This window comes from Yersinia aleksiciae (assembly GCF_001047675.1).
Taxonomy (GTDB): Bacteria; Pseudomonadota; Gammaproteobacteria; order Enterobacterales; family Enterobacteriaceae; genus Yersinia; species Yersinia aleksiciae.
The window spans coordinates 2,937,283-3,052,625 of record NZ_CP011975.1 but is presented as its reverse complement, the minus strand read 5'-3'; the positions used below and the strand labels follow the sequence as shown (position 1 = coordinate 3,052,625).

Below are 115,343 nucleotides of genomic sequence, written 5' to 3'. Positions count from 1 at the left end.
TACGGGTACTGTCTGCATGGGTGAATGGCAAGGTAAACAGGTGCTGGGCATGCGCCTGACCTGGAACAAACGCTATATTACCCTCGCCCCTATCGCCACGGTGCTCGGTTTGGCCTTCAAATTATCTGACCCTGAACATCTGTTGGGTGAAACCGTGGATTTGGGGATTACCTGCGCCCTGATCCCAACCAACACCCCTGGGGTGGAGATTGGTCACCGTCACTTCCCGCTGAACGTGCCGTTCCAGAATGGCCCAACGCGCGGTAACGATATCTTTGTCCCGATTGATTATATTATCGGCGGGCCAAAAATGGCCGGACAAGGCTGGCGGATGCTGGTGGAATGCCTGTCGGTCGGGCGTGGCATTACCCTGCCGTCCAACGCCACGGGCAGCCTGAAAAGTGTGGCTATGGGCATAGGTGCTTACGCCTATATTCGCCGTCAGTTCAAAGTCTCCATCGGTAAAATGGAAGGGATTGAAGAGCCATTGGCGCGCATTGCCGGTAATACCTATGTGATGGACGCCGCAGCGACGCTGGTCACCAGTGGCATCATGCTGGGTGAAAAACCAGCGGTGCTATCGGCCATTGTTAAGTATCACTGTACCCACCGTGGTCAGCGTGCCGTGATGGATGCGATGGATATTGCTGGGGGTAAAGGCATCTGTCTGGGTCCGACCAACTTTATCGCGCGCAGTTATCAGGGTGCTCCTATCGGTATCACCGTCGAGGGTGCGAATATCCTGACGCGCAGCATGATTATTTTCGGTCAGGGCGCGATTCGTTGCCATCCGTTTGTGCTTGATGAGATGGCTGCGGCACAATCCAACGATGTCGCCGCTTTCGATAAAGCGCTGTTTGGGCATCTGGGTCATGTCGGCAGTGCTAAGGTGCGCAGTTTCTGGCTGGGTCTGACTAATGGCCGCACCAGCGCCACACCAGTGAAAGACAGTACTCGTCGTTATTACCAACAAATGAACCGTCTGAGCGCCAATCTGGCATTGCTGTCTGATGTCTCGATGGGCGTACTGGGGGGCAGCCTGAAACGTCGCGAGCGTATTTCTGCCCGTCTGGGGGATATTCTCAGCCAACTCTATCTGGCATCGGCCACACTGAAACGCTATGAAGATGAAGGCCGCCAGAAAGAGGATTTACCGCTGGTACATTGGGGCGTTCAGGATGCGCTAAATCAGGCGGAGCAAGCATTGGACGATTTGCTGCGTAACTTCCCGAATGGTTTGATTGCTGGGTTAATGCGCTTTGTGATCTTCCCATTGGGCCGTGTGCATCAGGCGCCATCTGATAAATTGGATCACCAGATCGCGCAGTTGCTGCAAGTGCCATCTGCCACCCGTAGCCGTATTGGTCGTGGTCAATACCTGACCCCGAGCGAATTTAACCCGGTGGGTCTGCTGGAAGCCGCGTTGCAGGATGTGATTGCCGCTGAGCCTATTCATAAGCGCCTGAGTAAAGAAGCGGGCAAGAGTCTGCCATTTACCCGCCTTGATGTGTTGGCAAAACAGGCACTGGCGGAAGGGAAAATCAGTGCCGAAGAGGCCGCGATTCTGACCAAAGCTGAAGATAGTCGTCTGCGTTCCATTAATGTCGACGAGTTTGAAGCCGATGAGTTGGCGGCCAAACCTGCGGTAAAGCAGCCAGCGAAACAACGGCACACTGAAGCAGCGTAATAGATTGACCTTATTGATGTTAGTGTCTACTCAAGCCCCCAGTTCATCACTGGGGGCTTTTTTATCGCCTCCCTCCTTGGTGCGGCGCTCATCCAGTAAGCCACGGACGATCAACCCAAACTGCTCAGGCTTACCGGTAAACAGCACATTATCGGGCTGAACCTGTAGCAGTTGGCGGCGCAAATGATGACGCCACTCACTATCAGTAATCAACCGCACGGCAACCGCAATATACTCTGCCACATGATGAGTGATCAGCGTTTCAGCCAATCCCAGACGGCGAAATAACCCTTCATCTATATGCTCATGAACTTCAGCCCCACTCAGACAAACCCCCGGTAGCCCCTGTCGCACAGTATCGACAATGCCATTGGTATTGCCGAAGGGGAAAGGGTTGATGAATAGGTCGCACTGATTAATTACCTGCAAATAGTCCAGATACGCCAAATGCTCATAAACTCGGGCTTGCGGGACGATGTGATTGACCGCCTGTTCCATAACACGATGGCTGATGCCCCAACAAAAGCCCACCAAAAAATGGAAGACCACCGGTATTGAAGCTTGCTGGGCGATCTCTGCGCAAGTAGCTAAAAAACGAGGGTTAATTTTCATCGCTGAGGCACAAACAGCAATATGTATCTCTGGCCGCCCATCAAAATGCTGATTGGGTTCAGGCTGACTGATATTGACCGGCGGCACATAGGGCAGGCAATCTTTGGGCAGCGGGACCACTTTTTCGGAGAAACAGGTGATATCCCCCAAATAATCCTCTTCCACTAATACTGCATCAATATAGTCAGAGTGTGTCGTTGCAGGGTGGCCCAATGCCATCACCTGTAAGGGGGCCAGCCGTAAATTAGTCAACGCGACAGTGAGCGGGAACATCCCAACACTGGGGAAATAGATCACATCCGGTTGTAGCTGTTTTGCCAATGCCACAATCGCCTCGACCGCCCCCACCCGACTCACTTCTGTGAACTCATCAAAAACCTGCTGAGTGATGGTATCCGTGGCCTCGACAACGGTGACGCCATGGGTAGAAAACTGGGCGCGGGCAGCACGCAGGGTGCTGGAGTGGGTACGATAGATAGAGTGACCACTGTTAAACCATTCCAAGATAACCAGCATCAATGGTTTGCGCCGTGATGGCGGTGGCGAGTCGCTATCCGATAGGCCATCGTGAAGCAATCCATGGCGTAAATGAAAATTAATGCTGCGTTTTATGCGGTGCTTTTCGGTACGATCCGCATAGCTGCAATGCATGTAAACATCGTGCAGGATACGTTCGGGCAAGTGTTCAAGGCTTTCTAACGTAAGGAGTTTTTCCGGCAACCAATCGAGTAAAAACTCTCGTTTGGCATGCCCTGCGGCACTGGGTAAAATCCGTGGGGATAATAGCGCCAGAAACAGTGCTGCCGCCACCTGCGGGTTAAATTGCCATAAGAGTTCTGGCTGAAGAGGGATGCCCGACTCAGGTAAATACATCAGGCAAAATTTCAGGAAATTATGGCGCTCAAAGCGCAAAGGGTGTGCGCATCCTTCCCCGGCCTGATTAAGATTGGTAATGACATGATCAGCATGCCCAAACGGAGAGGCGGCAAAAATTAAGGCGATCCAACGATGAAAATTGATTAACTGTAAAAAGCCCACATCTGAAACCAAAAACCCCGGATCAGAGAACAGGTTGCCAATAGCCGCAGCCAAGCGATTACAGTAGTGCTCCTGCTGCTGTCGCGGCTGTTGATTCAGGGAGAAAACATCCCAACGTCCATAGTGGGTGTCCAACTCTTCCAGCATAAATAGCAGTATCCGCCCCGCCTCCTCGTAGCGCCGGGTGCAGACTAAAAACTCAAAATAGGGCAATGAAAATAGCGCAGGGCGCTCAATGACTGACGCCATTTCAACTGTTCTTTCCACCATGGGCTGATCCCCCAGACAATTCGCTACTCTTGGTGACGGGTTGACGACAGAGGCTTCCACTTACCAAGCACATGCTCGTCACAAGCTGCTGATTCATTCGCCGTACTCTCAGGGATGCAAACCGCGATGCTGATAATGGCGGTATCGTCTTGCTCAGACTTAAGCAGGGGGGAGGGAGGGACATTGGGCCCCTCAAGGGTGCTAAGGATCTGGTCGCGTTGCATCAGTAACCAATCTGACATCCCCCACGTTGGCCCTTGAGTTTGGATTATTTTCACGCTCGGGGTTATTTTGGCGTTAGGCGTAATTTTGGCGTTAGGTGTTATTTTGGCATTAGAGGTTATTTCCGTGCTTGTCACAGATCCGCCGCTGTCAGGAGGATTGTTTTTCTTGAAGAGTTGGCCATTAATCATCACCTTCTCACCGATAAATTCGGGTGACGCGATATGTACCGATGCGGTATTGGCGGCAGTATTACCCCAAATAACCATTTCACTGATAAACGCATCATGATTGAGAAAGATGCCCGCATTATGACCGGAATTACCACTCAACGTACCTCCGGTGATGGCAGCATCCACATGCACCCCATGCCCAGCCTTGGCGGCTTTCCCCTCAATGGTCGTATTGCCTTTATTCGTCACCGGTCCATCGGGGATATCCACCCCATGCCCATCAATACCGTGACCGGCCAGCGTGACATTATCGAGCGTATTATTGCCGTTAAGCCGCACGCCCGTGCCCTTATCACCACTGGCGCTGCCAGTCACGCTGAGCAGATCCGTGGTCTCCGCCCCCATCAGCTCAACCTCATTATCCACCACCACGCCAGAGCCATTGATAGTCTTACCCTGCACCCCACTGCCGTTGCTGCCCGTGATATTGGCATTGATATTCACCCCAGCGCCGTCAGTGCTGCTACCACGGAGGGTGGCATGATCCAGCAGTGAGTCGTCATCCACCCTCACACCGCTGCCATTGACCGAACTGCCATCGATTGTACCTCCACGGATCGCGCCATTGAGCAACACCCCGTCGCCATGAGTGGATTTGCCATCAACCGCCGTATTGCCGTGATTAATAAGTTGCCCGCTGATATTCATACCTGTGCCATGAGTGCCTTCACCCGCCAGAGAGACATTTTCTAGCGAATTGTTGCCGTAAAGCACCATGCCCGTGCCTTTTTCACCGCTGGCGTTTCCTGTCACCTTGAGCCGATCCGAGCTACCCGACCCCATTAGCTCAACCTCATTGCCCACCACCACGCCAGAGCCATTGATAGTCTTACCCTGCACCCCGCTGCCGTTGCTGCCCGTGATGTTGGCAGTGATCTCCACCCCAGCGCCACCCACGCTGTTACCCTCAAGGGTGGCGTTATCCAACACCGTATCACCATCCACAGAGACACCGCTGCCATTAGCTGAACGGCCATTGATCGTGCCACCCGTGATCGCGCCAGAAAGCTGCACGCCATCGCCGTTATCCGCTCTGCCGTCAATCGTGGTGTTGCCTTTATTGACCAGTTGGTCGCGAATGCCTATCCCCACGCCATCGGTGCCCTCACCCGCCAGCGAGATATTATCCAGCGTAATGTTGCCATCAAGCTGCACCCCAAGCCCCCGGTGAGTAGCATGGCCCGTGACATTCAGCAGGTCATCCGCCCCGCTACCGGTCAGGTGGATCTCTTTGTTACCCACCTCCACACCGATGCCTCGATCCGTGTTGCCCAGCACAGCACTGCCGTTGCTACCTGTCATGTTGGCACCGATCTCCACTCCTATGCCACCCACGCTATTGCCCTTAAGGGTGGCGTTATCCAACTGCGTATCGCCATCCACAACAACACCGCTACCATTAGCTGAACGACCATTGACCGTGCCATTGGTGATCACGCCAGAAAGTTGCACGCCGTGACCGCTCTCTGCTTTGCCATCAATCGTGGCATTAGCGTTATTGATGAGTGACCCGCTGATATTCACACCAATACCATCGGCGCTGCGACCATCGAGGTGAGTATTCGTCAGCGCCGTGTTGCCATACACTTTCACCCCGCTGCCGCCAACCGAAGCACCGCGAATAACAATATCGTCAAACATGCCACTGAGCTGCACCCCCGTACCAGACTCTGACGCCGTACCGCTAAAAGTCGCCTGACCTTTTCCCTTGTTGGTGATTGGGCCGACAATATCCACGGCCGTCCCATTCACCGCGGTACCGGTTAAGCTAGTATTGCTTAAGTCATTATTGCCATTGAGCTTTATCCCAGTTCCGACTCCCGCTATCGCCGCTCCTTGCAACGTCAGTAAATCCGCCTGACTGGTGCCAATGACATGCAGATTCTGTGCTATTTCAATGCCATAACCGATGCCATCAGTGGTGCCATTGATATGACTTTGATTGATACCTTGCACGTCACTGGCTATCTCAACCCCTTTCCCCTTGGTCGCGCTGCCATTGACCACCGAACTCTCTAATACTGTATGAGCGATAGCACTGGTGTTAGGGAGTGAATCTATTTTCACCCCGCTGCCACTCATCGATATTCCGGTCAAAGTGCTATTGGTGATTGTTGCATTGCCGCTCACTCTTAGACCTTCGCCTTGTGCTGAGCTGCCCGTCAGATTAATGCGATTAATGAGATGATCTGCACTGAAAAGATGTACCCCGCTCCCCTCAACACTGGTTCCATCTATTGCCACTGGGCCGGTACTGTTATTAACGATGCCGAAAATGGAGACCCCGCTGCCCGCAGTGCTACTGCCTTTTATTAGCGTGTCACCGTCACCCTGTAATATTACTGAGCTATTGTTGATGGAGAAATCAAAGCCAGTACCGCGGGTTGAGCGCCCCTCCATTTTTAAACTGCCATGATTATTGATGGTTAATTTAATGGGGCCGGAATGGGTTATGCCATCTCCGCCAGCTGTATTTTGCGCCCCCCGACTTTCACCGAGAAAAGATAACTGGCTGCCTTTGGTAATATTCAGCGTATTATTACCATAAAAATCAATTCCTTTATGATCCACACCACTGCCCTCAGTCTCCCCTTGGAATGTGATATTCCCTTGCACGGACAAAGTGGTATTCTCCCTAAAACCAATGCCCGCCCCTTGTGTCGTATTAAGCGCCTTACTGATAAACGCCCCATGGTTAGCCTTGATCGTATTATTTCCCCCGATGCTTAGTGTCGTATTTAATGAATTCGATAGTGCCGCCGATGTTTGCGAATGAACAGAGACATTGCCCACCGATGCATTAAAGTCAAAATGAGTTAAATGAACATTGCCAATGCTCGTGGATGAACCCTTAATATCAATATTATTCCCAGTGGATGTCAGGCTCACATTCCCTAAATTGATTGAAGGCCCCTGCACGCCACCACGACTATTTTGACCTTTTAAGCTGATGTTCCCTTGTGCGAAGATAGTGTTACGCGCAGCATCTGAGAAACCACGAATAATCACCCCTTCGTTAGCACCGCTACTCGCCCCAGTCAGTGAAATATCGTTTTGCGCACTCAATGTTGAGTTTGGTTTTATCCAAATCCCTTTATTGGTTGAGGTAACATTTGCATTAATATCACCTAAGGTTGCAGTAACATGACTATTGCTTAATAAAATGCCATCGGCCCCAGAGACATGACTCTCCAGCCTGACATTTTGCCCACTCACCTGTGACCCATTGAGATAGATAGCCTGATTATTGGAGGTGAGAATATTGCCCTCTAAGCGAATATAAACATCACCAGATTTAGCCGTCACATGGGTATCATTAAACGCCATCCCACCCCAGGCGTTCCCATTAGCCAGGAATGAGATATCTTTATCACTGGTTATCGTCACATTAGAAAATGAACTGACCCAGGTAGCCTTAGAGTTAGACGCCAGTGTAAAGGTCATATTTCCTGCCCCGGTGATGGCTGAGTTATCTGAGATCTCAATACCCCGCCACCCCTGCCCTTTAACATGACTGCTCTCACCCGATATCCGTGTTTCACCCGCTACAGTAAAATTAGCCGAATGACTGATATTCACCCCAACTTGTGAGGCCACCCCAGAATTACCTTCCAGGGTGAGGTTACCCACATCATATCTCCCCCCTATAATATTGATTCTGGTGGCGTGTCCCTCATCGGCATGTTTGGCAATCAAGTCACCACTATTTAATAACAGGTTACTGTTATTAATTGTAATAACAGAATCGGCTGTTGAATTACCCGCCAATAGATTGAGGTTCAGCTTACCCGAATTAGATGTAATATTATTATCGATTTCAATATTACCATCAGCATGTAATGTTAGTGTGGCATCAGAACCTGCGTTTTTATTAATATCGGCCTGAAGGGTGATATTACACCATCGGCAATTATCAGTCAGATTGCTATTACTGGTTGTAATAGTGACATTGGCCCCCCCATCGAGCTGGGCATTAATACTGCTATTCAATATTTGAGAAACATTCGCTGTCGGGGTAAAAATTTGCGCATTTGACGTATATCCCGCAGGTATATCACCGACCTGAATTGATGTGTCACTCTCAGTACCACCACCCACAATTGTCACTTCAGCCGGATCAAGTAACCAATGCCCCTTTTGCCCCTGATTGTCGACAACATCCACTTGACCAAAAGCCGTTAACAGTTTCGCACTGGAAGTTTCAACTTGCCCACCGCGCCCAGATTGTGGCCCCCCGCGGGCTTTAATCTCCCCCTTAAAATCGGTGTAATCATCAGACCATAATACGACGGTTCCCCCCGCCCCCACACGGGACGCTGAAGCATCAATATTCGCGCCGCTCTCCATGACGACGGCATCAGCATGGCTTATCTGCTTATTTTTACCCTGCCAGCCCCCACCAACCAAGACTGTGCCACCCCCGTCAGAACCACGGGCATCAATCTTGCTACCGGTCAGCAAACGAATATATTGGCCTTCGAGGACCGCCCGCCCCCCACGTCCCTGTGGGTTACTTACATCGGCCGCCCCTCTCTGGCTTATGACCCCGTCACCGCCACCATCCAAGTGAATAATGCCATTTTTCTCAGTTAATCCACGGGCTTGCAAAATACCGGAATTATCAATCACCGTATTCATCAGCGCATCCTTGCCACGGGCGGTCAGTTGAATCGCGCCGCCATCCGCTCTAACCAACCCGCCATTTTGAAGCAGGGTAATCACCTGTTCCCCCTGAATTTGCACCCCAAGTAAACGGCCATCATCCAGATCTAACGTGACACGCTGCCCAGCCGCGAACAGAGCTCTCCCCTGAGGAGTATCAATAATGCCTGAGCGCTGGTTATCAACTTGTGGCCCCACCAACGCGATATACCCCCCTGGAACTGCACTTAAATTGGCCTGATTGATGACGTGGCCTTCGTGCTGAGGGCTGGTTAGCCTATATTGCCCACTAATAAAATCCTGATTAGACATTAACTTAGTGCTGGCAACTAGCCCGCCCACACTCACTTCGGCCCCTTTACCAAACAGCACACCCTGCGGATTAAGCAGAAAAATCTGCCCATTCGCCTTGAGGCTGCCATGTATTTGTGACCCATTGTTGCCCAACACTCGATTTAGCGCGATGCTCTGGCTTCCCGGCTGCTGATAAATAACACTGTGCCCTTGGGCAATATCATAACTGCCCCAATTAATTGCCAATTTATCGGTTTGTTGGGTCACGGTGAGGGTGGTGTTATTCACACTCAACCCGCCTTGGCCGACAACAATATTGCCGTTAACCGGCAATGAGGGGTTGGCGAATACCCGCCAAGACAACGTCCCCAGCGCTATTCCCACCATGAACGCCAGGCGGTTTACTATTCCGACCCTAGGATTATTGCCTTTCGTTAATAAAATGCCGGTAGACGAAAATGATTTGCCATAGGATCGGGTAAACTCCGCAACAGCCACTAAACATCCCAAGCGACGACAGAAAATATGCTTATATAATTTACTGTTCATTATTCACATCCATTAAATCAGCGGATAGGTCGCTAAGCGCTAAAACGTTTTGTAAGCACTAAGCCAAATCTGGTCGTTATCCGGATTAGGTGCCACTGCTTGACCGGTTCGGTGTGCCCAAGTCAGATTTAAGGAGTAATCTGCCGGGCGCGTGAAAGTGATATAGGCACCAAAACCCGATAAGTTGATGTTGTTTCCAGACATATTCGCGAACGGTTGGCGATAATAAGAGCCCCATCCCTGATCAAAGAATGCAGCAAGGGTGACGAGACTTCCCGCCCCCGCCCATGAGGGCAGTGTGGGTTGTCCCCGAGCACGGAGTTCGGTGGTGAACAGAGAACCTTTATCCACGGAACCCTCGCCGATACCATAGGCGCGGACAGCCAGCGGCCCGCCCAATAATAGCTTTTGCGAGCTATCAAGATTCTTACTGGCCATTTGGCCACTCAATTGATTGAAGAAAAAGAAGTAGGGACCCAAGCCCTGATCATGGCCAATACGATAATTAAAGCGGGCAAAATCCCCACTGATTCCGGTGATGTTATTCATGCTCTGGCTATATTCATCATTCAACGAAAGATGGCCTGCTGTACCCACAAAATTAAAATGACTGAGTCCGCGAGATAATGGGCTAAAGGATCCCCCAACACCAAACTCACCCGCATTAAGATTACGTTTTTGTTCGGGTATAATAATGAGTGAATCACGCATTCGGGTATTATAATACCCGGCATTCACATCAATGCGCGCAGCGGAATTACGCACCCACGGATGTCGTAAACTAATCCCCCAGGTGTCGGAATAACCATGGGCATCCAAGGCTTCGAATGGCCCGTTCAAGGTATAATTCAAATGACTATAATCAAGTGCCGCACGAGTGCCATAGCTATTAATAGGGAAGTTATAATCTAATTGTCCGCTAAAAACATCTGTCGAGCTGGATAAAATTAAGTCTGCTCGTAGTTGGTCACTCCAGCCCATCATATTATTCATTGCACCACCAACGAATAACCGATTATGGCCCGAGTAGTCATTCCCCTGATTATCCGCACCGAGATACCCCATGGCTATTTGGCCTGGCGTAATATCGGCATAAATCCGTGTCGTTCCCGATTGCGTTCCTGGTTTTAATGCCAGCGAAGCCGCGACACCCGGCATCTCATTAAGAATCAGTGCGGTCCGTTCAATACGGGATAATTCTGCTGGTGAGGCAGCACAATCTTTTTCACCAAAGAGGCCCACTTGCTTGCTACAGCTATTACTTTCGATGACAGCAGTAACGAATGGTGTATTCAAGCGGCTCTGATTACTCACTTCAGGTTTATCGAGTCTGCCAGCAATAACGCGCACAACAACAGAGCCATGACGAACCCTTTGCGGCGGTAATATTGCCTGAGCCGCGATCCATCCTTGCTGTCGATAAAAACGGGTTATTGCTAATACCATGGTTTGTAAATCAGAAAATGTTAATGCTCGGCCTAACCAAGGGGTTATGAGCGCTTGCAGTTCTTTATGACTTCCCACGCTATCAGTACTGGATGACGACAGTAAAAGAGTATCCCCCTCAATGCGAACTTCGCGTAAAGTGATAGACGTCGACGCCACGCGACTCCCTAAAGGCGATGGCGGAACCAATGGGGGTAGCTCAATATCTGCCGTATGTGGCACAGGCAGTGGCGCGATGGTTGTTTGCCTTATTTCATTACTAATGGTCCCCGCATTAGGCACATATCTTATTGGCAGCGCTGAGATGAGTGACGAGCAAAAAAAAACAAGAAATATGATTATGCTTAACTTAAATAATTGGTGATGCCACAGTTTTAGCTTTGCTGGATAATAAAAACATCGCATACAAAAATGCCCATTTATAATAGGAATAACACCAACCAAAAACAATAACAGTCATTATTATTTAATGCTGGTCCGAGCGGTTAACCGCGTCCAATTAGCCATTAAGCAAATCATAAAGAAAAGTAACCCTGAAATAGTCTATTAACACTCTATTCCCCATCTAAAAATTAACTTATTCTTTGATGTACCAGCCTAATGTAGTGGACATATTTATCACAAATAGTTATTTAAGATAAAAGAGAAAGCAACAACATTAAATAATAGTAAGTTATTATAAAAAATAATTATCAAAATGTATTCATTGATATTAATCGCGAGAGAACAACATAAGGCAATGAATACTCTTGATTAGATAACCGAACCCTAGACCACCAGAACAATGTGGGCTTAATTTAGTATGCCGAGGCGTTATAAAAAAAGTAAAAACCAAAAAAAAGAGTACTAATAAGGCGAGTAGATTGCATATCAATAATCACATGAAGATAAATAATAAAAAAACCTGCATTAATTTGCAGGTTTATACTATTCAGGCATTCTCATCATTCAGTACACAATAAATGAATGAATTACCCATTTTGCCGAATACGAGCCACCAAATCATCAACACTACCAATATGTGGTGCTGCCAATATTAAAGTCGCCCCCAGGCTCAACGCATGACGTTGGCATGCTCTGCGCATCTCACCATCAGCAATGCTATCCAGATCTGCCACATGCGCCAACCCAATAGTTCGGCGAATCAGCTCACTGCCGCAATAGCCAATCGCATCAACCCACACCTGTTGCAGAAATTGTTGCGCATACCCTTGCGTCGCCAACGCCGAGTCTTGGGTTTTCTCCTGACTCAACGCCACAAAACGCTCAGCAAATGTTTGCCAAACCCGATGGATATCTTTGAGCCGCTGCTCACGCCCCGCCGCCGCATCCCGTGGGCCAGCTAATCCGGGTAAACCGCAGTAATTGAGCAGTAAATTCCCCAGCGCAGTGCCGATATCAAACCCGATGGGGCCATAGAAACCAAACTCAGCATCAATGGCTTTCAGCCGACCATCAGCTACAAAAATGGATCCGCTGTGAATATCACCGTGCAGCAAGGCCTCAGCCTTGCTAAGGAAACGGTGTTTTAGCGACGCCACCGCTAACTTGAGCGCATTATCCTGCCGCAGTGTTAGCACATCCGGTAAGAGCGCTGGCTCAAAATTATTGCGTTCATGGTCAATATAGGGGTCGGTAAAGAACAAATCTTCGGTGATTTGGCACAACTCAGGGTTGGTATAGCGACTCACAGCCGCTTTTTTGGCTTGCGCCGACTGATAAAAATCTGAGGTATGGAACAGAGTTTGCGCCAGATACTCGCCCAGTTGCGAAGCCGCCTGCGGATAATATTTTCCTTGAATCAGTTCACTACGCCAGATTTCATGGTCGGATAGATCTTCCTGCACCATAACCGCCAGTTCCGCGTCGTGATGCAGCACATTTACCGTGTGTTGTGGGCAAAATTGGCTGTGTGTCAGTAGGGTTTCGGCTTCAATACGGGCGCGATCCAAAGTTAACGGCCAGGATTCACCGACACAGCGCACATAGGGCAGCGCCTGTTTAACAATCACTCGACTGACGCCCGCCGCATCACGGATTTTAAAGACCAGATTGAGGTTACCATCCCCAATTTCATCTGCCATGACCAAGGCCAGTGGATCGGCCACTTGACCAAATTGACGAGCATATTCAACGGCATCCGCAGCAGTAAATGTATAGTAGCGCGACATCTTCAACCTCTTTGTTCTATCCTGATTCTGATCCACTCACCGCCAACCATTTGCTGAGCCGTGAAATTATTCTTTAGTTAGGCATAAAAATATTTACCCAAATTTATTGGTGGTACAGCCAGGCAGCAAACGAATGAATCCCGCTGAGCTGACTCAAGTCAGTGATTCGGGTGAGTGAGAGCGGCTAACAACACTGTAACTTCAAAAAAGAAGGGTATAGACGTCTATACATCCGTATGGCATGTTGGCAGAATAAGAAACCAGATGCAATAACGCAACATGGATTTAACTGACAATGCAGACCTTCAACAGGCGTGAGTTACAAACGATCAATCTACAAGCGATCAATTTACAAACGTTCAATTTACAAACAACCAGCTTAAAAATTGCAGATGGCCAGCTTTGGATACTCGACCAGCAGGCTTTGCCACAACGTCAGGTGTGGTTGTCTGCCGATACCGTGGCGCTGCTGATTGAGCACATTCAAACACTGCGCGTTCGTGGTGCGCCCCTGATTGGCCTGTCCGCCAGCCTATTGCTGGCCTTACTGGCAGAGCGCGGCTTATCTCAAGCGCAACTTGAACAGGCATTGATTGCGCTGCGTGAATCGCGCCCGACTGCGGTTAATTTGATGAATAATCTGGCACGGATGCAGCAGGCGCTATTACAAGCCAACTGGGTCGAAGCCATGGCCCACGAGGCGCTGCGTCTGGTGGAGGAAGACCGCGAATTGTGTGAGTGCATTGCTCAGCATGGTGCGACCTTAGTTAAACCGGGCAGCAATCTGCTCACGCACTGCAACACCGGCGGGCTAGCAACTGCGGGCATCGGTACCGCTATCGGTGTGTTACTGCGTGCACATCAACAAGGCAATATTCGTCAGGTATGGGTGGATGAAACCCGGCCTTTATTACAAGGCGGGCGTTTAACCGCTTGGGAGTTGGGTGAGCTGGGCATTCCATATCAATTGATTTGTGATTCGATGGCTGCCAGCCTGATGGCACAGGGCAAAGTGGATGCTGTCTGGGTGGGCGCGGATCGCATTGCCGCCAACGGTGATGTGGCGAATAAAATTGGCACCTACAGTCTGGCGGTATTGGCTCACTATCACCGCATTCCCTTCTATGTGGCCGCCCCGCACACTACCCATGATCCTGCCTGCCCTAATGGCGCGGCGATCCCTATTGAGCAACGTGCCGCCAGCGAGGTGATGGGCGTGACGGGAAGTTTTGGCCATTGCCAATGGGCACCAGAGAGTGCGTCAGTGTACAACCCGGCGTTTGATGTCACTCCGGCAGCATTAATCAGTGGTTGGGTATTAGACAGCGGCGTTATCACGCCAGAACAAGTGGCCGCAGGCTTCTTCCAGCCTAAGCGCTAGCTAGCCCGTCGCTCTCTGGTTGATAAGAGGACTGATAGGCGGGGAAATTTGCCGAATGGGTCGCCACGGCGTGAGCCGTCGGAGCGCCCATCGGTGCAGTCGCCCCGCCGGATTCCGGACAATAAAACAAGCTTAAATAGGCTTCATGTCCTTATTTTAGGCGGGGATATTCATTAGCGATCTTATCGCCAGTAAAATGTGCCACCCAACCTTCAGGATTATCAAATACCCGAATCGCGGTAAAATTCGGTGCTGACCCCATATCGAACCAGTGGCGGGTATCTGCTGGCACTGACAACAAATCATTCTTTTCACATAGAATTTGGTAAATTTTACCATTCAGATGCAAACAAAATAGCCCAAAACCCTCAACGAAGAAGCGCACTTCATCTTCGCCGTGGGTGTGCTCCGATAAAAATTTCTCACGCAAGACGTCACGCTGCGCATTGTCGGGCCGCATGCTGATCACATCCCAGCTCTGATAGCCTTTTTCCGCCACCAACCGATCAATTTCATGCTGATAAGCCGCAATCACCGCCTCAGGCTGCGGGTTCTCGCCCAGCTCACGATCAGCCTGCCAGCGCTCAAAGCGCACACCAATCGCCGTCAATTGCTGCTGGATTTCATCCGCATCGCGGCTCTGCCACAGCGGTTGATCGGGCTGCTGGTCACTGAAAATCGTTAATCCACTCATGCTGTTATATCCTCTACACGCGATTTAAATCGCTAAATCGATCTGATCGAAACGGTTTACCTGGGGATGATGGCTCTCGCTATCAGGGAGATCGCGAATTAACTGACAGGTATGCCAGCCCGCCCGTTGCGCCGCATCCAGCTCTTGGCGAATATCAGACAAAAATAGCAAGGCTTGCGGTGCGATACCTAACTGAGTGGCGATATTCTGATAAGAGACAACTTCGCGCTTGGCCCCCACATGGGTATCAAAATAGCCGTTGAACAGTGGGCGTAAATCCCCCGCATCACTGTAGCCAAACAGCAATTTCTGGGCCGCAACTGAGCCGGATGAGTAGACATACAACCCCACTCCCTGCTGCTGCCAATCAGCCAATTGCTGGGCGACGTCCGGATAAAGATGGCCGCGAAAATCCCCTTGCAGATAGCCGGTACGCCAAATAATGCCCTGAATGGCTTTCAGCGCGGTAGATTTGCGGTCTTCATCCATAAAACCGTGCAAGGCGACAGCCAGTGTTTCAATATCAGCGTCCGGCTGCGCCAGTTCGCGGCGTAAATCGGCCAGCGAGGCAGCAACGTCCTCATCCTGCTGATGCTCAAGCAAAAAAGGTGTTAGCCGCTCGCGGGCATAGGGAAACAGCACTTGATGGACAAAACGGATGTCAGTGGTGGTGCCTTCAATATCGGTCACAATCGCCTGAATCATTTCACCTCCCCTTGTTGCGTGTTCACTTCTAGCAATCGACGTTGCAGCTCACACTGGAACAGAAACTCCAGCCCTTCCAAATGGCGGCGAGCTTCAGCCACACTCGCTCCCCAACAATAGAGGCCATGACCTCGGACCAAAAAGCCGTATTGCAGCGGGTGATTATCCGCCAGTGTCGCCACTCGTTGTGCCAAGGCGGGAATATCCTGGTCATTATCAAAAATCGGGATCACCAGACTATCCAAGTGGCTGCGCTGGCCCGATAACGACTTCTGCATTTCGTAACCTTGCAACACTAACTCATTGCTGCGCTCAACCCGTGATAGCACCGTAGCATTCACTGAGTGAGTATGTAGCACCGCGTTGATTTCAGGATACAGGCGATAAAGCAGCGTATGTAGACCGGTCTCCGCCGAAGGCGTGCGACCACTGGGAACATGGTTGTTCGCGGTCTCCACCAGTAATAAATCGTCGGCGGTCAGGCTACCTTTATCCTTGCCCGACTCCGTCACCAAACATTGAGCCGCATCCAGCCGCAGGGACATATTACCGCCAGTCGCCGGGCACCAGCCCTTCTCGCCGATCCAGTGGCAGGCGGCTAACAGCGCGCCAAGTTGTACATTTTCTGTCATTGCATATCCCTGTTGTGGTGTGGGTGTGCCATGGCATGTTGCCACGGCAATCCGCCCGACGATAACGTTTAGCACATTTTTATCTATGCTTAGCAAATTACGTCATTTAGCCGTTTATACATCTAAACGTCTTGATTGCCAAATATTAACATCGTGCTATATTTACGGCAACATACAGCTGACAGCAACATACAGCATCAGGAGTCTTCCCCTGCCATGAGCCACTTATCTTTTATTCCAGACAGCAAATTGCCTGCACAAGGCACCACAATATTCACCCAAATGAGTGCCTTGGCACAAAAACATCAGGCGATTAATTTGTCGCAGGGGTTTCCCGATTTTGATGGCCCAGACTACCTAAAACAGCGATTGGCCTATCATGTCAGCCAAGGTGCCAACCAATACGCCCCCATGACAGGCGTGGCACCGTTACGCAATGCTATCGCCGAGAAAACGGCTAGCCTCTATGGTTGGCAGCCCGATGCTGACAGCGAAGTCACCATTACCACCGGTGCCAGCGAAGCCTTATTTGCGGCCATTACCGCGTTGGTGCGCCCCGGCGATGAAGTTATCTGCTTTGATCCCAGCTACGACAGTTATGCGCCAGTGGTGAAACTGGCCGGCGGCATCCTCAAGCGCATTGCGCTCAAGCCCCCGGCGTTCGCCACGGATTGGGCTGAATTTGCCGATCTGGTTTCTGAGCGCACGCGGCTGGTGATCGTCAATACACCGCATAACCCGTCGGCGACCGTATGGCGCGCAGCCGATTTTGAGCAATTGTGGCAAGTGATTGCGGAACGTAATATTTATGTGCTGAGTGATGAAGTTTACGAGCACATCTGCTTTAGCGCCTCGGGCCATGCCAGCGTCTTGGCACATCCGCAATTGCGCCAGCGGGCGATCGCTGTTTCATCGTTCGGTAAAACCTTCCATATGACCGGTTGGAAGGTGGGTTATTGCATCGCCCCCGCCGCCATCAGCGCTGAAGTGCGCAAAATTCACCAATATCTGACCTTCTCAGTCTGTACGCCAGTGCAGCTGGCGCTGGCCGATATGCTGAATGCTGAACCTGAACACTGGCAGCAATTGCCCGAGTTCTACCGCGCCCGCCGTAACCGCTTTATCAGCGCCCTCTCCACCAGCCGCCTGAAAATCTTGCCCAGCGAAGGTACCTACTTCTTACTGGCCGATTACAGTGCAATTTCCGATCTCAATGATGTTGAATTCTGCATATGGCTGACGGAACATGTGGGTGTGGCCGCGATCCCCTTATCGGTATTCTGCGAAGGCCCCTTCCCTCATAAACTGATCCGGCTGTGCTTCGCCAAACAGGAGGCTACGCTGGACGCCGCTGCGGAGCGATTATGTCAACTTTAAAACTGACGCTTCTGCAACAGCCACTGGTGTGGCTGGATGCGCAGGCGAATCTGCGACACTTTGAGATGCTGCTGGAGCCACTGCGCCAGCGCGATGTCATTGTGCTGCCAGAGATGTTTACCACCGGTTTTGCCATGAATGCGGCTGACAATACGCTACCGGAGGCCGAAATCGTCGCCTGGTTACGTCACTGGGCCAGTCAAACCGAGGCGTTAGTCGGCGGCAGTGTGGCGCTGAAAATACCCGGTGGGGCCGTTAACCGTTTCTTACTGGTGGAGCCTAGCGGGAAAGTTCATCACTACGATAAGCGCCACTTATTCCGCATGGCTGGAGAGCACCATTACTATCATGCGGGTACCGAACGCAAAGTGGTGGAGTGGCGTGGCTGGCGAATTCTGCCGCAAATCTGCTATGACCTGCGCTTTCCAGTGTGGACACGTAATCAGCAAGATTATGATTTAGCGCTCTATGTGGCGAACTGGCCTGCTGGCCGCACCCAACACTGGCAAACCCTGTTGGCGGCGCGGGCGATAGAAAATCAGGCTTACGTCGCTGGTTGTAATCGCGTCGGCGATGATGACAACGGCCATCACTATCAGGGCGACAGTGTGATTCTGGATATGCAGGGCGAGACGCTGGCACAGGCAGAACCTGATCAAGCGGCGCAATTGGATGCCGAATTGTCTTTGGAAGCCTTGCAAGCCTATCGCGAGGCCTTCCCCGCCTGGCGTGATACCGACAAATTTTTACTGCTGTAATGATTGGCGGCTGCGGCGCCGCGTTAGGTTAAGGCCACGTCACTTTCGGCTTGGTAAATACCCCATGCGGCTTGCAACCCCGCCCCTTGCACTGTGGTAAAACCGAGCCTATTCAACACGGCCTCCAGCGCCACCAGTGTCAGCATCACGCAATCTTTACGGGCGTTATAGCCCATGGTGCCGATGCGCCAAATTTTGTCCTTCAGCGGCCCGAATGAGGTCCCAATCTCGATACCAAAATCATTCAGCATCAGCTGCCGCACCTGCTCGCCATGAATCCCCTGTGGGATAACGACCCCCAGCACATTGTTCATTCGGTGCTGTAAATCCCCAAACACGGCAAGCCCCATCCCTTGAATCCCCGCCAACAGTGCCGCCCCCTGTAAGGCATGGCGGGCGATGCCGTTATCCAGCCCCTCTTCCAATATGACACGGGCACACTCGCGCGCAGCAAATAACATGCTGGTGGCTTCAGTATGGTGATTGAGCCGCTCTGGCCCCCAATAATCCATGATCATGCCCAGATCAAAGTAATTGGAGTAGATCATCTCTTCGTCGCCATCAGTGTGATCCTGGGTGCGGATCCCCTGCTCAATGCATTTACGGCGACGTATTTGTTCGGCAAATTGCGGGCTAAGGGTGACAGGAGCGGTGCCGGAGGGGCCGCCGAGGCATTTTTGCAACCCAGCCGACACCGCATCCAGCCCCCAGGCATCGGTTTCCAATGGATTCCCCCCCAGCGAGGCGGTGGCATCGGTGTAGAACAACACCTGATAGCGGCGGCAGATGTCGCCTAACTCGGCCAGTGGTTGCAGCAGGGTGGTTGAGGTGTCTCCCTGCACTGTCAGCAGCAGGCGCGGGCGCACTCGTTTGATGGCATCTTCAATCATGTCAGGGCTGAAAACCTCACCCCACGGCACTTCAATGACATGCACCTCGGCGCGACAGCGGCGGGCTATCTCACACAATAGATGGCCGAAACGGCCAAAAACCGGCACCAGCACTCTGTCGCCGGGGCGGATCGCCGACAGCAAAACCGCCTCGATCCCCGCACGAGAGGTGCCATCAATCAGCATCGTCCACCGATTTTCAGTGCGGAAAACCCCGCGATAGAGCGCCATCACCTGATTCATATAGTCCGTCATCGCCGGATCATATTGCCCGATCAACTGGCTGGACATCGCGCGCAGCACCCGAGGATCAGCATTGATAGGCCCCGGCCCCATCAGCAGCCGCGCTGGCGGGTTAATCTGACTGAACAACGAACTCTGTTTCTCTGAACGCGCCTGTGACTCTGACATAAAAAATCGGCCTCAAATCATCCCACTCATCATCAACAACAATATCTCACTCAGCAACGATGCGAAATGCGCTATCTCGAAATGAATTTAATCAAAAAATAATTATCCCTTGGTTTATCATTCTTAATTATCTAATACTGTCCGCCTTCTTAATTCAGAATCATTCCTCATGACACAAAAAACCGAAAACGCCGGTTTAAGCCCCACATTGATTGTGTTGATGTCGGTCGCCACTGGACTGGCGGTTGCCAGCAACTATTATGCCCAGCCGCTGCTGGAAACTATCGCGCAAGCCTTTAATCTCTCGGTCAATCAGGCTGGGTTTATCGTCACCGCCGCCCAGCTCGGTTACGCTGTCGGGTTAATGTTCTTGGTCCCACTGGGGGATATGTTTGAACGCCGTGGGCTGATTGTTGGCATGACCCTGCTGGCGGCAGGCGGCATGCTGATTACCGCAATGTCGCAAAACCTCACCATGATGATCCTCGGCACCGCTCTTACTGGCTTGTTCTCGGTGGTGGCCCAGCTATTGGTGCCATTGGCGGCGACACTGGCGGCACCGGAAAAACGTGGCAAAGTGGTCGGCATTATCATGAGTGGCCTGTTGCTGGGGATTTTGCTGGCACGTACTGTCGCGGGCGCGTTGGCCTCAATTGGCGGCTGGCGCACCATCTATTGGGTCGCCAGCGCCCTGATGTTCATCATGGCATTGGTGTTGTGGCGCTACCTGCCGCGCTATAAGCAGCACTCCGGCCTGAATTATGGCCAGTTGCTCGGTTCCATTTTTTCCTTATTTATCCGTACCCCAGTACTGCGCACCCGTGCGCTACTCGGCGCATTGTCATTTGCCAACTTTAGTGTGTTGTGGACCTCAATGGCCTTCCTGTTGGCCGCACCACCATTCGGTTATTCCGAGGCGACCATTGGGCTATTTGGTTTAGTGGGCGCGGCAGGCGCATTGATGGCGACCAAAGCAGGACAGTTGGCCGATAAAGGAAAAGCCCGCATCACCACCAGCGTCGGTTTGGGATTACTGCTGCTGTCGTGGATACCGATCGCCATGGGGCAACACTCAATCATCGCGCTGATTATTGGGATTGTGGTGCTGGATCTGGCGGTGCAAGGGGTGCATGTCACCAACCAGAGCGTGATCTATCGCATGATGCCAGAAGCCAGAAATCGGTTAACTGCGGGCTATATGACCACTTACTTTATTGGTGGAGCGTTGGGGTCGCTGATCTCCGCCGCCGCTTATCAACACGCGGGCTGGTATGGGGTTGCCGTCGCCGGCTTGGTGCTGTGCATCTTGAATATCAGCACTTGGTTGGCCGGAAAACGATTTGATCCGCCCGCTGATCAGCCGGTTGAGTGACCATAATTAGTTAGCTAACTAATAATCAATGCAGATATAAATTTGGGTTATAGGGTATTAAGACAATTCCCTCTCTGTTAATGTTACATAACGTGTTTTTTTACTCTGTGACCCGATAGTTATGCAAAGCCAAATCACCGATGCCCCGCCAGCGACTCAGTCGGCCGCCACCTTTATCGAAGGGATTACCGATAGCTTGCCCATCGTTATCGGCTATCTGCCGGTGGCATTCGCCTTTGGCCTCAGCTCGGTAAAACTTGGTTTTACCCCTTGGGAGGGGATCTTCTTTTCTTGCATCATTTATGCTGGAGCCAGCCAATTTGTGATCACCGCGCTATTGAGCGCCGGAATGTCATTATGGGTTTCAGCACTGACCGTGATGGCAATGGATATTCGCCATATCTTGTATGGCCCCGCACTCAAACACCGCATTTTGACAAAACTTTCCGGTAAGAAGACGGCCTTGTGGGCCTTCGGTTTGACCGATGAAGTCTTTGCCGCTGCCACCACCAAACTGATGAAAGACCAGCGGCGCTGGAGCGAAAATTGGATGCTCGGCATCGCCTTTACCTCTTGGCTCTCTTGGGTGGCGGGAACCGCTATCGGGGCGATGTTTGGTAATGGCCCGCTGGAGAATTTCCCGGCGATTGAAGCCTCACTCTCCTTTATGTTACCGGCTCTGTTCCTCAGCTTCCTGCTGGCGTCATTTAAGCGCCAATACAGTTTGACCGTGATCGCGTCACTGAGCGGGGCATTACTGGGTGCGTTGCTGTTCTCCATTCCGGTCGCCATTTTGGCGGGTATTGGCGGCGGATGTCTGGCTGCCCTGCTTCAACCTGCCCCCGAAGTGGTCAGCGAACTGCCCGAGAATAACAAACAGGAGTCCACACCATGAATATGGACGTTCTGATTATTGGGTTAGTGGTGGGCACGGTAAATTACCTGTTTCGCTATTTACCACTGCGTCTGGGGCCAGCGCGTAAGCAAGCAGGCTTGCAACGAGGGAGAGTTTCACTGCTGCTCGACAGCATTGGTATCGCCTCGATTTGCGCCTTGTTAGTGGTCTCCAGTACGCCAGAAATCATGCATAATCCGCAAAAACTCATTCCTACACTCATTGGTTTTTTAGTGATCTGCGGATGCTTTTATAAAACCAACAGTATTATCTTCGCCACCTTACTTGGCGCACTCAGCTACGGACTGACATTCAAGCTGCTCATGATTTTGGCGTAACCATTTGCCTGAATTGTGAGCTGAAACACAATAACCTTACAGTTAATGATACTAATTACTAACAAACAGTGACTCAATAACACTAATTGCTAAATTTTTATCGAATTATACCGTTTACATTATTAGTCACTATCGTTACTGTACCATTTGAAATTAATGAGGCTCCTTATAATGGAAAGTTCGTTTAGTCCCATAGAACAGATGCTGAATTTTCGTGCGAAACGCCAGAAAGATTTCCCTTATCAAGAGATCCTACTGACACGCTTGTGTATGCATATGCACAGCAAATTACTCGAAAACCGCAACAAAATGCTAAAAGCGCAAGGGATTAACGAAACCCTGTTTATGGCGTTAATTACGCTGGATGCGCAGGAAAGCCACAGTATCCAACCGTCAGAATTAAGTGCAGCACTGGGATCTTCACGGACCAATGCCACTCGCATCGCTGATGAACTGGAGAAAAAAGGCTGGATTGAGCGTCGCGAAAGCCAAAATGACCGCCGTTGCTTACATTTGCATCTAACCGAGGCGGGTGTTGAATTTCTCAATCAACTGCTCCCCCCACAGCACAAATGTCTGCATTTTCTTTGGTCAACACTCGACGCTGACGAGCAGCAGCAGCTTGAAACGCTGACGCGCAAGTTACTGTCCCGTTTAGATCAAATGGAAATACCGGAACAGTAATTCCAACGTTTCTATCCAGGTACCCAGGTAAATAACTATGTCATCCCCACATAGCTGGAGACTCACGCCCTTGTTCGCCGTTCTTATACTGGCGGGCTGCGCCTCAAGCGATAATATTGCTCCTCAGTCTCAAATGATGGATACCCAACAACTGCAATTGGCACAGCCCAAAGTCAGCTCGTTGGCGTTAAGTCCTCAGTGGTGGCGGGTTCTGGATGATCCCCAACTTGATGCTTTGATGTCCCAAAGTCTGCAAACCTCGCCTTCGCTGAAACAAGCGGCGGCGCGGGTGCGGGAAGCGCAGAGCCTGATGGGTCAGGCCGATGCGGCCAATGGCCCTAACCTGGATCTCGCCGCGAGCAGTAAGCGGGAAAAAGTGTCGCAAAATACGCTGCAACCCTTCTTGCAGGCTTACCCCGACAAACCGCTGTATGAAACCTCGAATACACTTGGTCTGAATCTCAGCTACGAGTTTGATTGGTGGGGTAAATACCGCAATCGGGTGAATGCGGCAAATGCGCAGGTGAATGCCGCTCGGGCCGAGCAGCAGCAAGCCACGCTGACACTGACCAGCTCAGTAGCCTCCGTTTATTACCAGTTGCAGAGCAATTTTGCCCTGCAAAAAGTGTTGCAGCAGGAAGTCGATAATAATCAGCGACTGGCTGAGCTGCGTACTAAGCAATATCAGGCCGGTATTTATAGCATTGATATTCCACAACAAACACAAGCACAGGCCGATACGGCTAAACAGCAGATCATTCAGCTACAATCGCAAGGTGAGCAGCTTAAGCACCAACTGGCCGCGCTGACCGGGCAAGGCCCGAGTGGCACCCAAAATCTGCGCCCGGTTCCGTTGCCTGAGATCAGCCGTCTGGCCCCTAAAGGCGAGTTGACGACCGATTTGCTCGGTAAACGGCCCGACATTACCGCCCAACGCCAACTGGTTGAATCTTATGACCAGCGGGTGAAAGCCGCGCGCAAAGAGTTCTATCCCAGCTTATCCATTACCGGATTTGCCGGTTTCTCGACCACCAACTTCCAAGGCACCAACCCTAATCTGTTGGAAGCCGCCAGTCAGGCGTGGAACTTCGCACCGGCAATTTCACTGCCCATTTTCCATGCTGGCGCGTTGCGCAGTAAGTTAGGCGAAGAATCAGCACTTTATGATGAGGCGGTTGAGTCATATAACCAGACCATCCTCAATGCCGTGCAGGAAACTGCCGATGCCATCACCATTCAACAAAGCAGTCAGCTCCAACTGCAACAAGCCGCATCCGCCACCCAATCCATGCTGAAGGTTTATGACGTTGCTAACGCCCGTTATAAAGCAGGGGTTATCGGGCGCGATGAACTATTGATCAGCCAGTCACAATATTTACAGCAGCAGCAATCAGAACTGACCGCCAGCAACAATTTATTGCAGGCCAAGATTGGTTTGATCCGTTCATTAGGTGGCGGCTATCAAGCCCCCGTCGATGATGGCTCACAAAATAAAACAATATAAAATAATTTTTCCCTATAAATTTCAAGGTGCTGGAAGGCGGCTTGGGAGATACGGGTATAAGGCTTGGAGAATACCATGAGTACGAACGCGGAAAACCAAACCCCGCCACAACCGCAGAATAAAAAGTTGCAACGCAAGCGCGTGCTGCTCTCACTGACGGTGATATTTATCATTATTGGCGTGGCCTATCTGATTTATTGGTTCCTGGTACTGCGCCATCACCAAGAGACTGATAACGCTTATGTTTCAGGCAATCAGGTGCAGATCATGTCGCAAGTCTCTGGCAGCGTGGTCAGTGTCAACTTTGAGAATACCGACCTGGTCAAAAGCGGCGATGCACTGGTCGCCCTAGACCCAACGGATGCCGAACAGGCCTATGAGCAGGCAAAAACCGCACTGGCCAACAGTGTGCGCCAAACCCACCAGCTCATCATTAATAGCAAACAGTATCAGGCCAATATTGCCCTGAAAAAAACCGAGCTGAGCAAAGCACAAAATGACCTGAAACGCCGAGTGGTGCTGGGTTCAGTTGATGCTATTGGCCGCGAAGAGCTGCAACATGCTCGTGATGCAGTCGATGCAGCACAAGCCTCGCTGGATGTGGCGATTCAACAATACAACGCCAATCAAGCACTGGTACTGAATACCCCACTGGAGAAACAACCGGCGATCGAGCAGTCTGCGGCCAAGCTGCGTGATGCCTGGTTAGCGCTGGAGCGCACCAAAGTTGTCAGCCCAATCACCGGCTATGTTTCACGCCGCAGTGTACAGGTGGGTGCCAAGATTGCTAATGGTGCGCCATTGATGGCGGTGATCCCAGCGAATCAGATGTGGATTGACGCCAACTTTAAAGAGACCCAATTAGCCAATATGCGCATCGGCCAATCCGCGACTGTGGTGACCGATTTCTACGGTGATGATGTGGTTTATCAAGGGAAAGTGGTCGGTCTGGATATGGGGACTGGCAGCGCCTTCTCCCTGTTACCGGCGCAGAATGCCACGGGTAACTGGATCAAAGTGGTTCAGCGCCTGCCGGTCCGTATCTCACTGGATGAGAAGCAACTGGCTGAGCACCCACTGCGTATTGGCCTGTCTACCACGGTGAGAGTGGACACCGCCAATCCCGATGGTCAAGTGTTAGCGCAGATCGTGCGTAAAGATCCTGCCTTTGTCACCAATGCATTGTCACTGGATTTAGCGCCAGTGAATCAAATGATTAGCGACATTATTCATGCGAATGCAGGTTAATGTGCATGCAAATGCAGGTTAAGTGCGGAGGCCGCCGTGGCACAAAAACCGCTTGAGGGTGCCCAACTCGCCTGGATGACGGTCGCGCTATCATTAGCGACCTTTATGCAGGTGCTGGACTCCACCATTGCTAACGTGGCGATCCCGACAATTGCTGGCGATCTGGGTTCGTCCAACTCGCAAGGCACTTGGGTGATCACCTCGTTTGGGGTGGCGAATGCGATCTCAATTCCCATCACTGGCTGGTTAGCGAAGCGCATTGGTGAAGTGCGCTTGTTCCTCTGGGCGACGGGATTGTTTGCATTGGCCTCATGGCTATGCGGCATCTCAAACAGTCTGGGGATGCTGATCTTCTTCCGGGTGATTCAGGGCCTGGTTGCCGGGCCATTGATCCCATTATCACAAAGTTTGCTGCTCAATAACTATCCGCCAGCGAAGCGAAGTATGGCCTTGGCATTGTGGTCGATGACGATTGTCGTGGCCCCGATATTCGGGCCGATCCTCGGCGGTTATATCAGCGACAACTATCATTGGGGCTGGATCTTCTTTATCAACATCCCGATCGGGCTGGTGGTGATTCTGGTGGCGGGCAGCACCCTGAAAGGGCGAGAGACCAAAACCGAAATCAAACCCATCGATACTGTGGGGCTGGTGTTATTGGTGGTCGGTATCGGTGCCTTGCAAATCATGCTCGACCAAGGCAAGGAGCTGGATTGGTTTAACTCGACCGAGATTATCGTCCTGACGGTGATCGCCGTAATTGCCATTACCTTCCTGATCGTTTGGGAGCTAACCGACGACCATCCGGTGATCGATTTGTCACTATTCAAATCGAGAAACTTTACCATTGGGTGCCTGTGTATCAGTCTCGCCTATATGTTGTACTTCGGTGCCATTGTTTTGCTGCCGCAGCTGCTACAGGAGGTTTATGGCTACACTGCCACATGGGCCGGTTTAGCTTCCGCGCCAGTCGGGATCTTGCCGGTATTGCTGTCGCCAATTATTGGCCGTTTCTCCCATCGCATTGATATGCGGCAGTTAGTGACATTCAGCTTCATCATGTATGCGGTTTGTTTCTACTGGCGAGCATATACATTCGAACCGGGGATGGATTTTGGTGCCTCGGCATGGCCGCAGTTTGTGCAGGGTTTTGCTATTGCCTGCTTCTTTATGCCACTGACGGCTATTACGCTCTCCGGCTTACCGCCAGAGCGTATGGCGGCGGCGTCCAGTTTATCTAACTTCTTGCGAACTTTGGCGGGGTCGATTGGTACCTCAATCACCACCACCCTGTGGACGCAAAGAGAGTCGATGCACCATTCGCAGCTGACGGAGTTTGTTAACCCGTTCAACCCGAATGCGACCCAGACTTATCAGGAGTTGGAGAAGCTGGGGATGAATCAGCAACAAGCCTCGGCTTATCTGGCGCGAGAGATCACCAATCAGGGGCTGATTATCTCAGCAAACGAGATTTTCTGGCTCTCGGCGGGGGTATTCCTGCTACTGCTGGCACTGGTTTGGTTCGCAAGACCACCGTTCACATCCGGTGGGGGTGGCGGCGCGCACTAGCGGCGCAAACGTAAGCCAACAAAAAGGGGCGCTGAAGATTAATTTCAGCGCCCCTTTTTTATTAACAAAGTGCCAATGGCGCAGAGAACAAGCAGATCGTAAAGACGTCGTAGATCCGTCCATGGAGGCTTGATCCGCGCCAACCCTGCGGCATCAAGGGCGCAGGATATACCCAAAGCCATTGGCGTTGCAGGTAGGCAGCAAGCAAACACATCCCGATGAGCTGACACTGATCAGTGATTCGGGTGGGTGCGCGTAGCTAACAACCCTGCGGCGTCAAGGGCGCAGGGTATACCCAAAGCCATTGGCGTTGCAGGTAGGCAGCAAGCAAACACATCCCGATGAGCTGACACTGGTCAGTGATTCGGGTGAGTGCGCGTAGCTAACAACCCTGCGGCGTCAAGGGCGCAGGGTATTAGCTAGCGCTATTTTGACGCCACCACTCTGCGAGCAAAATCCCAGTCGCCACCGAAACGTTCAGACTCTCAACACGCCCTGTACCACCGATAGACACACTCATATCGCCCTGCTGCCATGCGCTGTCAGTCAGGCCATCACTCTCTTGACCTAATACCAGCACCATTTTAGCTGGCAGTTCAGCTTTCGACAGACTGACACCTTTATGGCTTGAGGTAGTGACGATGGTGTAACCCGCTTTACGGAAGGTATCCAGCACCGAGAGGAAATCATCAGCATTGATGGCTTTGATGTGCTCAGCGCCACCTTCTGCGGTACGCACTGCGGCACCCGATTCCAGCATCGCCGGATCTTGTAACAGCACGCCGTTGATACCGAAATGTGCGCAGGTACGCATAATACCACCCAGATTATGTGGGTTACCCACATCTTCCAGCGCCAGCACGCAATCTTTTGCCTGAGTCTGCTGTTGCAGATAGGTTTCCGCATCCAAGCCCTGACGTTTTTTAATCAGGAAGCAGACGCCGCCATGGTGTTCAGTGCCAGACGCCTTCGCCAGCTCATCCTCCTCAACCACATGGTAAGCCTTGCGGTTAGCCGCCATCCATTTCAGCGCTTCGCGGAAACGTGGGGTGACTGATTGCACAAACCAGGCGCGGACGATGGCATCAGGACGGCTTTCGAACAGCGCTTTACAGGCGTTCTCGCCATAAACACGTGTCTCTTCAGCCCGCTGACGGCGCAACTGCGCAGGGTCAACATGGCTTTTACCGCTGATACCACCGTGATCAAACTCTGGCTCTTCCGATGGTGCACGGGAAACAGTTTTCCACGGTGAATCGTAAGGACCGCTACTTTCAGAACGTGCCGGACGGCTAGGACGATCACGGTCATTACGGCCTGAATCATTACGACGTGAGTCATTATTACGCGGTGAGCTGCCCCGACCAGCATTATCACCCGGACGGCCTTTACCTGCCGGACGCGGATTTTTATTACGGTTATTGCTGTTACGGTCGTCGCTGCTTTCGTCACTGCGGACGTACATCACTTTAACTTTGCCGTTTTTGCCACTAAATGAATCGTTCATTGTCTTCTCCACCAACGCGCAGGGCGCGAAGATTACCTGATGTCCGCCCGGTTAGCCATAAGCAAGCGCTAAAAGCTACCAACTATCGTATTCATCGAATAAACCTTTTTGGCACCGCCTTCATTTATACCCATAATAGATAACAACAACGAAACAATTCAGCGCCCCTTGGCTGTTTGGTTTCTTTTACCTACTCAGAGACAAAATAAAGGCTAATGTATGAATACGGTATGCACAGCTTGTATGGCGACCAATCGCCTGCCGGAAGAACGTATTGATGACGGCGCTAAATGTGGGCGCTGCGGCCACTCTTTATTTGATGGCGAAGTGATTAACGCCACCGCCGAAACACTGGATAAACTGCTGCAAGATGATCTGCCCATGGTTATCGACTTCTGGGCACCCTGGTGTGGCCCTTGCCGCAGCTTCGCGCCGATCTTTGAAGCTGTCGCCGCAGAGCGCGCCGGAAAAATCCGCTTCGTGAAAGTCAATACTGAAGCAGAACCTGCGCTCAGCACCCGTTTCCGTATTCGCAGCATTCCGACTATTATGCTGTATCGGAACGGAAAAATGGTCGACATGCTCAACGGTGCAGTACCGAAAGCTCCATTCGATAATTGGATAGATGAACAATTAGCAGCAGAGCCGATCGCCCGCTAAGCTAGTTTAACCCATTTATCACCGCTCGGGGCGGCTCAGTTCGATGCCCGGATAAAAACCACGTCCTGACCGTTTTCTGTCCGGGCGTGGTTTTATTGTATAACTCATGGGGAGGCTTGATTAGAATAGCGCTATTTCTTAGGAGTCCGTCGTGACTGAATCATCAACCACCGACCAAGAACTGCTGGCAGATATCGTTTCGCCAGTGGTCATTACGACGGAAAATGCCGTACTGTGTTTACGCCAACGGCGCTTAGCCGCCTCCACTCGCGCTTATCGCGCCCGTGGTTGCCGCGCCATTCGTTGCCAGGGCTGCCTGCTGACTGAGCGATTTTGTTTGTGCGATACTATCAAACCGCAAGCGGCGACTAGCCGTTTCTGCCTGATTATGTTTGATACCGAGCCGCTAAAACCCAGCAATACTGGCCGCCTGATTGCCGATATTCTGCCAGATACCCAAGCGTTCCTTTGGGCGCGTACTGAAGTTGACCCTGAGTTACTCGCCGCCATCCGTGATCCCGCACGTCAACCATATGTGGTCTTTCCAGAAAAATACGCCGAACCGCCACGGCAAGTGCTCAATCAATTGCCCATCAGCGATAAGCCACCGCTATTTATTCTGCTGGATGGCACTTGGACCGAAGCCAAGAAGATGTTTCGCAAAAGCCCCTACCTCGCCGGTTTGCCGATGTTGTCGCTGAATGTCACGACGGCTTCCGATTATCTTTTGCGCGAAGCTCCGCGACCAGAACAGCACTGTACCGTCGAGGTTGCCGCAGCACTGCTCCAGCAAGCGGGTGATACGCAAGCGGCAGAGGGATTAACCGCCCATTTTCACTACTTCCGTCAGCAATATTTAGCCGGAAAACCTCACCATCCAGTGGGTCGAGTCACAGCAAGTCTCGAAAAAATCGCATAAAATCATTCAAGCTGCCTTTGACTTATCCCCAATAGATTTCAGGGTGCAGGAAGGCGGCAAGTCAGTGCATCCCAATGGGCTGACCTGAGTCAGTGATTTGGGTAAGCGAACGCAGCTAATACACCTGCAACTTGAAAGATGACGGGGATAAATAATGAGTCAACGCGGATTAGAAGCTCTACTACGCCCGAAATCTATTGCGGTCATTGGCGCTTCGGAAAAACCTGAGCGTGCCGGTTTCCTGATGATGCGTAATTTGCTGGATGGCGGCTTCAATGGCCCTATTCTACCAGTCACCCCGACTCATAAAGCCGTTTGTGGTGTGCTGGCTTACACGGATATCGCCAATCTGCCGATCACCCCTGATCTGGCTATCCTCTGTACTCATGACTCCCGCAACCTGTCGTTACTCGAAGACTTGGGTCTTCGTGGCTGTAAAGCGGTGATTATTCTCTCTGCCGCGACGGAACAATTTGCAGTACTAAAAGCCTGTGCCCATCGCCACCATATGCGGCTGCTTGGCCCCAACAGCCTCGGCTTACTCGCCCCCTGGCAAGGGCTGAATGCCAGCTTCTCGCCGGTGCCGATCAAAAAAGGGCGACTGGCGTTTATCTCCCAGTCGGCGGCGGTGGCAAACACCATTCTGGACTGGGCACAGCAGCGGGAAGTGGGCTTCTCATACTTTATTGCGCTGGGCGATAGCTTGGATATTGATGTCGATGACTTGCTCGATTTCCTCGCCAGAGACGGTAAAACCAGCGCCATCATGCTGTATATCGAACATATTAGTGATGCACGCCGCTTTTTATCCGCCTCACGCAGTGCTTCACGAAATAAGCCGATTCTGGTGGTCAAAAGTGGCCGTAGCCAACGTGCGCAGCAGCTACTGAATGGTCAGCAAGGGTTGGATGCCGCTTATGACGCTGCGATTCAGCGCGCGGGCCTGCTACGGGTGCAAGATACGCACGAGCTGTTCTCTGCGGTCGAAACCCTGAGCCACATGCACCCGTTGCGAGGTGAGCGCTTACTGATTGTCAGTAATGGTGCCGCACCCGCGGCTATGGCACTGGATGAGCTGATCAGCCGTAATGGCAAGCTAGCCACACTGTCTGATATCACACAATCCGCCCTGAGTGCGGCACTGCCGTCTTTTGTTTCCTTACGCAACCCAATAGACCTGCGAGATGACGCCAGCGCTGAGCGCTATTTGGCGGCGGTTAAGCCCTTATTGGACAGCACCGATTATGATGCACTGCTGCTGATTCACTCCCCAAGCGCTGCGGCACCGGGCAGCAAAACCGCCGAATTATTGATTGCCGCCATTCGTCAGCATCCACGGGGTAAACGCATCACTCTGCTGACTAACTGGTGCGGTGAATATTCATCGCAAGATGCTCGCCGTCTGTTCACCGAAGCAGGGATGCCCACCTACCGCACCCCAGAAGGGGCCATTACCGCCTTTATGCATATGGTGGAATATCGCCGTAACCAGAAGCAGCTGAAAGAGACCCCCGCACTGCCGGTGGGTCTGACTGCCAATACCACGCATGTGCATCAGTTGATCCGTCAAGCACTGGCCGAAGGGACAACCCAACTCGACACTCATGAAGTGCAGCCGATACTGGAGGCTTATGGCCTGAGTATGCTGCCGACCTGGATTGCCAGTGATAGTGTCGAAGCGGTGCATATCGCCGAGCGTTTGGGGTATCCGGTCGCCATTAAACTGCGCTCGCCTGATATTCCGCACAAATCCGAAGTTCAGGGGGTCATGCTCTACCTGCGCACTGCGATTGAAGTACAGCGGGCCGCTGACGATATTCTTGATCGGGTCAAGCGCACTTATCCGCAAGCCCGCATTCAGGGTTTGCTGGTGCAAAGTATGGCGAATCGCGCCGGAGCGCAAGAACTGCGAATTGCGGTAGAACAGGATGCTATTTTTGGCCCGCTGATTATGTTGGGCGAAGGCGGTATCGAGTGGCATCACGAAATGCAGGCCGCAGTAGCGCTGCCGCCGCTCAATATGGCACTGGCCCGCTATCTGATCATCCAAGCGGTCAAAGGCGGGAAAATCCGCAGCCGTGGGTCACTGCAACCCTTGGATATCCCTGGATTAAGCCGCTTACTGGTGCAAGTCTCCAACTTAATTCTCGATTGTCCCGAAATCACCCGTTTAGATATTCACCCGGTACTGGCTTCTGGCAGTGAGTTTACTCTGCTGGATGTTTCAATGCAGTTAGCGCCAGTCAGCGGCGATCCACAATCGCGATTAGCCATTCGTCCCTACCCGCACGAGTTAGAAGAGACTGTGGCACTAAAAGATGGCTCTCAGTGCCTATTCCGCCCAATCTTACCGGAAGATGAACCACTGCTAAAACTGTTTATTGATCAAGTCACTAAAGAAGATCTCTACTATCGCTACTTCAGCGAAATCAATGAATTCAGCCACGATGATTTGGCGAATATGACGCAAATTGACTATGATCGGGAAATGGCTTTTGTTGCTGTGCGCCAGAATGCGACGGGGCCGGAGATTATCGGCGTGACACGCGCGCTGTCAGATCCAGACAATATTGATGCCGAATTTGCCGTATTGGTGCGCTCAGACCTCAAAGGGCTGGGGCTGGGGCGGCAGTTGCTAGAAAAGATGATTCAATATACCCGCAGTCATGGATTAACACGGCTAACGGCGATCACCATGCCCAACAACCGTGGCATGATCGGTTTGGCTAAAAAGCTCGGTTTTAGTGTTGATGTACAGATGGAAGATGGGATCGTTAATCTGGAACTGACACTGTGATTTCAGTTACATGAATCGCCGTGATATACACCACAACCCCAAACGATTCGGTCATTAACCGGCAAAACTTGCGCACAATCCGGATAAGTAGTGGTATTATCGCCCGACTCTATGGATTAGTGTTTTTTTGGATATGGCGGTTTTGCCATTAAATAACAAGAGAAGAAGCGCACTGTGATGTTGTCAAAATTCAAACGTAGTAAACATCAACAACACCTTGCACAACTGCCCAAACTCCCCCAGCCAGTTGATGATGTACAAACGCTTTATTGCCCTAAGGTTTTCCGCTCCACTCTCTTGGAATTAATAGATCAGGCGACCAAACGAATTTATCTGGTGGCGCTTTACCTTGAGCAAGATGATGCGGGCCGTGACGTGATGAGCGCCCTCTATCAAGCCAAGCAACAGCGCCCTGAGCTGGAAATCTGTGTGCTGGTAGACTGGCACCGCGCCCAACGTGGTCGTATCGGGGCCGCAGCAGTCAATACTAATGCTGATTGGTATTGTGAAATGGCAGCACAGCATCCCAATGTATCCGTGCCAGTTTATGGCGTCCCGGTCAACACCCGTGAAGCCCTTGGTGTACTGCATCTGAAAGGTTTTATCATTGATGACACCGTGATTTACAGTGGTGCCAGCATCAATGATGTCTATCTCCATCAAAACGATAAATATCGTTATGACCGCTACCAGATCATCACCAATTCATCATTGGCCGATATCATGGTTGATTACGTGAAGCAGCGTGTACTGAGTGCCGGTGCAGTTCAACGCCTTGATCGTACCGATCGGCCAACTAATCCTGAAATCAAAAATGAAACTCGGCAGTTCCGCTCATCACTGCGCGATGTCGGTTATCAATTTCCAGCTCAGGCAGGTAACGATGAATTGGCTGTCACTCCGCTGGTTGGGTTAGGCAAAAAAAGTCAGTTGAACAAGACGATTCATCATTTAATGGCTTCCGCTGATGAACGCCTGACGATTTGCACGCCATACTTCAACCTGCCCGCTCTGTTGGTTCGCAACATCATCTATTTGCTGCGGGAAGGCAAACAGGTCGAGATTATTGTCGGCGACAAAACGGCAAATGATTTTTATATCCCAGAAGATCAGCCATTTAAGATTATCGGTGCATTACCCTACTTATACGAAATCAACTTGCGCCGTTTCCTCAGTCGCTTACAACGCTTTGTTGATAACGGGCAGCTCATTGTTCGTTTATGGAAAGATGGCGACAATACCTACCATCTGAAAGGGATGTGGGTCGATAACAACTGGCAATTGATTACCGGTAATAATCTGAATCCGCGCGCATGGCGTTTAGATCTGGAAAATGCCATTTTGATCCACGATCCTAAGCATGAGATGCATGAGCAGCGAGCTAAAGAGTTAGATTGCATCCGCACTCATACCAAAGTGGTCTCACACTACCTTGAGTTAGAGAATATTCAGCAGTATCCCGTCAAGGTACGTAAATTGATCCGCCGTTTACGCAGAATTCGTATCGACCGTCTGATTAGCCGCATACTGTAAACTAGAAACATAAAACTCGGCTTATATACCGAGTTGCTGAGATGATCACCCCACCCTGTGAGCGATAAGCTGGCAGGGTATTTTTTTGGTGTGTGGCACTCTACGGTATCAATCTTGGCGAATCTCTTTCACCTTTGCTTTAAGAAAATACGGCGATTCATTACTTCATAAGAAGTTCTCTCGCACATCTCCCTGTCACCTGCTATCTCTGCATGCGCTTTATAATGCCCAGCGCTAGACCTAAATGTACAAAGCTGGGCGTTCCGACGGTTTACACCGTTACGACCCGTTCAGCACATTTCCCCGCTAATCAACCTTGTCAACGGCCTGAAACATTATAGCTGTCAGAGATTATTGACAAAGTGTTAGTGGCGGAGAGAACAGGTGGATCGTAAAGGCGCCGTCAATCCGTCCCTGGTGGCTCGAGCTACGCCATCCCTAGCGCGGACGCTTTACTGTTCCGCCTGTCCTCACCGTTCTAGATCGAGTCAACAGGGTTTGTCAGAAAGCTCATTTATAGCTTCGTGACTGGCGGGGCGACTGCACCGATGGGCGCTCTGACGGCTTACACCGTTACGACCCATCCGGTACATTTCCCCGCTAATCAACTTTGTCAACGGTTTGAAACATTGCAGATGTTATGGCCTGATTTAGCGGCGCTTTTCTCATGCCTGAGATGTTTAGTGGACTTAGCAGCGAATGCCGTTTCGATGGTACTTTAATCAGTAAACAAGAGAAATTAGCTGAGGTCAGTTTCGGTTTTAATGTTCTTAGCCAACTCAGCAGCATGTGCTTTGAGTTCCTTTTCATCCATTATCAACCGGTCTCCGGTGACATATCAAAAACAGCAATTACACAACTTTAATTACAGGCACTATTTTAGGAATGCAAAAAAGCCCTGAATCAATGATTCAGGGCTTTTGCAATAAGTGGCGGAACGGACGGGGCTCGAACCCGCGACCCCCTGCGTGACAGGCAGGTATTCTAACCAACTGAACTACCGCTCCACCGATTCTTTTACGTGTATCTTCCCGATACTTACCCTTGACAGGGCCAACGCTCCGCGTTGTGCAAAACCGCCTCTCGCGATTTTGTCAGTTACCAGATGTCACTCTGATAACTCGTGTTTGATGCCTGGCAGTGTCCTACTCTCGCATGGGGAGACCCCACACTACCATCGGCGCTACGGCGTTTCACTTCTGAGTTCGGCATGGGATCAGGTGGGACCACCGCGCTATGGCCGCCAGGCAAATTCTGTTTTAACCAACCCGTTCAGTATCAAATACTAAACCAATTAGCTCAATCTCGGAACTTCGCTGAAAATCAAGAGTATATGTATCATACCGATACTCACCCCTTCGGGTTCGCCACTCATGGCGCTCAAAATCGTTTCACTCGATTTTGTCTCAAATAGCCAAAACACCTTTGGTGTTGTAAGGTTAAGCCTCACGGATCATTAGTACTGGTTAGCTCAATGCATCGCTGCACTTACACACCCAGCCTATCAACGTCATAGTCTTTAACGTTCCTTCAGGGGGCTTAAAGCCCCAGGGAAGACTCATCTCGAGGCAAGTTTCCCGCTTAGATGCTTTCAGCGGTTATCTCTTCCGAATTTAGCTACCGGGCAATGCCATTGGCATGACAACCCGAACACCAGTGATTCGTCCACTCCGGTCCTCTCGTACTAGGAGCAGCCCCTCTCAATCTTCCAACGCCCACGGCAGATAGGGACCGAACTGTCTCACGACGTTCTAAACCCAGCTCGCGTACCACTTTAAATGGCGAACAGCCATACCCTTGGGACCTACTTCAGCCCCAGGATGTGATGAGCCGACATCGAGGTGCCAAACACCGCCGTCGATATGAACTCTTGGGCGGTATCAGCCTGTTATCCCCGGAGTACCTTTTATCCGTTGAGCGATGGCCCTTCCATTCAGAACCACCGGATCACTAAGACCTACTTTCGTACCTGCTCGAGCCGTCACTCTCGCAGTCAAGCTAGCTTATGCCTTTGCACTAACCTCACGATGTCCGACCGTGATTAGCTAACCTTCGTGCTCCTCCGTTACTCTTTGGGAGGAGACCGCCCCAGTCAAACTACCCACCAGACACTGTCCTCACCCCGGATTACGGGGCCGAGTTAGAACATCAAACATTAAAGGGTGGTATTTCAAGGTTGGCTCCATGCAGACTGGCGTCCACACTTCAATGCCTCCCACCTATCCTACACATCAAGGCTCAATGTTCAGTGTCAAGCTATAGTAAAGGTTCACGGGGTCTTTCCGTCTTGCCGCGGGTACACTGCATCTTCACAGCGAGTTCAATTTCACTGAGTCTCGGGTGGAGACAGCCTGGCCATCATTACGCCATTCGTGCAGGTCGGAACTTACCCGACAAGGAATTTCGCTACCTTAGGACCGTTATAGTTACGGCCGCCGTTTACTGGGGCTTCGATCAAGAGCTTCGCCGTAAGGCTGACCCCATCAATTAACCTTCCAGCACCGGGCAGGCGTCACACCGTATACGTCCACTTTCGTGTTTGCACAGTGCTGTGTTTTTATTAAACAGTTGCAGCCAGCTGGTATCTGCGACTGGCTTCGGCGCCGAGAGCAAGTCTCTTTACCTAATGCCAGCGTGCCTTCTCCCGAAGTTACGGCACCATTTTGCCTAGTTCCTTCACCCGAGTTCTCTCAAGCGCCTGAGTATTCTCTACCTGACCACCTGTGTCGGTTTGGGGTACGATTTAATGTTACCTGATGCTTAGAGGCTTTTCCTGGAAGCTTGGCATCAACTACTTCTGCACCGTAGTGCATCGTCATCACACCTCAGCGTTGATAAGCAACCGGATTTACCAAGTCACTCCGCCTACATGCTTAAACCGGGACAACCGTCGCCCGGCTAGCCTAGCCTTCTCCGTCCCCCCTTCGCAGTAACACCAAGTACAGGAATATTAACCTGTTTCCCATCGACTACGCTTTTCAGCCTCGCCTTAGGGGTCGACTCACCCTGCCCCGATTAACGTTGGACAGGAACCCTTGGTCTTCCGGCGTGCGGGTTTTTCACCCGCATTATCGTTACTTATGTCAGCATTCGCACTTCTGATACCTCCAGCAACCCTCACAGGTCACCTTCAACGGCTTACAGAACGCTCCCCTACCCAACAACGCCTAAGCGTCGCTGCCGCAGCTTCGGTGCATGGTTTAGCCCCGTTACATCTTCCGCGCAGGCCGACTCGACCAGTGAGCTATTACGCTTTCTTTAAATGATGGCTGCTTCTAAGCCAACATCCTGGCTGTCTATGCCTTCCCACATCGTTTCCCACTTAACCATGACTTTGGGACCTTAGCTGGCGGTCTGGGTTGTTTCCCTCTTCACGACGGACGTTAGCACCCGCCGTGTGTCTCCCGTGATAACATTCTTCGGTATTCGGAGTTTGCATCGGTTTGGTAAGTCGGGATGACCCCCTAGCCGAAACAGTGCTCTACCCCCGAAGATGAGTTCACGAGGCGCTACCTAAATAGCTTTCGGGGAGAACCAGCTATCTCCCGGTTTGATTGGCCTTTCACCCCCAGCCACAAGTCATCCGCTAATTTTTCAACATTAGTCGGTTCGGTCCTCCAGTTAGTGTTACCCAACCTTCAACCTGCCCATGGCTAGATCACCGGGTTTCGGGTCTATACCTTGCAACTAGACGCCCAGTTAAGACTCGGTTTCCCTACGGCTCCCCTATTCGGTTAACCTTGCTACAAAATATAAGTCGCTGACCCATTATACAAAAGGTACGCAGTCACACCACGAAGGTGCTCCCACTGCTTGTACGTACACGGTTTCAGGTTCTATTTCACTCCCCTCGCCGGGGTTCTTTTCGCCTTTCCCTCACGGTACTGGTTCACTATCGGTCAGTCAGGAGTATTTAGCCTTGGAGGATGGTCCCCCCATATTCAGACAGGATGTCACGTGTCCCGCCCTACTCATCGAGTTCACAGAATATGCATTTTTGTGTACGGGACTATCACCCTGTACCGTGCGACTTTCCAGACGCTTCCACTAACACATAAACTGATTCAGACTCTGGGCTCTTCCCCGTTCGCTCGCCGCTACTGGGGGAATCTCGGTTGATTTCTTTTCCTCGGGGTACTTAGATGTTTCAGTTCCCCCGGTTCGCCTTGCATGGCTATGTATTCACCATGCAATAGTGCAACGAATTGCACTGGGTTTCCCCATTCGGGTATCGTCGGTTATAACGCTTCATATCAGCTTACCGACGCTTTTCGCAGATTAGCACGCCCTTCATCGCCTCTGACTGCCTAGGCATCCACCGTGTACGCTTAGTCGCTTAACCTCACAACCCGAAGGTGTCTTTACAGACATCTTGCGCTGTGATTATTTGAGAGACTCTAATACAGGTTACTCCTCATCTCAGTACATCTACGGAGAGATAAGTTTCAGCTGTATTGTTTCAATTTTCAGCTTGTTCCAGATTGTTAAAGAGCAATATCTTAAACACGACTCGTTAAAGTCATCTTTAAGATATTCAGTGATAATGTCTTTCACACATTATCGGATTGGCGTCCCCAAGGGGATTCGAACCCCTGTTACAGCCGTGAAAGGGCAGTGTCCTAGGCCTCTAGACGATGGGGACACGAAGTACCGATTAAACCGAAATCTAACCGTTCGCGTCAGCATGAGTCGAAACTCACGACATCAACAGGTGCTCTTGCTCATTACATTCATCAGACAATCTGTGTGGACACTACGCAATGCGTATCGTTAGGTAAGGAGGTGATCCAACCGCAGGTTCCCCTACGGTTACCTTGTTACGACTTCACCCCAGTCATGAATCACAAAGTGGTAAGCGCCCTCCCGAAGGTTAAGCTACCTACTTCTTTTGCAACCCACTCCCATGGTGTGACGGGCGGTGTGTACAAGGCCCGGGAACGTATTCACCGTAGCATTCTGATCTACGATTACTAGCGATTCCGACTTCATGGAGTCGAGTTGCAGACTCCAATCCGGACTACGACAGACTTTATGTGGTCCGCTTGCTCTCGCGAGTTCGCTTCACTTTGTATCTGCCATTGTAGCACGTGTGTAGCCCTACTCGTAAGGGCCATGATGACTTGACGTCATCCCCACCTTCCTCCGGTTTGTCACCGGCAGTCTCCCTTGAGTTCCCACCATTACGTGCTGGCAACAAAGGATAAGGGTTGCGCTCGTTGCGGGACTTAACCCAACATTTCACAACACGAGCTGACGACAGCCATGCAGCACCTGTCTCACGGTTCCCGAAGGCACTTAAGCATCTCTGCTAAATTCCGTGGATGTCAAGAGTAGGTAAGGTTCTTCGCGTTGCATCGAATTAAACCACATGCTCCACCGCTTGTGCGGGCCCCCGTCAATTCATTTGAGTTTTAACCTTGCGGCCGTACTCCCCAGGCGGTCGACTTAACGCGTTAGCTCCGGAAGCCACGCCTCAAGGGCACAACCTCCAAGTCGACATCGTTTACAGCGTGGACTACCAGGGTATCTAATCCTGTTTGCTCCCCACGCTTTCGCACCTGAGCGTCAGTCTTTGTCCAGGGGGCCGCCTTCGCCACCGGTATTCCTCCAGATCTCTACGCATTTCACCGCTACACCTGGAATTCTACCCCCCTCTACAAGACTCTAGCTTGCCAGTTTCAAATGCAGTTCCCACGTTAAGCGCGGGGATTTCACATCTGACTTAACAAACCGCCTGCGTGCGCTTTACGCCCAGTAATTCCGATTAACGCTTGCACCCTCCGTATTACCGCGGCTGCTGGCACGGAGTTAGCCGGTGCTTCTTCTGCGAGTAACGTCAATCAATCGTGCTATTAACACGACTGCCTTCCTCCTCGCTGAAAGTGCTTTACAACCCGAAGGCCTTCTTCACACACGCGGCATGGCTGCATCAGGCTTGCGCCCATTGTGCAATATTCCCCACTGCTGCCTCCCGTAGGAGTCTGGACCGTGTCTCAGTTCCAGTGTGGCTGGTCATCCTCTCAGACCAGCTAGGGATCGTCGCCTAGGTGAGCCATTACCTCACCTACTAGCTAATCCCATCTGGGTTCATCCGATGGCGTGAGGCCCGAAGGTCCCCCACTTTGCTCTTGCGAGGTCATGCGGTATTAGCTACCGTTTCCAGTAGTTATCCCCCTCCATCAGGCAGATCCCCAGACATTACTCACCCGTCCGCCGCTCGCCGGCAGAGTAGTAAACTACTCCCCGCTGCCGCTCGACTTGCATGTGTTAGGCCTGCCGCCAGCGTTCAATCTGAGCCATGATCAAACTCTTCAATTTAAGATTTGTTTGATTTGCTATGAGTTAACATAGCGATGCTCAAAGATTACTTTCTGCAAATATGCATTCGAACCGAAGTTCAAATGTGTACTGCTTTGGTCACTCTTCAAGACTTTGATATTATTTCTGCCTGTCGAAACAGGCTTCGATATCGTCTTGCGAGTGCCCACACAGATTGTCTGATAAATTGTTAAAGAGCGTTCGTTACCCGTTTGCCTTTCGGCGAATCTTACGGTAACGCGGGAGGCAGATAATACGCTTTCCCGCTGAAGTGTCAAGATTTTCTTTTCAACTTTCGTTTTAAGAACCGGCGTTACCGCCTACTTAACTCTTCCTGACCCGGCGAAGTATGTTTCGTTGTTCCCGGTCAGTGGAGGCGCATTATAGGGAGTTCCTGACAGGCTGCAACCCCTAATTTGAAAAAACTTTTCAACCGCTCATTAATACGGCAAAAACAGCGAATACGACGAAAAAGGAAACAAAAAGGGGGCGATTTCTCGCCCCCCAAGGATTAGCTATTACTGTTTGGCAACGATATGCCCATTTTCTACATCCAGAGTCACAGGTACTCCCGGTATTAATTTGCCAGAAAGTATCTGTTGCGACAGCGGGTTCTCGATCTCCTGCTGGATAGCACGTTTCAATGGACGTGCACCATAGACAGGGTCGAAACCAGCTTCGCCCAAGAACTCTAACGCAGGCTGAGTAATAGTGACTTGGTAGCCACGCTCTTCCAGACGTTTGTATAACCGCTCCAGTTGGATGCTGGCAATTGAAGCCAAGTGTGCCCGACCCAATGGATGGAAGACCACGACCTCATCTATACGGTTAATGAATTCAGGACGGAAATGATGGCTAACAACTTCCATCACCATATTTTTCATTTCGGCATAGCTTCTTTCGCCGAAACGCTCCTGAATCAGATCTGAACCCAAGTTAGAGGTCATAATGACGACTGTGTTACGGAAATCGACCGTTCTACCCTGCCCATCAGTCAAGCGCCCATCATCCAACACTTGCAAGAGTATGTTGAAGACATCCGGATGCGCTTTTTCCACCTCATCCAGCAGAATCACAGAATAAGGGCGACGGCGTACAGCTTCCGTCAGATAGCCACCTTCCTCATACCCAACGTAGCCCGGAGGTGCACCCACCAGCCGAGATACGGAGTGTTTCTCCATAAACTCGGACATATCGATACGCACCATGGCATCGTCGCTGTCGAACAAGAACGTTGCCAGCGCTTTACACAGCTCGGTTTTACCCACCCCGGTTGGCCCTAAGAATAAGAAGGAGCCAATTGGGCGGTTCGGATCTGACAACCCAGCGCGACTGCGACGGATAGCATTGGATACCGCTTCAACCGCTTCATCCTGCCCTATCACTCGCTTATGGAGATCCTGTTCCATGCGCAACAGCTTATCTCGTTCACTTTCCAGCATGCGAGATACTGGGATACCGGTCCAGCGAGCCAGCACATCCGCAATCTCTACCTCAGTGACACGATTACGCAGCAGCTTCATGGTTTTCCCTTCCAGCGCAGTTGCCGCTGCCAGCTGTTTTTCCAGCTCAGGAATTTTACCGTACTGAAGTTCTGACATTTGCGCCAAGTCACCCACACGACGCGCCTGCTCTAAGGTGATTTTGGCTTGTTCCAGTTCAGTTTTGATATTCTGAGTCCCGGTGAGTGAGGCTTTTTCAGCTTTCCACTCCTCTTCCAGCTCAGAATATTCACGCTCTTTCTGCTCTAATTCGGTATTGAGCATCTCCAGCCGTTTTTTACTGGCGTCATCAGACTCTTTCTTCAGCGCCTGTTGCTCCAGTTTCAACTGGATAATCCGACGTTCCAAGCGATCTAAGGATTCTGGTTTTGAATCCATCTGCATACGGATGCTGGAACCTGCTTCATCGATAAGATCGATGGCTTTATCCGGTAACTGGCGATCCGCAATATAGCGGTGCGACAGTGTTGCCGCAGCAACAATGGCTGGGTCAGTGATCTGCACATGGTGATGCAACTCATAGCGCTCTTTCAACCCACGCAAAATGGCGATGGTGTCTTCTACGCTTGGCTCGGCAACATAAACTTTCTGGAAGCGCCGCTCCAACGCCGCATCCTTCTCTATATATTGACGATACTCATCAAGTGTTGTTGCACCCACGCAATGCAATTCACCGCGCGCTAACGCCGGTTTCAGCATGTTACCGGCATCCATAGCCCCGTCGCCTTTCCCGGCACCAACCATGGTATGCAATTCATCAATGAACAAGATCACACTGCCTTCTTGTTTTGATAAATCGTTCAGCACGCCCTTCAGTCGCTCTTCAAACTCACCACGGTATTTAGCACCCGCAATCAGTGCGCCCATATCTAATGAAAGCACACGTTTATGTTTCAAGCCTTCAGGCACTTCGCCATTCACAATACGTTGTGCCAGGCCTTCCACGATGGCTGTTTTACCGACACCAGGCTCACCGATTAGCACCGGGTTGTTTTTGGTACGACGCTGTAACACCTGAATAGTGCGGCGAATCTCCTCATCACGGCCAATGACCGGATCGAGCTTGCCTTGTTCCGCACGTTCAGTCAGGTCGATAGTGAATTTTTTCAATGCCTGACGCTGGTCTTCAGCCCCTTGGTCATCGACTTTGTCACCACCACGCATATTTTCAATTGCCTTATCTATATTGTCAGTTGTTGCACCCGCAGCCTTTAACATGTCAGTTAAGGTGCCACGATCCTCAAGCGCTGCCAGAACGAACAGCTCCGAAGAGATAAATTTATCTGCACGTTTTTGCGCTAGTTTGTCACAAAGATTGAGTACACGAACCAGCTCGTTTGATGGTTGAACATCACCGCCAGTGCCCTCAACTTGTGGAAGACGACCTAACGCTTGCTCAATCTCGCTACGCAAAGTGGCGACATTAATACCCGCCGAGGTCAACAATGGGCGAACCGTTCCCCCATCCTGATTGAGCAGTGCGCTCATCAAATGTATTGGTTCAATGAATTGATTGTCGCGCCCAAGTGCTAATGACTGGGCATCGGCGAGGGCAAGCTGGAATTTACTGGTAAGACGATCCAGACGCATAACACCTCCAATATTGGTCAAAATTGCTACTGGAGATTAGATGAGGTCATCCCTCAAATTTTCAAGGTTATTTTGACACTATATTTAAAGTAATACGTCATGCGTCAGTGGATCGTCCTAATTCAATAGGTTATATCAGCCAGACTAAACTTGCCATACGTCCGGTGATTCCATCGCGCCGATAAGAGAAAAACTGCTGTTTTTCACTCACAGTACAATGATCACCGCCATAAACAGCATGAATACCCGCAGCCTGTAGCCGCAAGCGAGCTAATGAATAGATATCCGCAAGATATTTGGAGCCGGAGGGGATAGAGGGGATAAAGGCTGCAGCAGATTGAACATCAATATCGCTAAACGCCTGTTTGACATCTTCGCCCACTTCGAACTGCTGTGGACCAATCGCGGGGCCTAGCCAGGCTATAATAGACGAGGGTGCCGCATTGAACTGCACCAGCGTCTGTTCAAGGACGCCAGCACATAGACCACGCCAACCTGCATGGGCAGCAGCAACTTCATCCCCCGCTAATGAGCAAAATAGCACGGGTAGACAATCGGCAGTCATCACCGCACAAACTTGCCCGGCGACACGGCTATAAACCGCATCGGCCTGCACATCAGAGACTGCTTTTCCGTCCAGATGCAAGACACGAGTGCCATGCACCTGCTCTAGCCAGACTGGCATTTGCGGCAAGCCCGCCTGTTCCACCAAACGTTGGCGATTGGCGACCACATTGGTGGTGATATCGCCCACATGGGTGCCAAGGTTTAATGAATCATAAGGCGAAGCGCTGATACCACCATGACGAGTAGTGCTACATGCCTTAACACCAGCAGGCATCGGCCAGTCGGGGAGTATCAGCTTGTCCATTACCAATCCATTTGGTCTTTGAATTCCAGGGTATCAGCCTTCAGCGCATTGATGAGCTCAACCATATCTTCTGGTAATGCTGCATGCCATTCCATCTGAATGCCACTGATTGGATGATACAAACGCAACATGGTTGCATGCAGTGCCTGGCGATCAAAACCGCGCAAAATAGCGATAAAGGAGTCAGATGCTCCTCTTGGTGGGCGAGGACGGCCACCATAAAGCTGATCACCCACCAACGGATGGTTAATATGGGACATATGTACGCGGATCTGATGCGTACGGCCAGTCTCTAAACGCAGGCGCAGGCGAGTATGGGCACGGAAATGCTCCATAATGCGATAATGAGTGGTTGCCGGTTTGCCCATTGGGTGCACGGCCATATGGGTACGTTTGGTGGAGTGGCGAGAAATCGGTTCGTCCACACGGCCACCTGCAGTCATATTGCCGATAGCTACCGCTTCATATTCACGGGTGATTTCGCGCGCTTGCAGTGCTTCAACCAACCGCGTTTGTGCTGGAACCGTTTTCGCGACCACCATCAAGCCAGTGGTATCTTTATCCAGACGATGTACGATACCCGCACGAGGGACATCAACGATTTCTGGGTAATAATAGAGCAACGCATTCAGGACAGTACCATCCGGATTACCTGCGCCGGGATGTACCACCAAACCGCGGGGTTTATTAATAACCAAAATATCGCTATCTTCGTAGACGATATCCAGTGGGATTTCTTGAGGCGCCCAGCGAGCATCTTCCTCAATTTGCGCGTCAATTGCGACGAGCTCACCACCCAACACTTTTTCTTTAGGCTTGTTAATTGTTTTACCGTCGACTGTGACCCTGTCTTCCAAAATCCACTCTTTTATGCGAGATCTTGAATAATCAGGGAACAATTCGGCCAAAGCCTGATCTAACCGTTGACCGAGTTGTGATTCGGCCACCGTTGCGCTGAGTTGTACTTGTTGTGCCATATGCAGCTTCTTGTTCGTTAACGTTGGGTTTTGACGGCGATGCCGTTTAATATAATGTGCTATTGTATCTAGATCTTTGTCGGGAGCTTAACGGACAGTCTCCCGGAATAACACTTCGAGGATAATCAAAACGTCATGACGCGTATGAAATATCTGGTGGCTGCCGCCACGTTGAGCCTGGTGCTGACCGGTTGCTCCAGTAACAAGGACGTGGTTCCCGATAACCCGCCTTCTGAGCTCTATGCTACCGCTCAGCAAAAACTGCAGGACGGTAACTTTAAGGGAGCCATTACGCAACTAGAAGCGTTAGATAACCGCTATCCTTTCGGGCCTTACTCCCAACAGGTTCAGCTTGATTTGATTTATGCCTATTATAAATCAGCTGATCTGCCGTTGGCACAAGCCTCAATTGATCGCTTTATGCGCCTTAATCCCACACATCCTAACATCGATTACGTATTATATATGCGTGGTTTGACTGACATGGCTCTGGATGACAGCGCATTGCAAGGCTTCTTCGGGATTGATCGTTCAGATCGCGATCCGCAACATGCTAAGGCCGCATTCCGCGATTTTAGCCAGTTGATTCAAAGCTATCCGAACAGCCAATATGCAACGGATGCGCAAAAGCGCCTGATGTTCCTAAAAGATCGTCTGGCCAAGCATGAACTGGCCGTGGCGCAATATTACACTAAACGAGGCGCTTACGTCGCGGTAGTTAACCGTGTTGAGCAAATGTTGAGAGATTATCCTGACACTCAAGCAACCCGTGATGCGTTGCCGTTGATGGAAAATGCCTACAAACAGTTGCAACTGAATGCTCAGGCAGACAAAGTTGCCAAGATAATTGCGGCGAACCCAGCCTGATATTATCTGGACGGCTAAAATACCAAACGGCAGCCTAGGCTGCCGTTTTCAATTCTGGCTTTTATGGACAAAACTCAGAAGTTTGGCGACCTCAGACAATTGCACTGACACCGCACTTTAAACAGAAAGATAACGCCGCTTTTAACTATACACAGGCAATATAACTTATCGATAATGCGGCATTGCAACCAATGATTCAAGCCCTCAGCCCCTATTCCTGACGTTAAATCACAGTTCCCATGACCTTTGCAAAAAGTGACAAAAAAAAGTGATCTTGATCATACATTTTACGAAAAACCGAGGTATGCTGAAGTTATCCAAGACGGAGCAGACAGAGAGGTAAGTCATATGACAGTCAACATTACCAGTAAGCAAATGGATATCACCCCAGCAATTCGCAAGCATGTTGAAGACCGTCTCACCAAACTGGATAAATGGCAGGCCCAGTTGATAAACCCACATATTGTACTGTCCAAAGATCCGCAAGGATTTGTTGCTGATGCAACAATTAGTACGCCAATGGGTCCTTTGGTTGCCAGTGCCAAACATGATGATATGTATGCTGCAATTAACGAACTGATCACCAAACTAGAACGTCAATTAAATAAAGTTCAACACAAAGGTGAAGCTCGTCGCGCAGCAAGCAGTGTTAAAGAGACCAATCTGGAGTCAGTAGATGTAGAGGAAGAAGAATCCGAGCAGGAACAATAACCGGGTAAATCCATCTCATTTCGGATCTAACGCGCTTTCGGGCGCGTTTTTTATTGACAGCAATTCAGGCTCGCGGTTAGTTTAGAGGCTAATTACTTGTTACCCGGACCCAAAACAGGTCGCCAGCAACGATGATCAATAAAGTGTTTTTCTTCGCATTCTTTTTTACCTTCCCCTGATTGGGAGGCGTTTCGTCGTGTGATAAAGAATGCGAAGACGAACAACAAAGCCTCCCAGCGGGAGGCTTTTTTTATGCATAAAACATTCAGGATGATAAGAAGGCAGACCCTATGACCGATAATCCATTACTGGTGCTACGTGAACGCATCAGCGCACTAGACTTAAAACTGCTGGCGTTACTGGCAGAGCGGCGGGAATTGGCGGTGGATGTTGCTAAGGCGAAGCAACTTCATCATCGTCCGATTCGCGATAAAGAACGTGAGCGTGACTTGCTGGAAGCACTGGTTGCAGCGGCTAAGCCGTATGACCTCGATGGATTCTATGTCACGCGTCTGTTCCAGCTTATTATCGAAGATTCTGTACTGACGCAGCAGGCGCTGTTACAGCATCAGCTTAATCAAACCACGCTGCACTCTGCCCGTATCGCCTTCCTTGGCCCAAAAGGTTCCTATTCACATCTTGCTGCTCGCCAATATGCAGCCCGTCATTTTGAGCAGCTGATTGAATGTGGTTGCCAGAAATTCCAGGATATCTTTACTCAGGTAGAAACCGGACAGGCTGATTACGCCGTGTTACCGATAGAGAACACCAGTTCTGGATCGATTAATGATGTGTATGATTTGCTGCAACACACCAGTTTGTCTATTGTCGGTGAAATCACCAACCCAATTGACCATTGTGTGCTGGTCGCGACAGAAACTGACCTGAATCAAATCGAAACGGTGTACAGCCATCCGCAACCTTTCCAGCAATGCAGCCAATTTATTAATCGCTTCCCCCATTGGAAAATCGAGTATTGCGAAAGTACCGCTGCGGCAATGGAAAAAGTCGCGCAAATGAATTCGCCGACAGCCGCAGCATTGGGGAGTGAAGCTGGTGGCGCGCTGTATAATTTGCAAGTACTGGAACATAATCTGGCGAATCAGCAGCAAAACATTACCCGTTTTATTGTCCTTGCCCGCAAAGCTATTGATGTCTCTGAGCAGATCCCTGCCAAAACCACCTTAATTATGGCTACCGGCCAGCAGTCGGGGGCATTGGTTGAGGCGCTATTAGTGCTGAGGGACCAGGGTATCATCATGACGAAGCTTGAATCCCGCCCGATTAATGGTAATCCGTGGGAGGAGATGTTCTATATTGATGTGCAGGCGAATTTACGTTCCGAAGCGATGCAAAAAGCGTTGTCAAATCTGACGCCGATTACTCGCTCACTAAAAGTATTAGGCTGCTATCCAAGCGAAAACGTGGTGCCAGTCAACCCAAGCTAAAATGCAAAAAGTCATCCCAATGCTGCTGGGATGACTTTTTAATCAAGCCGGACGAATGGATTACTGGCGGTTATCGTTGGCCTGACGCAGTAATGAACGGCTCTCAACTAAGAAGCGCTCTGCATAATCGCCAAACCAATGCTCAACTTTCAGGAAGCTTTGGACAAAAGCTTTTTTATCACTCTGCTCCAGTAGCGTAATCGCCTCGCCGAAACGTTTATAGTAACGCTTAATCAAAGCCAAATTATCCTCTGAAGACATAATAATGTCGGCGTAAAGCTGTGGGTCCTGCGCGAACAGCCGCCCGACCATTGCCAACTCCAGACGGTAAATCGGTGAAGAGAGTGCCAGCAACTGCTCTAATTGCACATTTTCCTCAGCCAGATGCAAACCATATGCGAAGGTCGCAAAGTGGCGCAACGCCTGAATAAATGCCATGTTTTGGTCATGCTCAACGGCACTGGTCCGGTGCAATCTCGCGCCCCAAACCTGCAACTGCTCCAGCAACCACTGGTAGGCTTGCGGATCGCGACCATCGCAATAGACCACAACTTGCTTCGCCAGACTACCCACATCAGGGCCAAACATCGGATGCAGGCCAACAACTGGCCCGTCATGAGCAGCTAGCATTGCTTGCAGTGGCTTATTCTTCACTGACGCCAGATCCAACAAAATGCAATCTGATGGCAATTTAGGCAACCGGCCAATCACCTCTTCAGTGATATGGATGGGCACACTGACAATCACCATCCCAGCATCCGCCAGAATAGATTCAGCCTGCGGCCAATCCTCTTGCTCCAGCGTCTTCACCTGATAACCAGACAGATTCAGCATCCGGGTAAATAAGCGCCCCATCTGCCCCTGCCCACCAATGATGACCACTGGGCGCAAGTTCGGACACAAGGTTTTGAAACCTTTGTCATTTTCGCTGGTATAAGATTCTCGCATTACCCGACGCAATACGTCTTCAATCAAATCTGGCGGTACACCTAAAGCCTCGGCTTCTTGTCGGCGTGAGGCCAGCATTGCCGCCTCACGGTCTGGCACATAAATGGGCAAACCATAGCGACTTTTAACTTCACCTACTTCGGCCACCAAATGCAGGCGTTTAGCCAGCAAATCCAACAGTGCTTTATCGACTTCATCAATTTGATCGCGCAAAGCGGTCAGTTCAGCCACCATACTTACTTTTCCTCTACAGTCCGGGCCGCCAGCGCTGAACTCAATTCCTGGTGCATACTACGTAACAGAGTCTCAGTGCTTTCCCAGTTAATACAGGCATCGGTCACTGAAACACCGTAGCGCATATCGGCGCGGGGTTGCTCGGATGATTGATTGCCTTCGTGGATGTTACTTTCCAGCATGACACCCGTAATAGAGCGATTACCGGCCTTGATCTGTTCAACCACAGATTCAGCGACCGCAACCTGGCGGCGGTAGTCTTTATTCGAATTACCATGACTGCAATCTATCATTAAGGATGGGATGAGTCCCGCATCCTGCATCTGTTTTTCACACTGAGCGACGTCTTGCGCACTGTAGTTAGGTGTTTTACCGCCACGTAAAATCACATGACCATGCGGATTCCCCTGGGTTTGCAGTAAACAAACCTGACCCGACTGGTTAATCCCCATAAAGCGATGTGGCATGGCTGCGGCACGCATTGCATTAATTGCCGTACCCAGGCTGCCATCAGTCCCATTCTTGAATCCGACCGGCATGGACAGACCTGAAGCCATTTCACGGTGAGTTTGTGATTCTGTGGTGCGAGCACCAATGGCGGACCAACTGAACAGGTCACCCAAGTATTGCGGGCTGTTAGGATCCAGCGCTTCCGTTGCCAGTGGCAACCCCATACCGACTAAATCGAGCAGTAATCGACGAGCAATATGTAACCCAGCTTCCACATCGAATGAGCCATCCATTGCGGGATCATTGATAAGGCCCTTCCAGCCGACGGTGGTTCTCGGTTTTTCAAAATAGACACGCATAACGATATACAGGCTATCACTCAACTCGGCAGAGAGTTTTTGCAAACTACGCGCATAATCCAGAGCAGCATCCACATCGTGGATCGAACATGGGCCACACACAACTAATAGGCGTGGATCTCGTCCCTGAACAATATCAGCAATGGTTTTGCGTGCGTTGGCAATCGCATACTGATCATTGTCGCTCAAAGGAAACTGATTTTTCAGTTCTTCCGGGGTTATCAGTATTTGTTCGGCACTGATATGGACATTATTGAGCGCATCTTTTTGCATGATCATATTCTTTACCTGTCTGTTTAGCGGATGTCGTTTGAGCGTGTTTATCGTTTGAGGGCTCCACAATACCATGCCATGTAAAGTTTTCAATCCATATGTGTAAATAAATAATTACCACTAACTTTACAGGCACATTTCAGTCGGACTTTTGCGGTGAGTCGCAGTTTCTGCAGATGGTCCTAACCTCCCTTTGAGGCCATGATAAGATGCGGGAAATTTTTGGAGGCTGTATGTTAAGAGTCATCATTGTCGACGATGAACAACCCGCGCGCGAAGATTTGCGCGAAAGATTGAGTGAAGAACAAGATATTGAGATCGTCGCCGAATGCAGCAACGCATTAGAAGCCATCCCTGCCATCCAGCGCCTGCAACCTGATGTGGTGTTTCTCGACATCCAGATGCCTAGAATTAATGGGCTAGAATTGGCCTCAATGCTGAACCCAGAAAGTATGCCGCATATCGTTTTCGTCACGGCTTACGATGAATACGCCATCCGTGCTTTTGAAGAGCACGCCTTTGACTATCTGCTAAAACCGCTCGACCATCAACGGTTAGCAAAAACGCTGATTCGCTTAAGGCGCGGCACGGGTGTAAATAATAATTTACAAAAAATAACCGAACCCATGCTGCGACATATCCCTTGCTCCGGGCACAACCGCATTTTTTTGCTGAAAATTGAGGAGGTAGAATATCTCAGTTCTGAGCTTAGCGGGGTGCATGTCGTCGGGATAATACAGTCTGGCTATACCCAGTTATCACTCAAAACGTTGGAAGAAAAAACCCCGTTTATCCGCTGCCATCGGCAATATATGGTGAATACCGAGCAGCTAGGGGAAATTCAGCTTATGGATAATGGTTCAGCTGAAGTTATTACCCGCAGCGGTAAGCATATCCCCGTGAGTCGCCGTTACTTAAAACCTCTAAAAGAGAAATTGGGGATTAACTGAATCAGTTTCTCCTAGCCAAATAGCCAAAATAGAAACAGCCAAGTTAATAGACGCTATCGGTGGATTAATTAATTCATCAATTGAAAAACAATATTAATACATTTTATTTACAACTAATCCTTATATTCTACTCACCTCCTTCAATGCCACTTTAATTAATTAGAAAAGTCTGAGCTGATATAAAAACAGAGACAGATCTCAGTTTTATTTAATTACATAACTAAACAATACTCCCTTGATATTAGCCAAGTTTTAATCAATGCGATCTGTGCTCTGATAGAGAAAATCAAGTAAGAGCCCATGCTCATTGCTTAAAACCAGCGAATACATAACCTAATTTTATTCATGTTGGAAGCAAGGTAATATTATGATAACACTACAATTTATAATTATAATTCTATGTCTTTTAGCCGGAACACGCTACGGAGGCATGGGGCTGGGGTTAATAAGTGGCATTGGCTTATTTATTTTGACCTTTATCTTTGGCCTCGAACCCGGTAAACCACCCGTTGATGTTATGCTGACAATATTAGCCGTAATTGGTTGTGCGTCTGTATTACAAACTGCCGGTGGATTAAATGTCATGATGCAATTTGCTGAGCGATTATTACGTCGACACCCTCAGCACATTACGCTACTGGCTCCATTTACTACCTGGTCATTAACCTTTTTATGTGGTACTGGGCATGTTGTTTATACCATGTTCCCTATTATTTCAGATATTGCGATTAAAAAAGGAATTCGCCCAGAACGACCAATGGCCGTGGCATCTGTCGCATCACAAATGGCGATTACTGCATCTCCAGTTTCGGTAGCGGTAGTGTCCTTGGTATCAATTATTGGTGCCAATCACGGAATTGGACATGCGTATAGCATTCTGGAAATTCTGGCAGTTTCAGTCCCAGCCTCTTTAGTTGGGGTGCTGATGGCCGCATTGTGGAGTTTGCGCCGCGGCAAAGATCTAGATAAGGACCCTGACTTCCAGGAAAAAATCAAAGATCCAGAACAACGCGCCTTTATCTATGGCTCAACAGACACATTATTAAATCAAGTTTTTCCGAAACAAGCCTATTGGTCTACCTGGATATTCTTCGCCGCTATTGTCATCGTGGTATTACTCGGTGCCTTTGCTGACCTGCGCCCTGCTTTTGAAGTTAAAGGTAAGATGCAATCGCTATCGATGAATCTGGTTATTCAGATGATGATGTTGATTGCTGGTGCAGTTATTCTTATTGGCTGTAAAGTTAAGCCTAGCGATATCTCTAACGGTGCTGTGTTCAAAGCTGGCATGGTCGCCATCTTCTCAGTATTCGGTGTTGCCTGGATGAGTGACACCTTCTTCCAAGCCCATATGGGTGATTTGAAATTGGTATTGGAAGATGTCGTGAAAAGTCAGCCATGGACATATGCCATTGTTCTATTTTTGGTTTCCAAGCTGGTTAACAGTCAGGCAGCCGCATTGGCGGCCATCGCACCAATGGGCTTGCAGCTCGGTGTTGATCCTAAAATGCTGATTGCATTCTTCCCTGCTGCTTATGGTTATTTTGTTCTGCCGACCTATCCAAGTGACTTGGCTTGTATCGGTTTTGACCGTTCCGGTACAACTAAGATTGGTAAGTTTATCATTAACCATAGCTTCATCATTCCGGGGCTTATCGGTGTTATCTGCTCTTGTATCACCGGTTATCTGTTGGTAACGACTTTTATGTAATAACAGAAAAAACTGCCACGGATGACATGCAAAGAGACCAGTTTATATTTCTGGTCTCTTTATCTATGGGGCATCAAAATTTTAATCGGCTGACAAAACCTCTTTTCCATTAGCTTTTAAGAATGAACTCATCGTTAAAACCTCCTTATTATAATTAATTATTCAATCTGAAATATCTTCTGAAGAAGTTGGATCACAACTGCTACAATGCGGGCCGCATCACAAACATCACTTTTTTTCACCATGGACCTATTATGTTTTCTTTGCGTCATACCAGGGCGTTGCCGTTTCACATCAGCACACTCGCTTTATCTCTAGTCAGCCTTTCAGTTCTTGCTGATGCCACTGTTTTTACCGCCTTAGATGATCCAGCCACAGCCAAAAAGAGCTTCGATGGTACCGTCGAGGCAGGTTATACCGCCCAGTCAGGTAATACGACCAACTCAACTTTGACCGCTAACTCAACGTTAACTTGGTTCCAGCCCAATACTGCTTACAGTTTGTGGGGCGCTGCGCGCAATACCAGTGCTAACGATCAACGCTCCTCCGAACGTTATCAGTTAGGTGGTCGTACTCGTTATAATTTGACTGATCGTAACTATCTTTTTGGGCAAGCCAGTTGGCTGAATGACCGTTACAACGGTTTTGATTCCCGCTCGGTATTAACCACGGGTTATGGTCGCCAGATTATGACCACGCCGTTACATAACCTGCGCGTGGAATTTGGTCCGGGTGTTCGCCATGATGAGTTTTATGAAGGTGGCCGCGCGACAAAAGCATTGGCTTATGGCGGTGCAAACTATACATATCAGTTAACAGATAACACGGTATTCAGTGAAGGGGTTTCAGCATTAGCAAACGAAGAAACTACGCTGAACTCAGAAACTGCGTTGAACGTTGCCATCAATAAAAGCTTCGCGCTGCGCTTAGCCTACGTTGTGACGTATAACACCAAACCACCTGCTAGTGCGCCAAAAAATACGGATACCACTACGTCAGTCACCTTGGTTTACGGCCTGTAATTATTCATAAGTCTATTTAGCGTGGTGACATGCCACGCTAGTTCCCCCCGATCTTGCCCTTCTTCCCAATACTGACTTTCCGCACTGAAATCTCTGTCGCCATTTTGTAGCCACTTTATCGCCATTAGAAACAAAAAAAGGGGCTAGCACATGGCTAACCCCTTTATAACTATTAACTTTTGGATGAAGCCTGAGCTATACCTTAGTTAGTGCGGTTAAGACGCTCTTTAATACGAGCAGACTTACCAGTACGCTCACGCAGATAGTACAGTTTCGCTTGACGAACGGCACCACGACGTTTCACAGTAATGCTGTCGATTACTGGGGAGTGAGTTTGGAATACACGCTCAACACCTTCGCCGTTGGAAATTTTACGAACGGTGAACGCAGAATGCAGACCGCGGTTACGAATAGCGATAACCACGCCCTCGAATGCCTGCAGACGCTTTTTAGAACCTTCAACAACCCATACCTTAACTTCCACGGAATCACCCGGACGGAATGCAGGTACGTCCTGTTTCATCTGCTCTTGTTCGATTTGCTTGATAATATTGCTCATAATAAGTCTCTTACCCTAGGTAAACTGATATATCAGGATCATTGGCACATAGTGCAATGTTCCTTTCATAGTTCTGTTGCTCAGGGCTTATGTTCCCGTTGGAACTCAGCCAGCAACACCATTTGCTCGTCAGTCAGAGCTAGGCTTTCTAGAAGTTCAGGTCTTCTAAGCCAGGTACGGCCCAGCGACTGCTTTAAGCGCCAGCGACGAATCTCGGCATGGTTGCCCGACAGTAATACTGGCGGAACCTCCATCCCTTCCAACACCTCAGGACGAGTGTAGTGTGGGCAATCCAGCAACCCATCAGCAAAAGAGTCTTCTTCGGCTGAAGCCTGATGACCCAGCACACCCGGAATAAAACGGGATACTGAATCGATCAACGTCATTGCTGGTAGCTCGCCACCGCTGAGAACGTAATCACCAATTGACCATTCTTCATCAATTTCGGTTCTAATTACGCGCTCATCAACTCCTTCGTACCGACCACAAACCAGAATCATTTTCGGGTTCATTGCCAATTCGCAAACACCCTGTTGGTCCAGTTTGCGCCCTTGAGGTGACAGATAAATCACCTTTGCTCCCTCGCCTGCCGCTGCTTTTGCTGCATGAATGGCTTCCCTTAACGGTTGCACCATCATCAACATTCCCGGGCCACCGCCGTATGGGCGATCATCCACGGTACGATGCCGATCGTAGGTAAAGTCACGAGGACTCCAACACTGCACGCTCAGCAGGCCATTTTTTACTGCCCGGCCAGTTACCCCGTAATCGGTTATTGCGCGGAACATCTCTGGAAACAGGCTAATAACACCGATCCACATTGTTTTGTTCCACTCACTTGTGCCGTTTAATTCGGAGGTCAAAAACCAGGATCCCAATCTACCTCAACACGTTGAGCAGTGAGATCGACATTCTTGATAACCTGCCCATGAAGAAACGGGACCAACCGCTCCTTCATACCGAATGCATCTTTCAGGTTTGCTTTCACTACCATCACATCGTTAGAACCGGTTTCCATCATATCGATGATTTTACCCAGTTCGTAACCCGTGGTTGTTACTACCTGACAGCCCATAAGGTCTTTCCAGTAGTAGTCATCCTCTTCCAGTGCGGGTAGCTGCTTGGAATCTACGATAATTTCGCAATTAGTCAGTAAATTCGCGGCATCCCGATCATCAACACCTTTAACTTTGATGATCAGATCCTGACTGTGGCGCTTCCAGTCTTCCAACTCGACATGCTGCCACTTACCGGCCTGCTGGATAAACCACGGCTGGTAATCGAAAATGCTTTCGGCGTTCTCGGTGGATGAAAATACTCTGAGCCAACCGCGAATGCCGTAAGTCGAACCCATTTTACCGAGAACAATCGGCTGTTCGGGAACCACTGGATTGAGTTGCTTGCTCATAATAACCACCACCGCGACAGATTAAGCTGCTTTCTTAGCATCTTTGATCAGCGCAGATACGCGATCAGAAACGGTAGCACCCAGGCCGATCCAATGTTCGATACGGTCCAGATCTAAACGCAGAGCTTCAGCCTGACCAGATGCGATCGGGTTAAAGAAGCCTACACGTTCGATGAAACGACCGTCACGAGCATTACGGCTGTCAGTCACTACTACTTGATAGAACGGACGCTTTTTAGCGCCGCCACGAGCCAAACGAATTGTTACCATAACATCCTCTTTAGTTAATAAAACAACTGGACCCCATCGGGGAACGGGGTCCAGTTGCAATATAAAAAGCCCGAAAATTTTACTCATTTTGGCGCAAAAAGCAATCTAAAGCGTAGATTCCTGTGCGCTAGCTTTTGAATGAGTGCAATTTCCTTCGTTTACCGCCATTTTCGGCGGGAAATCTTTACTCATCTCACACTGGCGACCCCCACAGTGTAAGATGACGTTTAGCGGCCTGGGAAACCCGGTGGCATCATACCTTTCATGCCACGCATCATCTTGGCCAACCCACCATTTTTCATTTTCTTCATCATGCGCTGCATTTCGTCGAACTGCTTAAGCAAGCGGTTAACGTCCTGCACCTGCACACCAGAACCGGTAGCAATGCGGCGCTTACGTGAACCTTTGATGATTTCTGGTTTAGCGCGCTCTTTCAGCGTCATCGAGTTGATGATAGCCTCCATGCGCACTGTCACCTTGTCATCCATCTGCGATTTCACGTTTTCTGGCAACTGACCAGCACCCGGCATTTTACTTAACATGCTAGCCATACCGCCCATGTTACGCATCTGCTTGAGCTGATCGAGGAAATCATTCAGATCGAAGCCATCGCCTTTTTTCAGCTTGGTTGCCAGTTTTTCCGCCTGTGCACGGTCAACTTTGCTCTCAATGTCTTCAATCAGGGAAAGAACGTCGCCCATCCCCAGAATACGTGACGCCACGCGATCCGGATGGAACGGCTCAAGCGCTTCGGTTTTCTCACCGACACCAAGGAATTTAATCGGCTTGCCGGTGATATGGCGGATAGACAGCGCAGCACCGCCGCGAGCATCGCCATCCACTTTGGTCAGTACGACACCCGTGAGGGGCAGTGCTTCGTTGAAGGCTTTTGCTGTATTCGCAGCATCCTGACCAGTCATGGCATCGACGACAAACAGTGTTTCAACCGGATTAATCGCGGCATGAATCTGTTTGATCTCATCCATCATCGCTTCGTCGACGTGCAAACGACCAGCGGTATCGACAATCAGAACATCATAAAACTTAAGTTTCGCCTGTTGCAGAGCACGATTAACAATATCAATCGGTTTCTCTTGCACATCAGACGGGAAGAAATCGATGCTAACCTGTTGTGCCAACGTTTCCAGCTGTTTGATCGCCGCAGGGCGATAGACGTCGGCAGACACCACCAGCACTTTTTTCTTATGCTTTTCTTTAAGGAACTTACCCAGCTTAGCTACACTGGTGGTTTTACCCGCACCTTGCAGACCCGCCATTAACACCACTGCTGGCGGTTGCGCGGCCAGATTCAGTTCGTTATTGACCTCGCCCATGGCGGCAATAAGTTCATTTTTAACTATTTTGACGAATTCCTGCCCTGGCGTAAGGCTTTTATTCACCTCATGCCCGACAGCGCGCTCTTTTACCCGGTTGATAAAGTCACGAACAACCGGCAGAGCAACGTCAGCTTCCAGTAACGCCATGCGCACTTCACGCAGCGTTTCTTTAATATTTTCTTCGGTCAGCCGGCCACGGCCGCTGATATTGCGCAGTGTGCGCGACAATCGATCAGTTAAGTTCTCAAACATTGTCTCATACTCAACGTGGAAACAGGCCGCTCTGGCGACACAATGGGGGGATTATAACACGAAGCGTAAACGATCTCTGCCCTCTCGTCGGAGAACGGTTGGAGCGAGACGCGCTCAACGCTATACTGGCAATCTCATTCACTTAGCCGATGCTCATATAACGCTATGCCCGTGTTCTCCATTTTGGCTTTGATCGCTTATTCGCTCAGCCTGGGCTTGATTGTCCCAAGCTTGGTACAGAAAAATAGTGCTTACCGGCGGCTAGCGCTGATTTCTGCCGTCATCGCACTAGTGTGCCATGCTATTGCGTTGAAGCATCAGATATTTGATGTTGGCGGTGGTCAAAACCTCACTTTATTGAATATCGGCTCCATTGTCGGGCTGATGATCTGTTCAATCATGACTATCGTTGCCTCACAGGGACGTGGCTGGTTCCTGCTGCCTATTGTCTATAGTTTTGCCATGATCAATCTGGCCCTTGCCAGCTTGCTACCCGGTGAATTTATTACTCATTTGGAAGCCAGCCCTGCAATATTCGTCCATATTGGACTGGCACTCTTTGCTTACGCGACACTGATCATCGCGGCACTCTATGCGCTACAGCTGGCTTGGCTCGATTATCAGCTAAAAAATAAAAAAGTCACTTTTAATGCCGATATGCCGCCGTTGATGAGCATTGAGCGCAAAATGTTCCACATCACTCAGATTGGCGTGGTATTGCTTACACTGACGCTGTGCACTGGTTTGCTCTATATGGACAACATATTTAGTAAAGAGAATGTCCATAAAGCGGTGTTATCGATCATGGCCTGGTTTGTCTATATTGTTTTACTGTGGGGCCATTACCATGAAGGCTGGCGTGGGCGCAGGGTGATTTGGTTCAGCTTTGCGGGCGCATTTCTACTTACGCTGGCTTATTTTGGTAGCCGACTGGTTCAAGAAATCATGGTTCCGTAGTCTTTTCTCAGCCATCCGCATAGGGCCCTATTCAGCGAATAGAGCCTTCTTCGCAATTAAGGAACACTGCGTTGGATCATGTATCAACTAGTACGCTGATCATTATTCTGGTCATCATGGTCGTGGTTTCGGCTTATTTTTCGGCTTCCGAAACCGGCATGATGACACTTAATCGCTATCGTCTACGCCACTTGTCCAAGCAAGGAAATCGCGCTGCTCGCCGGGTTGAAAAATTACTGCGTCGCCCTGACCGACTAATAAGTTTGGTCTTGATTGGCAATAATCTGGTGAATATTCTGGCTTCAGCACTGGCGACTATCGTCGGTATCCGCTTATACGGAAATGCTGGGGTTGCCATCGCAACTGGGGTGCTTACCTTTGTGGTGCTAATTTTTGCTGAAGTGATGCCGAAAACTATCGCGGCCCTTTATCCTGAACGTGTTGCGTTCCCCAGCAGTGTATTACTGGCTCCTTTGCAGAAAATCATGATGCCACTGGTATGGTTGCTCAATACCATCACTCGTGGGTTGATGCGCATGTGTGGCATCCGCGGGAATGTGCACAGGAGTGATGCGGTCAGTAAAGATGAATTACGCAGTATTGTGAATGAATCCCAGTCACAAATTTCCCGCCGTAATCAAGATATGTTGATATCGGTGCTGGATCTGGAGAAGGTCACGGTCGGCGATATCATGGTACCGCGCAATGAGGTGGTCGGCATTGATATCAATGATGATTGGAAGTCAATCATGCGCCAGCTCACCCACTCTCCCCATGGCCGTATCCTGTTGTATCGCCAGTCATTAGATGATGCTATTGGCATGCTGCGTGTGCGGGAAGCCTATCGGCTCATGACTGAAAAGAAAGAGTTCAATAAAGAGAACCTGCTGCGAGCAGCCGATGAAATTTACTTTATCCCCGAGGGCACTCCGCTGAATGTGCAGTTGGTTAAATTCCAGCGGAATAAAGAGAAAGTCGGAATAATTGTCGACGAATATGGCGATATTCAAGGGTTGGTGACAGTTGAAGATATTCTGGAAGAGATCGTTGGCGACTTCACCACCTCAATGTCCCCTACACTCGCCGAAGAGGTCAATCCGCAAAGTGATGGTTCAGTTCTGATTGATGGCAGTGCCAGCGTCCGTGAACTCAACAAAGCCTTTAATTGGTCACTCCCTATCGATGCCCGTACGATCAATGGCATGCTACTGGAAACACTAGAAGAAATTCCACAGGTAGAAACTCAAGTCCGTATTGGTAATTATTTGATTGATGTGCTGGATGTGCAAGAAAATATGATTAAGCGGGTACGAGTGAAACCGATCACGACTCAGGATCACTCGCCGCTATAAACGGCCCACAGCAAACATAATCCAAGTAAATGCACAGTGCAGATAATCGGTAAAAATAAAAAAGACGCCTTTTCAGCGTCTTTTTTGCATTTATCCATCAAAGAACAAACAGATAGAAACTGAAAGCTAGATATGCAATTCAGTCAGTTTCTCTTTCGGCAATGCCAGTTCTTCGTTGTGGTTGATACGCACACCACGGTCAATGATACCTTTGGCAATTTCCTGCGCTTCTTCTAACGAGTGCATATGATAAGTCCCGCACTGGTATTCATTCAGCTCAGGAATTTTCCGTTGATCAGTGACCTTTAGCACATCGGCCATTGCCGCTTTCCAGGCATCGGCTACTCGTTGCTCATCAGGCGTACCAATCAGACTCATATAGAAACCAGTACGGCACCCCATAGGAGAGATATCGATGATTTCAACACCGTTACCATTGAGGTGATTACGCATGAAACCCGCAAACAGGTGTTCTAACGTATGAATTCCGCGCTCTGGCATCACTTCTTTGTTTGGCACACAGAAGCGTAAATCAAATACTGTTATCTCGTCGCCATGAGGGGTTTTCATCGTCTTAGCAACACGTACTGCCGGTGCTTTCATAATGGTGTGATCTACGGTAAAGCTATCCAGTAATGGCATTTAGTTACCTCCTCATAAAAAAAGTAATTTTTATTCGATCTTTTTTCGCAACCTGTGAAACTTTTTTCTATCCAGCGCGTCTTAATATGTGAAAGACGCGCATTTGTTATCATCATCCCTGTTTTACCAGAGATGTTAATTTGGCCACAGAAGTTATGTGGCCTTTTCTTTTTACTGCCCGCCGTGAAGCACCAAGTACTCTTCAAAGCTTAGCTTATCTTTGAGTTCCAGCTCACGTTGGCGCTGCCATGACGCTTCGCCCTCTGCGGCCAACTGCTCTTCTGTCAGTAATTCCAGTGGCTCACTTTGCAGCATCGTCCTGTAGTGCTCAGCTAATTCAAGACCGACACCACCAATACCACCTTCTTTCATCGCTTGCAAAATACGCGCAGAGAATGTCAGGCTTGGGTCATCAAACGATGCAACAAGTTCGTCACAGACCTGTTGATACTCCGTGCTCTCTTTGCCATCTAATACTTCTGCAACGCGGCGTAAGTCTGCAAACAGATCTTTGCCGACCTTTTCCAGCGGCTCACGGGTATCGTTACATCCCATACCGATCGTTTGCCCAGGTTTACGCCCTTCCAAAATGACCCGATTCCAGTTCTTACGGGTACACAACAATTCGTCACTGCTCATTTCAGGCGCGTCAGCCAGCACACACCAAATCAGGAACAGATCGAGGAAACGTGCCTGAACTGCATCAACACCAATGGGTGAGAATGGGTTAATGTCCAGCGAACGCACTTCGATATATTCAATGCCGCCACGCAATAAGGCATCCGAAGGTGATTCACCTGCACGGGTAACCCGTTTAGGTCGGATCGGTGCATAAAGCTCATTTTCAATCTGCAACACATTGGTATTCAATTGCAGGTGACGATCGCCGTCTTTAAGCCCCAGTGCCGCATACTCTTCTGATGGCGTTTTAATCGCGCGCTTCAGCCCGGCAACATAAGTGTTCAGGTCATTAAACGTAATGCCCAAGTTGCTTTGCGATTTATTGGTATACCCCAGATCACTCAAACGCAATGAGGTGGCATAAGGTAAATAGCACATCCCTTTATCGTTGCGTTCAAATGGCAATGTGGTCTCACGCCCTTGTAGGAATGATGAGCAAATCGCCGGAGAAGCCCCAAACAGGTAAGGAATAACCCAACCAAAACGATAGTAGTTGCGAATCAGGCGGAAATAACCGGCTGAAATCTCCTCTTTACCGCTTTTTTCATCGGTGACACCTGCCCATGCCTGCCAAAACTCCAGCGGCAAAGAGAAGTTATAGTGCACACCGGAGATGGTTTGCATCAACGCACCATAGCGGTTTTTTAAACCCTCACGGTAAAGTGTTTTGAAGCGACCAATATTAGAAGAGCCATATTTCGCCAGTTCAATATCCTGCTCAGCCCCGATAAAGCAAGGCATGCTGAGTGGCCACATGCGTTCGTCACCCAGCTTACGTGCGGTATAGCGGTGGATATCACGTAAAAACGTCAGTAGATGGTCAATGTCACCATCGACTGGGGTAATGAATTCCAGCAATGCCTCAGCAAAATCAGTGGTAATCCATTGATGTGTCAGTGCTGCACCCAGTGATTCTGGGTGGCCCGTCGAGGCTAATTGGCCATCGGCGGTCACTCTCAATGTTTCCCGCTCGATACCGCGACGGATCCCTTTCAGGGCTTTAGGGTGCGCTTCCAACCAAGTCAGCGCGTGTGATACATCCGGGATCAAATCGACCTCCCGCTCTTGAAAACCATAACTCGTCAGCATACTGAAACTGCATAGATGTGACTACGTAAGTTTGTCACACACTTTATTGCCACCAAGCAATTCCTTGCAGCGTAATCATCGTTAACACGATATAACGCAATGCTTTTCCCAGACACAGAAAAAAAGCGACAAGACCCCAGGGCATACGCAACCAGCCTGCCAACACACACATCAAATCGCCCACTATCGGTAACCAGCTCAACAATAAAGCTGCTGGGCCAAAGCGTTGAAGCCAGCCGAGTGCTGTACTCATCCCACGCTGTGGCTTTAATTCCGGTAATAAACGCCCTATAACAACATTTGTTAGCCCCCCCAAGGTATTTCCGACGGTGGCAGACAACACCAGCATCAGGGCGGGCGCACTGCCTGCCGTTAATAGGGTGACTAACAGAATTTCAGAATTTCCAGGTAAGAGCGTCGCGCTGAGAAAACTACTCCCAAACAATGAAGCAATGGCTAGCGTACTACTCACAGTAGACGCACATCAACTATTGCCATATTCGCCCTTTTGGCGGCCTCGACACCAAAGTCGGCATCTTCAAAGACCACACATTGATCTGGGCGCACGCCGAGTAACTCTGCACAACGCAAAAATGTCTCAGGCTCTGGTTTGTGTTTGGTGACATCATCAGCCCCCACAATCACATCGAAATAGTCCCGCAGGCCCAGATGCTGTAAAAGCATCTCTGCCATAGCGTGCTCGCTTCCAGTGCCTACAGCCATAGGTTTACGCCCATAATAGGCTTTAACCACGTCTATGAGCGGCAGAGGCTTCACATTGTCCAGCAGCATCGTTTTCACCAGCGCGGTTTTTTCCGCCGCCAGTAAATGAGGATCCAGATCCGATTGGTGATTAGCGATGATTACGCGGGCAATTTGCCAGGTAGGCGAACCATTCAAAGCGACCATGGCTTGCTCGTCAAAATGCATCCCGTAAGGTGTGAGTACCTGACGCCATGCCTGACGATGCGTGGACTCTGTGTCCAGGATGGTGCCATCCATATCAAAGATCAGGCCATCATAACCATCGTACATCGTGACCCCACGACCAGGCAGAAAATGAAAAGCTACTTTATCGCAAACTAACTAAATTGTCGCTCACTGTATAATCATATGAATTTAATAAAGAAAAAATGATTTTCACGGAGATAAGGTCGTATTTACCCTAAGGGAAACAAGTGAGTTTGGCGGTTAATCGTAGGATAGGAGAGTTAAAAGATTTCAAGCGGTTGAGTGACACAAAGCCAGAAAGCAGAAAACCCCGCCGTAGCGAGGTTTCTCAATATGGTGCACCCAGGAAGATTCGAACTTCCGACCGCTCGGTTCGTAGCCGAGTACTCTATCCAGCTGAGCTATGGGTGCGATTTTGTGTTTCTAATTTTACGGAGGCGTTTCAGCAAGTGAAACTTAACAACAAGATGTATGACCTAGAAGATGGTGCACCCAGGAAGATTCGAACTTCCGACCGCTCGGTTCGTAGCCGAGTACTCTATCCAGCTGAGCTATGGGTGCAATTAATTCTTTGACACTACCTGATGTTCATTTGACTATTTCACCATACTGCAAAATATGGTGCACCCAGGAAGATTCGAACTTCCGACCGCTCGGTTCGTAGCCGAGTACTCTATCCAGCTGAGCTATGGGTGCATAGTAAATGGCGGTGAGGGAGGGATTCGAACCCTCGATACAGCTTTTGACCGTATACTCCCTTAGCAGGGGAGCGCCTTCAGCCTCTCGGCCACCTCACCATACGCTTCTTTCGAATTGTGCCTAACTTGCTTTTGAAGAAGCTCATCGGCACTGCGTGGCGCACATATTACTTTCCCGCACTTATAAGTCAAACAATTTTTCCCAACTCACGTTCATTTGCACAATTCACACGCAACATGACTAGTTTGACGCCGAAAAGAGTGTTTTATCAACAGGAAATATAGTCCTTATTGATATGTAACCTGCATGAGGACAAAAATGAAATTATTCCGATAACCCGTCAGATAGGCCGAAAACAGGAATGAGGACTGAGGAAAAAACGCAAAAAAGGAATAAAACTGCATATCAGGGGGGAATGTACAGCAGTAGCGCCTCGTATGACACGAGACGCTGCTTCAAAATCAGTAAGTCGTCGGTTGAGACTTTTCTGCTTGGATGCGCTGGTAGATTTCTTCACGGTGAACAGAAACCTCTTTCGGAGCATTTACACCAATTCGAACCTGGTTGCCTTTAACTCCTAATACAGTAACCGTAACCTCATCGCCAATCATGAGTGTTTCACCAACTCGACGAGTCAGAATAAGCATTCTTTGCTCCTTGAAAAATTAAAAGAGTCGGGTCTCTCAGTTTCCCCGCCATTATCCATCATACACCGTGAAAACGTAAGCCATCACATTCACATAAAATGTAAGTAGCTTGGTCGAGTCTTTAACTAATACCTAAAACAAGTTTAGCTGAAGCAAACAACTTTGCGTTTAACTTTGTTATCGAACTATGACAGGAAAATTGAAAAACGCCATATCCAACACAGAGATATGGCGTATTGATTTAATAGATCATTACTTGTTTATAGCCGGGATGCTACCCATGCCTCTACACTTGCTAATGCCGATGGCAATGCCTGCACATCAGTACCGCCTGCTTGAGCCATATCAGGGCGTCCACCGCCTTTACCGCCTACCTGTTGGGCAATATCAGCGATGAGCTCACCCGCTTTTACTTTGCCCGTAAGATCTTTGGTTACGCCAACAATCAGGCTGACCTTATCATCTGCTGTCGTTGCCAGCACAATAATGGCCGAACCCAGTTGATTCTTAAGATCATCAACCATGGTACGCAGCATTTTTGGTTCAACATTGTCCAACTGGCTAACTAAAAGTTTCACACCATTGACCAGTTTTGCACTGGATGACAAGGAGGCACTCTCCTGAGCTGCCTGCTGATCTTTTAGCTGCTGAAGTTCACGTTCAAGTATTTTGCTGCGATCGAGCACTGCACGGACTTTATCTGCCAGATTATGGGTATCACCCTTCACCAGATGAGCAACATCCTGGAGTAAGTCACTTTGCTGATGCAACAGTGCAATCGCGCCCTCGCCTGTCACTGCTTCAATACGGCGAATACCCGCAGCAGTGCCTGACTCTGACAATATGCGGAACAAGCCAATATCACCAGTACGGCTAGCATGGATACCACCACAGAGCTCAGTTGAGAAATCACCCATGCTTAAAACGCGCACTTGGTCATCATACTTCTCGCCAAACAGGGCCATGGCACCTTTTTCTTTCGCCGCATCCAGCTCCATCACTTCAGTCTGGATTGGCAAGTTACGGCGAATCTGCTCGTTGACTAAATCTTCTACCACGCGAATTTGTTCTGGCTTCATTGCTTCAAAATGCGAGAAGTCGAAACGCAGATACTTGTCATTCACCAAGGAGCCTTTCTGCGCCACATGCTCGCCCAGCGTTTTACGCAATGCTGCATGCAGTAAATGCGTTGCTGAGTGGTTCAGACGAATACGGTTACGTCGTGTGGCATCAACCTGAGCATCAATACTGTGGTTAACCCGTAACGTGCCATGAGTTAATTTCCCCAGATGCCCGATAGCCTGGCCATATTTCTGGGTATCAGCGACAACAAAAGTTGCTGTCGCATTTTTCAGCTCACCTGTATCGCCAACCTGCCCGCCAGATTCACCGTAGAATGGCGTTTGATTCAGCACGACAACCGCTTCTTCGCCTTCATGAATTTCATCAACGGCTTCGCCATTACGAAACAGCGCGGTCACCGTTGCTTGCTGGTGAACATGGTCATAACCGGAGAACTGGCTCGCGCTATCAACACGGATCAAGCTGTTATAGTCGGCACCAAAACCACTGGATTCACGGGCGCGGCGACGCTGAGCGTCCATCGCTTGCTCAAAACCAGCCTCATCCACTTTCAGATTACGCTCACGGCAAACATCGGCGGTTAAATCAACGGGGAAACCGTAGGTGTCATACAAACGGAAGGCAGTTTCACCGTCGAGAGTGTCACCGGTTAATTTGCTGAGCTCTTCATCCAGCAGTGCTAAACCGCGCTCTAATGTCCGTGCAAATTGCTCTTCTTCGGTTTTCAGAACTTGCTCAACCATGGCCTGTTGATGTTTCAATTCATCAGCGGCGGACCCCATTACGGCGATCAGTGGAGCAACCAATTTATAGAAGAAGGTCTCTTTAGCACCCAACATATTGCCATGACGAATAGCACGGCGAATGATGCGGCGCAAAACATAGCCACGGTTTTCATTTGATGGGATCACACCATCAGAAATCAAGAAGGCGCAAGAGCGGATATGGTCCGCGATAACACGCAATGACTTGCTCGAAAGATCCGTCGCACCCGTGACATTTGCCACCGCCGTAATCAAATCGCGGAACAGGTCAATTTCGTAGTTAGAGTTAACGTGCTGCAATACCGCTGCAATACGCTCAAGCCCCATACCGGTATCAACTGACGGCTTAGGCAGTGGCAACATGGTGCCATCAGACTGTCGGTTAAACTGCATGAAGACGATATTCCAAATCTCAATATAGCGATCGCCGTCTTCTTCTGCCGAGCCTGGAGGACCACCCCAGATATGGTCACCATGGTCAAAGAAAATCTCTGTACATGGGCCACAAGGACCGGTATCACCCATTTGCCAGAAGTTGTCTGAGGCAAAGGCACCGCCTTTGTTATCACCGATACGGATGATACGTTCATGAGGGATACCAACATCGTTAGCCCAGATCTCATAGGCTTCGTCGTCAGTTTCATAAACAGTTACCCAAAGCTTTTCTTTAGGTAAATTGAACCACTGTTCGCCGGTTAATAATTCCCATGCGAAACTGATAGCGTCATGTTTGAAGTAATCACCAAAGCTGAAGTTACCCAACATTTCGAAGAAGGTATGATGACGCGCGGTGTAACCTACGTTTTCAAGGTCATTATGCTTACCACCGGCTCGCACGCAACGCTGAGAGGTCGTCGCACGGGAATAAGCCCGCTTATCCAGACCTAAGAATACGTCCTTAAACTGGTTCATCCCGGCATTGGTAAACAGCAGCGTAGGGTCATTATTAGGGACCAAAGAGCTGCTTGATACAACCTGATGTCCCTTGCTATGGAAGAAATCGAGAAACGCTTGACGAATCTCAGCGGTGCTCTTGCTCATAATTGTCCCGGAAACAAGCTAAAAGAATAGCCCGTGAGCATATCGCATACCTATAACGGGTAACACACTGGGTAAGCTCACGAACAAAAAGTGGGAATAAGATAAATTTTCTTCGAGGGGAAGTAAAATCCCGCGTGCATTCATTCGACAAAATCATTGTAAATCGACTGAATTTCTTCTTGGAAGAAGCCACGATAGAGAAGATAACGCTGAACTTTAGCCTTTTCTTTCCATTCAACAGGCAAAGTTTCACTAAATTTACGCTGTGCAACCTCTTTTGCGAGCATACACCAGTCGATTTCACTGATTTCGAATGCCGCTTGAATTCTCTCTTTATCGACACCTTTTTGCATCAATTCTGAACGGATACGTTGTGCACCATATCCTTTACGACTGCGGCTATTAATGTAGCTGGTGGCAAACCGAGAATCATCCAACCAATCATGTTGGTAGCAGTATGCAATCACCTGATCGATAACTTTTGGATCAATATCATCAGTGAGTTTTTCACCCTCACTATTAGCACGCCGTCCCCAATTTCCTTTGGCCGAAAATGGCTGCGCCGCAAGTTTTCTTCGCAGTTCAGATTCGCTATGATCTCGCTGGGAGAGCAGTCTCATGGCGCGGCTTAGTAGGTCATTCATATACCCTTCTTACTTGAAGTGGCAGCTGTGTTAGCTGCTCTCTCTCACCCGAATCACTGACTGATGTCAGCTCATCGGGATTCATTCGTTTGCTGCCTTGCTGTCACTCCAATTACTTTGGGTAATACCCTTCTTACTTGAAGTGGCAGCTGTGTTAGCGGCTATCATGTCCCTGAACCACTGACTGATGTCAGCTCATCGGGATTCATTCGTTTGCTGCCTTGCTGTCACTCCAATGACTTTGGGTAATACCCTTCTTACGTGAAGTGGCAACTGTGTTAGCGGCTATCATGTCCCTGAACCACTGACTGATGTCAGCTCATCGGGATTCATTCGTTTGCTGCCTTGCTGTCACTCCAATGACTTTGGGTAATCCCCTTCTTTCGTGAAGTGGCAACTGTGTTAGCGGGCCGATATCAGCTTAATTAGGATTCATTCGCGTGTGTGCCGCATCTCCAATAACATTGGGTATGGGTATAAATGAGAGGGCTGTATACGTACCACTGTTTATTAAAATGGCCCACTCTCGGGGCCATTGACTAACTGATTAACGTGCTGACACTGTTAACTGCTAAACCTACGGATTAAAACTCTTCGCTGGTTTCATCAGTTTCGTCAGCAACAGTTGCAGTTGCTACAGCTTGCTCGCCATTGCCGCCGTTAAGCAGCATTTCACGCAGTTTTTTATCCAACTCAGCAGCAATGGCTGGGTTTTCTTTTAAGTAGTTGCTGGCATTCGCTTTACCCTGACCAATCTTGTCACCGTTATAGCTATACCATGCGCCAGCTTTCTCGATCAGTTTGTGTTTAACACCCAAATCAACCAGTTCGCCGTTAATGTTGATGCCTTCGCCGTACAGAATCTGGAATTCAGCTTGCTTAAATGGTGCGGCAATTTTGTTCTTCACGACTTTAACGCGAGTCTCGCTACCAACAACCACATCACCATCTTTTACTGCACCGATACGGCGAATATCCAAACGTACAGACGCATAAAATTTAAGCGCATTACCACCCGTGGTGGTTTCAGGATTACCGAACATCACGCCGATTTTCATACGGATCTGGTTAATGAAGATCAGTAAGGTATTGGCGTTTTTCAGGTTGCCAGCCAGTTTACGCATGGCCTGGCTCATCATACGCGCCGCAAGGCCCATGTGAGAGTCACCAATTTCACCTTCAATTTCAGCTTTTGGTGTCAATGCGGCCACGGAGTCAACGATGATGACGTCAACAGCACCGGAGCGGGTTAATGCATCACAGATTTCCAGTGCTTGCTCGCCCGTATCTGGCTGAGAACACAGCAAGTTATCAATATCTACGCCTAATTTCTTGGCATAAATTGGGTCAAGCGCATGCTCCGCATCGATAAATGCGCAGGTCTTGCCTTCACGCTGTGCGGCAGCAATAACCTGTAATGTCAGTGTTGTTTTACCTGATGATTCAGGGCCATAAATCTCTACAATACGCCCCATTGGCAGGCCACCAGCCCCCAATGCGATATCAAGAGAAAGTGAACCGGTAGAGATGGTTTCAACATCCATTGAGCGGTCTTCGCCAAGACGCATGATAGAGCCTTTGCCGAATTGTTTTTCAATTTGGCCCAGTGCTGCTGCTAACGCCTTTTGTTTATTCTCATCAATAGCCATTTTTACTCCCTCTCTGGTATGCCGGGGTTGCCCCTGCCATCACCACTGAATGTTGTTTTGTACAGGAAATTAACGCTAATTATACTGTACAATCATACAGTATCAAGCCTATTTTTACAGAAAATCATCGAATAGTGTTTGTAGTGCGAAAACAGCCGCTTGCAGCCTCACGGTGTCACGATCGCCAGAGAAAAGCTGTTTGTGTGCTACGACTCGCCCTTCGCGCGTCGCAAAAGCGAACCACACAGTTCCAACCGGTTTATCCGCGCTACCACCATCAGGCCCAGCAATACCGCTGATAGCGACCGCATGGTCGGCGTTAGCCGCTCTCAGCGCCCCAAGCGCCATCTCTCGCACCACGGCTTCACTGACCGCACCATAATTTGCCAATGTGGTTTCGTCGACGCCCAGTAAATCATGTTTTGCCGCATTGCTGTAAGTCACGAAACCACGGTCAAAGTACGCAGAACTGCCTGCAATATCTGTTAGTGCTTTGGCAACCCAGCCACCAGTGCAAGATTCAGCGCAGGTAACCCAGGCACCACGGGCTTTCAATTTATTACCGACCGCAATACTGAGCTGACGTAGTTGTTTCTCGCTCATTGTTGCCCCCACCGTCATTAAATCTTCGCCGCCGATAGTAGCACTTCTTTGGCTCGGATCGACAACAGCTGTCAGTTATGCGAAACACTTCGCAGGGTGAAATGAAAAAAAGCACTTTCCCGTACAAAGCTTTACCTCAGGGACTCAGCTGTTAGTATCGAAACAAAGAGATCCAGTTGGCGACATCTGTGGTGCCGGTCATTTTTCCGGGATGATGAACAAAGGACGTGACAGTGAAAAAAATTCTTAACGCCTTCTTCCCGCTTTATAGCGCAACCGTTTTGATGCTGCTTGGTTCTGGCTTACTGACCACCTATATCTCGCTGCGTTTGACAGCTATCCATGTCTCAGGGGCATTAATCGGGGCAATCATTGCTGCCAACTATATTGGTTTGGTAATCGGCGGCAAGGTCGGTCACTTCCTGATTGCCCGAGTAGGCCATATTCGCGCTTATGTGGCTTGTGCCGGTATTATCACCGCCGCGGTGTTGAGTCATGGACTGACTGAATATATCCCCGCATGGGTGGTTCTGCGCTTGATTATTGGTCTCTGCATGATGTGTCAGTTTATGGTGCTGGAAAGCTGGCTGAATGATCAGGCGGAGTCTAATCAGCGCGGCACGGTGTTTGGTTTTTATATGGCCGCGACCTATGCCGGTATGGCGTTAGGCCAAGTGGTACTTATGCTCCAACCTGAGCTAGGTTTGAGCACACTAATGATTATTGCGCTATTTTTTGCCCTCTGTCTGGTCCCTGTGGCACTCACCACACGCAGTAACGCCCAGCAGATGTCTCCGGCCCCGATGGAGCTCAAATTCTTTATCCGCTCGATCCCCAAGATACTGGCATCAACCTTGGTCATTGGCATGATTGTCGGTTCGTTTTATGGGCTGGCCCCCGTCTATGCCAGCTTGCAATCGCTATCTACCCAAGAGACTGGGCTGTTTATGGCGCTCTCTATTTTTGCTGGTTTGGTGGCTCAACTGCCACTCAGTTGGCTGTCAGATCGCTATAACCGTACGCTATTGATCAGAATTAACGCGTTATTACTGGCATTAACAGCCCTGCCATTGGCGCTGGTGCCCCATATTTCATTCCATTTCTTACTGGGTTTGGGCTTTATCGTCAGTATGTTGCAGTTCACCCTTTATCCACTGGTGGTAGCGTTGGCGAATGACCTGATTGCTCCCGAGCGACGAGTGTCACTGGCCGCCTGTTTACTGATGTCATTCGGTGTCGGTGCCAGTATCGGGCCACTTGCCGTGGGTGCGCTGATTGCGCCACTGGGTGGCAATATTCTGTATGCATTCTTCTCGCTCTGTGGTCTGGGATTGATAGCACTCAGCAGAACCGTTAAGCAGGATCAAGACGAATTTGTTAACGATGCACCGTTGCCACATATGGCGATACCCGATAGCTTGGTGAGTTCACCACTATCTCCAGCGTTAAATCCCAGTTTTGATGAACAGATGATCCACGACATCATGCCGCCGCCCGATCAAGCCGAAGTCGTCGATGCGCATAAAGAGCAGGAACCCGAGCCGTAATACGTGTAGTGGCCTTCGCCGTTATCCGGTATTCGTCGGTTTTGGCCCTAAGGGCTATATATTTGCCCTTAGGGCTATAAATACAAAAACGTGAGAATTCGGTACTGCTTGTTATTTATTCGGCTTTGAATAAAAATACCAGCTCAGGTATTTAGCGGGATGGAACCATGTCAAGACAAGATGAGCAACGGTTGTTGGTGAAAATAGCCACGCTGTATTACACCGAGGGCATGAAGCAATCTGAGATTGCTGACAGCCTGCATTTGTCTCAGTCTTTCGTGTCCCGTGCGATAACCCGTTGCGTCAAGGAGGGCGTGGTTAAGATCAGCGTCATCCAACCCGCCAATATGTTTATTGGCATCGAATCGCAGATTCAAAAACACTATGGCATTGACCAGGCCATAGTGGTTGACGTTGCTGATGACGCCAGCCCAGCCCAGTTAAAGCAGGCTATCGGCTCTGCGGCGGCCCATTATATGCAAACCAGTATTCGCCCAAACGATATGGTCGGTATCTCCTCATGGAGCACGACTATCCGCGCGATGGTTGATAATCTCCATCCGCTGAATATCAAAACCAGTGGGGTTATTCAGCTGTTGGGGGGCGTCGGCCCTAACGGTAATGTGCAGGCCACATTGTTAACGCAAGCTTTGGCCAATATTTTGAATTGTCCGGCCTACTTATTGCCAGCACAGAGCATTGAACGCTCCACTGAAGATCGCGCCCGTTTGATATCCAGCGGCGAAGTCGCCGACGTGGTGAATAAATTTGCTGAAGTTGATTTGGCATTAGTGGGCGTTGGCGATCTGGAACCGTCACAATTATTGAAAAACTCCGGCAACTATTACCATGAAGAGATGCTGAAATTGCTGGCGGAACGTGGTGCCGTAGGCGATCTGTGTTTGCACTATTTTGATGCCGCAGGTAACGCCGTCCTCAGCGACGAAGAAGATCCGGTGATTGGCATGTCACTGCCACAATTACGTGCTTGTCCACGAGTCGTGGCACTGGCGGGTGGGGTCGGAAAGAGTGCCGCTATTCGTGGCGCACTGACCGGTAACTATATTGATGTCTTGATTACCGATCGTTTAACTGCCGAGACATTACTGTAGCCCTATTAATAGCCGCACCCTTTCGGGTGCGGAATGATTCAAACTCCGAATGATCGCGTTTTGGAGTCCGTCTACTTCCCATGCCAGTAGCAATCCACCCCCAGATATTTACTGAATGCTTCTTGCAGAACTTGAGCTGTAGCTGAATGGTTCATTGCCACATGGTGCTCGAAGCCGTTGTTACAGATATGCGTGAGTAAGCTTTCCAGTTGCGGAACTTCTACCACTGCGCGGCAGCCTACGGTATCCAACTCATCACTGACGGAGCGACCTTCTCCCACATATGCCCGCACTTGCCCGGTAAAATCATCGGAAGAGAGGCGGAAATAGGTTAATGGCCCAGACTTCATGCGGCCATGAACAGCACCACAGGTATTCTCACAGCCAACGGTTGTCCCGATAATATCAGCGGTACCCATGGTTGAGCTTTCCAGACTTTCACTGGCAAAGTTACCGCAATGGAACAGCACGCATTTATCGCGTTCAGCACCAAAGTTGTTATTCCAGTCAGCAATCGACGCCGGTGCCAACGAACAACTGGCTAACGCATACATCGATAGCGCCCCCATCACATCCACTTCACAGGCACTTGGCATCAGTTGCCCCGACATCACGCTCATGATGGAGCAGACGTTGATCCCCAGATTCTGTTGTAGCGAGGTCCAGCACTGCATGGCAGTGGTATCAATATCATTGGCGATGATCCATTCACTGATAACCACAAACAGCTTCGCCATTTTGTGCAGCTTATCCTGCGGGATCGCGCTGGTGTCGCCATTGGCTTTTAATAACGCCAGTTTCTCACCCACACGGATATCGTTATCACTGAGATTAGCGACACGGAAGAACACTTCAGATAAATCGAGGGTTTCAACTGTAATCCCCAAATTCTCTAATAATTTCTCACTGTAGCGCACAGTATTAAAGTTAGTCGGGCGAGCGCCGATGGCCCCCACACGCACCCGTTTCATGGCGTGAACCACGCGACACAATTGCACAAATTGCTCTACGTCATGGCTGAATATTTCGCTGTTCAGGCTGCAAACGTGCTGCTTAGTCAAAGTGAACGGAATGCCATATTGACGCAGGTTATTACATAGCGAGATTTTACCGCAGAAGCTGTCACGGCGGGTCGCCAGCCCCATTTTGTCCAGCGCATCTTCTTCGGCCTGCACCAGTACCGGTACTTTTAGGCCCGACAGGCGGATCGCATCGGAGACACTTTTTTCATCGCCAAAGTTAGGCAGAATAACCACCACACCGTGGATCTCTTCGCTGTGTTTACGGAATAACTCTGCGCACACTTTGGCATCACGCCAGTTCTCTACCCCACCCAGGGGCGTTTGCTCTTCATTGAGCATAATGATGTTGATGCCCAGTCTATCGAACAGCGCCTGCGCATCACGGCGCGCATCGGCGACCAGATAGCTTGGGAAGAAACCCCGGTTGCCGATAATCACCGCGAAAGTTAACTTACGAGGTATTGCTGACATATGCTTACTCCTAGTGTGGGTTATTTCGGCTGAAAACGCGCACGCGCGATGGCCGTTTGCCAGAGGCGATAGTTATCTTGCATCTCCGCACTTTGAGCGCGCGGTTCGATATATTCCATTTCACGGGGCAGCGCCGCGAGTTGCTGGCTATCCCGCCACCAGCCAAGGGTTTTCCCGCCCAAATAAGCCGCCCCCAACGCCGACACTTCTGCGGTGTGATTGCGTATCAAGGTGCGCTGCAACAAGTCGGCCTGAAATTGCATCAGCCAGTGGTTGCTGGTCGCGCCACCATCCACCCGCAGTCGTTCAAGGCGATGACTCCCCGCCCGTTCCATGGCAAAAAAGACATCTGCAATTTGGTAAGCGATCGACTCCAGTCCTGCGCGCGCCAGTACTGCCGGTGTCGTCGCATCGGTCAGACCGCAAAACAGCCCCCGCGCCTGACTGTCCCAATAAGGTGCGCCTAAGCCGGATAATGCGGGGACGAAATAGACTCCTTGGTTACCCGTTTGGCTCTGCGCCATTTCGGTCAGGCGAGTGAAATCGGTGATGCCTAACATGCGTGAAACCCACGCCACACCTGAGCCGGTATGAGTGATGTTGCCTTCGAGGGCATAACGTAACTCGCCGTCATGCCAGGCGATAGTGGTGCTCAGGCCATTGCTTTGTGTCACCGCCTGTTTGACGGTGGTCATTAGCGAGGAGCCGGTGCCGTAGGTGGCTTTGATTTCACCAGCACGGTCGCCGCCCTGCCCATAGAGCGCGGCATGTGAATCACCAATTTGCGCCACAATTGGCACGCCCTGCGGCAGGCCGATAATACCGGTATTGCCGGTGTGGCCGTGGATAGCCGCCGAGGGTAGGACCGCCGGTAGACAGAGGCTAGGGATACCAAATAGCGCCAACAGATCAGGATCCCACTGCCCCGAATGGATATTAAACAGCTGAGTGCGCGCCGCATTGGAGAAGTCGGTAGAGAAACTTTGGCCACCCGTGAGTTGCCAGGTCAACCAACAATCAATGGTGCCGACACACAACTCGCCGTGAGCCGCCCGTTCAACGCCCCGTGGAATGTCCGCTAACAGGCCGTGGACTTTGGCGGCGGGGAACAGGGGATCAATCTGCAATCCGGTGCGTTCTGCAATCATGGCCGCTTCCGGCAACTGGCTCAGGGTTTGGCAGAAAGCCTCAGAACGTCGACACTGCCAACTGACCACGGGCGTCAGTGGGTTGCCAGTTTCTCGCTCCCAAATCAGCACCGATTCGCGCTGGTTGCTGATAGCAACACCCGCAATCTGTGCGCCAGCCAATTGACTCAGGCAGCCTTCAATCGCCAGAGAGACCGCCTGCCAGATGGCCAGCGGGTCCTGCTCCGCCCAGCCGGGCCTCGGGTGATCCAGCTGTAATGGCACCGAGGACTTCGCCACAATCTGCCCCGCCGTATCCACCGCGATAGCTTTAGCATTGGTGGTGCCTTCATCAATAGCCAAAATAATCGGCATCGACATCATTACTCTCCTCGGCAAAACCGCAGAGCACGAGCCACAATGCCTGCTGAATCAAAACCATGATAGGCACGCATCTCTGCTCTATCGGCAGCAATCGCATAGCCGCCATCGGGAATACCGAGTCTGACCAGCGGAATGCCACTGCCCGCTTCGGCCAGCACTTCAGCCACCAGACTGCCCACACCGCCATTAATATTGTGTTCTTCGATGGTAATCACCCGCTGGCTGTTTTTGAGGATAGCTAACAGTTGCTGAGTATCACACGGACGAATCGAGGAAACATTGACCACCGCAGCAGAAACGTTGCTGTCTGCCAGTACTGCTGCGGCGCTCACCGCCTCATGCACTGTAGAACCCATCGCTACCAGAGCAATATCCTGCCCTTGCTGTAAAACATCAATCTGGCCGGGGACAAACTGGTAGTGTTCATCATGCAGCTGCGGCAAAGATTTCCCGTCAAGGCGGATATAGACCGGCCCCTGATGAGCTAGGGCATAATCGATTATCTGCCGGCACTCTTGTGGGTCAGAGGGCGCATAGATTTCGATATTGCCAAAACCGCGCAAAATGGAAATGTCGTCGATACAGTGGTGAGTACTGGCCAGCGGCCCATAGCTGGCACCTGAATTGAGGCCAAACAGTTTGACATTGCTGTTGTTGTAGCAAACATCGATTTTGAGCTGTTCGTTGGAGCGCGAAATCAGGAATGGCGCGGCATTACAGGTCACCGCCACTTTGCCGCCCATGGATAAACCCACCGCCGTGCCGACCATCGCCTGTTCAGCAATACCGACGTTCACCACCCGATCAGGGAAGCGAGTCATAAACGGCCCGATTTTGGCCGTCGAGGTGGAGTCAGCCACCACCGGCACCAGATCCACTCCGTTATCCACCGCGTTAATAAACTGCTCAACCATCACTGAAGCCAAATGTTCTGCGTTACTCATCATTTAATTCCTCCAGTGCCAGATCAATTTCAGCACCTTTCGGCACCCGGTGGTGCCACTCCACACGCCCTTGAATAAAGGAGATACCAGCCCCTTTTTCGGTGTTAGCAATCACCACATTGGGTTTGCCGTTTTGTTGTAGCCCTTCCAGGGTTTCCACCACCGATTGCATATCATTGCCACGGCATTCAGTGACTTGTAGGCCAAAGGCCTGCCACTTATCTGCCAGCGGATCGGTGTTCATGATGGATTTCGTGCTCCCTGCCAGCTGGAGTTTATTTTTGTCGTTAATAATTATCAGGTTATCTAATTGGTAGTGAGCAGCCACTAACGCGGCCTCCCAGTTGCTCCCTTCCGCCAGTTCACCATCACCGGTCAGGACAAAAACCCGCCGCTGGCTGTTGGCGCGTTTTGCTGCCAGCGCGATGCCCACCGCCACCGGCAGTCCATGACCCAGGGCCCCCGTATTTAGCTCAATACCTGGTGTTTTATGTTTGACCGGATGGCCCGGTAGATGGGAGTTCGCATGTTGATAGGTCGCCAACCAGGCTTCAGGGAAATAGCCCGCCTCCGCCAGACAGCAGTAATAACCGCCCACCGCGTGGCCTTTGGATTGCACGTAGATATCGCGCTCAGGATCAGTGAGGCGATCTGGTGCGCAGTTGAGGAGGCGAAAATAGAGTGCGGTCAGAATCTCTACCTGCGAAAGATCAGCACCGGTATGCCCCCCTGCGGGGCTGTTGGCATTAAGCAGGACGATCCGGCGGCGGATAGCGCGCGCCTTTCTCACCAGCTCATCGACTGACAGTGAATACGGATTCATGACATTACCTCTCTTAAATTTTTATCCGCCAATGAATTTTTACTCATTACCGAATATTTATTCCTGATGGTGCTAAAAAATAGCTTTCATCAAGCCTGTCCGGAAAACGCCCTCCGGCATGACATCTTCAGTGTTCTGTGGCCCAACAGGTCGTGATATCCCCTGCCTGCCCGTGATAGGTGTTTCTATCTATTCACGCCCTATCTATTCATGTTTTGGCTATTCACGTTCTGACTATTCGCTTTTTAGCTGCTCGCCACTCCCCACTTGCGGCACCACGCTAGATTTTTGCGAGACTATCGCCGCTTTGTGCTGCATCCGGTTTTGCATTTGATCGATAATGACCGCCACAATGATCACGATGCCTTTGATCACCATTTGCCAGAATTCACTGACCCCCATCATGACCAACCCGTCAGCCAAAATACCGATAACAAATGCGCCAATTAAGGTACCGAGAATGGTGCCTCGCCCCCCAGCCAGAGAGGTCCCGCCTAGTACCACGGCAGCAATAGCATTCATCTCAAAGCCACTGCCATTGGCGGGATGGCTGGCCACCAGTTGAGCAGACACGATGATCCCGGCAATGGCGGCACAGAAGCCAGAGATGGTGTAGACCCAGACTTTGACTTGCCGAACTTTAACGCCGGAGAGCTCTGCGGCCCGTTCATTATCACCAATGGCGTAAACATGGCGGCCAAAAGGTAGGCGGCGTGCTACATAGGCAATCACTAATGCCAGAATAAACATAATCCAGATGGCAATCGGCAATCCCAGTAAGGTGCCGGAACCCAGTAGGTCAAAGCCGGTATTCCCCAGTTGCGGATTCCCTTGTAAGCCTGGGAAGGTTTCGCCGCCGGAAATCAACATCGCCGCACCGCGTACCACATACATGGTGCCGAGGGTGCAGATAAAAGGCGCGACGTTATAGCGGGTGATGATCCAGCCATTGACCGCGCCTATCAGTGCACCGATAACCAATACCACCGGCACCACGACCCAAACACTGGGGAAGATGGCGATACCAAACATCGGTAAAACAATGCCTTGGGTAATCATCCAACCAGCAACCATGCCGCACAGCCCCAAAGTCGCACCGATAGAGAGGTCAATGCCGGCGGTGATAATGACAAAAGTGATGCCCAAGGCGAGGAAGGCATTGATCGCAATATGCTTCACCATAATGATCAAGCTACCGGTCGCCAGAAACCCCGGAACCATCACGGAGAAGAAACCAAGAATCAGAAACAGGGCAATAAAGGTGCGCATCTTCAGTAGAAGCAGCAGCATATTTTCCCGTGACCACGACGCTCCACCGGGCTGGTGACTCGTCAACGCAGTGCCAGTTGTTGCTTTCATCATTCAAACCCTTGTGCGCTTGCCGTAACCAATGCCGATTCATTGGCCGACTGACGAGAGACGTTCGCGGTCAGTTTGCCGTTCGACATCACCAAAATGCGGTCGGATACCGCCATGATTTCTTTCAGATCTGAGGTGGAAAACAGAATGCCGATCCCCTGCTCAGAGAGTTTCACCATCATTTCAAACACATCTGCTTTTGCGCCGACATCAATACCCCGCGTCGGCTCATCCAGTAGCAAAATGTTCGGGCTGGTGAGTAACGAGCGACCAATCACCACTTTTTGCTGATTGCCGCCACTGAGCGCCTGAATCTCGACCTCCGGCGAAGAGACTTTGATCGACAGGTCACCAATCACCGTCGCCACCACCTGCGACTCACTCTCCTGCCAAATAGCGAAGCGATGTTTTAGCCGACGCCATAAGCTGGAAATCGTCAGGTTATTCGCCACCGATGACACCGGGAAAATACCGGTTTTTTTACGATCTTCCGGCACCAGACTCATGCCCAAGCAGATACGTTCTGCGGTGGAGGTTTTGCCGCTAATCGCCGTGCCATTAAGCCGGATGGTGCCGAGATAGTTCTGTTGCGTACCCAGCAGGCACTCAAACAGTTCAGTCCGCCCCGCCCCCATCAAGCCGTAAATACCGACAATCTCCCCCGCCCGCACTTGCAGTGAGACTTGGTTCACCACGGTGTTGCCGGATTCATTGATTAGTGTGACGTTATCCACTTCCATCATTGGCGCGCCGAAAGTCCGGTCCGGATGAAGGAAACTGGAGACCGGATCACTGCCCAGCATTTCACGAACAATCCACGGCACATCAATGTCTTTGACCGCCGCTTCGGCCTGAAAACGGCCATCACGTAAAATGGTGATGTAGTCACCAATCGCCATCAACTCCTCCAGTCGATGGGAAATGTAGACGATGGAAACCCCTTGCCGGGTCAATTCGCGAATCACCCGGAACAGAATATCGACTTCGGTTTTGCTCAGCGCCGAGGTCGGTTCATCCAGAATTAGGATGTCCGCTTGCTCAGCCAGCGCCTTGGCAATCTCAATCAACTGCTGCTGGCCCACTTTCAGGTTGGAGACCATCTCTTTCGGCGAGATAGCCTGATCCAGACGCACCATCAATTGTTCGGCGATCAGCTCCTGTGCGGCCTGATTAATCGGTTTCAAACCTTGCTGGATCTCACGCCCGAGAAAGATGTTCTCCGCGACGTTGAGGTTCTCCGACAAATTCAATTCCTGATGCACCATGCCGATACCCAGCGCGGCGGCTTCGCGGGTATTGGCAATGGTCACTGACTGCCCATTCAGATAGATTTGCCCGGACGTTTGCTGCTGTACGCCGGCCAGAATCTTCATCAGCGTCGATTTACCCGCACCATTTTCACCGATGATCACATTCACTTTGCCGCGATAAACGTTATAACTGACGGCATCTAGCGCTAATGTGCCGGGAAAACGCATCGAAATGCCCTCAGCACGCATGACAATGTCAGGTCTGTGGTCCATTAGTGGCTCTCCTTATTCAAGCTGAGCGGCACGGCATTACTCAGTCCAGTCGGGGTGAGTGTCACCGCCGCCAAGACTTCGACTTGCTGACCGACCCAACTGGCATCGGGTTTTGCCACATCTTGTAAAGCACGCTTACTGAGCGCCTTCGAGAGTTGGGCGTATTGCACCTGATTTTTAAAATCTTCGAAGCGGATAAAGGTTGATGCATCACGGATGGCATTGCCTTTGACGATTGGCCCCAATTGCAGCACTTGTTCATCGCCATCGACCGCCAATTTAATCGCCCCTTCCCGCCCTGCTGTTTCTACCGCCACCACTTTGCCGTTGAAACGGACAAAACGGCTTTGGCTATTTTTCCCTGCTGCTGGCTGACTTTGCTGCTGTTTCACTTGCTGCCAACTGAGCGCATTGCTGTTGGCAAACGGCATCACTTTACTCACCCAAATGGTGGAGGCGACTTTGTCCGGTGGTTGGTTATAGTCACTGACTACCGCATTGGGATCGACTGGCAGAATAGGCTTGCCGTTTTCATCCAAATCCACCACGGTGCAAGCCACCAGCAGCGCGCTGATCACCAACAAACCGCCTGCTTTCGATAGAGCACTGAACCCCATACTGCCTCCTGTCAGGAGGGGCTGTTACGCCCCTCATTGCCTTTTAATCGCGCGTTTTAGCCAACCCGCTCAGAGGGTTACTCTTTCAGCGCAAAGACATTCAGGTTTTTGGCATTGTTTTCATCAATCAATACGCAGTCCATCAGTTGTTTCTCTTCCAGACCCGTGGATCCGGTTTTCAGGTATTTATCTGCCTGCACGACCGCCATCTGGGCCTGCGCCCAACCTGGCTGAAGTACGGTGGCTTTGATATTGCCTTTGTTGATGATGGAGTCGCGCACATAGTCGCTGCCGTCAAATCCAACCACGATGACATCATTGCGGCCAGCGGCTTTTAATGCAGCTTCAGCGCCTAATGCCATGGTGTCGTTGCCGGAAATCACCCCAGTGATATCTGGGTTAGCCTGCAAAATGGACTCCATACGGTTGAAAGCTTCAGTCTGGCTCCAGTTTGCAGTCTGTTGGGCGACCATCTTCATGTCGCTATGTTCGTCGATCACGTCGTGATAGCCCTGTGAACGGACATGGGCGTTGGTATCAGATTCACGGCCCAGCAACTCAACATATTTGCCTTTACCCCCCATCAACGTGACAAATTTCTCTGCACCCAGTTGTGCGCCTTGGTAGTTGTTGGAGACGATCTGTGAAACGGCAATCCCGGTTTCATTGATTTCACGATCGATCAGGAAGGTCGGAATCCCGGCAGCTTTGGCTTTTTTCAATGGCCCGATGGTGGCATCAGAACCGGCGTTATCCAGAATGATCGCTTTGGCTTTACGGGCGATAGCGGTCTCCAGCAGTTGGTTCTGTTTGTTCACATCGTCATCATGAGAAGCCACCAGAACGGTGTATCCCAACTCCGTCGCTTTGGCTTTGGCACCTTCGGCTTCAGCTTTAAAGAAGGGATTGTCGTGGGAGGGAGTGATGATGGCGATCAGGCCGTTACTGGCGGCACCAGCGACACCCGCCATGGAGATCAATGCTGCGGTAAGACAGGATTTCAGTAGGGTATTTTTCATTATTTTTCTCCGCATTGAATATATATTCACTATTAAATTTATATTCAATCTAATAATACAAACCCCTATCGGCTTGTCCAATATGAGAGCAAGGAAAGTAGAAGCAGGTCACAAATTGGTCGATTGTGGGTGGGGATAAGTTGGAGAAAAATGGTTTTTTAGCAGGTCGCCACTATTAAAAAGTATTGATTATCCCGCCCCAAAAATGTATAAAATTTTATACTTACATCAAGGAGTGATGAATGAGTAGAAAAGTAATAGATTGGCGTGGCAGTGCACTTGAAGATTTGAAGGCTTTTCCGAAAAGTACGTGTGTAGTGGCGGGAAGGCAGCTAAGGAATATCCAATATGGCCTAGAGCCTAACGACTACAAACCCATTAATAATTGGGGTGCAGGCGTCATTGAAATACGGTTGGATGATAATTCAAAGGCTTTTCGTGTTGTGTATATCGCTAAATTTGAAGAAAAAATTTACGTATTGCATAGTTTTCAAAAAAAATCACAAAGTACCAGTCAGAGAGACGTCAACATTATTAAAGCGCGTTACAAAGACGTTATTCATGAACGGAGGACAAAAGATGACAGATAAAATTGACACAGCATCACGTCACATTACAACCGCTGAAGACAATATTTTTGCCGATTTAGGTTTCTCTGATACTGAGGCAACTCAGTTGTTGGCTGAATCAAATGCAGAAATTGAACAGGCTTTAGCAATGAAAAAAGCACTGATGACGTCGATTGCCAGTTGGATTAAATCAGAAGGAATACGGCAAGTGGACGCGGCCACATTATTACATGTGTCGCGTCCAAGAGTTTCCGATGTGGTTAATCAAAAAACTGAGAAATTCACCCTTGATTCATTGATAAGTATGGCCGGAAGTATTGGCAAAAAAGTCACGCTAGTTATCGAATAGCCCAATTTTTTCATTCAGCGATATAACTCAACCACAGCTGGTGTTACCTGTAATTCATCCTGCCAATGGGTCAGTGTCAGGGTCGTTAGCTCAGCCAGCCCCTGATAAAACGGGTGGTTGGCATCGGCTTGCAGTAACGCCAGATAACGATAGCCCCAAGGGAGTAAGTGCTCTGCCAGTAGAACAGGTAAATCCGCTGGTTGATGCTCTGCCAGCCAGGCGGCCATCATCAGCAATAAACCAAAATGATCCTCCGGTTCTTGCTGTGCCAAGGTCACTTCCACTTGCTGCTGCGCCATCCAGTCACGCAGTTTTATCGTCGAGTCACCAAACAGCACGTTTTCTTTATCCAGATAGACTGACCCCCATGGCGGCGCGGGCAGTGCATAGGGGCCGATAAACAAGCGTTGCCAAGCCTCTTCCCGCGTCTCTTCCGGCTGATTTTGCGCCAATTGTGCGGCAATGGGCGTGAGTTGCGCGGCAAGGCCATAAGGCCACTCCGCAATCCACTGATCACGACTCAGTTGCGCCACAATCTCACTGCAAGCCGGACTGTCCGGCTCACAATAAAACAGCGCACCCAATACGCGGCCAGTCAGCGCTATCTGTTGATACACCCGATTTCTTTCAACCATCTATCAGCCTCCCACCGCCATACCCACCGTCATATGCAGCCCGTAAAACACGCCGCGCCCAATCAATTCACCAGCAATAATGAGCAGCATGGCGAATATCATGCCGAGCATCATCGGCGTGCGGCCTCGGATCAGCGGACAGATCCAGCAACCCAACCCCAGTACCAACAGCACCAAGCGCCAGACCATCAGCGTGCCGTAATGGGGGATGAGATCGGCAGACTGCTGTACTGAGCTATAAATCGTCGGCAAACTCGCCGCCTGCATAATGACACTGGCCACACTGATGATTAGCGCCAAGACACTGATCATCGGCAGTTGTAACATCATGCGCCCATTAATATCAGCCCGTTGCAGCAGCAGATAGCCCAACATCGGTCCACCTATCAGCGCGGTCAAGACAAAGCCCAGCGGGGTGTAGAGGTTGTCCCAAGTCGGCACCGTATCAATGGCATAGACTCGACACATGGCATAAACAAATACCACGCCCAAGACCATCGCCACGATCAGCCATATCTTGCCAAGTAACGCGGGCATTTTGCCCCAGACCGCCAGCAGCCAGTAAAACCCTGCTACCGCAAAGAAGGCTGAACCAGCGGCAATCTCATTACTCAGCGCCGACTCCCCAACCTGATTGAGCGAGTTGAACGCCCGCATTGGCGAACCTAAATGCAGTGTCGAGGCGATAAAGGCCAGCGCCATCAATACCCACAATACCAACATGCTGCGGTGCAATCGCTGCTGCTGCCCGCGACTCAAACCGCCAAATAGCAGCGCCAGACCGAGCACCATAAAGCCCCCGACCACACACTGCCCCAGAACCGTAAAGATCATCAGTGGCCATTCATGCCATCCCGTACCCATGTTATACCTCCTTCGGATTTGCCAGATGACCGGTGGTATCTCTGACCGGGCGGCTGTTGGCATTCGGTTTCACCACAATATTGGGCAGCGTGAAATGGGCGGCGGGCAGTGGCGCGACCTCGGCCAACTCACCATACTTCTCACGCAGCTCATCGATCGGGGCCATATCCAGCGCCCGCAGTGGGCAGGAGTCGACACAAATCGGCTTTTTACCGGCGGCGACGCGCTCGTAGCAGCCGTCACACTTGGTCATATGCCCTTTTGCTTCGTCATATTGCGGTGCGCCGTAAGGACAGGCCATATGGCAGTAGCGGCAACCAATACAAATTTCTTCGTTCACCACCACAAAACCATCGTCCCGCTTATGCATCGCACCACTCGGACACACCTTGGTGCAGGCCGGATCACTACAGTGGTTACAGGCGATGGAGAGGTAGTAAGCGAACACATTTTGATGCCATGCGCCGTTATCCTGCTGCCAATCCCCTCCGGCATACTCGTAGATGCGACGGAAACTGACGTCGGTGGATAAGTTCTTGAAATCCTTGCACGCCAGCTCACACGTTTTGCATCCCGTACAGCGGCTGGAGTCGATGTAAAAACCATATTGCGTCATCTGTTAGCTCCTTATGCCTTGCTGACTTGAACGAGGTTGGTGTGGGAGGGGTTCCCCTTCGCCAATGGAGAGGGGCGCTGCGTGGTCAAGACGTTAATACTGCCCGCCCGATCAATACGTTTTTCATCTGGGCTGTACCACGCCCCCTCACCCAGTGCGACAACCCCCGGCATCATGCGCGGCGTGACTTTGGCATTGATTTGCACTTCACCACGCCCATTAAAGATCCGCACAATATCGCCGTTTTTGATCTCGCGTTCTCCGGCATCTATCGGGTTAATCCACATCTCTTGGCGGCAGGAGGCTTTCAGCACATCAACGTTGCCGTAAGTGGAGTGCGTTCGGGCTTTGTAGTGGAAGCCCGTGAGCTGCAACGGATATTGCTGATTAAGGGGGTCGTCAAAGCTCTCAAAACCGGCGGCATAGACCGGCAGCGGGTCAATAACGTCGTCTGGCAGCAACTCCCACGTGGCGGCAATCTGCGCCAATTCAGCAGAATAGATCTCGATTTTGCCCGAGGGGGTGGTGAGTGGATTGGCCACAGGATCGGTGCGGAATGCCTGGTAGGCGACATGATGACCCGCCGGATCGCGTTTTTTAAAGATGCCCTGTTCGCGGAATTCCTCGAAAGAGGGCAGCTCAGGGATCGCTTGTTGCGACTGCTGGTAGAGGTGGCGTAACCACCCTTCTTGCGTGCGCCCTTCGGTAAATTGCGGCTCGACCCCCATGCGTTTTGCTAACTCACTGGTCATTTCATAGATGTTTTTGCATTCAAAGCGCGGTTGGATCACCTGATCAGCAAAAATCACATAGGCCATGTTGCCGCTGGAGGCATCGAGGCAGAAGTCCATCTGCTCGGAGGCGGTGCAATCGGGCAGGATAATATCGGCATACTTGGCCGACGAGGTCATGTGGTTATCGATGACCACAATCATTTCACATTTCTTATCATCTTGCAGAATGTCATGGGTGCGATTGATTTCAGCATGTTGGTTAATCAGGCAGTTACTGGCGTAGTTCCAGATAAACTTGATCGGCACATCCAGCTTATCTTTGCCCTGTACACCATCGCGCAGAGCCGTCATCTCTGGGCCACGCTCAATGGCATCGGTCCATAAGAACATGGAAATGCTGGTTTTGACGGGGTTTTCCAAGGTTGGCATCCGAACAAACGGCAAACCATAAGAGCCCTCGCGCGCGCCGGAGTTGCCGCCATTAATGCCCACATTGCCAGTTAGGATAGCCAGCATCGCAATGGCGCGACTGGTGTTTTCACCATTGGCGTGACGCTGCGGCCCCCATCCCTGCGCGATATAAGCCGGTTTAACCGAGCCGATTTCGCGTCCCAACTTAATAATTTTTGCTGCTGGAATGCCAGTAATGGCTTCCGCCCACTGTGGGGTTTTGGCGGTTTTATCGGCACCCAACCCCAAAATATAAGCTTTGTAATGGCTATTTTGGGGGGCGCTTTCCGGCAGGGTTTTCTCGTCATAGCCGACGCAGTATTTGTCGAGGAAAGGTTGATCGACCAGATTTTCGCTGATCATCACGTGGGCCAGCGCAGAAGCGAGCGCGGCATCGGTGCCCGGTCGTAGGGGGATCCACTCATCCTCACGGCCCGCGGCGGTGTCAGTATAACGGGGGTCAATCACAATCATCTTGGCATTGGATTTTTCCCGCGCCTGCTCCAGATAATAGGTAACACCGCCACCACTCATGCGCGTCTCGCCGGGGTTGTTACCAAACAGCACCACCAGCTTGCTGTTTTCGATATCTGACGGACTGTTGCCATCGGCCCAGCCGCCATAGGTGTAGTTTAAACCGGCGGCAATTTGCGCAGTGCTGTAGTCACCATAATGGTTGAGGTAGCCGCCACAGCAATTCATCAATCGCGCAATAAGAGTTGAACCCGGTGGCCAAGAGCGGGTCATGGTGCCGCCCAGTGTTCCTGTGCCGTAATTCAAATAAATAGCTTCGTTACCATACTCTTTGATGATGTGTTGTAGGCTGGCGGCGAGCGTGTCATAGGCCTCTTCCCACGAAATGCGCTTGAACTTGCCCTCGCCGCGCGCCCCAATGCGCTTCATCGGGTACTTCAGGCGGTCTGGGTTATAGACTCTGCGGCGCATCGAGCGGCCACGTAAACAGGCTCGCACCTGATGCAGCCCGTCGAAATCATCATCGCCAGTATTATCGGTTTCGACATATTTTATTTCGCCATCAACCACATGCATACGTAGCGGGCAGCGGCTACCACAGTTAACGGTGCAAGCACTCCAGATCACTTTGCTATCTTCGGCTCCGGCGGGGTTAAGGGCAGATTGAACTGCGCGGGCGGTGCGGGAAAAGGGGAGCGAAAATGCCCCTGTTGCCACGGCGAGGCCGCCGACCAGTGTGGTTTGGACCAGTTTGCGGCGCGTGACTTCTGCCGTTAACAGTCGGGATTCGTTGGTCTCTTTCATAAGATTCCCACTTGGTTGCATTCCAGAAAAGGGAGGACACCCGCAATAGATGACATCCGATTAATTCAAAAAAATGAGTAATTCAGCGGGAGAGGGAGAGCAATCAGCAAAGGCACCCTAGTGCCACTACAGCAGTTGTTATAATTAGGATAATAAATATACCGCCCCGCTAATATGACCCTACCCCTTTTGGGTCGCGTGGGAGTTGTTTGGTATCAATAAAGCAATGAGGATTACCCTCACCTCACCGCTTTATGATGAATTTGTGATATGTAACCGTTCTAATCAGCAGGCTTGATGGTATAGCGCCATAATCTCATCCACCGAGGCTTCACGCGGATTTCCCCCGGTGCAAACATCCGCAAATGCCGCCGCGGCCAGTGCCGGAATATCATCGGCCCGCATCCCTACGGCACTTAAGCAGGAGGGAATGCCGATATCTCGATTCAATTCCATTACCGCCTGAATGGTTAGTTCCCGCACCTCTTCCAACGGTAAAGTCGACGCATTCTCTACCCTCATTGCCATGGCGATTTGGCGGAAGCGCTCACCGGTATAAGTGGCGTTATAGCCCATGATATGGGGCAATAAAATGGCATTGGCGACGCCATGGGGCATGTTATAAAACGCCCCCAGAGGGTGCGCCATCCCATGCACCAACCCCAGCCCCACATTCGAGAATCCCATACCCGCGATATACTGTCCAAGCGCCATATCTTCGGTTGCGGCCGCCTCCCCTTTTACCGAGGCACGCAATGAGCGGCTGATAACTTCAATGGCTTTAAGATGCAGCGCATCGGTTAGCTCCCAAGCCCCTTTCGTCAGGTAACCTTCGATTGCGTGGGTCAAGGCATCTACCCCCGTAGCCGCTTTAAGGGCAGGCGGCATGCTGTCCATCATATCGGCATCGATAAATGCCACAGCTGGAATGGCATGGGGGTCGACACAGACAAATTTACGCCGCCGCTCTTCGTCGGTAATCACATAGTTAATGGTGACTTCTGCCGCAGTCCCAGCGGTGGTCGGGATGGCCAGAATCGGCACACAAGCATTGCGTGTGTCGGTCACCCCTTCCAGACTGCGCACATCGGCAAATTCAGGGTTATTAATGATGATACCGATGGCTTTGCAGGTATCTTGCGGTGAGCCACCGCCAAGGGCTATCAGGTAATCCGCCCCACTTTGGCGAAAAGCGGCCACCCCTTGCTGCACCATACTGATAGTGGGATTGGGCTTGACCGCATCAAAAACCGCAAAATCCAGACCAGCCCACTCCAGGCGGCTAATTAAGCGAGTCGCGACGCCACATTCGAGCAGCATCTTATCCGTCACCACCAGCGCTTTTTGATAGCCTCGCCGCCTAACTTCATTGGGTAAAGCCGCCAGTGAACCACGACCAAACCACGACATCTCGTTTAAAATCATTCTGTTCATGATTGATTCCTCGGTGTTTTTAATCGCCAGAAAATCCTTACCCAAAAATGTGTCTCTTGCCCCAAAACTACTCTTCGACGCGCAAACCGTAGGTTTTGAATTTTTCCAAAACCACAGTGATCTCCTCTTTGGATAACACCGGCACCTCATCGACAATCGGCAAGATAGCCAACAGCAGTGTCGCCAGCACCTCAACCTCATGGGCCAGCCACAGCGCTTTAGCCAGATTCTCTTCGCAGGCAATTAAACCGTGGTGTTGCAGTAACGTCGCCTTACGGTGTTTCATCGCCACGGCGACATGCTCCGACAGTGTTTTGGTGCCAAAAGTGGCGTAGGGGGCGCAAGGAATATCATCACCACCAGCGGCGGCAATCATGTAATGAATCGCCGGGATCGGACGGTTAAGAATCGAAACCGCGGTGCAGTGGACTGAGTGGTTATGTACCACGGCGTTCGCATCTGGCCGGGTCTGATAGACCGCCTGATGAAAACGCCACTCGCTGGAGGGGACTTTGCCCGCTTCATGGTGGCCACTAGCATCGATATAAACGATGTGCGACTCGGTGAGTTTGTCGTAAGCAATACCGGATGGCGTAATTAGAAACCCATCCTGATAGCGCACGCTAACATTGCCAGCCGTCCCCTGATTCAAGCCCAAGCGAGTCATCTCCAGGCAAGTATTGATAATATCGCGCGCCAGTGCTTCTCTCTTCATTTGTTCCTCTCTTAGGATACGGATACTTAAATATGAAATTAATGGGATAGTGGATATGAACTAATGAGCATTAAGAATTGTGAATATGGGATATATATTTCGCTCATTTAATTAATGTTAAAAATAAATCACATGAAAATGTGAGCCATGTCATGACTATTTATGACTTTACTGCCACTTCATAACCATCTGTTTTTATAAAATGTCCGTTTGAAAAAACAATGTAATTAAACGGTCAAAACACGACTAATAAGTTAAATAAAAAAATATCATTAAAGCAAGAATTGACCGTTTGTGATGGAAATAGAAAAATCGGTCATTATAACTGTGTGTTTGAAACACAATTCATTTCAAACGGTCATAAAATGTTTTTATTTAAAGTGACTGTTATCACAAAAAATCAGCATTGAGTTATCAATGTGATTCAGCTCATATTTTTTAGAAACTTTTACCTTCTAAATGATGGACGTTATCGCAATGAGGATGTTTTCAATTTGTCATTCAGCGACGCATGTCAGGCATGGGAAACAAAAATGTCATTCATTAAGTAAAAGATTTCCGCCGATTATTACGTTTTATTAACCAAACATTATGTCTAATTAAATAGTTAAATAAGTGCAACTTCATCCGACGAGGGCACCATGGGAAACATACTCATACAAACAGATAGCACCAAAATTTCCGCCTCGGTAAGTAACGAGTCGGCTAATAAAAAACGATATCTGATTCCTTTTGCATTGCTGTGCTCACTGTTCTTCCTTTGGGCAGTAGCCAATAATTTGAATGATATTTTATTACCGCAGTTTCAGCAGGCATTTACCTTGACCAATTTTCAAGCCGGGTTGATTCAGTCCGCCTTCTATTTTGGTTACTTTTTGATTCCTATTCCTGCTGGGATCTTGATGAAAAGGTTTAGTTATAAAGCTGGGATTATTACTGGATTGCTGTTCTACGCTTTTGGTGCCGCGCTGTTCTGGCCTGCTGCTGAGGCAATGAATTATACCTTGTTTCTAATCGGTTTATTTATTATTGCTGCTGGCTTGGGGTGCCTTGAAACTGCCGCAAACCCCTTTGTTACCGTGCTAGGACCAGAGAAGAGCGGCCATTTCCGTATCAACCTGGCCCAGACCTTTAACTCTTTCGGTGCCATTATTGCCGTGGTGTTCGGGCAAAGTTTAATTCTCTCCAATGTTCCCCATCAGACACAGGAAGTATTAGACAAATTGTCTGTTGAGGATTTAAACAGCTACCATCATAGCTTGGTCAAAGCGGTACAACTGCCCTATTTGATTATTGTGGCAGTCGTGATTTTTGTTGCGTTACTAATTCTTATCACCCGTTTTCCCACAATAAAAAGTGAATCTGACGACACACATAATACTTCTTTCTTCGCTTCATTACCGCGTTTATTAAAAATAACCCACTGGCGTTGGGCTGTATTAGCACAGTTCTGTTATGTCGGCGCTCAAACTGCCTGTTGGAGCTATCTAATTCGTTATGCCATTGAAGAGTTACCGAATATCACCCCTGGCTATGCTGCCAATTATTTAACCGCGACCATGGTCTGTTTCTTTATCGGTAGATTCAGTGGCACTTGGTTAATTACCCGTTTCGCGCCAGAAAAAGTATTAGCAGCCTATGCGTTTATTTCAATGCTGTTATGTATTGTCTCCGCGACGTTTGGCGGCCATATCGGATTATTAGCACTGACGTTATGCAGCATGTTTATGTCAATACAATACCCGACGATATTCTCTTTAGGGATAAAGAACCTGAATCAGGATACAAAATACGGCTCATCTATTATTGTGATGACCATTGTCGGTGGCGGTATTGTCACCCCTATTATGGGTCTGGTCAGTGATGCTGCGGGGAATATACCGACAGCTGAGCTTATTCCAGCACTGTGCTTCGCCATTATCTTTATTTTCGCCAAATTCAAAACTGCACCGGTGAATTAACTCTATCGGTTACTGATAAATTAAATTTCGCTAAAGAACACAAGGATCAATGATGAAAACGACAATTAAATTACCAAAAATTGGCATTCGCCCAGTTATTGATGGACGTCGAATGGGGGTCCGTGAATCGCTGGAAGAACAAACCATGAAAATGGCCCGCGCCACTGCGGAGTTTCTACAAGAAGTAGTGCGTCACCCGTGCGGTACGCCAGTTGAATGTGTGATTGCCGACACCTGTATTGCCGGCATGGCCGAGTCTGCGGCCTGTGACGATAAATTCAGCGCCCAAAATATCGGGCTGACCATCACCGTGACACCTTGCTGGTGCTATGGCAGTGAAACTATCGATATGGACCCGTTCCGCCCAAAAGCCATTTGGGGCTTCAATGGTACTGAGCGTCCCGGCGCAGTTTATCTGGCGGCGGCACTGGCGGCACACAATCAGAAAGGGCTGCCTGCTTTCTCCATTTACGGCCATGACGTCCAAGATGCCAATGACACCCGCATCCCCGCCGACGTACAAGAAAAACTGCTGCGTTTTACCCGCGCAGGTTTGGCGGTTGCCAGCTTAAAAGGCAAAAGCTATCTCTCCCTTGGCGGGGTATCAATGGGGATTGCCGGTTCTATCCTTGACCACAACTTCTTTGAGTCGTGGTTAGGGATGAAAGTCCAGGCGGTGGATATGACCGAACTGCGCCGCCGTATTGATCACAAAATCTATGATGAGCAGGAGTTGGAGCTGGCGCTGTCGTGGGCGGATAACAACTTCAAATTCGGGCCGGATAAAAACACCGAGCAGTATCGCCGTTCCGCAGAAAGCAGCCGCGCGGTGCTGCGTGAAAGTTTGCAAATGGCAATCTGTATTCGCGACATGATGCAGGGCAACCCAACACTGGCAGCCAAAGGTTTTGGTGAAGAGGCTCTGGGCTATAACGCCATTGCCGCCGGGTTCCAAGGTCAGCGCCACTGGACAGATCAATACCCCAATGGCGATACCGCCGAAGCGCTGCTCAATAGCTCATTTGACTGGAATGGGGTGCGCGAGCCAATGGTTATCGCCACCGAAAACGACAGCTTGAACGGTGTCGCAATGCTATTTGGTCATACCCTGACAGGCACCGCGCAGATCTTTGCCGACGTCCGGACTTACTGGTCACCAGAAGCGGTACAACGGGTTACCGGACATCAACTGGAGGGGGTGGCTGAACAGGGTATTATCCACCTGATCAACTCAGGTTCAGCCGCACTGGACGGCACTTGCCGCCAAAATGACGCCCAAGGTAAACCGACGATTAAACCGCACTGGCAGATCAGCCAGCAAGAGGCCGATGCGTGTCTGGCGGCCACCGAATGGTGTCCGGCGATCCATGAATATTTCCGTGGCGGCGGCTTCTCTTCCCGTTTCCTGACCCGTGGTGGCGTGCCATTTACCATGAGCCGCATCAACCTGATTAAGGGTGTCGGCCCAGTGTTACAGATTGCCGAAGGCTGGAGCGTTGAGTTGCCGAAATCAGTCCATGACACCTTGGATAAGCGCACCGATTCAAGCTGGCCGACCACTTGGTTTGCACCGCGCCTGACCGGCAAAGGGCCATTCAGCGATGTGTATTCTGTGATGGCAAATTGGGGGGCTAACCACGGAGTGCTAACTATCGGCCACGTGGGCGCAGACTTAATTACGCTGGCGTCCATGCTGCGCATTCCTGTCTGTATGCACAACGTGGAAGAGGAGAGTGTTTACCGGCCAACGGCTTGGGGCGCACACGGCATGGATATCGAGGGGCAGGATTACCGCGCTTGCCAGAATTACGGCCCTTTATACAAAAAACAGTGAGCCGCGATATTTGAAATGCGTTAAATGGCATGACTCAGGTGGGATCACACCTCGCCTGAGTCAAATAATCATCCTTGCGGCTAGCAGGAGCATTTATGAAGCGCGATGTGGTCATTGTTTTGGATTGCGGCGCAACCAATATTCGGGCGATCGCCGTTGATCCCCAAGGCGTGGTGGTCGCTAAAGCGGTACTGCCGAACCAAAGTTTGCCCGATCCGGCCAATCCGCAATGGCAGCTATGGCCGTTGGACGGCATTTTGCGCAGTTTCGCCCAGTGTTGCCAACAATTACTGCCACAGATTCAGCAGGATAAGATCCACGCCGTCACAGTGACGACCTTCGGCGTCGATGGCGCACTGGTGGATGCTAAAGGCAATATGCTGTACCCGATTATCAGTTGGAAGTGCCCGCGCACCGTAGCGGTGATGGAGGATATCGCCCGCTATATGTCCGCCGAAAAATTACAGCAAATATCCGGTATCGGTCAGTTCAGTTTCAACACCTTGTACAAGTTGATTTGGCTACAAGAGAACCGACCCGATTTAGTTGAGCAGGCCCATGCCTGGCTCTTTATTTCATCGTTGATCAACCAGCGCCTCACCGGGGAATTTACCACTGATCGCACCATGGCGGGCACGAGCCAACTGTTGGATGTGAAACGTGAACAATTCAGCAGCGCAATTTTACACAAAATAGGTATTCACGCCGATCTCTTCCCTCCGATGGTCGCCGCGGGTGAAATCATCGGCCCGTTATTACCGAGTAGTGCCGCTGAACTAGGACTCCCGGCAGGAATACCGATTATCTCCGCCGGTCACGACACCCAGTTCGCCCTATTCGGCTCAGGCGCAGAGTTAGATCAGCCCGTGCTGTCATCGGGCACTTGGGAGATTCTGATGGTGCGTACACCGCAAGTTAATACCGCCATACTGCCCCAATTTGCGGGTTCCACTTGCGAACTGGACAGCTGCTCGCGGCTCTTTAACCCCGGTTTGCAATGGCTGGCATCGGGTGTCTTGGAGTGGGTTCGGCAGCTGTATTGGCACGATGCGGCTTGTGCCGATGTTTACCAGCAGATGATTGCCGAAGCCGAGATGATTGCACCGGGTGCTGACGGCGTGCGCATGGATTGTAACTTGCTGGGCAATACCCGCCATCATCTGTCCGGCGGCTGGCAAGGGGTATCACTGTCGAGTGGGCGCGGGCATTTTTATCGTTCCGCACTCGAAGGATTGGCTTGGCAATTGAAAAATAATCTGGCCGTACTGGAGAAAATTGGTGAGTTCCGTACCCGTGAACTGCTGCTGGTCGGCGGGGGGAGTCGCAATAGATTATGGAACCAGATCAAAGCCGACGTGCTCAACTTGCCAGTGAAAGTGATTGATGAAGCCGAAACGACAGTGCTGGGTGCGGCACTGTTTGCCTGGCAGGCGACCGGCTACTACGCCAGTGCCGAACAGGCGCGGGCGCAGGTCAATTATCGTTACCAATATTATCAGCCGGGTCACCAACAACCGTTATATCAGGCGTTAAGCGCCAGCACCGCTCTGATAACCGAAACTATGCCCTTGCAAGGAGAGTGTCATGCTTAAAACCATCTCGCCGTTGCTGTCGCCACAACTGCTAAAAACCTTAGCTGAAATGGGACACGGCGATGAAATTATCTTCTCAGACGCCCATTTTCCGGCCCATACCTTGGGTAAGAGTGGCGGGCCGCAGGTGATTCGTGCTGATGGGTTATCGGTCAGTGCACTGCTGGAAGCCACCATCCCATTATTTGAACTGGACAGTTATGCGCCGCCGCTAGTGATGATGGCCGCCGTTGATGGCGACACCCTCGATGCTTCGGTTGAAAAACGCTATTTGCACGCCCTGTTTGGCACTCAAAAGGCGCTCCCCATAGAGCGCATTGAGCGCTTTGCGTTTTACCAACGCGCTCAGCAAGCATTTGCGATCGTCATCACAGGAGAGACCGCCAAGTACGGCAATATTCTGCTAAAGAAGGGGGTGACGCCTGTTTTTTAATCGGATGATCACGTAACCTCACCCCTTTAGCCATGCAGTTAATGTCAGTACCCCTCTGGCATAAAATGCATGGCTTTGCTGACGGAGAGGATCATGAAAGCGTCTCGTCACCAGGAAATTCTGCAACACCTCAAGCAGCAAGAAACATTGACGACCGCCGATCTGGCCCGCTTACTGGCGGTCAGTCAGGAAACCATTCGCCGTGATCTGAATGAGTTACAGGCACAGGGCTTGATCATCCGTCAGCACGGACGTGCAAAAAGCATCAAGCGAGCCACCAAAGATAGCGGTGACCCCTTCACTACTCGGCTGAAAAGCCACCTCTCCAGTAAAGCCAGCATCGCTGACCATGCACTGTCACTGATTGAAAGCGGCATGGTGATTGCGCTGGATGCCAGCTCCACCTGCTGGTATTTAGCCAAAAAACTGCCGGATATTGATATTACGGTGTTTACCAACAGCGTGCGGATTTGTCAGGAGCTGGCGAAACACCAAAATATCGAGTTGATCAGCGCTGGCGGCCACTTACAGCGCAAATATGCCTGCTACGTGAATCCTGCGCTCTTTTCGCTGCTGAAAACCATCGAGATTGACCTGTTTATCTTCTCCTGTGAGGGCATGGATACCGATGGCATTTTGTGGGACTCGAATCCCTTTAACGCCGAATTCAAAACCATGCTGCTTAAGCGCGCCACACAATCCATTTTATTGATTGATAAGAGTAAAATGTGCCGGACTGGGGAAGTAAAAATTGGCTCGCTGGAAGATGTTGAACAAGTTATCTCAAATGTGGATGCCGAGTAACTCACCGGAGGCGTAACCGCCCTGAGCGCGGTCATGTAACATCCCAACACTCAGAATTTAGCGATAAAAAACGGGCTTATTGCAGTGATATATCATGGCGGTCGGCCAGTTTCCCACTGTGATGCTGCCATAGCCATCGATAAGTGCGGAAAATGAGATCCACCCTTTATAAAGAGGGTGGAGCCGTCGCATCACGCTGACAATCTATAGTAAGATCATGGTTAAAGTTATAGATAAAAAATATATCGGCTTATTTCTGCTAATGCTTGTTTCTGTTATCGAACGCTTTCGCTAACTGATGTTGAATGTGAGAAAAATATGTCAAACAAACCGTTCCACTATCAGGATCCCTTCCCGCTAACGGAAGACGATACTGAGTATTACCTTGTCAGTAATAGTCACGTCTCGGTTGCACAGTTTGAAGGTCACGACATTCTGAAAGTCGAGCCAGAAGCCCTGACCCTCCTCGCCCAACATGCTTTCCACGACGCCTCCTTCTTGCTTCGCCCCGCTCACCAAAAACAGGTCGCCGCGATTTTGGATGACCCTGAGGCCAGCGAAAACGATAAATACGTGGCCCTGCAATTCCTGCGCAACTCCGAAATCTCCGCTAAAGGGATTTTGCCGACCTGTCAGGATACCGGCACCGCGATTATCGTGGGGAAAAAAGGCCAGCGCGTCTGGACCGGCGGTAATGATGCCGAAGCGCTATCCCGTGGCGTGTACAACACCTTTATCGAAGATAACCTGCGCTACTCGCAAAACGCGGCGCTGGATATGTACAAAGAAGTGAACACCGGCACTAACCTGCCCGCGCAGATCGACCTCTACAGCACCGAAGGGGAAGATTATAAATTCCTGTTCGTCACCAAAGGCGGCGGTTCGGCGAACAAAACCTATCTTTATCAGGAAACCAAGGCACTGCTCTCACCGGGCAAGTTGAAAGAGTACCTGGTTGAAAAGATGCGCACCTTAGGTACAGCGGCTTGCCCGCCATACCATATCGCGTTTGTTATCGGCGGCACCTCCGCTGAAAGCACCCTTAAAACCGTCAAGCTGGCCTCGACCAAATATTATGATGGCCTGCCGACGGAAGGGAATGAGCATGGGCAAGCATTCCGTGATATCGCACTGGAGCAAGAGCTGCTGGAAGCCGCACAAGACTTGGGTCTGGGTGCACAATTTGGTGGCAAATACTTTGCTCACGACGTGCGCGTAGTACGCCTTCCTCGCCACGGTGCATCCTGCCCTGTCGGGATGGGGGTCTCTTGCTCTGCCGACCGCAATATCAAAGGCAAGATTAACCGCAAGGGCATCTGGCTGGAGAAACTGGAGCAAAATCCGGGGAAATATATCCCAGAACATCTGCGCCAGAGCAACGAAGGTAAAGTGGTTAAAATCAACCTTAACCGCCCAATGCCGGAAATATTAAAAGAGCTGTCGCAGTATCCGGTCTCAACCCGCCTGTCACTGAGTGGCACCATTATTGTTGGCCGTGACATTGCCCATGCCAAATTAAAAGAGCGGCTGGATAATGGTGAAGGCTTGCCGCAATACATTAAAGATCATCCGATCTACTACGCGGGGCCAGCGAAAACACCGGAAGGTTATGCTTCGGGATCACTTGGGCCAACCACGGCGGGCCGCATGGACTCCTACGTGGATCTGCTGCAATCCCACGGTGGCAGCATGATCATGCTGGCTAAAGGTAACCGCAGCCAACAGGTCACCGATGCCTGCCATAAACATGGCGGCTTCTATCTGGGCAGTATCGGCGGTCCAGCGGCGGTATTGGCGCAAAACAGTATTAAGAGTCTGGAGTGTGTGGAATATCCTGAACTGGGTATGGAAGCCATCTGGAAGATTGAAGTGGAAGACTTCCCTGCCTTTATTTTGGTAGATGATAAAGGTAATGACTTCTTCCAGCAGATTCAGGCATCAAGATGTAATCGCTGCGGTTAAATCTGTCTGCTGATATAGATAACTGATAGCAATATAGGCCCCGACGATAATGATCTCGGGGCTTTTTTTAGGTTCTGTTGCAATAATCGAAGATCGGGCAATATCAATTTTATTTGTCGGAGATTATCAACCATGTCATTTCTATCTGTTAGCTACCTAAAAAATCGGCAGCACAACTATTGTTGACTAACTTTCATTAACTTATTGATTTAGTACCCAAGATCTCTTGCGCTAAAAACCGTATGTCAGCAAAAATACTCATTGGGTCGGCAAGTTGGCGGAGGTGTTGTAATCGTTGCCAGCTTTCAGGAGCATAACAACGCTCAATCTGGTCAGACCGAGACTCAAGATCGAATTCGTTGATATAGCAACCAGAGGACAGTGGGGCTAACCGGTCATAAAAATTCTGCAGCCAACGGCAGTTATCATCATCATCGCTGGCGTCATCCCACTGAAGATAAGTTGAAACAAAGAACCGTCCTCTAACGGAGTAGGCTGCATCAGGAAAGCGCTGTTCTCCGCGCCAGACGAGCAATGTTATACCGTTTGGAGAAGGCTGTTCCGGCAAGAATGTATCAATTACCTGTTTTACCTGATGAATGGCATTGGTGATAATGTTGTCACTGCGAAAACGCCGATTCACCAACATCCCCTCACCTTGTTGATAAATTTTCTCAAAACTACTCTCCGGATCCAAAGCCAAAGGCGTGATGATGTCGTGCGGGATATGCTGAATAAATTCTTGTTGTAGGGCAGTACTCTCGACAATAGTATCCGTAAAAGCAATGGTGTTTAGCACGATTGTACTTTGTTGGTTTGGTTGTGGGGGGGTGATAGCTATCATAATTTGCAGGCGAGTATCCCCGCTTTTTGCTTCTATAAACTCTAATAGCAGGTTCAAAGCGCTGTACGGGAGCTGATAGATATTATTGGTGATTGCCCTCGGTAAGGGGTGACATTTGAGGTAAAAACGTACCACCACAAAAAAAGCATTAGGCCCAGCTCCACGGGCGGCCCAAAATAGATCAGGCTCCTCATCAGGGCTGACATGACGTAGCTGTCCGTCAGCGGTGATAAGATCCATTGACTCTATGTTGAAGACGCTCATTCCTCCCCAAGTTGTCGCATTGATGCCCATACCACCACCTAACAAAAAACCGCTAAGTGCTACATTACCGCCATGCCCTGTGGGGAAAGCCAACCGGTGCTCCCGCAATACCGAGCTTAATTCTCGGGCTGTAACACCTGGGCCAATCCGTGCTGTAGCCGAGGCGGGGTCAATCGCAATTTCTTGCAAAGCAGAGATATCCAAAAGGATGTTATTAGTGCGCAGAAAGCAACCGCCATAGCTATGCCCTCCCGCTCGGACGGTAATTTCATGTCGATGTTTACGCGCAAAGTGTATCGTTTCAACAATGTCCTCCACGGTTCGTGCCCGAACAATCATTTCTGGTGATCGTTTAAAATCACGTTGGTTCCAGGTAGATTGCCGCAACCACCCAGCATATTCGGGGTGATAGCGGGAACGGACTCGCCCTGTCATCTGGTGAACGAAGCGACGATAATCATCCGCACAACAGCTCTCTTCATTCATAAACAGCTCCAGTAATAGCATAATAAGTTAATAAGAATACAGTTAGGCTGAATGATTAAGCCGTTCACTGGTGACGGTATATAAACGTTCCGGCTGGAGTCCCAGACGAGTTTTGATTTTTGCATTAAGACGGCCGGCTTCAAGCCGTTTCAACCCGTGTTCGAATGCATAGCGGTAAGCATTCGCGAAAGCAAGCGTGTAGGGGCTGAAATCAATCTGATCATAACTCATGCCTGCAGACCAAAGATGCAGCGTATCCTGCTGTTCAAAACAGACCATGCCGGCAATCAAAGATCCATTAAGCTCAATTAGGTTAAGTCGGACAAGATCGCCACACAGTTGGCTAAAGCGTGTTAATGGAGCCGCGGGAAAGTAATGGGGTGTACCGTGACGTGCTGTAGTATCTTGGCATAACTGCGCCAACTGTTCCAAGCGTGCATCGAAGGGCGGTGCTAGCATCGATAAGGTTGCTTGGCTGGCGTCAAATTTGCGAATTTGTCGACGCATCTCGTTGCGGCCATCATAGGGCAGTTTTTCTATAAAATGGTCAAAATCGCGATATTCCGACAACTCTACATACCACCGCTCCAGCATGAAATTGACGTTCAAACCCAACGCACCGACATGTTTTAAAAGGAACGGATCCTGCACATTTAGCAGGCCAAAATAGCTGGCGCCCTCTGCCATGGCCAGTTTGCGTAATCGGCAAAACAAAGCATCATGCAATGCCAATGAAGCTTGATGGCTTGGAATAGTGGTGTCAAAGCAATGCATGATATGGCTGAATAATCCGGTATCGTTACCTTGATTATGGATCCCTGCGTTGTTCGCCAATATTTGAAATGGATCAACTACATTCAGATCCTGCAGGTAAGCGGGAAGAACAGCTAACAACTGCCCATGGGTACGAGCGATAAGATAATAAATTTTTTTAACCGCAAGCAATGGTGATTGTTCAGCAGCAATAAGAAATCGCCGGTCATAAAATAAAGTTCCATTGTTACTGTTATGGAATTGACAATATTCAGACTCAGGCAATTGAAAAATTGATGAGTAAACATCTATCGTAATTTCCATCTATCTCCCGTGACTATTTAATATCTATATTTCCTAGGTTGGTTTAAAAAATAAATATATTATGCTTTGTCAGCATAGATTGATTTTTAATAGAATTATTATTATTTTTAATTAGAACATGCCCCATGATCACCTTGATAATAACAGTCAACCAGCATGGTATGTGGCCGTTGGAGATAAGCCTCCAGTGATGTTATTGATGATACGATCCGGTGTTTAGGATAAGGCGTATGCCATTGAATGCGGGATAGCCCTGATTGATGCAATGCATGATTGAGGGTGTCCCGAGACCAGTACCAGGCGGTGATATCGGTATGCTCATCGCCAAAAAGAAGACGCAGATACACTTCCGTGCCATCTTGATGAGGGGTGTCTGATGTTAGTTGAAATCCATAAGATATATAGTAACTTGGCTCCGACGCATAATCTGGATTCAAGGGTAGCGTAAGTAAACGGCCACCCGGCCGCAACAGAATCACCATGCTTTTAACCATATTAATCAAATCTGTACGCGTAGATGCATAGGGCAAGACATAAACTGCTAATACCAAATCAAACTGCCCAGTTAATCCTGTCAGATCGGAAACATATTCAATACCTTGATGCTCTGCTTGCTCACGAGTTTTAGCATATTGCAGCATACCGCCTGCAACATCATAACCGACGACGCGTGCCGCACCTTGGGACTTTAATAAACGGGAGTAATGCCCTGAACCACATCCGAAATCTAAAATATTTAACCCGGATATATTACCCAGTCGATCTAATACCGCAGGTCTCTCAATGTCCTTTCTAAAGGGCCAATTTGCCATATCCTCATACAAGGTTGCCAAAGTTTCAAATTGGAATTGTATATTATTTACATTCATAGGATTTTTCTGCCAAAATATTTACATTGATAATGTATAGGTAAAGAACCATAAAAATACAAATTAAAAAACCATAATTTACTTTGTGTAAATTTCTCATCGTTTTAAGCGAAATGACCATCTCAATGAATTATCAGACTATTAAATAGTGTATTTCTATAGCTCTGTTGTATTAATGAAGGTCAGTCAGCCAACAGATAACATTGTTCTGCTGGAAATAAACACTCACGACTGGACACTGAAGTTATCCTTTCCTTAACATGTGTCTCAGTTCGATACTCGCCAGAAGAGTTTAAGCTCCGCTATCATTTCTGCGGGGTGACGCAAACTCAGGGGATAAGCCAGATACCAACACACACTGAGTGATGATATCGACGGGATAGTATAGATATTTGAAGGCGTTTCGTCTTAATGGCAGGGTTGATAACCCCGACAAATAGAGCCGATCTTCACTTGTTGCGGTAGAACCCATCAAACCCTGTTTTCATCCAAGTCTGTTTTCATTTTCCGACAGATGCTTCGCCGTTGACTCATCCGTGGTCGCATCATTCTCCACCGCACTCAGCAATACATCCAACAGGCCGGGGAAACGAGCATCAATATCCTCGCGTCGTAGCGATAATAAACTCTCGCGCCCGCAGGGCCGCTGCCAGATCACGCCACTTTCACGCAACACACGCCAATGATGGGTCAGGGTCGATTTAGATAGCCCCTGCACCAAGGTGCCACAAGCATGCTCTCCCCCTGCTGCCAGCCGACGAACCACCGCTAACCGCAGCGGATTACCTAAAGCTGTCAGCACATTTTCCAAACGGATCTGCTCACGCTCAGGGTGATTTGCAATCATAGTGTTCCTATTGATAAACGACAGCCCTAGGTAAATAGCTCACCCGATGGCCTGATTCGGCCACATCAACTGGCCCTTGGCGGGCGGCAATATAGCCTATACTTCATCTCGACCCTACGATTAATTCTAGCGTCATGCTGAAAACCTCACCAACCCTGACTCACCGCTATTATTGCACACTTTCAGAACAAATAATTAAATTGTACGTGTATATTCGTACAATGAGATTATACTGATCGCGATCAGATGATCATCAAGGATCACCTGGCACATAACCAAACAACTTCCCGGCAGAGCATCAAACCGCCCGCCCCGAAATTGCCATTATCTACTAAGGACTTCATATGGCACGTAAAACTCCTATCGAGCGCTATCGCAACATCGGTATCTCAGCCCACATCGACGCCGGTAAAACCACTACCACTGAGCGTATTTTGTTCTACACCGGCGTCAGTCATAAGCTGGGTGAAGTACATGATGGCGGCGCGACTACCGACTGGATGGCTCAGGAGCAGGAACGTGGCATTACCATTACATCGGCTGCCGTGACCTGCTTCTGGAAAGGTATGGACCATACCTTGCCGGAGCACCGCATAAATATTATCGATACCCCTGGGCATGTGGATTTCACCATTGAGGTGGAACGTTCCATGCGGGTACTCGACGGTGCCGTCATGGTGTATGACGCGGTCGGTGGCGTACAACCGCAATCAGAAACCGTCTGGCGTCAGGCCAATAAATACCGTGTGCCGCGTCTGGCGTTCGTTAACAAGATGGATCGTCCCGGTGCCGATTTCTTCCGCGTGCGGCAGATGATGATTGATCGCCTGAAAGCGCATCCGGTGCCGATCGTGATTCCGATCGGCAGCGAAGATCACTTTACCGGCGTGGTGGATCTGCGGCTGATGCGCGCCATTATCTGGGATGAAGCTTCGCAGGGCATGACGTTCAGCTATGAGCCAATTCCGGAAAACTTGCTGGCGACCGCTAATGAGTGGCGCGAGAAGATGGTTTCTGAAGCGGCTGAAGCCTCAGAAGCACTGATGACAGAGTATCTGGAAACCGGCGATCTGACCGTAGATGAGATCACCCAAGGCCTGCGTATCCGTACCATTGCCGGTGAAATCCAGCCGATGATGTGCGGCAGTGCCTTTAAAAACAAAGGTGTGCAGCGCATGTTGGATGCGGTGGTGGAACTGATGCCATCACCCGTGGATATTCCGCCGGTCAGTGGCACCGATGAAGAGGGCAACGAAGTGAGCCGTCAGGCCGATGATAATGAGAAATTCTCGGCGCTGGCGTTCAAACTGATGACCGACCCCTATGTCGGCCAGCTGACTTTCGTGCGCGTCTACTCGGGGGTATTGCGCAAAGGCGACAGTGTTTACAACCCGATTCGCGGCAAGAAAGAGCGTATTGGCCGTATCGTTCAGATGCATGCCAATAATCGGATTGAGGTAGACGAAATTCGCGCCGGTGATATTGCCGCCTGCGTCGGTTTGAAGGATGTCACCACGGGTGAAACCCTGTGTGACCCAGATGCGGTGATTACCTTGGTGCGCATGGAGTTCCCTGAGCCGGTGATTTCGCAGGCCATTGAGCCGAAGACCAAAGCGGATCAGGAGAAAATGGGCATCGCACTGCAACGGCTGGCGTCGGAAGATCCCTCGTTCCGCATCCGCACTGACGAAGAGTCCGGCCAGACCATTATCTCCGGCATGGGTGAGTTGCATCTGGAGATCATTGTCGATCGCATGAAACGTGAGTTTGGTGTGGAAGCCAATATCGGTAAGCCGCAGGTGACCTACCGTGAGACCGTGCGCAAAACCGTGACTGATGTGGAGGGCAAGTTTGTTCGCCAGTCTGGTGGTAAGGGGCAATATGGTCACGTGGTCTTTACCCTTGAGCCACAGCCAGCAGGTAGCGGCTTTGCCTTTGTCGATGCCACCAAAGGCGGCGTGGTTCCCCGTGAGTTTATCGGCGCGGTAGAAAAAGGGGTGATCGAGGCCACCAATACCGGGGTTTTAGCTGGTTATCCGGTGGTGGATGTGAAAGTGACGCTGACGTTCGGTTCCTATCACGAGGTCGACTCATCTGAACTGGCGTTCAAAATGGCGGCGATCTTTGGTTTCAAAGAGGCGGTCAAACGGGCATCACCAGTGATTCTCGAGCCGATCATGAGCGTCGAGGTGGAAACACCGGAAGAGTACGCGGGTAACGTGATGGGTGATCTCTCTTCACGCCGTGGGATGGTGCAAGGCATGGAGGAGATGATTGGCGGCGGCAAGATTATCCGTGCAGAAGTGCCGTTATCCGAAATGTTCGGTTACTCCACCGTATTGCGTTCGATGTCACAAGGCCGTGCAACCTATACCATGGAGTTCAAACACTACGCCGAAGCACCCCGCAATGTGGCCGATGCCATTATTGCGGCGCGTGGTAATCGAGGTTAATTCGCAGTCACAACACTCGCCACCGGTTAACTTTCGCTGGCGGTAAACGAGAGCATCCCGATGAGCTTACATCAGTAAGTGATTCGGGTGTTCGAGTGCAGCCAACACACCTGCGGCGTGAAAGATGATGATGAGATGACGGGTATGAAGAATTCTCCTATAGCTTTCATGGTGCAGGAAGGCGGTAAACGAGAGCATCCCGATGAGCTTACATCAGTAAGTGATTCGGGTGTTCGAGTGCAGCCAACACACCTGCGGCGTGAAAGATGATGATGAGATGACGGGTATGAAGAATTCTCCTATAGCTTTCATGGTGCAGGAAGGCGGTAAACGAGAGCATCCCGATGAGCTTACATCAGTAAGTGATTCGGGTGTTCGAGTGCAGCCAACACACCTGCGGCGTGAAAGATGACGGAGAATTAGAAAGTCACAGGCGTATTCACCCACAACACCCTCGCGACAGTCTCACCGACATTGCGATAACCGTGAGGGACATTACTGGGGAAGTAAAATGAATCGCCCACGCTGAGAGTATAGGTCTCCTCGCCGAGGTAGAGCGCAATCTCGCCCTCCAAGACATAGCCCATCTCCTCGCCATGATGCTCGATCTGCCCATCACTGGCGACCCCCGCCTCGATGATGTGAATGTTTCCTTGTAGCAACCCACCTTTGTGATGATGCGTCAGGTTCTCCAGCGCAATACCGCCGCGCTTATTACGATGGACAAAGTGCTTACGGATGCGCTGCTCTGGCTTCAATACCGGCGAATCCGCCACCCAGCTCTCTGCCATCAAATCGGAAATATTGGTTTCCAGTGCGCTCGCCAACCGATGCAACATAGCAAGGGAGGGGGATGCCACCTCGTTTTCCAGTTTGGATAGCAAACTCTCTGAACAGCCGACTTTCTGCGCCAACTGTTTTAGCGTTATTTCCTGCGCCAAACGAGCATGACGTAAACGCATCCCTAAATCAGATAAAACAAAACCGCCGTTATCGCCGTTTTTTTTCATAAATTGATATCTGCTGCTGAAAGAGGCACAAACGCCCGGCATGTCCCTGCCGGGCAACATTATCTGTATCTGCGCACGGAGAGTGGCCGATTATTCGGTCACGCTAAAATGCACATCCTGCGGGTTACAACCATTGATTGGCACTATGTCTTGCGGGCAAGCAGACATAACAACAATGCAATCCAGCTCGGCGCGGATCTCGACATAATCCCCCGCTTTGCTCACTGTCGGTAACCAAGAAATCGTGTAATCCGGATTGACCGGCGTGTTCATCCACAGATTCAAGGGTTGTGGCACTTCACGCGCCCGTAAACCAATGGCATTTAGCGCCAAACGCATATTATCGGCACAACTGTCGTGGTATTCAGTGATCCCCATATTGCTATAGCGATAAAGGTCGCAAGCGGCAATCAGGGTATCGTGCACACCGGGTGAGGTGTCGGTCAGCAGTGTCCCAATGGTGCGGCGCTGATTGGTGACCAGCGCATCTCCCGGTTGCGGAATGATTTTATCAATAAATGCGCGCGTATGTTCCATTGATGAGAACTCACTCAGATCGGCGCTATTGAAGAGCCAAGTGTCACACACCTGACTGCCGGGGGTATTGGTAATGCGGATAACCTGCCCTTTACTCAGCTTCACCGCCCGACCACAACGGGCTGGCACGGTATACACCTCACCAATGACCGGTGTACCGTCGGCAGAAATTGGGGAAGATAACGTGGCATTAGTGCCCAGCGCGCTACCATTGTCTTTTTCACAGCAAGCAGGATAAGTGTGGGTGCTCATGGGTAACTCCTATGGGTTGATTGGCCAGTTCTGTCAGGCAACAGGCTAATGCCTTTGCGCCAAGGTACAGATACTGTGGGTCGGTATATTCAGCCGGGTTATGGCTGATGCCGTTATGGCTAGGAACAAAAAACATACTGGTGGGGCAATGACTGGCCAGATGCATCGCATCATGGAATGCGCCGGAAGTTAAGGTTGCGGCGTCGATCTGTAGCGCCTGTACACAGGCATATTGCTGGGCCAGCAGTTGGGGATTGAAGGCCACCGGCTGATGGCTGAAGACACACTCGACCACCACATTGTCAGCGGCAAGCTGCTGCATCCAACCATCAAACTGCGCCAATACTGCCGGATCTGCATGACGAAAATCGAGAGTAAAGGTGGCACGACTGGCGATCGTATTGATGGCATTCGGCTCCACTTCCCAGCGGCCAAAAGTCAGCCGTAATTGATCTGCGGGCAGCGTCGCGGCCTGTTTTTCCAACTGCGCGACTCTTTGGCGCGCCAGTGACATCGCATCTTTGCGATCGGCCATCGGCGTAGTCCCTGCATGGGCTGATTGCCCCAAGCAGCTCACCTGATACCAGCGCACCCCCTGAATCCCTTGCACTACCGCCAGGGGTTGATTGGCCTGTTCCAGCACTGGCCCCTGCTCAATATGCAGCTCAACAAAAGCCGCCATTGGGATCGTGGCACGTCGGGGGAGATGCGGAAAACGCTGATGGCACTCCGCTAACGCTTGCTGGAGCGTAACCCCCTGCGCATCCTGATTATTCAGGTAATCGGATAGCCGCTGCGGCTGCACAAAGGCGCTCGATCCCATCGCGCCGGGGGAAAAACGGCTCCCCTCTTCATTCATCCAGATAGCCACTTCAATCGGGCGCAGTGTGGTGATATTCGCCTGAACCAATGCACTCAAGCACTCCATGCCCGCAATCACGCCATAACAACCATCAAGATTGCCGCCACATGGCTGCGTATCAATATGGCTGCCGGTGACCACTGGCGGTAAATCTTCGCGACCCGCGCGGCGAATAAATAGGTTAGCGCAGTCGTCGGTCAGCACTTCGCAACCTAATGCGAAAGCCCAATCGATCAACCAGGCTCTGGCGTCTAACTCTTCGGCGGATAGCGCCTGCCGATTGACACCGCCGTTCGCCAGCGCGCCAAATTCGGCCAGTTGCGCCAATCGCGCCATCAATCGCTGCGGGTTGATGTTACCGGCGAGCTGTACGCCTGCGGAATTAAGCATGCCCCACCGCCGGCTCATCCAGTTGCAGTGGGCGCTTAAACCACGGGGCCAGAAACGCTTGCAGGCGGGCGGTTTGTGGTTGACGGAACATCGTGGCAGGCGCACCACTCTCCACAATGGAACCCTCTGCCATAAACACCACGCGGGAGGAAATTTTGGCGGCAAATGACATTTCATGGGTCACCATCACCATGGTCATACCGTTGTTTGCCAAGGTTTTGATCACATCGAGCACCTCTTCGACGCGCTCGGGATCGAGTGCGGAGGTGGGTTCGTCGAGCAGCAGTAATTCCGGCTCAAGGGCCAATGCTCGGGCGATCCCCACTCGCTGCTGCTGCCCACCGGACAGACGTGATGGGCGGGCTTGTGCTTTGTCTGACATCCCGACCTGTGCCAGTGCGGCGGCCGCTTTTTGGCGCGCTTGCTCCCGTGGCAGCTTTTTACCCAGCATCAACGGCGCGCAAACATTTTCCAGCACCGTCATATGGGGCCACAGGTTGAATTGCTGGAACACCATCGCCAGCGGGCGGCGCACCTCGGCAATTAATCCCGCGCTGTCGCGGTGCTTCAGATCGCGCCCCGCGCTGCTATAGCCCAGTAATTGCCCTTTGATCAGGATCTCTCCTTCGTCATAGGCTTCGAGAAAATTCATGCAGCGTAACGCAGTGGTTTTCCCTGAACCGGAAGGGCCAATCAAGGTGACAATCTCTCCGGCATTGACCGTCAGATTAATGCCCCTCAGTACCCGATTGGTGGCAAACGATTTGCCCACATTACGTAATTCAATAATAGGTCCAGTACTCATCATGTTATCCCTCCACGGCCTGACGGCTGAGTAAGCGCACACTGACACTGATGCCTTGCGCCAACAGCCAATAACTGAGGATCAACAAGGTATAAGGCACAATGTAGGTATAGGTATTCGCAACGATTTGCCCGGTGGTCATAGTCAGCTCAGGCACGGTGATAATGGAGGCCACCGCACTCTCTTTAATGGTTAAAATAAATTGGTTACCTAATAGCGGCAGACTAAAACGCAGGGCTTGCGGCGTCTGAATGTGCCAGAAGCTTTTCCAAGCTGAAATATCATGCACTTGCGCCGCTTCCAGCTGCCCTTGCCCAATGCTTTTCCATGCTGTGCGGAAGATTTCGCCAAAATAAGCGGAGCTGTAAATGGCGAGCGATAACACCGTGGCTTCGACCGCAGTTAATGTCACACCAATGGCGGGCAGCCCAAAATAGAACACCGCCAACTGTGCCAAATAGGGGGTACCACGGATAATCCACACATAAGTACGCCACGGCCAATAGAGCCAAGAGTGATGGCGACAGAGAGCTTGCAACATAAACCCAGCACCGGCCCCGATGAGTGCCGCACTCATGCTGATACCCAGCGTGACGCCCAATGCGCGAGCAAAATCAGGCAGATAAAGGAAGAAATCGTTCATCGGCTCTCCTTATGCCAGCGCCGTTCAACATAGCTGCCTAGCAGGGCCAGTAAGCTGGTCAGTACCAAATAGGTCAACGCAATCGCCACATAAACCTCTAATGGCCGATAGGTTGCCGATGCCAACTGCTGCCCGACGCGCATCAAATCGGTAATGGCGATCACCGACACCACCGCCGAAGCTTTGATCACATCAATCAACTCTGAAATCAGTGATGGCAGGGTCAACCGCAGCACTTGTGGGATCTGGATATGCCATAGTGCCTGGCGTGGACTTAGCCCGCACATTGCCGCCGCCTCTAGCTGCCCCGGCGGGATAGCCTCGAAACCTCTGCGCAAAATCTGCGACTGATAGGCTGCCGTATTGAGGGTTAGCGCTAATACGGCAGCCAGATAACCGGGCAGTGATAACCCCAGTTCACCCGGCAGGTAGTAGCACAACAGCACTTGTGCCAAAACCGGGGTGCCACGAAATAAGCTGATATAGACACGGGCGAATCCTCTGCCAAATCCTGAGCGGCCGCTCTCCATCAGGTAAATCACCACACCGATAAAAAAACCGGCCACAATGGCGACAACACACAGCGAAGCGGTGGTCAGCGCGCCGTCGATCAACATCGGCAGCCAAGCCGTCAGCAACGGGAAAAAGTCACCCATAATCTCTCCTCTTACAAGCTGGGGGCGGGCATCTGATCAGCAGGCACATCCATCACGAAGCCAAACCATTTTTGCTGTAACGCTTTCATGGTGCCGTCACGGTTGGCCTCGCTGATGCCGTCACTGAACAGTTTGACTAACGTGGCGCTGTCGTCCCCCTTACGTCCGACCCAGCCAAAATAGGTGGTTGGCCCTAACATCGGTTTCAAGGTGGTAAAGACCCCCGGACGGGTTTTGATTAATGGGCCAAGGTTTGCCAGTGATTGGGCGACACCATCCAGGCGCTTGTTAGCCAAATCGGCATAGGCCTCATCGAAAGAGACATACTGCTTGATCTCTTTGAGGCCTGGCTTGCCGCTGGCTTTCAGTTTTTCGTTAAACTCTTGCAGTATCTGAAGCTGACCGGAACCGGCTTGTGAGCCAACAATCTTGCCATTCAGATCCTCTAACGTGCTGATCGAGCTGTCGTTATCACGCTTGAGCAACGCCACGGTAGATTCGGCAATCGGCACGGTAAAGGCGAAGTGATCCATGCGCTGTTTGTTCACTGTCACGGCGGTCACCACGAAATCGAATTTTTTGGCATCCAGACCCGGTAAGATGCCCTGGAAAGGTAAATCAAGCTGTTTGACCTCCACACCCGGCAGGCTTTTATTCAAGATATGGTTCATTAAATCAACGTCATAACCCACTATCTTGCCATTCTCTACCGACTCAAACGGCGCATAGCGCGCTTCTGTGGCGATGGTCATCGTCTTGTCGGTTTTAATGCGATCCAGCAGATCTGCGCTATGAGCAGTCGCAGAGAATACGCTGGCAGCACACAGCATTGCCCAGCACAGAGGTATTGCCTGTTTACGTCGTGTCATGATTGCCGCCCTATTTAAAGTGGTGTGAAGTGTATTCAAGTGACTTGAATGTAATGACATAAGCATGAACTATGCCATCCACAAAAAAGTGGGCCATAAAATGAAATCAGGATGTATAACGACCTGTAATAGAAGCGATATTTTTTGGTTACTGCTTGACGACCGAAAGTCGCTAAAGCGGAAAAGTGGCCGGGAAGTCAGCCAAGATGATGACGCGGTGCACAGTTAACGCACAGTAAAAGTGCAAAATTGCGCTCTTTCTGTGCATCGCGATAACAGGGCGGGCTGGAGAACCAGCAATGGACGTCGGCGCTTCCAACCAGAAGCGCCAGTGTGGGTTAGGACATTTCAGCCGCTTTTTGTGCTAGATCGCGGCTGTATTGGCGGCTGGCGTCCACCAGCATATGGGTATAGGCAGTTTTTTCGCAGTCGGTGGTTAAATCTGCGGTGTTCAGGGTTTCCAGAATTCGGCCATGTTGCATCACCGCCACCCGATGGCAAAGGTGGGCGATCACCCCTAAATCATGGGTTACCATCAGATACGTCAGCTTCTCCCGCTGTTGCAGTTCAGCCAGCAGATTCAGAATTTCTGCCTGCACCGACACATCCAGCGCCGAGGTTGGCTCATCCAGCAGCAAGACACGTGGCTCCAGAATCAGCGCCCGCGCAATAGCAACCCGCTGGCGCTGACCGCCGGAGAGCTGATGGGGATAGCGCTGGCGAAACAGGCTGTTGAGGCCCACCTTCTCCAGAATCGTATCAATCCGCTGGTCGCGGTCACCGATGCCGTGGATCATCAGCGGCTCAGAAAGAATGTATTCGACGGTATGACGCGGATGCAGCGACCCATAAGGGTCTTGAAACACCATCTGGACATGACGGCAACGATCGCGCTCAATGCGGTGCGCCAAGGGAATTTGGTTGAGGGTCAACTGCCCCGTCCAGTGGTTAAATAGCCCCGCCAGACATTTCAGCACCGTGGTTTTACCGGAACCAGACTCCCCGACCAAACCAAAAATCTCACCATTTTTTACTGCCAGATTAACATCAAATAGCACCTGATTTTGCTGGCTACCCTCGCCAAAGATCAGGTTAAGATTATTGATTTCAATCATCACGTTTGCAGACATAGCAGGCTCCTTAACCCTTCATCCAGGCGGGATCGCGTACCATCACAGGCAAACGATCACGGCGATTATTCAGATCCGGCAGCGCATTGAGCAAACCACGGGTGTAGGGGTGTTGCGCATGTTCGAGGTCACCAGCGGCAATGGACTCCACCACCCGTCCGGCATACATCACCAGTACCCGATCACAGAAGCTGCGCACCAGATTGATATCGTGGCTGATGAAAATAAGCCCCAGCCCGCGCTCTTGTACCAGATCATCGAGCATCGCCAGCACCTGTAACCGCACCGAGACATCCAGTGCTGAGGTTGGCTCATCGGCGATCACCATCTCTGGACCGGTGATCAGCATCATCGCGATCATGATGCGCTGCCCTTGGCCGCCAGAGACTTCGTGCGGATAGAGGCTGTACACCCGCTGCGGTTGGCGGATACGCACCACTTCGAACATCGATAGCACCCGATCCCGCGCCTCCTGTCGTGAGACTTTATGGTGCGCCAGATAGGCTTCCGCCACCTGATCACCGACACAAACCACCGGATTCAATGAGTATTTTGGGTCCTGCATAATCATCGACATCCGCTTGCCGCGCACCTCGCGCATTTTGGCTTCGCTGGCACGCAAGAGATCCACTTCAGCAAAGCGCAACCTGTTGGCACAGATCTGCGCACTGCCCGGATGCAGCTTGAGCAGCGCCCTGCCGACGGTCGATTTACCCGAGCCGGACTCACCGACAATCGCCAGTTTCTCTTTGCCGAGCGCAAAGGAGACACCACGCACCGCGTCAGTCACCTGTTTACCATTGACGAAGCTGACCCGCAGGTCGTCCACTTCCAGCAAGGGCACTGATTTATTCTGTTCTGGGATCGAGAATGTCACGTAGGCCATCTCCTAGGAAGTTAAACGCCAAACTGTTCAGCAGGATCGCCAGCCCCGGGATTGTCACTAACCACCAGCACTCCATCATGTAGCGACGGCCACTGGAGATCATCGCTCCCCACTCCGGATCCGGTGGCTGAGCGCCCAAGCCGAGGAAGCCCAAACCGGCGGCGGTCAAAATAATACCGGCCATGTTCATGGTGATACGGATGATCACCGACGGCAGACAGAGTGGCACGATATGGCGCAACAAGATTCGCAACGGCGATGCCCCCTGCAATTTTACCGCTGAGACGAAATCGGCATTACGTAAAGAGAGAGTCTCAGCCCTTGCCAGACGGGCAATGGGCGGCCACGCAGTTAAAGTTATTGCAATC

The 115,343-nt window shown here is 50.4% G+C and carries 90 protein-coding genes, 6 tRNA genes, 3 rRNA genes and 1 other annotated feature (2 of these 100 only partly in view); of the genes, 34 read left to right on the top strand and 65 right to left on the bottom strand.

From position 1 onward, the window contains the following. Nucleotides 1-1,687: the 3' portion of an acyl-CoA dehydrogenase FadE gene (gene fadE / locus ACZ76_RS13635; RefSeq protein WP_048619398.1), read on the top strand. The gene continues 761 nt to the left of window position 1, outside the view; only the last 1,687 of its 2,448 coding nucleotides appear in the window; its start codon lies off the left edge, out of view; the stop codon is at nt 1,685-1,687. 30 nt (nt 1,688-1,717) lie between these two features. On the opposite strand, the gene ACZ76_RS13630 is transcribed toward fadE, so the two are convergent. From ACZ76_RS13630 to mtnK, 4 genes are all read right to left on the bottom strand, one after another. Continuing rightward, on the bottom strand, nt 1,718-3,607 hold the full coding sequence (locus ACZ76_RS13630; protein ID WP_048619397.1) for a hypothetical protein: 1,890 nt from the start codon (nt 3,605-3,607) through the stop codon (nt 1,718-1,720). 23 nt (nt 3,608-3,630) lie between these two features. Then, nucleotides 3,631-9,567 (bottom strand): two-partner secretion domain-containing protein, encoded by a 5,937-nt coding sequence (locus ACZ76_RS13625; RefSeq protein WP_071840503.1) that lies wholly within the window; start codon nt 9,565-9,567, stop codon nt 3,631-3,633. Nucleotides 9,568-9,606: 39 nt separating this feature from the next. Continuing rightward, a complete protein-coding gene (locus ACZ76_RS13620) occupies nt 9,607-11,418 on the bottom strand; it encodes a ShlB/FhaC/HecB family hemolysin secretion/activation protein (protein WP_074007609.1) in 1,812 nt (603 codons plus the stop codon). A gap of 566 nt (nt 11,419-11,984) precedes the next feature. After that, a complete protein-coding gene (mtnK, locus tag ACZ76_RS13615) occupies nt 11,985-13,184 on the bottom strand; it encodes an S-methyl-5-thioribose kinase (RefSeq protein WP_048619396.1) in 1,200 nt (399 codons plus the stop codon). A gap of 295 nt (nt 13,185-13,479) precedes the next feature. On the opposite strand from mtnK, the gene mtnA reads away from it, so the two are divergent. Beyond that, nucleotides 13,480-14,565, top strand: coding sequence for an S-methyl-5-thioribose-1-phosphate isomerase (gene mtnA / locus ACZ76_RS13610; protein WP_048619395.1), 1,086 nt, complete (start codon nt 13,480-13,482; stop codon nt 14,563-14,565). Between the two features lie 151 nt (nt 14,566-14,716). Here mtnA and ACZ76_RS13605 read toward each other — a convergent pair whose 3' ends face one another. The 3 genes from ACZ76_RS13605 to ACZ76_RS13595 are packed head-to-tail and all read right to left on the bottom strand — an operon-like array spanning nt 14,717 to nt 16,596. Next, entirely contained in the window at nt 14,717-15,259 is a 543-nt protein-coding gene (locus tag ACZ76_RS13605; protein ID WP_048619394.1) for a 1,2-dihydroxy-3-keto-5-methylthiopentene dioxygenase, read from the bottom strand. A gap of 24 nt (nt 15,260-15,283) precedes the next feature. Then, entirely contained in the window at nt 15,284-15,964 is a 681-nt protein-coding gene (gene mtnC / locus ACZ76_RS13600) for an acireductone synthase (protein WP_048619393.1), read from the bottom strand. Then, nucleotides 15,961-16,596 carry a methylthioribulose 1-phosphate dehydratase gene (locus ACZ76_RS13595; RefSeq protein ID WP_048619392.1) on the bottom strand — a complete coding sequence of 212 codons (636 nt, stop codon included), beginning with the start codon at nt 16,594-16,596 and terminating at the stop codon, nt 15,961-15,963. Before ACZ76_RS13595 ends, mtnC begins: the two co-directional genes overlap by 4 nt. A gap of 216 nt (nt 16,597-16,812) precedes the next feature. On the opposite strand from ACZ76_RS13595, the gene ACZ76_RS13590 reads away from it, so the two are divergent. Continuing rightward, nucleotides 16,813-17,973 (top strand): pyridoxal phosphate-dependent aminotransferase, encoded by a 1,161-nt coding sequence (locus tag ACZ76_RS13590; RefSeq protein ID WP_048619390.1) that lies wholly within the window; start codon nt 16,813-16,815, stop codon nt 17,971-17,973. Then, nucleotides 17,961-18,731 (top strand): amidohydrolase, encoded by a 771-nt coding sequence (locus ACZ76_RS13585; RefSeq protein ID WP_048619389.1) that lies wholly within the window; start codon nt 17,961-17,963, stop codon nt 18,729-18,731. The genes ACZ76_RS13590 and ACZ76_RS13585 overlap by 13 nt, the downstream gene beginning before the upstream one ends. Nucleotides 18,732-18,754: 23 nt before the next feature. Here the strand turns inward: ACZ76_RS13585 and ACZ76_RS13580 are convergent, their stop codons facing one another. After that, on the bottom strand, nt 18,755-20,032 hold the full coding sequence (locus ACZ76_RS13580; RefSeq protein ID WP_048619388.1) for a pyridoxal-phosphate-dependent aminotransferase family protein: 1,278 nt from the start codon (nt 20,030-20,032) through the stop codon (nt 18,755-18,757). Between the two features lie 169 nt (nt 20,033-20,201). Here ACZ76_RS13580 and ACZ76_RS13575 point away from each other — a divergent pair, with 169 nt between their 5' ends. The 7 genes from ACZ76_RS13575 to emrB all read left to right on the top strand — a co-directional run bounded on the left by ACZ76_RS13575 (nt 20,202) and on the right by emrB (nt 27,642). Continuing rightward, nucleotides 20,202-21,404, top strand: coding sequence for an MFS transporter (locus tag ACZ76_RS13575; RefSeq protein WP_048619387.1), 1,203 nt, complete (start codon nt 20,202-20,204; stop codon nt 21,402-21,404). 121 nt (nt 21,405-21,525) lie between these two features. Then, nucleotides 21,526-22,299: an AzlC family ABC transporter permease gene (locus ACZ76_RS13570; RefSeq protein WP_048619386.1), complete on the top strand. Its 774-nt coding sequence runs from the start codon at nt 21,526-21,528 to the stop codon at nt 22,297-22,299. After that, nucleotides 22,296-22,637: an L-valine transporter subunit YgaH gene (gene ygaH / locus ACZ76_RS13565; RefSeq protein ID WP_048619385.1), complete on the top strand. Its 342-nt coding sequence runs from the start codon at nt 22,296-22,298 to the stop codon at nt 22,635-22,637. Before ACZ76_RS13570 ends, ygaH begins: the two co-directional genes overlap by 4 nt. Nucleotides 22,638-22,808: 171 nt before the next feature. Beyond that, complete coding sequence (gene mprA, locus ACZ76_RS13560; RefSeq protein ID WP_032813001.1) at nt 22,809-23,321, top strand: transcriptional repressor MprA; 513 nt, start codon at nt 22,809-22,811, stop codon at nt 23,319-23,321. A gap of 37 nt (nt 23,322-23,358) precedes the next feature. Further along, nucleotides 23,359-24,825, top strand: coding sequence for an efflux transporter outer membrane subunit (locus ACZ76_RS13555; RefSeq protein ID WP_048619384.1), 1,467 nt, complete (start codon nt 23,359-23,361; stop codon nt 24,823-24,825). A gap of 75 nt (nt 24,826-24,900) precedes the next feature. After that, nucleotides 24,901-26,073, top strand: a complete 1,173-nt coding sequence (gene emrA / locus ACZ76_RS13550) for a multidrug efflux MFS transporter periplasmic adaptor subunit EmrA (protein WP_048619383.1) — start codon at nt 24,901-24,903, stop codon at nt 26,071-26,073. A gap of 36 nt (nt 26,074-26,109) precedes the next feature. Then, nucleotides 26,110-27,642 (top strand): multidrug efflux MFS transporter permease subunit EmrB, encoded by a 1,533-nt coding sequence (gene emrB / locus ACZ76_RS13545; protein ID WP_048619382.1) that lies wholly within the window; start codon nt 26,110-26,112, stop codon nt 27,640-27,642. Nucleotides 27,643-28,057: 415 nt separating this feature from the next. On the opposite strand, the gene ACZ76_RS13540 is transcribed toward emrB, so the two are convergent. After that, complete coding sequence (locus tag ACZ76_RS13540) at nt 28,058-29,149, bottom strand: tRNA/rRNA methyltransferase (RefSeq protein WP_048619381.1); 1,092 nt, start codon at nt 29,147-29,149, stop codon at nt 28,058-28,060. Between the two features lie 219 nt (nt 29,150-29,368). Between ACZ76_RS13540 and trxC the strand changes: the two genes are divergently transcribed. The 4 genes from trxC to pssA all read left to right on the top strand — a co-directional run bounded on the left by trxC (nt 29,369) and on the right by pssA (nt 35,058). Beyond that, nucleotides 29,369-29,809: a thioredoxin TrxC gene (gene trxC, locus ACZ76_RS13535; protein ID WP_048619380.1), complete on the top strand. Its 441-nt coding sequence runs from the start codon at nt 29,369-29,371 to the stop codon at nt 29,807-29,809. 151 nt (nt 29,810-29,960) lie between these two features. Then, nucleotides 29,961-30,728, top strand: coding sequence for a tRNA-uridine aminocarboxypropyltransferase (locus ACZ76_RS13530; protein WP_048619379.1), 768 nt, complete (start codon nt 29,961-29,963; stop codon nt 30,726-30,728). Nucleotides 30,729-30,882: 154 nt separating this feature from the next. Then, nucleotides 30,883-33,525: a bifunctional acetate--CoA ligase family protein/GNAT family N-acetyltransferase gene (locus ACZ76_RS13525; RefSeq protein ID WP_048619378.1), complete on the top strand. Its 2,643-nt coding sequence runs from the start codon at nt 30,883-30,885 to the stop codon at nt 33,523-33,525. 180 nt (nt 33,526-33,705) lie between these two features. Beyond that, nucleotides 33,706-35,058 (top strand): CDP-diacylglycerol--serine O-phosphatidyltransferase, encoded by a 1,353-nt coding sequence (pssA, locus tag ACZ76_RS13520; RefSeq protein WP_390621166.1) that lies wholly within the window; start codon nt 33,706-33,708, stop codon nt 35,056-35,058. A 930-nt stretch (nt 35,059-35,988) separates the two neighbouring features. Here the strand turns inward: pssA and ACZ76_RS13510 are convergent. From ACZ76_RS13510 to rluD, 8 genes are all read right to left on the bottom strand, one after another. Further along, a tRNA-Asp gene (locus ACZ76_RS13510) sits at nt 35,989-36,065 on the bottom strand. Between the two features lie 125 nt (nt 36,066-36,190). After that, nucleotides 36,191-36,306 (bottom strand): 5S ribosomal RNA (rrf, locus tag ACZ76_RS13505). Nucleotides 36,307-36,493: 187 nt separating this feature from the next. Then, nucleotides 36,494-39,400, bottom strand: a 23S ribosomal RNA gene (locus ACZ76_RS13500). 224 nt (nt 39,401-39,624) lie between these two features. Further along, a tRNA-Glu gene (locus tag ACZ76_RS13495) sits at nt 39,625-39,700 on the bottom strand. A gap of 133 nt (nt 39,701-39,833) precedes the next feature. After that, nucleotides 39,834-41,376 (bottom strand): 16S ribosomal RNA (locus ACZ76_RS13490). The 16S, 23S and 5S rRNA genes sit together here with 2 tRNA genes alongside, the layout of an rRNA operon. Before the next feature lie 518 nt (nt 41,377-41,894). Beyond that, nucleotides 41,895-44,468, bottom strand: a complete 2,574-nt coding sequence (gene clpB / locus ACZ76_RS13485) for an ATP-dependent chaperone ClpB (RefSeq protein WP_048619375.1) — start codon at nt 44,466-44,468, stop codon at nt 41,895-41,897. Nucleotides 44,469-44,598: 130 nt separating this feature from the next. Then, nucleotides 44,599-45,339, bottom strand: a complete 741-nt coding sequence (yfiH, locus tag ACZ76_RS13480) for a purine nucleoside phosphorylase YfiH (protein ID WP_048619374.1) — start codon at nt 45,337-45,339, stop codon at nt 44,599-44,601. Next, nucleotides 45,339-46,316 (bottom strand): 23S rRNA pseudouridine(1911/1915/1917) synthase RluD, encoded by a 978-nt coding sequence (gene rluD / locus ACZ76_RS13475; protein ID WP_004877207.1) that lies wholly within the window; start codon nt 46,314-46,316, stop codon nt 45,339-45,341. Before rluD ends, yfiH begins: the two co-directional genes overlap by 1 nt. Before the next feature lie 135 nt (nt 46,317-46,451). On the opposite strand from rluD, the gene bamD reads away from it, so the two are divergent. The 3 genes from bamD (at nt 46,452) to pheA (ending at nt 49,342) form a co-directional block, all read left to right on the top strand. Next, nucleotides 46,452-47,183 carry an outer membrane protein assembly factor BamD gene (gene bamD, locus ACZ76_RS13470; RefSeq protein ID WP_048619372.1) on the top strand — a complete coding sequence of 244 codons (732 nt, stop codon included), beginning with the start codon at nt 46,452-46,454 and terminating at the stop codon, nt 47,181-47,183. 348 nt (nt 47,184-47,531) lie between these two features. Further along, nucleotides 47,532-47,894, top strand: a complete 363-nt coding sequence (raiA, locus tag ACZ76_RS13465) for a ribosome-associated translation inhibitor RaiA (protein WP_048619370.1) — start codon at nt 47,532-47,534, stop codon at nt 47,892-47,894. A 130-nt stretch (nt 47,895-48,024) separates the two neighbouring features. Next, nucleotides 48,025-48,148: a sequence feature (Phe leader region), on the top strand. 36 nt (nt 48,149-48,184) lie between these two features. Beyond that, on the top strand, nt 48,185-49,342 hold the full coding sequence (gene pheA, locus ACZ76_RS13460; RefSeq protein WP_048619369.1) for a bifunctional chorismate mutase/prephenate dehydratase: 1,158 nt from the start codon (nt 48,185-48,187) through the stop codon (nt 49,340-49,342). A gap of 60 nt (nt 49,343-49,402) precedes the next feature. On the opposite strand, the gene tyrA is transcribed toward pheA, so the two are convergent. Further along, nucleotides 49,403-50,524: a bifunctional chorismate mutase/prephenate dehydrogenase gene (gene tyrA, locus ACZ76_RS13455; RefSeq protein ID WP_048619367.1), complete on the bottom strand. Its 1,122-nt coding sequence runs from the start codon at nt 50,522-50,524 to the stop codon at nt 49,403-49,405. Nucleotides 50,525-50,526: 2 nt separating this feature from the next. After that, nucleotides 50,527-51,606 carry a 3-deoxy-7-phosphoheptulonate synthase gene (locus ACZ76_RS13450; protein WP_048620300.1) on the bottom strand — a complete coding sequence of 360 codons (1,080 nt, stop codon included), beginning with the start codon at nt 51,604-51,606 and terminating at the stop codon, nt 50,527-50,529. Between the two features lie 233 nt (nt 51,607-51,839). Here ACZ76_RS13450 and btsR point away from each other — a divergent pair, with 233 nt between their 5' ends. The 3 genes from btsR to ACZ76_RS13435 all read left to right on the top strand — a co-directional run bounded on the left by btsR (nt 51,840) and on the right by ACZ76_RS13435 (nt 55,289). After that, a complete protein-coding gene (gene btsR / locus ACZ76_RS13445; protein ID WP_048619366.1) occupies nt 51,840-52,556 on the top strand; it encodes a two-component system response regulator BtsR in 717 nt (238 codons plus the stop codon). 367 nt (nt 52,557-52,923) lie between these two features. Next, a complete protein-coding gene (locus tag ACZ76_RS13440; protein ID WP_032815380.1) occupies nt 52,924-54,267 on the top strand; it encodes an anaerobic C4-dicarboxylate transporter in 1,344 nt (447 codons plus the stop codon). Between the two features lie 254 nt (nt 54,268-54,521). Then, on the top strand, nt 54,522-55,289 hold the full coding sequence (locus ACZ76_RS13435) for a DUF481 domain-containing protein (RefSeq protein WP_048619365.1): 768 nt from the start codon (nt 54,522-54,524) through the stop codon (nt 55,287-55,289). A 202-nt stretch (nt 55,290-55,491) separates the two neighbouring features. Here the strand turns inward: ACZ76_RS13435 and rplS are convergent, their stop codons facing one another. The 5 genes from rplS to ffh all read right to left on the bottom strand — a co-directional run bounded on the left by rplS (nt 55,492) and on the right by ffh (nt 59,115). Further along, nucleotides 55,492-55,848: a 50S ribosomal protein L19 gene (gene rplS, locus ACZ76_RS13430; RefSeq protein ID WP_004393427.1), complete on the bottom strand. Its 357-nt coding sequence runs from the start codon at nt 55,846-55,848 to the stop codon at nt 55,492-55,494. A gap of 80 nt (nt 55,849-55,928) precedes the next feature. Then, nucleotides 55,929-56,669: a tRNA (guanosine(37)-N1)-methyltransferase TrmD gene (gene trmD, locus ACZ76_RS13425; RefSeq protein WP_048619363.1), complete on the bottom strand. Its 741-nt coding sequence runs from the start codon at nt 56,667-56,669 to the stop codon at nt 55,929-55,931. A gap of 38 nt (nt 56,670-56,707) precedes the next feature. Then, a complete protein-coding gene (gene rimM, locus ACZ76_RS13420) occupies nt 56,708-57,256 on the bottom strand; it encodes a ribosome maturation factor RimM (RefSeq protein WP_032815382.1) in 549 nt (182 codons plus the stop codon). Nucleotides 57,257-57,277: 21 nt separating this feature from the next. Beyond that, complete coding sequence (gene rpsP / locus ACZ76_RS13415) at nt 57,278-57,526, bottom strand: 30S ribosomal protein S16 (protein ID WP_004877236.1); 249 nt, start codon at nt 57,524-57,526, stop codon at nt 57,278-57,280. Nucleotides 57,527-57,753: 227 nt separating this feature from the next. Then, entirely contained in the window at nt 57,754-59,115 is a 1,362-nt protein-coding gene (gene ffh / locus ACZ76_RS13410; protein WP_004877238.1) for a signal recognition particle protein, read from the bottom strand. A 165-nt stretch (nt 59,116-59,280) separates the two neighbouring features. On the opposite strand from ffh, the gene ACZ76_RS13405 reads away from it, so the two are divergent. After that, a complete protein-coding gene (locus ACZ76_RS13405; RefSeq protein ID WP_048619361.1) occupies nt 59,281-60,072 on the top strand; it encodes a cytochrome C assembly family protein in 792 nt (263 codons plus the stop codon). Nucleotides 60,073-60,143: 71 nt separating this feature from the next. Next, nucleotides 60,144-61,424, top strand: a complete 1,281-nt coding sequence (locus ACZ76_RS13400; protein WP_144413915.1) for an HlyC/CorC family transporter — start codon at nt 60,144-60,146, stop codon at nt 61,422-61,424. Nucleotides 61,425-61,550: 126 nt separating this feature from the next. Here ACZ76_RS13400 and luxS read toward each other — a convergent pair whose 3' ends face one another. The 13 genes from luxS to pncC all read right to left on the bottom strand — a co-directional run bounded on the left by luxS (nt 61,551) and on the right by pncC (nt 71,917). Then, nucleotides 61,551-62,066 carry an S-ribosylhomocysteine lyase gene (luxS, locus tag ACZ76_RS13395; RefSeq protein ID WP_004877244.1) on the bottom strand — a complete coding sequence of 172 codons (516 nt, stop codon included), beginning with the start codon at nt 62,064-62,066 and terminating at the stop codon, nt 61,551-61,553. Nucleotides 62,067-62,237: 171 nt separating this feature from the next. Beyond that, on the bottom strand, nt 62,238-63,836 hold the full coding sequence (gshA, locus tag ACZ76_RS13390; protein ID WP_172684449.1) for a glutamate--cysteine ligase: 1,599 nt from the start codon (nt 63,834-63,836) through the stop codon (nt 62,238-62,240). Nucleotides 63,837-63,879: 43 nt separating this feature from the next. Continuing rightward, nucleotides 63,880-64,308 (bottom strand): YqaA family protein, encoded by a 429-nt coding sequence (locus tag ACZ76_RS13385; protein WP_048619360.1) that lies wholly within the window; start codon nt 64,306-64,308, stop codon nt 63,880-63,882. Continuing rightward, complete coding sequence (yqaB, locus tag ACZ76_RS13380; RefSeq protein ID WP_048619358.1) at nt 64,305-64,871, bottom strand: fructose-1-phosphate/6-phosphogluconate phosphatase; 567 nt, start codon at nt 64,869-64,871, stop codon at nt 64,305-64,307. Before yqaB ends, ACZ76_RS13385 begins: the two co-directional genes overlap by 4 nt. Before the next feature lie 250 nt (nt 64,872-65,121). Beyond that, nucleotides 65,122-65,198: transfer RNA gene (locus tag ACZ76_RS13375), tRNA-Arg, on the bottom strand. Nucleotides 65,199-65,271: 73 nt separating this feature from the next. Continuing rightward, nucleotides 65,272-65,348, bottom strand: a tRNA-Arg gene (locus ACZ76_RS13370). Between the two features lie 58 nt (nt 65,349-65,406). After that, nucleotides 65,407-65,483, bottom strand: a tRNA-Arg gene (locus ACZ76_RS13365). 8 nt (nt 65,484-65,491) lie between these two features. Further along, nucleotides 65,492-65,584: transfer RNA gene (locus ACZ76_RS13360), tRNA-Ser, on the bottom strand. Nucleotides 65,585-65,947: 363 nt separating this feature from the next. Beyond that, entirely contained in the window at nt 65,948-66,133 is a 186-nt protein-coding gene (csrA, locus tag ACZ76_RS13355) for a carbon storage regulator CsrA (RefSeq protein ID WP_002209449.1), read from the bottom strand. A gap of 260 nt (nt 66,134-66,393) precedes the next feature. After that, nucleotides 66,394-69,021 carry an alanine--tRNA ligase gene (gene alaS / locus ACZ76_RS13350; RefSeq protein WP_048619356.1) on the bottom strand — a complete coding sequence of 876 codons (2,628 nt, stop codon included), beginning with the start codon at nt 69,019-69,021 and terminating at the stop codon, nt 66,394-66,396. A 140-nt stretch (nt 69,022-69,161) separates the two neighbouring features. Next, nucleotides 69,162-69,665, bottom strand: a complete 504-nt coding sequence (recX, locus tag ACZ76_RS13345; RefSeq protein ID WP_048619354.1) for a recombination regulator RecX — start codon at nt 69,663-69,665, stop codon at nt 69,162-69,164. A gap of 584 nt (nt 69,666-70,249) precedes the next feature. After that, the gene (gene recA / locus ACZ76_RS13340) at nt 70,250-71,314 is read right to left on the bottom strand and encodes a recombinase RecA (RefSeq protein ID WP_048619353.1); all 1,065 of its coding nucleotides are present in this window, start codon (nt 71,312-71,314) and stop codon (nt 70,250-70,252) included. 114 nt (nt 71,315-71,428) lie between these two features. After that, the gene (pncC, locus tag ACZ76_RS13335; RefSeq protein ID WP_048619352.1) at nt 71,429-71,917 is read right to left on the bottom strand and encodes a nicotinamide-nucleotide amidase; all 489 of its coding nucleotides are present in this window, start codon (nt 71,915-71,917) and stop codon (nt 71,429-71,431) included. Nucleotides 71,918-72,150: 233 nt separating this feature from the next. On the opposite strand from pncC, the gene ACZ76_RS13330 reads away from it, so the two are divergent. Beyond that, complete coding sequence (locus tag ACZ76_RS13330; RefSeq protein WP_048619351.1) at nt 72,151-73,464, top strand: MFS transporter; 1,314 nt, start codon at nt 72,151-72,153, stop codon at nt 73,462-73,464. 167 nt (nt 73,465-73,631) lie between these two features. Next, nucleotides 73,632-74,576, top strand: coding sequence for a sugar-binding transcriptional regulator (locus tag ACZ76_RS13325; protein ID WP_048619350.1), 945 nt, complete (start codon nt 73,632-73,634; stop codon nt 74,574-74,576). Nucleotides 74,577-74,647: 71 nt separating this feature from the next. Here ACZ76_RS13325 and ACZ76_RS13320 read toward each other — a convergent pair whose 3' ends face one another. The 8 genes from ACZ76_RS13320 to ACZ76_RS13285 all read right to left on the bottom strand — a co-directional run bounded on the left by ACZ76_RS13320 (nt 74,648) and on the right by ACZ76_RS13285 (nt 83,865). After that, entirely contained in the window at nt 74,648-76,069 is a 1,422-nt protein-coding gene (locus ACZ76_RS13320) for an L-fucose/L-arabinose isomerase family protein (protein WP_048619349.1), read from the bottom strand. Between the two features lie 20 nt (nt 76,070-76,089). Further along, nucleotides 76,090-77,577 (bottom strand): FGGY family carbohydrate kinase, encoded by a 1,488-nt coding sequence (locus ACZ76_RS13315; protein WP_048619348.1) that lies wholly within the window; start codon nt 77,575-77,577, stop codon nt 76,090-76,092. A 2-nt stretch (nt 77,578-77,579) separates the two neighbouring features. Continuing rightward, the gene (locus tag ACZ76_RS13310; RefSeq protein WP_048620297.1) at nt 77,580-78,524 is read right to left on the bottom strand and encodes a transketolase family protein; all 945 of its coding nucleotides are present in this window, start codon (nt 78,522-78,524) and stop codon (nt 77,580-77,582) included. Then, on the bottom strand, nt 78,517-79,347 hold the full coding sequence (locus tag ACZ76_RS13305) for a transketolase (RefSeq protein WP_048619346.1): 831 nt from the start codon (nt 79,345-79,347) through the stop codon (nt 78,517-78,519). The genes ACZ76_RS13310 and ACZ76_RS13305 overlap by 8 nt, the downstream gene beginning before the upstream one ends. A 234-nt stretch (nt 79,348-79,581) precedes the next feature. Beyond that, entirely contained in the window at nt 79,582-80,706 is a 1,125-nt protein-coding gene (locus ACZ76_RS13300) for an ABC transporter permease (RefSeq protein ID WP_048619345.1), read from the bottom strand. Continuing rightward, on the bottom strand, nt 80,706-82,229 hold the full coding sequence (locus ACZ76_RS13295; protein ID WP_048619344.1) for a sugar ABC transporter ATP-binding protein: 1,524 nt from the start codon (nt 82,227-82,229) through the stop codon (nt 80,706-80,708). The genes ACZ76_RS13300 and ACZ76_RS13295 overlap by 1 nt, the downstream gene beginning before the upstream one ends. Beyond that, the gene (locus ACZ76_RS13290) at nt 82,229-82,846 is read right to left on the bottom strand and encodes a DUF2291 family protein (RefSeq protein ID WP_048619343.1); all 618 of its coding nucleotides are present in this window, start codon (nt 82,844-82,846) and stop codon (nt 82,229-82,231) included. Before ACZ76_RS13290 ends, ACZ76_RS13295 begins: the two co-directional genes overlap by 1 nt. A gap of 77 nt (nt 82,847-82,923) precedes the next feature. Further along, entirely contained in the window at nt 82,924-83,865 is a 942-nt protein-coding gene (locus ACZ76_RS13285; RefSeq protein WP_032815143.1) for a D-ribose ABC transporter substrate-binding protein, read from the bottom strand. A gap of 242 nt (nt 83,866-84,107) precedes the next feature. Here ACZ76_RS13285 and ACZ76_RS13280 point away from each other — a divergent pair, with 242 nt between their 5' ends. Both ACZ76_RS13280 and ACZ76_RS13275 read left to right on the top strand, forming a co-directional pair. Next, nucleotides 84,108-84,455, top strand: a complete 348-nt coding sequence (locus ACZ76_RS13280; RefSeq protein WP_048619342.1) for a type II toxin-antitoxin system RelE/ParE family toxin — start codon at nt 84,108-84,110, stop codon at nt 84,453-84,455. Next, nucleotides 84,445-84,783, top strand: coding sequence for a helix-turn-helix domain-containing protein (locus ACZ76_RS13275; protein WP_048619341.1), 339 nt, complete (start codon nt 84,445-84,447; stop codon nt 84,781-84,783). The genes ACZ76_RS13280 and ACZ76_RS13275 overlap by 11 nt, the downstream gene beginning before the upstream one ends. 14 nt (nt 84,784-84,797) lie before the next feature. On the opposite strand, the gene dmsD is transcribed toward ACZ76_RS13275, so the two are convergent. From dmsD to ACZ76_RS13245, 6 genes are all read right to left on the bottom strand, one after another. After that, nucleotides 84,798-85,418, bottom strand: a complete 621-nt coding sequence (gene dmsD, locus ACZ76_RS13270; RefSeq protein WP_048619340.1) for a Tat proofreading chaperone DmsD — start codon at nt 85,416-85,418, stop codon at nt 84,798-84,800. Nucleotides 85,419-85,421: 3 nt separating this feature from the next. Continuing rightward, a complete protein-coding gene (locus ACZ76_RS13265) occupies nt 85,422-86,282 on the bottom strand; it encodes a dimethyl sulfoxide reductase anchor subunit family protein (RefSeq protein WP_048619338.1) in 861 nt (286 codons plus the stop codon). Between the two features lies 1 nt (nt 86,283). Then, nucleotides 86,284-86,898 (bottom strand): DMSO/selenate family reductase complex B subunit, encoded by a 615-nt coding sequence (locus ACZ76_RS13260; protein WP_048619337.1) that lies wholly within the window; start codon nt 86,896-86,898, stop codon nt 86,284-86,286. Nucleotides 86,899-86,909: 11 nt separating this feature from the next. Continuing rightward, nucleotides 86,910-89,360 (bottom strand): dimethylsulfoxide reductase subunit A, encoded by a 2,451-nt coding sequence (gene dmsA / locus ACZ76_RS13255; protein ID WP_048619336.1) that lies wholly within the window; start codon nt 89,358-89,360, stop codon nt 86,910-86,912. Nucleotides 89,361-89,645: 285 nt separating this feature from the next. Then, a complete protein-coding gene (fucO, locus tag ACZ76_RS13250) occupies nt 89,646-90,794 on the bottom strand; it encodes a lactaldehyde reductase (RefSeq protein ID WP_080987269.1) in 1,149 nt (382 codons plus the stop codon). Between the two features lie 67 nt (nt 90,795-90,861). Continuing rightward, entirely contained in the window at nt 90,862-91,509 is a 648-nt protein-coding gene (locus tag ACZ76_RS13245; RefSeq protein WP_048619335.1) for an L-fuculose-phosphate aldolase, read from the bottom strand. A gap of 641 nt (nt 91,510-92,150) precedes the next feature. On the opposite strand from ACZ76_RS13245, the gene fucP reads away from it, so the two are divergent. The 6 genes from fucP (at nt 92,151) to fumA (ending at nt 100,095) form a co-directional block, all read left to right on the top strand. Then, nucleotides 92,151-93,470 (top strand): L-fucose:H+ symporter permease, encoded by a 1,320-nt coding sequence (gene fucP / locus ACZ76_RS13240; protein WP_048619334.1) that lies wholly within the window; start codon nt 92,151-92,153, stop codon nt 93,468-93,470. 52 nt (nt 93,471-93,522) lie between these two features. After that, nucleotides 93,523-95,304 carry an L-fucose isomerase gene (fucI, locus tag ACZ76_RS13235; RefSeq protein WP_048619333.1) on the top strand — a complete coding sequence of 594 codons (1,782 nt, stop codon included), beginning with the start codon at nt 93,523-93,525 and terminating at the stop codon, nt 95,302-95,304. A gap of 95 nt (nt 95,305-95,399) precedes the next feature. Next, nucleotides 95,400-96,896: an L-fuculokinase gene (gene fucK, locus ACZ76_RS13230; RefSeq protein WP_048619332.1), complete on the top strand. Its 1,497-nt coding sequence runs from the start codon at nt 95,400-95,402 to the stop codon at nt 96,894-96,896. Further along, complete coding sequence (gene fucU, locus ACZ76_RS13225; RefSeq protein WP_048619331.1) at nt 96,889-97,329, top strand: L-fucose mutarotase; 441 nt, start codon at nt 96,889-96,891, stop codon at nt 97,327-97,329. Before fucK ends, fucU begins: the two co-directional genes overlap by 8 nt. Before the next feature lie 93 nt (nt 97,330-97,422). Continuing rightward, a complete protein-coding gene (gene fucR / locus ACZ76_RS13220) occupies nt 97,423-98,133 on the top strand; it encodes an L-fucose operon activator (protein ID WP_032897775.1) in 711 nt (236 codons plus the stop codon). Nucleotides 98,134-98,451: 318 nt separating this feature from the next. Next, nucleotides 98,452-100,095, top strand: coding sequence for a class I fumarate hydratase FumA (gene fumA, locus ACZ76_RS13215; RefSeq protein WP_048619330.1), 1,644 nt, complete (start codon nt 98,452-98,454; stop codon nt 100,093-100,095). A gap of 196 nt (nt 100,096-100,291) precedes the next feature. Here fumA and ACZ76_RS18860 read toward each other — a convergent pair whose 3' ends face one another. From ACZ76_RS18860 to ACZ76_RS13195, 4 genes are all read right to left on the bottom strand, one after another. Further along, nucleotides 100,292-101,689 (bottom strand): FAD-binding oxidoreductase, encoded by a 1,398-nt coding sequence (locus ACZ76_RS18860; RefSeq protein WP_048619329.1) that lies wholly within the window; start codon nt 101,687-101,689, stop codon nt 100,292-100,294. A 42-nt stretch (nt 101,690-101,731) separates the two neighbouring features. Beyond that, the gene (locus ACZ76_RS18855) at nt 101,732-102,766 is read right to left on the bottom strand and encodes a GNAT family N-acetyltransferase (protein WP_048619328.1); all 1,035 of its coding nucleotides are present in this window, start codon (nt 102,764-102,766) and stop codon (nt 101,732-101,734) included. 107 nt (nt 102,767-102,873) lie between these two features. Beyond that, complete coding sequence (locus tag ACZ76_RS13200) at nt 102,874-103,635, bottom strand: class I SAM-dependent methyltransferase (protein ID WP_048619327.1); 762 nt, start codon at nt 103,633-103,635, stop codon at nt 102,874-102,876. Between the two features lie 484 nt (nt 103,636-104,119). Next, nucleotides 104,120-104,482 carry an ArsR/SmtB family transcription factor gene (locus tag ACZ76_RS13195; RefSeq protein WP_048619326.1) on the bottom strand — a complete coding sequence of 121 codons (363 nt, stop codon included), beginning with the start codon at nt 104,480-104,482 and terminating at the stop codon, nt 104,120-104,122. A gap of 344 nt (nt 104,483-104,826) precedes the next feature. On the opposite strand from ACZ76_RS13195, the gene fusA reads away from it, so the two are divergent. Further along, a complete protein-coding gene (gene fusA, locus ACZ76_RS13190) occupies nt 104,827-106,935 on the top strand; it encodes an elongation factor G (RefSeq protein WP_048619325.1) in 2,109 nt (702 codons plus the stop codon). Nucleotides 106,936-107,354: 419 nt separating this feature from the next. Here fusA and ACZ76_RS13185 read toward each other — a convergent pair whose 3' ends face one another. The 10 genes from ACZ76_RS13185 to ACZ76_RS13140 form a co-directional block, all read right to left on the bottom strand. After that, nucleotides 107,355-107,945 carry a cupin domain-containing protein gene (locus ACZ76_RS13185; protein WP_048620295.1) on the bottom strand — a complete coding sequence of 197 codons (591 nt, stop codon included), beginning with the start codon at nt 107,943-107,945 and terminating at the stop codon, nt 107,355-107,357. 90 nt (nt 107,946-108,035) lie between these two features. After that, nucleotides 108,036-108,734 carry a DUF1989 domain-containing protein gene (locus ACZ76_RS13180; RefSeq protein WP_048619324.1) on the bottom strand — a complete coding sequence of 233 codons (699 nt, stop codon included), beginning with the start codon at nt 108,732-108,734 and terminating at the stop codon, nt 108,036-108,038. After that, nucleotides 108,703-109,986, bottom strand: a complete 1,284-nt coding sequence (locus ACZ76_RS13175; RefSeq protein WP_048619323.1) for a M20 family metallo-hydrolase — start codon at nt 109,984-109,986, stop codon at nt 108,703-108,705. The genes ACZ76_RS13180 and ACZ76_RS13175 overlap by 32 nt, the downstream gene beginning before the upstream one ends. Then, nucleotides 109,979-110,794, bottom strand: coding sequence for an amino acid ABC transporter ATP-binding protein (locus tag ACZ76_RS13170; RefSeq protein WP_048619322.1), 816 nt, complete (start codon nt 110,792-110,794; stop codon nt 109,979-109,981). Before ACZ76_RS13170 ends, ACZ76_RS13175 begins: the two co-directional genes overlap by 8 nt. A gap of 1 nt (nt 110,795) precedes the next feature. Further along, nucleotides 110,796-111,434: an amino acid ABC transporter permease gene (locus ACZ76_RS13165; RefSeq protein WP_048619321.1), complete on the bottom strand. Its 639-nt coding sequence runs from the start codon at nt 111,432-111,434 to the stop codon at nt 110,796-110,798. Continuing rightward, nucleotides 111,431-112,090 carry an amino acid ABC transporter permease gene (locus tag ACZ76_RS13160; RefSeq protein WP_048619320.1) on the bottom strand — a complete coding sequence of 220 codons (660 nt, stop codon included), beginning with the start codon at nt 112,088-112,090 and terminating at the stop codon, nt 111,431-111,433. The genes ACZ76_RS13165 and ACZ76_RS13160 overlap by 4 nt, the downstream gene beginning before the upstream one ends. An 11-nt stretch (nt 112,091-112,101) precedes the next feature. Next, nucleotides 112,102-112,959, bottom strand: coding sequence for a transporter substrate-binding domain-containing protein (locus tag ACZ76_RS13155; protein WP_050125784.1), 858 nt, complete (start codon nt 112,957-112,959; stop codon nt 112,102-112,104). A 338-nt stretch (nt 112,960-113,297) separates the two neighbouring features. Then, nucleotides 113,298-114,074 (bottom strand): ABC transporter ATP-binding protein, encoded by a 777-nt coding sequence (locus ACZ76_RS13150; protein WP_048620294.1) that lies wholly within the window; start codon nt 114,072-114,074, stop codon nt 113,298-113,300. A 25-nt stretch (nt 114,075-114,099) separates the two neighbouring features. Continuing rightward, on the bottom strand, nt 114,100-114,975 hold the full coding sequence (locus ACZ76_RS13145; RefSeq protein ID WP_074007661.1) for an ABC transporter ATP-binding protein: 876 nt from the start codon (nt 114,973-114,975) through the stop codon (nt 114,100-114,102). Continuing rightward, a protein-coding gene (locus tag ACZ76_RS13140) for an ABC transporter permease (RefSeq protein ID WP_371410622.1) crosses the window boundary here: on the bottom strand, nt 114,938-115,343 show its 3' portion. Its footprint extends 410 nt past the window's final position; only the last 406 of its 816 coding nucleotides appear in the window; its start codon lies beyond the right edge, outside the window; its stop codon occupies nt 114,938-114,940. Before ACZ76_RS13140 ends, ACZ76_RS13145 begins: the two co-directional genes overlap by 38 nt.

Excerpts from the sequence above, each read along its gene's own strand:
- ACZ76_RS13630 (WP_048619397.1), bottom strand. The coding sequence starts at position 3,607 with ATGGTGGAAAGAACAGTTGAAATGGCGTCAGTCATTGAGCGCCCTGCG.
- ACZ76_RS13625 (WP_071840503.1), bottom strand. The coding sequence starts at position 9,567 with ATGAACAGTAAATTATATAAGCATATTTTCTGTCGTCGCTTGGGATGT.
- ACZ76_RS13620 (WP_074007609.1), bottom strand. The coding sequence starts at position 11,418 with ATGCGATGTTTTTATTATCCAGCAAAGCTAAAACTGTGGCATCACCAA.
- mtnK (WP_048619396.1), bottom strand. The coding sequence starts at position 13,184 with ATGTCGCGCTACTATACATTTACTGCTGCGGATGCCGTTGAATATGCT.
- mtnA (WP_048619395.1), top strand. The coding sequence starts at position 13,480 with ATGCAGACCTTCAACAGGCGTGAGTTACAAACGATCAATCTACAAGCG.
- ACZ76_RS13605 (WP_048619394.1), bottom strand. The coding sequence starts at position 15,259 with ATGAGTGGATTAACGATTTTCAGTGACCAGCAGCCCGATCAACCGCTG.
- mtnC (WP_048619393.1), bottom strand. The coding sequence starts at position 15,964 with ATGATTCAGGCGATTGTGACCGATATTGAAGGCACCACCACTGACATC.
- ACZ76_RS13595 (WP_048619392.1), bottom strand. The coding sequence starts at position 16,596 with ATGACAGAAAATGTACAACTTGGCGCGCTGTTAGCCGCCTGCCACTGG.
- ACZ76_RS13590 (WP_048619390.1), top strand. The coding sequence starts at position 16,813 with ATGAGCCACTTATCTTTTATTCCAGACAGCAAATTGCCTGCACAAGGC.
- ACZ76_RS13585 (WP_048619389.1), top strand. The coding sequence starts at position 17,961 with ATGTCAACTTTAAAACTGACGCTTCTGCAACAGCCACTGGTGTGGCTG.
- ACZ76_RS13580 (WP_048619388.1), bottom strand. The coding sequence starts at position 20,032 with ATGTCAGAGTCACAGGCGCGTTCAGAGAAACAGAGTTCGTTGTTCAGT.
- ACZ76_RS13575 (WP_048619387.1), top strand. The coding sequence starts at position 20,202 with ATGACACAAAAAACCGAAAACGCCGGTTTAAGCCCCACATTGATTGTG.
- ACZ76_RS13570 (WP_048619386.1), top strand. The coding sequence starts at position 21,526 with ATGCAAAGCCAAATCACCGATGCCCCGCCAGCGACTCAGTCGGCCGCC.
- ygaH (WP_048619385.1), top strand. The coding sequence starts at position 22,296 with ATGAATATGGACGTTCTGATTATTGGGTTAGTGGTGGGCACGGTAAAT.
- mprA (WP_032813001.1), top strand. The coding sequence starts at position 22,809 with ATGGAAAGTTCGTTTAGTCCCATAGAACAGATGCTGAATTTTCGTGCG.
- ACZ76_RS13555 (WP_048619384.1), top strand. The coding sequence starts at position 23,359 with ATGTCATCCCCACATAGCTGGAGACTCACGCCCTTGTTCGCCGTTCTT.
- emrA (WP_048619383.1), top strand. The coding sequence starts at position 24,901 with ATGAGTACGAACGCGGAAAACCAAACCCCGCCACAACCGCAGAATAAA.
- ACZ76_RS13540 (WP_048619381.1), bottom strand. The coding sequence starts at position 29,149 with ATGAACGATTCATTTAGTGGCAAAAACGGCAAAGTTAAAGTGATGTAC.
- trxC (WP_048619380.1), top strand. The coding sequence starts at position 29,369 with ATGAATACGGTATGCACAGCTTGTATGGCGACCAATCGCCTGCCGGAA.
- ACZ76_RS13525 (WP_048619378.1), top strand. The coding sequence starts at position 30,883 with ATGAGTCAACGCGGATTAGAAGCTCTACTACGCCCGAAATCTATTGCG.
- clpB (WP_048619375.1), bottom strand. The coding sequence starts at position 44,468 with ATGCGTCTGGATCGTCTTACCAGTAAATTCCAGCTTGCCCTCGCCGAT.
- yfiH (WP_048619374.1), bottom strand. The coding sequence starts at position 45,339 with ATGGACAAGCTGATACTCCCCGACTGGCCGATGCCTGCTGGTGTTAAG.
- rluD (WP_004877207.1), bottom strand. The coding sequence starts at position 46,316 with ATGGCACAACAAGTACAACTCAGCGCAACGGTGGCCGAATCACAACTC.
- bamD (WP_048619372.1), top strand. The coding sequence starts at position 46,452 with ATGACGCGTATGAAATATCTGGTGGCTGCCGCCACGTTGAGCCTGGTG.
- raiA (WP_048619370.1), top strand. The coding sequence starts at position 47,532 with ATGACAGTCAACATTACCAGTAAGCAAATGGATATCACCCCAGCAATT.
- pheA (WP_048619369.1), top strand. The coding sequence starts at position 48,185 with ATGACCGATAATCCATTACTGGTGCTACGTGAACGCATCAGCGCACTA.
- tyrA (WP_048619367.1), bottom strand. The coding sequence starts at position 50,524 with ATGGTGGCTGAACTGACCGCTTTGCGCGATCAAATTGATGAAGTCGAT.
- ACZ76_RS13450 (WP_048620300.1), bottom strand. The coding sequence starts at position 51,606 with ATGCAAAAAGATGCGCTCAATAATGTCCATATCAGTGCCGAACAAATA.
- btsR (WP_048619366.1), top strand. The coding sequence starts at position 51,840 with ATGTTAAGAGTCATCATTGTCGACGATGAACAACCCGCGCGCGAAGAT.
- ACZ76_RS13440 (WP_032815380.1), top strand. The coding sequence starts at position 52,924 with ATGATAACACTACAATTTATAATTATAATTCTATGTCTTTTAGCCGGA.
- ACZ76_RS13435 (WP_048619365.1), top strand. The coding sequence starts at position 54,522 with ATGTTTTCTTTGCGTCATACCAGGGCGTTGCCGTTTCACATCAGCACA.
- rplS (WP_004393427.1), bottom strand. The coding sequence starts at position 55,848 with ATGAGCAATATTATCAAGCAAATCGAACAAGAGCAGATGAAACAGGAC.
- trmD (WP_048619363.1), bottom strand. The coding sequence starts at position 56,669 with ATGTGGATCGGTGTTATTAGCCTGTTTCCAGAGATGTTCCGCGCAATA.
- rimM (WP_032815382.1), bottom strand. The coding sequence starts at position 57,256 with ATGAGCAAGCAACTCAATCCAGTGGTTCCCGAACAGCCGATTGTTCTC.
- rpsP (WP_004877236.1), bottom strand. The coding sequence starts at position 57,526 with ATGGTAACAATTCGTTTGGCTCGTGGCGGCGCTAAAAAGCGTCCGTTC.
- ffh (WP_004877238.1), bottom strand. The coding sequence starts at position 59,115 with ATGTTTGAGAACTTAACTGATCGATTGTCGCGCACACTGCGCAATATC.
- ACZ76_RS13405 (WP_048619361.1), top strand. The coding sequence starts at position 59,281 with ATGCCCGTGTTCTCCATTTTGGCTTTGATCGCTTATTCGCTCAGCCTG.
- luxS (WP_004877244.1), bottom strand. The coding sequence starts at position 62,066 with ATGCCATTACTGGATAGCTTTACCGTAGATCACACCATTATGAAAGCA.
- gshA (WP_172684449.1), bottom strand. The coding sequence starts at position 63,836 with ATGCTGACGAGTTATGGTTTTCAAGAGCGGGAGGTCGATTTGATCCCG.
- yqaB (WP_048619358.1), bottom strand. The coding sequence starts at position 64,871 with ATGTACGATGGTTATGATGGCCTGATCTTTGATATGGATGGCACCATC.
- csrA (WP_002209449.1), bottom strand. The coding sequence starts at position 66,133 with ATGCTTATTCTGACTCGTCGAGTTGGTGAAACACTCATGATTGGCGAT.
- alaS (WP_048619356.1), bottom strand. The coding sequence starts at position 69,021 with ATGAGCAAGAGCACCGCTGAGATTCGTCAAGCGTTTCTCGATTTCTTC.
- recX (WP_048619354.1), bottom strand. The coding sequence starts at position 69,665 with ATGAATGACCTACTAAGCCGCGCCATGAGACTGCTCTCCCAGCGAGAT.
- recA (WP_048619353.1), bottom strand. The coding sequence starts at position 71,314 with ATGGCTATTGATGAGAATAAACAAAAGGCGTTAGCAGCAGCACTGGGC.
- pncC (WP_048619352.1), bottom strand. The coding sequence starts at position 71,917 with ATGAGCGAGAAACAACTACGTCAGCTCAGTATTGCGGTCGGTAATAAA.
- ACZ76_RS13325 (WP_048619350.1), top strand. The coding sequence starts at position 73,632 with ATGTCAAGACAAGATGAGCAACGGTTGTTGGTGAAAATAGCCACGCTG.
- ACZ76_RS13320 (WP_048619349.1), bottom strand. The coding sequence starts at position 76,069 with ATGTCAGCAATACCTCGTAAGTTAACTTTCGCGGTGATTATCGGCAAC.
- ACZ76_RS13315 (WP_048619348.1), bottom strand. The coding sequence starts at position 77,577 with ATGTCGATGCCGATTATTTTGGCTATTGATGAAGGCACCACCAATGCT.
- ACZ76_RS13310 (WP_048620297.1), bottom strand. The coding sequence starts at position 78,524 with ATGAGTAACGCAGAACATTTGGCTTCAGTGATGGTTGAGCAGTTTATT.
- ACZ76_RS13305 (WP_048619346.1), bottom strand. The coding sequence starts at position 79,347 with ATGAATCCGTATTCACTGTCAGTCGATGAGCTGGTGAGAAAGGCGCGC.
- ACZ76_RS13300 (WP_048619345.1), bottom strand. The coding sequence starts at position 80,706 with ATGAAAGCAACAACTGGCACTGCGTTGACGAGTCACCAGCCCGGTGGA.
- ACZ76_RS13295 (WP_048619344.1), bottom strand. The coding sequence starts at position 82,229 with ATGGACCACAGACCTGACATTGTCATGCGTGCTGAGGGCATTTCGATG.
- ACZ76_RS13290 (WP_048619343.1), bottom strand. The coding sequence starts at position 82,846 with ATGGGGTTCAGTGCTCTATCGAAAGCAGGCGGTTTGTTGGTGATCAGC.
- ACZ76_RS13285 (WP_032815143.1), bottom strand. The coding sequence starts at position 83,865 with ATGAAAAATACCCTACTGAAATCCTGTCTTACCGCAGCATTGATCTCC.
- ACZ76_RS13280 (WP_048619342.1), top strand. The coding sequence starts at position 84,108 with ATGAGTAGAAAAGTAATAGATTGGCGTGGCAGTGCACTTGAAGATTTG.
- ACZ76_RS13275 (WP_048619341.1), top strand. The coding sequence starts at position 84,445 with ATGACAGATAAAATTGACACAGCATCACGTCACATTACAACCGCTGAA.
- dmsD (WP_048619340.1), bottom strand. The coding sequence starts at position 85,418 with ATGGTTGAAAGAAATCGGGTGTATCAACAGATAGCGCTGACTGGCCGC.
- ACZ76_RS13265 (WP_048619338.1), bottom strand. The coding sequence starts at position 86,282 with ATGGGTACGGGATGGCATGAATGGCCACTGATGATCTTTACGGTTCTG.
- ACZ76_RS13260 (WP_048619337.1), bottom strand. The coding sequence starts at position 86,898 with ATGACGCAATATGGTTTTTACATCGACTCCAGCCGCTGTACGGGATGC.
- dmsA (WP_048619336.1), bottom strand. The coding sequence starts at position 89,360 with ATGAAAGAGACCAACGAATCCCGACTGTTAACGGCAGAAGTCACGCGC.
- fucO (WP_080987269.1), bottom strand. The coding sequence starts at position 90,794 with ATGAACAGAATGATTTTAAACGAGATGTCGTGGTTTGGTCGTGGTTCA.
- ACZ76_RS13245 (WP_048619335.1), bottom strand. The coding sequence starts at position 91,509 with ATGAAGAGAGAAGCACTGGCGCGCGATATTATCAATACTTGCCTGGAG.
- fucP (WP_048619334.1), top strand. The coding sequence starts at position 92,151 with ATGGGAAACATACTCATACAAACAGATAGCACCAAAATTTCCGCCTCG.
- fucI (WP_048619333.1), top strand. The coding sequence starts at position 93,523 with ATGAAAACGACAATTAAATTACCAAAAATTGGCATTCGCCCAGTTATT.
- fucK (WP_048619332.1), top strand. The coding sequence starts at position 95,400 with ATGAAGCGCGATGTGGTCATTGTTTTGGATTGCGGCGCAACCAATATT.
- fucU (WP_048619331.1), top strand. The coding sequence starts at position 96,889 with ATGCTTAAAACCATCTCGCCGTTGCTGTCGCCACAACTGCTAAAAACC.
- fucR (WP_032897775.1), top strand. The coding sequence starts at position 97,423 with ATGAAAGCGTCTCGTCACCAGGAAATTCTGCAACACCTCAAGCAGCAA.
- fumA (WP_048619330.1), top strand. The coding sequence starts at position 98,452 with ATGTCAAACAAACCGTTCCACTATCAGGATCCCTTCCCGCTAACGGAA.
- ACZ76_RS18860 (WP_048619329.1), bottom strand. The coding sequence starts at position 101,689 with ATGAATGAAGAGAGCTGTTGTGCGGATGATTATCGTCGCTTCGTTCAC.
- ACZ76_RS18855 (WP_048619328.1), bottom strand. The coding sequence starts at position 102,766 with ATGGAAATTACGATAGATGTTTACTCATCAATTTTTCAATTGCCTGAG.
- ACZ76_RS13200 (WP_048619327.1), bottom strand. The coding sequence starts at position 103,635 with ATGAATGTAAATAATATACAATTCCAATTTGAAACTTTGGCAACCTTG.
- ACZ76_RS13195 (WP_048619326.1), bottom strand. The coding sequence starts at position 104,482 with ATGATTGCAAATCACCCTGAGCGTGAGCAGATCCGTTTGGAAAATGTG.
- fusA (WP_048619325.1), top strand. The coding sequence starts at position 104,827 with ATGGCACGTAAAACTCCTATCGAGCGCTATCGCAACATCGGTATCTCA.
- ACZ76_RS13185 (WP_048620295.1), bottom strand. The coding sequence starts at position 107,945 with ATGAAAAAAAACGGCGATAACGGCGGTTTTGTTTTATCTGATTTAGGG.
- ACZ76_RS13180 (WP_048619324.1), bottom strand. The coding sequence starts at position 108,734 with ATGAGCACCCACACTTATCCTGCTTGCTGTGAAAAAGACAATGGTAGC.
- ACZ76_RS13175 (WP_048619323.1), bottom strand. The coding sequence starts at position 109,986 with ATGCTTAATTCCGCAGGCGTACAGCTCGCCGGTAACATCAACCCGCAG.
- ACZ76_RS13170 (WP_048619322.1), bottom strand. The coding sequence starts at position 110,794 with ATGATGAGTACTGGACCTATTATTGAATTACGTAATGTGGGCAAATCG.
- ACZ76_RS13165 (WP_048619321.1), bottom strand. The coding sequence starts at position 111,434 with ATGAACGATTTCTTCCTTTATCTGCCTGATTTTGCTCGCGCATTGGGC.
- ACZ76_RS13160 (WP_048619320.1), bottom strand. The coding sequence starts at position 112,090 with ATGGGTGACTTTTTCCCGTTGCTGACGGCTTGGCTGCCGATGTTGATC.
- ACZ76_RS13155 (WP_050125784.1), bottom strand. The coding sequence starts at position 112,959 with ATGACACGACGTAAACAGGCAATACCTCTGTGCTGGGCAATGCTGTGT.
- ACZ76_RS13150 (WP_048620294.1), bottom strand. The coding sequence starts at position 114,074 with ATGATTGAAATCAATAATCTTAACCTGATCTTTGGCGAGGGTAGCCAG.
- ACZ76_RS13145 (WP_074007661.1), bottom strand. The coding sequence starts at position 114,975 with ATGGCCTACGTGACATTCTCGATCCCAGAACAGAATAAATCAGTGCCC.